The 113,932-nt window shown below is 65.0% G+C and carries 113 protein-coding genes and 1 pseudogene (2 of these 114 cut by a window edge); 49 read left to right on the top strand and 65 right to left on the bottom strand.

The features are described from left to right. From LK459_RS15585 to LK459_RS15570, 4 genes are all read left to right on the top strand, one after another. A protein-coding gene (locus tag LK459_RS15585) for a sigma-54-dependent Fis family transcriptional regulator (protein ID WP_227919405.1) crosses the window boundary here: on the top strand, positions 1-1,427 show its 3' portion. It extends 229 nt beyond the left edge of the window; 1,427 of the gene's 1,656 nt are visible here — the last part of the coding sequence; its start codon lies beyond the left edge, outside the window; it ends in the stop codon at positions 1,425-1,427. Positions 1,428-1,593: 166 nt separating this feature from the next. After that, on the top strand, positions 1,594-3,090 hold the full coding sequence (locus LK459_RS15580; RefSeq protein ID WP_227919403.1) for an aldehyde dehydrogenase family protein: 1,497 nt from the start codon (positions 1,594-1,596) through the stop codon (positions 3,088-3,090). Positions 3,091-3,148: 58 nt separating this feature from the next. Next, complete coding sequence (locus LK459_RS15575; RefSeq protein WP_007236614.1) at positions 3,149-4,261, top strand: NDMA-dependent alcohol dehydrogenase; 1,113 nt, start codon at positions 3,149-3,151, stop codon at positions 4,259-4,261. Positions 4,262-4,369: 108 nt separating this feature from the next. Then, on the top strand, positions 4,370-5,167 hold the full coding sequence (locus tag LK459_RS15570) for a hypothetical protein (protein WP_227919401.1): 798 nt from the start codon (positions 4,370-4,372) through the stop codon (positions 5,165-5,167). A 5-nt stretch (positions 5,168-5,172) separates the two neighbouring features. Here the strand turns inward: LK459_RS15570 and LK459_RS15565 are convergent, their stop codons facing one another. Continuing rightward, positions 5,173-5,538: a VOC family protein gene (locus LK459_RS15565; protein WP_227919400.1), complete on the bottom strand. Its 366-nt coding sequence runs from the start codon at positions 5,536-5,538 to the stop codon at positions 5,173-5,175. A gap of 95 nt (positions 5,539-5,633) precedes the next feature. Here LK459_RS15565 and LK459_RS15560 point away from each other — a divergent pair, with 95 nt between their 5' ends. Next, complete coding sequence (locus LK459_RS15560; protein WP_227919398.1) at positions 5,634-6,413, top strand: alpha/beta fold hydrolase; 780 nt, start codon at positions 5,634-5,636, stop codon at positions 6,411-6,413. A 22-nt stretch (positions 6,414-6,435) separates the two neighbouring features. Here the strand turns inward: LK459_RS15560 and LK459_RS15555 are convergent, their stop codons facing one another. Further along, positions 6,436-7,845 (bottom strand): MFS transporter, encoded by a 1,410-nt coding sequence (locus LK459_RS15555; protein WP_227919397.1) that lies wholly within the window; start codon positions 7,843-7,845, stop codon positions 6,436-6,438. Between the two features lie 120 nt (positions 7,846-7,965). Here LK459_RS15555 and LK459_RS15550 point away from each other — a divergent pair, with 120 nt between their 5' ends. Then, positions 7,966-8,610: a TetR/AcrR family transcriptional regulator gene (locus LK459_RS15550; protein WP_227923789.1), complete on the top strand. Its 645-nt coding sequence runs from the start codon at positions 7,966-7,968 to the stop codon at positions 8,608-8,610. Here the strand turns inward: LK459_RS15550 and LK459_RS15545 are convergent. Further along, on the bottom strand, positions 8,607-9,902 hold the full coding sequence (locus tag LK459_RS15545; RefSeq protein ID WP_227919395.1) for an allantoate amidohydrolase: 1,296 nt from the start codon (positions 9,900-9,902) through the stop codon (positions 8,607-8,609). The two genes, LK459_RS15550 and LK459_RS15545, sit on opposite strands and share 4 nt — an antisense overlap. Beyond that, a complete protein-coding gene (locus LK459_RS15540; RefSeq protein WP_227919394.1) occupies positions 9,902-11,074 on the bottom strand; it encodes a diaminopropionate ammonia-lyase in 1,173 nt (390 codons plus the stop codon). The genes LK459_RS15545 and LK459_RS15540 overlap by 1 nt, the downstream gene beginning before the upstream one ends. A gap of 143 nt (positions 11,075-11,217) precedes the next feature. Between LK459_RS15540 and LK459_RS15535 the strand changes: the two genes are divergently transcribed. Continuing rightward, positions 11,218-11,982: a GntR family transcriptional regulator gene (locus tag LK459_RS15535; protein ID WP_227919393.1), complete on the top strand. Its 765-nt coding sequence runs from the start codon at positions 11,218-11,220 to the stop codon at positions 11,980-11,982. Positions 11,983-11,988: 6 nt separating this feature from the next. Here LK459_RS15535 and LK459_RS15530 read toward each other — a convergent pair whose 3' ends face one another. Together LK459_RS15530 and LK459_RS15525 are read right to left on the bottom strand one after the other, a co-directional pair. Continuing rightward, entirely contained in the window at positions 11,989-13,185 is a 1,197-nt protein-coding gene (locus tag LK459_RS15530; protein WP_227919391.1) for a M20/M25/M40 family metallo-hydrolase, read from the bottom strand. Continuing rightward, a complete protein-coding gene (locus LK459_RS15525) occupies positions 13,182-14,786 on the bottom strand; it encodes an N-acyl-D-amino-acid deacylase family protein (RefSeq protein ID WP_227919389.1) in 1,605 nt (534 codons plus the stop codon). Before LK459_RS15525 ends, LK459_RS15530 begins: the two co-directional genes overlap by 4 nt. Positions 14,787-15,004: 218 nt before the next feature. On the opposite strand from LK459_RS15525, the gene LK459_RS15520 reads away from it, so the two are divergent. The 7 genes from LK459_RS15520 to LK459_RS15490 all read left to right on the top strand — a co-directional run bounded on the left by LK459_RS15520 (position 15,005) and on the right by LK459_RS15490 (position 20,895). Continuing rightward, a complete protein-coding gene (locus LK459_RS15520; RefSeq protein WP_227919382.1) occupies positions 15,005-15,715 on the top strand; it encodes an amidohydrolase family protein in 711 nt (236 codons plus the stop codon). Positions 15,716-15,870: 155 nt separating this feature from the next. Next, entirely contained in the window at positions 15,871-16,335 is a 465-nt protein-coding gene (locus tag LK459_RS15515) for an amidohydrolase family protein (protein ID WP_227919381.1), read from the top strand. Then, on the top strand, positions 16,335-16,856 hold the full coding sequence (locus LK459_RS15510) for a nuclear transport factor 2 family protein (protein ID WP_227919379.1): 522 nt from the start codon (positions 16,335-16,337) through the stop codon (positions 16,854-16,856). The genes LK459_RS15515 and LK459_RS15510 overlap by 1 nt, the downstream gene beginning before the upstream one ends. A gap of 7 nt (positions 16,857-16,863) precedes the next feature. Then, a complete protein-coding gene (locus LK459_RS15505) occupies positions 16,864-17,856 on the top strand; it encodes an isopenicillin N synthase family dioxygenase (RefSeq protein WP_227919377.1) in 993 nt (330 codons plus the stop codon). Beyond that, positions 17,738-18,517, top strand: a complete 780-nt coding sequence (locus tag LK459_RS15500) for an aspartate/glutamate racemase family protein (RefSeq protein ID WP_322590787.1) — start codon at positions 17,738-17,740, stop codon at positions 18,515-18,517. Before LK459_RS15505 ends, LK459_RS15500 begins: the two co-directional genes overlap by 119 nt. A 75-nt stretch (positions 18,518-18,592) precedes the next feature. Beyond that, entirely contained in the window at positions 18,593-20,116 is a 1,524-nt protein-coding gene (locus LK459_RS15495; RefSeq protein ID WP_227919376.1) for an NCS1 family nucleobase:cation symporter-1, read from the top strand. Positions 20,117-20,253: 137 nt separating this feature from the next. Next, on the top strand, positions 20,254-20,895 hold the full coding sequence (locus LK459_RS15490) for an aspartate/glutamate racemase family protein (protein WP_265416845.1): 642 nt from the start codon (positions 20,254-20,256) through the stop codon (positions 20,893-20,895). 591 nt (positions 20,896-21,486) lie between these two features. On the opposite strand, the gene LK459_RS15485 is transcribed toward LK459_RS15490, so the two are convergent. After that, positions 21,487-21,789, bottom strand: a complete 303-nt coding sequence (locus LK459_RS15485; RefSeq protein WP_227919374.1) for an antibiotic biosynthesis monooxygenase family protein — start codon at positions 21,787-21,789, stop codon at positions 21,487-21,489. On the opposite strand from LK459_RS15485, the gene LK459_RS15480 reads away from it, so the two are divergent. The 6 genes and pseudogenes from LK459_RS15480 to LK459_RS15455 form a co-directional block, all read left to right on the top strand. Beyond that, on the top strand, positions 21,788-22,252 hold the full coding sequence (locus tag LK459_RS15480) for a Pr6Pr family membrane protein (protein ID WP_227919373.1): 465 nt from the start codon (positions 21,788-21,790) through the stop codon (positions 22,250-22,252). The two genes, LK459_RS15485 and LK459_RS15480, sit on opposite strands and share 2 nt — an antisense overlap. A gap of 94 nt (positions 22,253-22,346) precedes the next feature. After that, positions 22,347-23,723 (top strand): IS1380-like element ISGbr1 family transposase, encoded by a 1,377-nt coding sequence (locus tag LK459_RS15475; protein WP_064862420.1) that lies wholly within the window; start codon positions 22,347-22,349, stop codon positions 23,721-23,723. A 41-nt stretch (positions 23,724-23,764) separates the two neighbouring features. Beyond that, positions 23,765-24,013 carry a hypothetical protein gene (locus LK459_RS15470; RefSeq protein WP_227919372.1) on the top strand — a complete coding sequence of 83 codons (249 nt, stop codon included), beginning with the start codon at positions 23,765-23,767 and terminating at the stop codon, positions 24,011-24,013. A 102-nt stretch (positions 24,014-24,115) separates the two neighbouring features. Further along, entirely contained in the window at positions 24,116-24,775 is a 660-nt protein-coding gene (locus tag LK459_RS15465) for a hypothetical protein (RefSeq protein WP_227919371.1), read from the top strand. An 83-nt stretch (positions 24,776-24,858) separates the two neighbouring features. After that, the gene (locus LK459_RS15460) at positions 24,859-26,235 is read left to right on the top strand and encodes an IS1380-like element ISGbr1 family transposase (protein ID WP_064862420.1); all 1,377 of its coding nucleotides are present in this window, start codon (positions 24,859-24,861) and stop codon (positions 26,233-26,235) included. Between the two features lie 152 nt (positions 26,236-26,387). After that, positions 26,388-26,651 (top strand): annotated as a pseudogene (locus LK459_RS15455) (Pr6Pr family membrane protein); the annotation flags it as partial. A 1-nt stretch (position 26,652) separates the two neighbouring features. Here the strand turns inward: LK459_RS15455 and LK459_RS15450 are convergent. The 8 genes from LK459_RS15450 to LK459_RS15415 are packed head-to-tail and all read right to left on the bottom strand — an operon-like array spanning position 26,653 to position 36,779. Then, entirely contained in the window at positions 26,653-27,282 is a 630-nt protein-coding gene (locus LK459_RS15450) for a TetR/AcrR family transcriptional regulator (RefSeq protein ID WP_005170045.1), read from the bottom strand. Continuing rightward, the gene (locus tag LK459_RS15445; protein ID WP_227919370.1) at positions 27,279-28,094 is read right to left on the bottom strand and encodes an enoyl-CoA hydratase family protein; all 816 of its coding nucleotides are present in this window, start codon (positions 28,092-28,094) and stop codon (positions 27,279-27,281) included. The genes LK459_RS15450 and LK459_RS15445 overlap by 4 nt, the downstream gene beginning before the upstream one ends. A 58-nt stretch (positions 28,095-28,152) precedes the next feature. Continuing rightward, positions 28,153-29,310, bottom strand: a complete 1,158-nt coding sequence (locus tag LK459_RS15440; RefSeq protein WP_227919368.1) for an acyl-CoA dehydrogenase family protein — start codon at positions 29,308-29,310, stop codon at positions 28,153-28,155. Continuing rightward, entirely contained in the window at positions 29,307-31,352 is a 2,046-nt protein-coding gene (locus LK459_RS15435) for an acetyl/propionyl/methylcrotonyl-CoA carboxylase subunit alpha (RefSeq protein WP_227919366.1), read from the bottom strand. The genes LK459_RS15440 and LK459_RS15435 overlap by 4 nt, the downstream gene beginning before the upstream one ends. Positions 31,353-31,360: 8 nt before the next feature. Continuing rightward, positions 31,361-32,959, bottom strand: a complete 1,599-nt coding sequence (locus LK459_RS15430; protein ID WP_227919364.1) for an acyl-CoA carboxylase subunit beta — start codon at positions 32,957-32,959, stop codon at positions 31,361-31,363. After that, positions 32,956-34,131: an acyl-CoA dehydrogenase family protein gene (locus LK459_RS15425; RefSeq protein ID WP_007236603.1), complete on the bottom strand. Its 1,176-nt coding sequence runs from the start codon at positions 34,129-34,131 to the stop codon at positions 32,956-32,958. Before LK459_RS15425 ends, LK459_RS15430 begins: the two co-directional genes overlap by 4 nt. Before the next feature lie 3 nt (positions 34,132-34,134). Continuing rightward, the gene (locus LK459_RS15420) at positions 34,135-35,916 is read right to left on the bottom strand and encodes an acyclic terpene utilization AtuA family protein (protein ID WP_227919362.1); all 1,782 of its coding nucleotides are present in this window, start codon (positions 35,914-35,916) and stop codon (positions 34,135-34,137) included. Between the two features lie 50 nt (positions 35,917-35,966). Further along, positions 35,967-36,779, bottom strand: a complete 813-nt coding sequence (locus LK459_RS15415; protein ID WP_227919360.1) for a TIGR03084 family metal-binding protein — start codon at positions 36,777-36,779, stop codon at positions 35,967-35,969. A gap of 105 nt (positions 36,780-36,884) precedes the next feature. Between LK459_RS15415 and LK459_RS15410 the strand changes: the two genes are divergently transcribed. After that, on the top strand, positions 36,885-37,532 hold the full coding sequence (locus LK459_RS15410; protein ID WP_227919357.1) for a pentapeptide repeat-containing protein: 648 nt from the start codon (positions 36,885-36,887) through the stop codon (positions 37,530-37,532). 54 nt (positions 37,533-37,586) lie between these two features. Here the strand turns inward: LK459_RS15410 and LK459_RS15405 are convergent, their stop codons facing one another. Both LK459_RS15405 and LK459_RS15400 read right to left on the bottom strand, forming a co-directional pair. Continuing rightward, on the bottom strand, positions 37,587-38,516 hold the full coding sequence (locus LK459_RS15405; protein WP_227919355.1) for a PaaI family thioesterase: 930 nt from the start codon (positions 38,514-38,516) through the stop codon (positions 37,587-37,589). 160 nt (positions 38,517-38,676) lie between these two features. Continuing rightward, complete coding sequence (locus LK459_RS15400; protein WP_227919353.1) at positions 38,677-38,859, bottom strand: hypothetical protein; 183 nt, start codon at positions 38,857-38,859, stop codon at positions 38,677-38,679. A 463-nt stretch (positions 38,860-39,322) separates the two neighbouring features. Between LK459_RS15400 and LK459_RS15395 the strand changes: the two genes are divergently transcribed. The 5 genes from LK459_RS15395 to LK459_RS15375 all read left to right on the top strand — a co-directional run bounded on the left by LK459_RS15395 (position 39,323) and on the right by LK459_RS15375 (position 44,678). After that, positions 39,323-39,811, top strand: coding sequence for a hypothetical protein (locus LK459_RS15395; RefSeq protein WP_227919352.1), 489 nt, complete (start codon positions 39,323-39,325; stop codon positions 39,809-39,811). Between the two features lie 89 nt (positions 39,812-39,900). Continuing rightward, the gene (gene fadD1, locus LK459_RS15390) at positions 39,901-41,490 is read left to right on the top strand and encodes a fatty-acid--CoA ligase FadD1 (RefSeq protein WP_227919350.1); all 1,590 of its coding nucleotides are present in this window, start codon (positions 39,901-39,903) and stop codon (positions 41,488-41,490) included. 22 nt (positions 41,491-41,512) lie between these two features. Then, the gene (locus tag LK459_RS15385) at positions 41,513-42,601 is read left to right on the top strand and encodes a TIGR03857 family LLM class F420-dependent oxidoreductase (RefSeq protein WP_227919348.1); all 1,089 of its coding nucleotides are present in this window, start codon (positions 41,513-41,515) and stop codon (positions 42,599-42,601) included. Then, positions 42,598-43,647, top strand: coding sequence for a phosphotransferase family protein (locus LK459_RS15380; protein WP_227919346.1), 1,050 nt, complete (start codon positions 42,598-42,600; stop codon positions 43,645-43,647). Before LK459_RS15385 ends, LK459_RS15380 begins: the two co-directional genes overlap by 4 nt. Further along, positions 43,644-44,678 (top strand): NAD-dependent epimerase/dehydratase family protein, encoded by a 1,035-nt coding sequence (locus LK459_RS15375; RefSeq protein ID WP_227919344.1) that lies wholly within the window; start codon positions 43,644-43,646, stop codon positions 44,676-44,678. Before LK459_RS15380 ends, LK459_RS15375 begins: the two co-directional genes overlap by 4 nt. An 85-nt stretch (positions 44,679-44,763) precedes the next feature. On the opposite strand, the gene LK459_RS15370 is transcribed toward LK459_RS15375, so the two are convergent. From LK459_RS15370 to LK459_RS15335, 8 genes are all read right to left on the bottom strand, one after another. Then, entirely contained in the window at positions 44,764-45,651 is an 888-nt protein-coding gene (locus LK459_RS15370) for an SDR family NAD(P)-dependent oxidoreductase (protein WP_007236775.1), read from the bottom strand. 31 nt (positions 45,652-45,682) lie between these two features. Continuing rightward, entirely contained in the window at positions 45,683-46,951 is a 1,269-nt protein-coding gene (locus tag LK459_RS15365) for a hypothetical protein (protein WP_227923785.1), read from the bottom strand. A 23-nt stretch (positions 46,952-46,974) separates the two neighbouring features. Further along, positions 46,975-47,517 (bottom strand): Cif family virulence factor, encoded by a 543-nt coding sequence (locus LK459_RS15360; RefSeq protein WP_007236777.1) that lies wholly within the window; start codon positions 47,515-47,517, stop codon positions 46,975-46,977. Positions 47,518-47,563: 46 nt separating this feature from the next. Beyond that, a complete protein-coding gene (locus LK459_RS15355; RefSeq protein WP_039993089.1) occupies positions 47,564-47,764 on the bottom strand; it encodes a ferredoxin in 201 nt (66 codons plus the stop codon). A gap of 12 nt (positions 47,765-47,776) precedes the next feature. Further along, positions 47,777-49,126: a cytochrome P450 gene (locus LK459_RS15350; RefSeq protein ID WP_227919342.1), complete on the bottom strand. Its 1,350-nt coding sequence runs from the start codon at positions 49,124-49,126 to the stop codon at positions 47,777-47,779. Further along, positions 49,123-49,923 (bottom strand): SDR family oxidoreductase, encoded by an 801-nt coding sequence (locus LK459_RS15345; RefSeq protein WP_227919341.1) that lies wholly within the window; start codon positions 49,921-49,923, stop codon positions 49,123-49,125. Before LK459_RS15345 ends, LK459_RS15350 begins: the two co-directional genes overlap by 4 nt. After that, a complete protein-coding gene (locus LK459_RS15340) occupies positions 49,923-51,161 on the bottom strand; it encodes a cytochrome P450 (RefSeq protein WP_227919339.1) in 1,239 nt (412 codons plus the stop codon). Before LK459_RS15340 ends, LK459_RS15345 begins: the two co-directional genes overlap by 1 nt. Before the next feature lie 83 nt (positions 51,162-51,244). Next, positions 51,245-51,832 carry a TetR/AcrR family transcriptional regulator gene (locus LK459_RS15335; RefSeq protein WP_227919337.1) on the bottom strand — a complete coding sequence of 196 codons (588 nt, stop codon included), beginning with the start codon at positions 51,830-51,832 and terminating at the stop codon, positions 51,245-51,247. 82 nt (positions 51,833-51,914) lie between these two features. Here LK459_RS15335 and LK459_RS15330 point away from each other — a divergent pair, with 82 nt between their 5' ends. The 7 genes from LK459_RS15330 to LK459_RS15300 all read left to right on the top strand — a co-directional run bounded on the left by LK459_RS15330 (position 51,915) and on the right by LK459_RS15300 (position 58,524). After that, positions 51,915-53,381: an aldehyde dehydrogenase gene (locus LK459_RS15330; protein WP_227919335.1), complete on the top strand. Its 1,467-nt coding sequence runs from the start codon at positions 51,915-51,917 to the stop codon at positions 53,379-53,381. Between the two features lie 90 nt (positions 53,382-53,471). After that, entirely contained in the window at positions 53,472-54,221 is a 750-nt protein-coding gene (locus tag LK459_RS15325) for an SDR family oxidoreductase (protein ID WP_227919334.1), read from the top strand. After that, on the top strand, positions 54,218-55,126 hold the full coding sequence (locus LK459_RS15320; protein ID WP_227919332.1) for an NAD(P)-dependent oxidoreductase: 909 nt from the start codon (positions 54,218-54,220) through the stop codon (positions 55,124-55,126). Before LK459_RS15325 ends, LK459_RS15320 begins: the two co-directional genes overlap by 4 nt. Then, the gene (locus LK459_RS15315; RefSeq protein ID WP_407648597.1) at positions 55,123-55,548 is read left to right on the top strand and encodes a carboxymuconolactone decarboxylase family protein; all 426 of its coding nucleotides are present in this window, start codon (positions 55,123-55,125) and stop codon (positions 55,546-55,548) included. The genes LK459_RS15320 and LK459_RS15315 overlap by 4 nt, the downstream gene beginning before the upstream one ends. Before the next feature lie 9 nt (positions 55,549-55,557). Further along, a complete protein-coding gene (locus tag LK459_RS15310) occupies positions 55,558-56,931 on the top strand; it encodes an alpha/beta hydrolase domain-containing protein (RefSeq protein WP_227919330.1) in 1,374 nt (457 codons plus the stop codon). 11 nt (positions 56,932-56,942) lie between these two features. Then, a complete protein-coding gene (locus LK459_RS15305) occupies positions 56,943-57,572 on the top strand; it encodes a PaaI family thioesterase (RefSeq protein ID WP_227919329.1) in 630 nt (209 codons plus the stop codon). Positions 57,573-57,576: 4 nt separating this feature from the next. Then, the gene (locus LK459_RS15300) at positions 57,577-58,524 is read left to right on the top strand and encodes an amidohydrolase family protein (protein ID WP_227919327.1); all 948 of its coding nucleotides are present in this window, start codon (positions 57,577-57,579) and stop codon (positions 58,522-58,524) included. 16 nt (positions 58,525-58,540) lie between these two features. Here LK459_RS15300 and LK459_RS15295 read toward each other — a convergent pair whose 3' ends face one another. Continuing rightward, complete coding sequence (locus tag LK459_RS15295) at positions 58,541-58,816, bottom strand: DUF2277 domain-containing protein (RefSeq protein WP_039993083.1); 276 nt, start codon at positions 58,814-58,816, stop codon at positions 58,541-58,543. Positions 58,817-58,900: 84 nt separating this feature from the next. Further along, on the bottom strand, positions 58,901-59,869 hold the full coding sequence (locus LK459_RS15290; RefSeq protein ID WP_227919326.1) for an NADPH:quinone oxidoreductase family protein: 969 nt from the start codon (positions 59,867-59,869) through the stop codon (positions 58,901-58,903). 49 nt (positions 59,870-59,918) lie between these two features. Between LK459_RS15290 and LK459_RS15285 the strand changes: the two genes are divergently transcribed. Together LK459_RS15285 and LK459_RS15280 are read left to right on the top strand one after the other, a co-directional pair. Further along, entirely contained in the window at positions 59,919-60,722 is an 804-nt protein-coding gene (locus tag LK459_RS15285) for a class I SAM-dependent methyltransferase (protein WP_227919322.1), read from the top strand. Next, positions 60,722-62,248, top strand: coding sequence for an acetyl-CoA acetyltransferase (locus tag LK459_RS15280; RefSeq protein WP_227919320.1), 1,527 nt, complete (start codon positions 60,722-60,724; stop codon positions 62,246-62,248). The genes LK459_RS15285 and LK459_RS15280 overlap by 1 nt, the downstream gene beginning before the upstream one ends. A gap of 17 nt (positions 62,249-62,265) precedes the next feature. Here the strand turns inward: LK459_RS15280 and LK459_RS15275 are convergent, their stop codons facing one another. Beyond that, a complete protein-coding gene (locus LK459_RS15275; RefSeq protein WP_227919318.1) occupies positions 62,266-63,222 on the bottom strand; it encodes an alpha/beta hydrolase in 957 nt (318 codons plus the stop codon). Continuing rightward, positions 63,219-64,637 carry a flavin-containing monooxygenase gene (locus LK459_RS15270; RefSeq protein WP_227919312.1) on the bottom strand — a complete coding sequence of 473 codons (1,419 nt, stop codon included), beginning with the start codon at positions 64,635-64,637 and terminating at the stop codon, positions 63,219-63,221. The genes LK459_RS15275 and LK459_RS15270 overlap by 4 nt, the downstream gene beginning before the upstream one ends. Positions 64,638-64,849: 212 nt before the next feature. Between LK459_RS15270 and LK459_RS15265 the strand changes: the two genes are divergently transcribed. From LK459_RS15265 to LK459_RS15255, 3 genes are read left to right on the top strand one after another with little or no spacing between them, the layout of a single operon-like run. Then, positions 64,850-65,695, top strand: coding sequence for an SDR family oxidoreductase (locus tag LK459_RS15265; RefSeq protein WP_227919310.1), 846 nt, complete (start codon positions 64,850-64,852; stop codon positions 65,693-65,695). A gap of 19 nt (positions 65,696-65,714) precedes the next feature. Next, positions 65,715-66,323 carry a TetR/AcrR family transcriptional regulator gene (locus LK459_RS15260; protein WP_227923781.1) on the top strand — a complete coding sequence of 203 codons (609 nt, stop codon included), beginning with the start codon at positions 65,715-65,717 and terminating at the stop codon, positions 66,321-66,323. A 55-nt stretch (positions 66,324-66,378) separates the two neighbouring features. Continuing rightward, on the top strand, positions 66,379-66,957 hold the full coding sequence (locus tag LK459_RS15255; RefSeq protein WP_227919308.1) for a peroxidase-related enzyme: 579 nt from the start codon (positions 66,379-66,381) through the stop codon (positions 66,955-66,957). 54 nt (positions 66,958-67,011) lie between these two features. Here the strand turns inward: LK459_RS15255 and LK459_RS15250 are convergent, their stop codons facing one another. The 5 genes from LK459_RS15250 to LK459_RS15230 form a co-directional block, all read right to left on the bottom strand. Then, positions 67,012-67,872 (bottom strand): LLM class F420-dependent oxidoreductase, encoded by an 861-nt coding sequence (locus LK459_RS15250; protein WP_227919307.1) that lies wholly within the window; start codon positions 67,870-67,872, stop codon positions 67,012-67,014. A 77-nt stretch (positions 67,873-67,949) separates the two neighbouring features. After that, positions 67,950-68,987, bottom strand: a complete 1,038-nt coding sequence (locus LK459_RS15245) for a prenyltransferase (RefSeq protein WP_227919305.1) — start codon at positions 68,985-68,987, stop codon at positions 67,950-67,952. Between the two features lie 37 nt (positions 68,988-69,024). Beyond that, positions 69,025-69,750, bottom strand: a complete 726-nt coding sequence (locus LK459_RS15240; protein ID WP_007236800.1) for a class I SAM-dependent methyltransferase — start codon at positions 69,748-69,750, stop codon at positions 69,025-69,027. After that, positions 69,737-71,047: a glycosyltransferase family 4 protein gene (locus tag LK459_RS15235; RefSeq protein ID WP_227919304.1), complete on the bottom strand. Its 1,311-nt coding sequence runs from the start codon at positions 71,045-71,047 to the stop codon at positions 69,737-69,739. The genes LK459_RS15240 and LK459_RS15235 overlap by 14 nt, the downstream gene beginning before the upstream one ends. Positions 71,048-71,137: 90 nt before the next feature. Beyond that, a complete protein-coding gene (locus LK459_RS15230) occupies positions 71,138-72,823 on the bottom strand; it encodes an FAD-dependent oxidoreductase (protein ID WP_227919302.1) in 1,686 nt (561 codons plus the stop codon). A 143-nt stretch (positions 72,824-72,966) separates the two neighbouring features. Between LK459_RS15230 and LK459_RS15225 the strand changes: the two genes are divergently transcribed. Beyond that, the gene (locus tag LK459_RS15225) at positions 72,967-73,791 is read left to right on the top strand and encodes an acyl-[acyl-carrier-protein] thioesterase (RefSeq protein ID WP_007236958.1); all 825 of its coding nucleotides are present in this window, start codon (positions 72,967-72,969) and stop codon (positions 73,789-73,791) included. 73 nt (positions 73,792-73,864) lie between these two features. Here the strand turns inward: LK459_RS15225 and LK459_RS15220 are convergent, their stop codons facing one another. From LK459_RS15220 to LK459_RS15175, 10 genes are all read right to left on the bottom strand, one after another. Next, positions 73,865-74,221, bottom strand: coding sequence for a VOC family protein (locus tag LK459_RS15220; RefSeq protein WP_227919301.1), 357 nt, complete (start codon positions 74,219-74,221; stop codon positions 73,865-73,867). Positions 74,222-74,286: 65 nt separating this feature from the next. Beyond that, positions 74,287-74,838, bottom strand: a complete 552-nt coding sequence (locus LK459_RS15215) for a DUF3558 domain-containing protein (RefSeq protein WP_007236956.1) — start codon at positions 74,836-74,838, stop codon at positions 74,287-74,289. Beyond that, positions 74,835-75,731, bottom strand: coding sequence for a DUF3558 family protein (locus LK459_RS15210; RefSeq protein WP_227923779.1), 897 nt, complete (start codon positions 75,729-75,731; stop codon positions 74,835-74,837). The genes LK459_RS15215 and LK459_RS15210 overlap by 4 nt, the downstream gene beginning before the upstream one ends. A 70-nt stretch (positions 75,732-75,801) precedes the next feature. Next, positions 75,802-75,996, bottom strand: a complete 195-nt coding sequence (locus tag LK459_RS15205; protein ID WP_007236954.1) for a hypothetical protein — start codon at positions 75,994-75,996, stop codon at positions 75,802-75,804. Between the two features lie 121 nt (positions 75,997-76,117). After that, the gene (locus LK459_RS15200; protein WP_007236953.1) at positions 76,118-76,345 is read right to left on the bottom strand and encodes a hypothetical protein; all 228 of its coding nucleotides are present in this window, start codon (positions 76,343-76,345) and stop codon (positions 76,118-76,120) included. A 494-nt stretch (positions 76,346-76,839) separates the two neighbouring features. Next, the gene (gene atzF, locus LK459_RS15195; protein WP_227919299.1) at positions 76,840-78,528 is read right to left on the bottom strand and encodes an allophanate hydrolase; all 1,689 of its coding nucleotides are present in this window, start codon (positions 78,526-78,528) and stop codon (positions 76,840-76,842) included. Further along, the gene (locus LK459_RS15190) at positions 78,525-80,600 is read right to left on the bottom strand and encodes a 5-oxoprolinase/urea amidolyase family protein (RefSeq protein ID WP_227919297.1); all 2,076 of its coding nucleotides are present in this window, start codon (positions 80,598-80,600) and stop codon (positions 78,525-78,527) included. Before LK459_RS15190 ends, atzF begins: the two co-directional genes overlap by 4 nt. 29 nt (positions 80,601-80,629) lie before the next feature. Further along, complete coding sequence (locus LK459_RS15185; protein WP_227919291.1) at positions 80,630-81,298, bottom strand: urea amidolyase associated protein UAAP2; 669 nt, start codon at positions 81,296-81,298, stop codon at positions 80,630-80,632. A 66-nt stretch (positions 81,299-81,364) separates the two neighbouring features. Next, on the bottom strand, positions 81,365-82,216 hold the full coding sequence (locus tag LK459_RS15180) for an urea amidolyase associated protein UAAP1 (protein WP_227919289.1): 852 nt from the start codon (positions 82,214-82,216) through the stop codon (positions 81,365-81,367). A 50-nt stretch (positions 82,217-82,266) separates the two neighbouring features. Beyond that, on the bottom strand, positions 82,267-83,823 hold the full coding sequence (locus LK459_RS15175) for an amino acid permease (RefSeq protein ID WP_227919288.1): 1,557 nt from the start codon (positions 83,821-83,823) through the stop codon (positions 82,267-82,269). A gap of 268 nt (positions 83,824-84,091) precedes the next feature. On the opposite strand from LK459_RS15175, the gene LK459_RS15170 reads away from it, so the two are divergent. Further along, entirely contained in the window at positions 84,092-84,739 is a 648-nt protein-coding gene (locus LK459_RS15170; protein WP_227919287.1) for a TetR/AcrR family transcriptional regulator, read from the top strand. 65 nt (positions 84,740-84,804) lie between these two features. Beyond that, positions 84,805-85,308 (top strand): MarR family transcriptional regulator, encoded by a 504-nt coding sequence (locus LK459_RS15165; RefSeq protein WP_007236944.1) that lies wholly within the window; start codon positions 84,805-84,807, stop codon positions 85,306-85,308. A gap of 172 nt (positions 85,309-85,480) precedes the next feature. Here the strand turns inward: LK459_RS15165 and LK459_RS15160 are convergent, their stop codons facing one another. The 4 genes from LK459_RS15160 to LK459_RS15145 all read right to left on the bottom strand — a co-directional run bounded on the left by LK459_RS15160 (position 85,481) and on the right by LK459_RS15145 (position 89,692). Further along, positions 85,481-85,984: an endonuclease domain-containing protein gene (locus tag LK459_RS15160; protein ID WP_322590786.1), complete on the bottom strand. Its 504-nt coding sequence runs from the start codon at positions 85,982-85,984 to the stop codon at positions 85,481-85,483. A 69-nt stretch (positions 85,985-86,053) separates the two neighbouring features. Continuing rightward, positions 86,054-86,923: a 3-hydroxyisobutyrate dehydrogenase gene (gene mmsB / locus LK459_RS15155; protein WP_227919286.1), complete on the bottom strand. Its 870-nt coding sequence runs from the start codon at positions 86,921-86,923 to the stop codon at positions 86,054-86,056. A gap of 46 nt (positions 86,924-86,969) precedes the next feature. Beyond that, positions 86,970-88,148: an acyl-CoA dehydrogenase family protein gene (locus tag LK459_RS15150; protein ID WP_227919285.1), complete on the bottom strand. Its 1,179-nt coding sequence runs from the start codon at positions 88,146-88,148 to the stop codon at positions 86,970-86,972. A gap of 5 nt (positions 88,149-88,153) precedes the next feature. After that, positions 88,154-89,692, bottom strand: coding sequence for a CoA-acylating methylmalonate-semialdehyde dehydrogenase (locus tag LK459_RS15145; protein WP_227919284.1), 1,539 nt, complete (start codon positions 89,690-89,692; stop codon positions 88,154-88,156). Between the two features lie 241 nt (positions 89,693-89,933). Between LK459_RS15145 and LK459_RS15140 the strand changes: the two genes are divergently transcribed. After that, positions 89,934-90,392, top strand: a complete 459-nt coding sequence (locus LK459_RS15140) for a flavodoxin family protein (RefSeq protein WP_227919282.1) — start codon at positions 89,934-89,936, stop codon at positions 90,390-90,392. Positions 90,393-90,416: 24 nt separating this feature from the next. On the opposite strand, the gene LK459_RS15135 is transcribed toward LK459_RS15140, so the two are convergent. Next, positions 90,417-91,286, bottom strand: a complete 870-nt coding sequence (locus LK459_RS15135) for a DMT family transporter (RefSeq protein WP_007236938.1) — start codon at positions 91,284-91,286, stop codon at positions 90,417-90,419. 60 nt (positions 91,287-91,346) lie between these two features. Here LK459_RS15135 and LK459_RS15130 point away from each other — a divergent pair, with 60 nt between their 5' ends. The 4 genes from LK459_RS15130 to LK459_RS15115 all read left to right on the top strand — a co-directional run bounded on the left by LK459_RS15130 (position 91,347) and on the right by LK459_RS15115 (position 94,419). Next, positions 91,347-91,754 (top strand): hypothetical protein, encoded by a 408-nt coding sequence (locus tag LK459_RS15130; protein ID WP_227919280.1) that lies wholly within the window; start codon positions 91,347-91,349, stop codon positions 91,752-91,754. Further along, the gene (locus tag LK459_RS15125; RefSeq protein WP_007236936.1) at positions 91,751-92,251 is read left to right on the top strand and encodes a SixA phosphatase family protein; all 501 of its coding nucleotides are present in this window, start codon (positions 91,751-91,753) and stop codon (positions 92,249-92,251) included. Before LK459_RS15130 ends, LK459_RS15125 begins: the two co-directional genes overlap by 4 nt. 108 nt (positions 92,252-92,359) lie before the next feature. Beyond that, a complete protein-coding gene (locus LK459_RS15120; protein WP_007236935.1) occupies positions 92,360-92,722 on the top strand; it encodes an ArsR/SmtB family transcription factor in 363 nt (120 codons plus the stop codon). A gap of 65 nt (positions 92,723-92,787) precedes the next feature. Further along, positions 92,788-94,419 carry a SulP family inorganic anion transporter gene (locus LK459_RS15115; protein ID WP_227923778.1) on the top strand — a complete coding sequence of 544 codons (1,632 nt, stop codon included), beginning with the start codon at positions 92,788-92,790 and terminating at the stop codon, positions 94,417-94,419. A gap of 6 nt (positions 94,420-94,425) precedes the next feature. On the opposite strand, the gene LK459_RS15110 is transcribed toward LK459_RS15115, so the two are convergent. From LK459_RS15110 to LK459_RS15100, 3 genes are read right to left on the bottom strand one after another with little or no spacing between them, the layout of a single operon-like run. After that, the gene (locus LK459_RS15110; protein ID WP_407648801.1) at positions 94,426-95,346 is read right to left on the bottom strand and encodes an esterase/lipase family protein; all 921 of its coding nucleotides are present in this window, start codon (positions 95,344-95,346) and stop codon (positions 94,426-94,428) included. Positions 95,347-95,396: 50 nt separating this feature from the next. Further along, positions 95,397-96,671, bottom strand: a complete 1,275-nt coding sequence (locus LK459_RS15105) for a DNA polymerase IV (protein WP_227919277.1) — start codon at positions 96,669-96,671, stop codon at positions 95,397-95,399. 10 nt (positions 96,672-96,681) lie between these two features. Further along, positions 96,682-97,053 carry a hypothetical protein gene (locus tag LK459_RS15100; RefSeq protein ID WP_227919275.1) on the bottom strand — a complete coding sequence of 124 codons (372 nt, stop codon included), beginning with the start codon at positions 97,051-97,053 and terminating at the stop codon, positions 96,682-96,684. Between the two features lie 49 nt (positions 97,054-97,102). On the opposite strand from LK459_RS15100, the gene LK459_RS15095 reads away from it, so the two are divergent. After that, positions 97,103-97,936, top strand: coding sequence for a DUF559 domain-containing protein (locus LK459_RS15095; RefSeq protein ID WP_227919273.1), 834 nt, complete (start codon positions 97,103-97,105; stop codon positions 97,934-97,936). A gap of 251 nt (positions 97,937-98,187) precedes the next feature. On the opposite strand, the gene LK459_RS15090 is transcribed toward LK459_RS15095, so the two are convergent. The 3 genes from LK459_RS15090 to LK459_RS15080 all read right to left on the bottom strand — a co-directional run bounded on the left by LK459_RS15090 (position 98,188) and on the right by LK459_RS15080 (position 101,798). Continuing rightward, positions 98,188-98,982, bottom strand: coding sequence for a hypothetical protein (locus tag LK459_RS15090; RefSeq protein WP_227919271.1), 795 nt, complete (start codon positions 98,980-98,982; stop codon positions 98,188-98,190). A 327-nt stretch (positions 98,983-99,309) separates the two neighbouring features. After that, the gene (locus LK459_RS15085; protein WP_227919270.1) at positions 99,310-100,107 is read right to left on the bottom strand and encodes a carbon-nitrogen hydrolase family protein; all 798 of its coding nucleotides are present in this window, start codon (positions 100,105-100,107) and stop codon (positions 99,310-99,312) included. A 29-nt stretch (positions 100,108-100,136) separates the two neighbouring features. Further along, the gene (locus tag LK459_RS15080; RefSeq protein WP_227919269.1) at positions 100,137-101,798 is read right to left on the bottom strand and encodes a flavin monoamine oxidase family protein; all 1,662 of its coding nucleotides are present in this window, start codon (positions 101,796-101,798) and stop codon (positions 100,137-100,139) included. A gap of 347 nt (positions 101,799-102,145) precedes the next feature. Between LK459_RS15080 and LK459_RS15075 the strand changes: the two genes are divergently transcribed. Continuing rightward, on the top strand, positions 102,146-103,819 hold the full coding sequence (locus tag LK459_RS15075) for a PepSY-associated TM helix domain-containing protein (protein ID WP_227919265.1): 1,674 nt from the start codon (positions 102,146-102,148) through the stop codon (positions 103,817-103,819). After that, complete coding sequence (locus tag LK459_RS15070) at positions 103,816-104,565, top strand: DUF5134 domain-containing protein (RefSeq protein WP_227919263.1); 750 nt, start codon at positions 103,816-103,818, stop codon at positions 104,563-104,565. The genes LK459_RS15075 and LK459_RS15070 overlap by 4 nt, the downstream gene beginning before the upstream one ends. A 13-nt stretch (positions 104,566-104,578) precedes the next feature. Here LK459_RS15070 and LK459_RS15065 read toward each other — a convergent pair whose 3' ends face one another. From LK459_RS15065 to LK459_RS15020, 10 genes are all read right to left on the bottom strand, one after another. Next, entirely contained in the window at positions 104,579-105,112 is a 534-nt protein-coding gene (locus LK459_RS15065; RefSeq protein ID WP_227919261.1) for a hypothetical protein, read from the bottom strand. After that, a complete protein-coding gene (locus LK459_RS15060; protein WP_227919260.1) occupies positions 105,109-106,161 on the bottom strand; it encodes a serine/threonine protein kinase in 1,053 nt (350 codons plus the stop codon). Before LK459_RS15060 ends, LK459_RS15065 begins: the two co-directional genes overlap by 4 nt. A gap of 35 nt (positions 106,162-106,196) precedes the next feature. Continuing rightward, positions 106,197-107,362, bottom strand: a protein-coding gene (locus LK459_RS15055) for an IS3 family transposase (protein ID WP_085948641.1) whose coding sequence is annotated in 2 segments (ribosomal slippage) — positions 106,197-107,075 and positions 107,078-107,362 — 1,164 coding nt in all. Because the reading frame shifts where the segments join, the coding sequence is not laid out codon by codon here. A gap of 146 nt (positions 107,363-107,508) precedes the next feature. Beyond that, positions 107,509-108,468 (bottom strand): MlaD family protein, encoded by a 960-nt coding sequence (locus tag LK459_RS15050; protein ID WP_227919258.1) that lies wholly within the window; start codon positions 108,466-108,468, stop codon positions 107,509-107,511. After that, on the bottom strand, positions 108,465-109,496 hold the full coding sequence (locus LK459_RS15045; RefSeq protein WP_227919257.1) for an MlaD family protein: 1,032 nt from the start codon (positions 109,494-109,496) through the stop codon (positions 108,465-108,467). The genes LK459_RS15050 and LK459_RS15045 overlap by 4 nt, the downstream gene beginning before the upstream one ends. Then, on the bottom strand, positions 109,493-110,617 hold the full coding sequence (locus tag LK459_RS15040; protein ID WP_227919256.1) for an MlaD family protein: 1,125 nt from the start codon (positions 110,615-110,617) through the stop codon (positions 109,493-109,495). Before LK459_RS15040 ends, LK459_RS15045 begins: the two co-directional genes overlap by 4 nt. Then, on the bottom strand, positions 110,611-111,627 hold the full coding sequence (locus LK459_RS15035; protein ID WP_227919255.1) for an MlaD family protein: 1,017 nt from the start codon (positions 111,625-111,627) through the stop codon (positions 110,611-110,613). Before LK459_RS15035 ends, LK459_RS15040 begins: the two co-directional genes overlap by 7 nt. Further along, a complete protein-coding gene (locus LK459_RS15030) occupies positions 111,615-112,655 on the bottom strand; it encodes an MlaD family protein (protein ID WP_227919254.1) in 1,041 nt (346 codons plus the stop codon). Before LK459_RS15030 ends, LK459_RS15035 begins: the two co-directional genes overlap by 13 nt. Then, the gene (locus LK459_RS15025) at positions 112,652-113,674 is read right to left on the bottom strand and encodes an MlaD family protein (protein ID WP_227919253.1); all 1,023 of its coding nucleotides are present in this window, start codon (positions 113,672-113,674) and stop codon (positions 112,652-112,654) included. The genes LK459_RS15030 and LK459_RS15025 overlap by 4 nt, the downstream gene beginning before the upstream one ends. Continuing rightward, positions 113,671-113,932 carry the 3' end of an MlaE family ABC transporter permease gene (locus LK459_RS15020; RefSeq protein ID WP_227919252.1) on the bottom strand. 602 nt of this gene lie beyond the right edge of the window, so only the last 262 of its 864 coding nucleotides appear in the window; its start codon lies off the right edge, out of view — the gene reads right to left on this strand; the stop codon is at positions 113,671-113,673. Before LK459_RS15020 ends, LK459_RS15025 begins: the two co-directional genes overlap by 4 nt.

Below are 113,932 nucleotides of genomic sequence, written 5' to 3'. Positions count from 1 at the left end.
ACGAATGCCGCATGGTCTCGCGGGTGGCTCTCGGTTCGACGGTCGAACGGGCACTCGACAAGATGGGCGCAGCACCCGGTGCCGACCTCGGCGAGGAGGCCGTGGGCACCACGGCGCTGGGCACGCCCGCCGAGATCAGACGGGGACTCGCCGTCAATGGGCGCGAGCACTACCTCGAACAGTTCAAATCGCTCAGTTGTTTCGGCGCACCGATCATCCATCCCGCGACGCGTCGACTCACCGGCATCCTGTGCATGACCGAGATCGCCGACAGGATGAACCCGCTCGCCGTGCCGCTGGTGACGACGATCGTCAACGACATCGCCGACAGGCTCCTCGACCGGTCGCGCGCCCAGCAGCGCCGTGTGCTTGATGCCTTCCAGCGCGCGGCACCACGCCGCGACGTCGCGGTGGCGGCCATCAGCGACGATCTCCAGCTCACCAATTCCCGTGCCGCCGAGCTTCTCTCACCGACCGACATCGCGGCGCTGCGTGCCGTTGCCGCCGACCCCTGCCTGCGGGAGACCACTCTGCCGCTGACTCTCGCGTCCGGTACCGACGTCGAGGTGCTCGCCACACCGATCGCCGGGGCTCGTGGCGCGGTACTGTTCGGACTGCGCCCCGGCACTACGGCGAGGCACCGAACGACGACGGCGCACCGACCGTCACACCCGGGCGTGCTGCCGACGAGGGCGGCGACGACCGCGATCACCGGTGAGCCCGGAACCGGGCGGAGCACACTGGCGCGAAGCCTCGCCGGTGACGACGCAGCGGTCGCCGACGTCGCCGAACTACTGATCACCGGCGAACAACCGGATGTCGGCGCGCTGATCGGGAGCGCGCGGCGACGGTCCGTGCCGCTGATCGTCGACGGCGTCGACCTGCTCGACGAGCGATCGATCACATTGCTGGCCACCGCGTGCCGACTGGCCACCGAGGCCGAACCGCTCGTCCTCGTCTCCGGACCACCCGACCAGGCACGGACAGCGGTCGCGGCACTGCTGGCACGCTGCACCAGCAGAGTCGACGTGCCGGCGCTTCGCCATCGAACGCCCGAGTTGTCGACCGTGCTCGACGAGATGCTCGTCGAGATCGATTCGCCCACCGTGTGTTCGGTCAGCGCGGCGACGCTCGAGGCCCTCGTGTGCCAGGAGTGGCCGGGCAACCTCGTCGAACTGCGCTCGGTGCTGCGGCGCGCCGTGCGTTCCTGTGAGGCACGCGCCGCACGTGCGATCGAACCGAAGGATCTGCCTGCCGAGTACCGCACGACGAGTCGTGCCGCACATCTGTCCGGACGCGAGCAGGCCGAGCGCGGCGCCATTCTCGAAGCACTCGAACGCCACTGCGGAAACAAGGTGCACGCGGCGCGCGACCTCGGCATCAGCCGGACCACCCTGTATGCCCGCATCCGCGCGCTGGGGATCTAACCAGGCCTCGTCGAGCGGGCGGCTGCCGTGTTCAGGGCCGGTGTCCAGTTTCTGGACAGTTCACCGCACCGCGGTGATGGCAGAACTATAGACAGGTCCGCATTTATGACCCAGATCACTTCGTCGTGCGGGCCGCCACGACTCGACGCTCTCGCAGGAGGACTACATGACGGCTGTCGCACCCGAACTCGCAACCAAGGTCCGGGACTTCATCTCCACCGACCGACCGATGTTGATCGGTGGCGACTGGGTGTTCGCCGCGTCCGGCCAGACCTTCGAGACCATCGATCCGGCCAACGGACGCACACTCACCTCGGTCGCCAGAGGCGACGGCACCGACATCGACCGCGCGGTGCGAGCAGCACGCGAGGCGTTCGACGACGGCCCGTGGTCGCGGATGAAGCCCAACGAGCGCGAGCGTCTGCTCTGGCGGGTCGGTGACATCCTGACCGAGCGCGCCGAGGAGTTCGGTCAGCTCGAGGCCCTCGACAACGGCAAGGCCGCCACGATCGCGACAGCCGTCGACACCGCATGGTCGGCAGACATCTTCCGCTACAACGCGGGTCTGGCCACCAAGATCACCGGCAGCACCGTCGACGTGTCGATGCCCTTCGTACCTGGCGGCGAGTTCCACGCCTACACATTGCGTGAGCCCGTCGGGGTGTGCGGGCTGATCGTGCCGTGGAACTTCCCGCTCCTGATGGCGTCGTTCAAGTTGGCTCCCGCGCTGGCCGCCGGCAACACCGTGATCCTCAAGCCCGCAGAGCAGACCCCACTGACCGCGCTACTGCTCGGGGAGGTCTTCTGCGAAGCGGGCTTCCCACCCGGCGTGGTCAACATCGTCACCGGCTTCGGCGACGCCGGTGCGGCACTCGCAGCCCATGACGACGTCGACAAGATCGCCTTCACCGGCTCCACCGAGGTCGGCAAGAAGATCGTCGAGGCGTCGAAGGGCAACCTCAAGAAGGTCTCACTCGAACTCGGCGGCAAGAGCCCCAACATCGTCTTCGCCGATGCCGATTTCGAGCAGGCCGTCGCGGGTTCGGTCGCGGCGTGGATGTTCAACCACGGTCAGTGCTGCGTGGCGGGCACGCGCCTGTTCGTCGAGCGACCCATCTTCGACGACTTCACAGCCGCAGTCGCCGACGCGGCGTCGAAAGCCAAGATCGGGCCGGGACTCGACCCCACAACCGAACTCGGCCCACTGGTCAGCCAGGAGCAGTTCGACCGGGTATCGGGCTATCTCGCCGCGGGGCTGGCCGACGGCGCCCGCGCTCTGACCGGCGGAAAGCGTTGGGGCGACGAGGGATTCTTCATCGAACCCACCGTCTTCGTCGACGTCGAACCCGATTTCTCCATCGTCCGTGAGGAGATCTTCGGACCCGTCGTCGCGGCGCTGCCCTTCGATGCCGACACCGGTGTGGCTGCTGCAGCCAACGATTCGATCTACGGCCTCGCCGCAGGCATCTGGACCAAAGACCTGTCGAAAGCACACAAGACCGCTCGCCAACTCAAGGCGGGTTCGGTGTGGGTCAATCAGTACAACGGCTTCGACACCGCCATGCCGTTCGGGGGCTACAAGCAGTCCGGGTGGGGACGCGAACTGGGCCAGTCGGCCATCGAACTCTACACCCAGACCAAGGCCGTCAACGTCGCGCTGTGAGCGTATCCCGCAGTAGCGCAACACAACACAACAATCGCACGATCAAGGAGACACGACCATGAAAACCAAAGCCGCAGTTCTGATGGGCGAGGGCAAGCCGTTCGAGATCATGGAACTCGACCTCGACGGACCCAAGGAAGGCGAGGTGCTGATCAAGTACACCGCCGCGGGCCTGTGCCACTCCGACCTGCACCTCACCGACGGCGACCTGCCGCCGCGCTATCCGATGGTCGGCGGGCATGAGGGATCGGGAATCATCGAGGAGATCGGTCCCGGCGTGACGAAGGTCAAGCCCGGCGACCACGTGGTCTGTTCGTTCATCCCCAACTGCGGAACCTGCCGCTACTGCTCGACGGGCCGACAGTCGCTGTGCGACATGGGCGCAACCATCCTCGAGGGCATGCTTCCCGACGGGACCTTCCGCTTCCACGGCAACGGGCAGGACTTCGGCGGGATGTGCATGCTCGGCACGTTCAGCGAACGCGCGACCATCAGCCAGCACTCCGTGGTCAAGGTCGACGATTGGCTGCCGCTCGACAAGGCGGTACTCGTCGGGTGCGGCGTGCCGACCGGCTGGGGGTCAGCGGTCTACTCCGGCAACGTCCGCGCGGGCGACATCGTGGTCATCTACGGCATCGGCGGTATCGGTATCAACGCCGTCCAGGGCGCGGTGCACGCCGGAGCAAAATATGTCGTCGTCGTCGACCCGGTGGCGTTCAAGCGCGACACCGCCGTGAAGTTCGGCGCCACACACGCCTTCGCATCGGCAGCAGAGGCGCAGGAGAAGATCACCGAACTGTCCTGGGGCCAGGGCGCCGACGCCGCGATCGTGACCGTCGGCACCGTCGACGAGGACGTCGTATCCGCGGCGATCGGGTCCGTCGGCAAGGGCGGCCAGGTGGTGATCGTCGGCCTGTCGAGTCCGGCGAAGTTCACGGTCCACTGGCCGGGCATCGACCTGACCCTCAACGAGAAGACCATCAAGGGTTCACTCTTCGGGTCGGCCAACCCGCAGTACGACATCATCCGCCTGCTGCGTCTGTACGACGCAGGTCAGCTCAAGCTCGACGAACTGGTCACCCAGACCTACACACTCGAGCAGGTCAATGAGGGCTACCAGGATCTGCGCGACGGCAAGAACATCCGCGGTGTGATCATCCACGACTCCTGATCACACCTGTCTCCCAGACTCGGCCCGGATGCGATGGAATTCCTCGCATCCGGGCCGTTCCATGTCACGATGGTGCCCCGGTCGTCGCGAAGCGATTATCCTCACCGCATGCAGGTGGTCAGCCCCACCACGCGCGCCGCGGTCCGCGCCGAGCTCGCGCGCATCGTGCGGCGTCCCGCGGACACGCTCGGCGTGCTCGCATTCAACGCCGTTCTGGTATTGCTGCTCTGGTATCTGGTGCCCCGATCGTGGTTCTTCACCTTCACCGGCCCCGAAGGTCTGCCCTACGCGCTCGCCGGATGGATGTATGCCGACGTCTGCGCCACCAACATCCTGACGCCCGACCGTGATCGGGCACTGGCAGCACTCGATGACCCGGCAGCGTTGACGAGTCTGTTACGCGCGAAGACGCTCGGTGTCTGGTTGCTCGTCGGACCCGCGTGCACGGCGATCGCCGTCGCGATCGCGCTCACCACCCACACGCACTGGCGCTTCGTGACCGAGGTGATCGTCGCGGTTGCGGTGGTCCCCTTCGGTGCGCTGGCGATGAGCAGTCTCGTCGGGATCGTGTTCCCCTACCATCAGCGGTCACTGCGCTGGCGGTGGCGGAACCGGCACCGATTCCGGCAGGTGGTGGTGCGCTGGATCGTCCTGCTGGTCGTGCCCTACGCGGCATACCCGGTGGCGTTCGGCCTGATCGTGCTCGTGCCGGTGGGCCTCTGGCGTCTGCTGCGCAGGCAGACGTGGAGTGCAACCCTGTCCGACGGCGAGTTCGCACTGTGCGTGAGCCTTGCCGTGCTCGTCACTGCTGCCATCTGGTACTTCTCACATCGCATCGGGGTGCGTTGGGTCGCCTCACATCGAGAACGCCTGCGCGAGTACCTGCTCGACGTCGACCGCGGCTGAGCCGATCAGTGATCGGCAGGCGCCACGCGAATGCGGTTGCCGTCGAGATCCTGCGCGACGAACGTTAGTCCGAAGACCTCCTCACGCGGAGGTTCGACAATCTCTACACCCTTGCCCACCCACTCCTCGTGCAGTGCACGTGTCTGCGCGTCGTCGTCGACGAGGATTCCGATCTCGAAGCGCGGCAACCCGTCTCGAGACAGTTCGCCCGCCTTCTCGCTCCACAGGGCCAGCACCACGCCGTCCCCGAGTTCGAAGATCGCGTACCGGTCGCTGAGCATCGTGGCCTCGGCGCCGAAGAGTTCCCGGTAGAACGCGACCGCCATGGCGGTGTCGGAGACTCGGACCAGGAATTGGTTGGGCAGCGGCATCGGCACACACCTTTCTCTCGTTGTCGGTCGTAGCGACGCTAGGACTTCAAGTCGACTTCAGGTCAAGTGGCGCTCCGGGGTGCTTGAATTGCGGTATGAAGCAGGTCAGGTCCGCAGACGGAACGCCGATCGCATGCGGCACCGTGGGGACCGGGCCCGTGGTCGTCGTGGTCAACGGAGCGATGTCCACGGCATCCGACGCACGGGGTATCGCCGATGCCCTCGCCGGCCAGGGGTTCACCGGCGTGGTCTACGACCGGCGGGCTCGCGGCGAGAGTGGCGACACCCGTCCGTATGTTCCCGAGCGCGAGGTCGAGGATCTCGCGGCGGTCATCGAGGCTGCCGGGGGCCGTGCCGCGGTGCTCGGGCACTCGTCGGGCGCGATACTGGCTCTGTTCGCGACATCGCGCGGGGTGCCGATCGAGCATCTCTTCCTGTCCGAACCACCCTTCCGATTCGGGATGGGCGAACCCGATCCCACCCTCCCCGAACGGTTACAGCAACTCGTCGACGACGGTCACCGCGGTGAGGCCGTGACGACGTTCCAACTCGAGGGCGTGGGGCTGCCGAAGGAGATCGTCGAGCAGATTCGATCCAGCCCGATGTTCGACGGGCTGGTCGCCATCGCACAGTCGGTCGTCTACGACGCCACCATCGCGCGGGACCTGTCAGACCCGACTGCGGAGATGTGTGCCGTGCGAACACCGACAACGGTCCTGTTGGGAGCGGAGACGTTCCCGCTGCTGGAGGCTGCGGCACCGCGTGTCGCCGATGAACTCAACTCGGCAGAACTCGTCCGCGTTCCGGAGTCCGTCGGGCATCGCGTCGATCCCCTCGCCACGGCTCGCGTCGTCGCTGAACGCTGGCCCGTCTGATCGCCCGTCCGTTCACCGCTCGTCAGCCCGTCTCCCCCGCCATCCCGGTCGAGACCCTGTCACCGCCCCGCTGGGGCAGGATGAACCAGGCAGCCGCACTTCCGACGACGAGAAAGGCTGCGCCGACCGCGAATCCCATCCGCAAACCGTCACGGGGCACCTCGTATCCGCTGGCGATCGTCACCAGCACCGCCAGGCCGATCGTGCCACCGAGCTGACGTGAGCTGTTCACCACTGCGGACGCGATTCCGACGTCTGCCTGCGCGACTCCTCCGGTGGCCACCGTGCCGACGAGAACCATCGCGCCGCCGATCCCGACCGCGGTGACGGCCGATGGCGCCACGATGCCGAGCCAGAAGTCGAAGTGCGCAGGCATCATCGCGAACATTCCGAGACCGACAGCGGCGAGCACTCCGAGGATGACGATCGCGATCCGGGGACCCAAGAGAGCGGAAAGACGTTGCGCAGCTGCTATTCCCACCACGACGAAGACGCAGAAGGGCAGGAACAGAACGCCGGTCAACGCGCTGTCGACATCCCACACCGTCTGGATGTACAGCGAGCAGAAGTAGAACGCGGCCAGCTGACCCGCTGCGACCATGAATCCGAAGGTGTTGGCGCCCAGTACACTTCGACGCTTCACCAACGAGGGCGGCATCAGCGGATTATCGGCCGACCGCTCGATCACCACGAACGCGAGCAACAACACCGCCGCACCGACGAATCCCGTGATCGCCTGCCAGGAACCCCAGCCCCGATCACCACCGGAGCTGACAGCGAACACGAGCGCGGCCACCGCGACGGTCACCGTGACCGCCCCTAGCACGTCCAGTCGCCGGGTGCGGGCTCCATCGGTGCGCGGAACACCTCGAAGCGCAGTCACCACTGCGACCGCGATGATGGGGACGTTCACCAACAGCACGGCACGCCACGACCACCACTCGGTCAGAACTCCGCTGAGCACAACACCCAACGCACCGCCCGCAGCACCAGCGCCACCCCACAATCCCATGGCGCGCTTGCGGACGGCGGGGTCGTCGATCGTGGTGACGAGGGCAAGCGATGCGGGCGCGAGCAGGGCTCCGGCGACCCCTTGCACCGCGCGCGCCGCGACGAGAACTCCTGCGTCCACTGCACACCCACCGGCGATGCTCGCAACCGCGAAGACGACGAGCCCGAACAGAACGGTCCTGCGCCTGCCCCACAGGTCGCCGATCCTGCCGCCGAGCAGCATGAACCCGGCAAAGGTCGCCAGGTACGCGGTGACCACCCACTGCAATCCGGCAGCAGTGAAGCCCAGATCGGCGCGGATCGTGGGCAACGCGATGTTGACCAGCGAGATGTCCAGCGCCACAAGGAATTGGAGCAGAAACACCGTCGCGATCAACGCTCCGCGGTGCTGCATGTCCCGAATCGTCGTCGACTGCGCCATCGTCACCCTGCTTCCCGTTGGTCGATGTGATCACGTACGCGTACGTTTTCGTACACGTACGTGATGCTAGCGCGTGACCGCTTCCTCGCCAAGGGCCAGTCGGTGCGGGAGGATGACAGGATGCCCGCAGCCCGATCCCTTCATCTCGACGAGATCGTCGAGGCAGCCATCCGGATCCTCGAGCGCGAGGGCCCGGACGCACTGAGCATGCGACGGCTGGCCGTCGACCTCGGCACCAAACCGATGACGCTCTACAACTACGTGCCCAACAAATCGGCGCTCCTCGGTCTGGCGTTGAGTGAGGTGGCAGCACGCATTCCGTGGGACGCACCCTCCGGAGCACCGCGCGAGCGCATGATCTCGGTCGCCGTCGACATGTACGAGAAGATGCGCGGAATCGGATGGCTGGTCCCGATCCTCCGCGACGGCACCACCGTGGGCACGCCCGCCCTCGCGCTCGCCGACACCTTTCTCGCCGCGGCACTCGAACTCGGGATGACTCCGACCGCAGCACTCAGTACCTGGCGTTCGGTCTGGTATCTCGTCGCGTCCGAACTCCAGTGGCAGGACACGTTGTCCCGACGCTCCGCCGAGGAGAAGTCATGGTTCGAGCGCATCGACGCAACCGAACTCGACGACTATCCGACGATCCGTAGCCTCCTGCCCGCATGGCCCCGGTACTCCGCGGGGTTCGACCTCCGCGACGCGATCACCGCACAGGTCGACGGCATGCTCGCCCGGCACGCGACAGGTGTCGACAGCTAGGCCGTTTGTCGTGGCTCACCAGTCAGTAGTTCCAATACGGCATGCAACAGCACATTGATGCCGTCGGCGCACGCGTTCGGTGTGGAGTACTCGCGCGGGTTGTGGCTGATGCCGTCGTAGAGCCCGGGAACGAATATCATCCCCGCTGGGCACAATGCGCCGATTTCACCGGCATCATGACCTGCCCCGGAGGTGATCTCCTCGTGTGTCAGACCGAGGTCCGACGCTGCCTTGGCGACCAGGTCTTGCATTTCTTGTGGAAACCGGACGGGGGCGGTCTGGGCGGTGACCTTCATCGAAATCGCCGTGCCGGTGCGTGCTTCTACGGTACTCAGGTACTCGACAAGGTCGACGAACGACCGTTGCATCGCCGACTCGTCCCGGTTCCGGAGGTCGACTGTCATCAAGACGTGAGATGGCACGATGTTGACCAGGTTGGGCTGGACCTCGTGCCGCCCGACCGTCGCTAGCATCGCGCCATAGTTGCCGGAGACAACCATGTCTTCCAGTCGGACTCGTATGAGTGCCGCGGCCAGTGCCGCGTCGTGGCGCAATGAATGTGGAGTCGCGCCGGCATGTGCTGCGCGCCCCGAGATCTCGACCTCCAGCCAGGTGATGGCTTGCACTCCGCGAACGACACCGATCTGGACGCCGCGCCCCTCGAGGATCGGGCCCTGCTCGATGTGGCACTCGAGGTATGCGAACGGCACCTCGGGCATCGGCACCGGCTGGTGCCCGACGAGACCGTGGCGATCGAGCTCTTCCCCGACGGTCACTCCGTGTCGGTCGGTGAGCGTACGGGCCTGCGACAACGGGATTCGTCCGGCAGCGGTCGCGCTCCCCAGCATGTCGGTACCGAATCGTGCGCCCTCTTCTTCTGTGAAGATCGCGATCTCAAGTGGCCGTCGGGTATCTATCCCGTGCTCATTCAACGTGCGGACTATCTCCAGACCGCCCAACACACCCAGGCAACCATCGAAGCGGCCCGCGGTGGCCACACTGTCGATGTGGCTGCCGACGAGTACCGGTGGCAAAGAGTCGTCCAGACCGCGACGCCTCGCGAACACGTTGCCGATCTGGTCGGTTCGGATCTGCAGGCCCGCTTCGGCAATCCATCGCAGCACCAAGTCACGTCCCAGCATGTCGGCATCACTGAGGGCCAGTCGAAGAACGCCATGCAGACCCGTCTCCTCATCCAGATAGGCACCCACAGTTCCGAGTTCGGACAACGCCGTCCACAATCGATCGGAGTCGATTCGCAGCAGTTCGATGTCGAGAGCCTCGGTCGACATCAGGCCGTCCGCTCCGCGGTAGCTCCAGCTGCCGGCGCGGCTGTGGTGTCCGAACCAGTTGTCGTGTCCGAACCAACCAATGCCCGGTATCCCGCCTGGTCGGTAGCGCCCTCGGTCGAAATGATCAGCACAGAATCCGTTGACGAGAGTCCAAGCGCTGCAGCGTGTGCGAGCAGGCCACCGAGTCCAGCAGCACCGCTCTCGCCGGATACGATGGAGTCCTGGGCGAGGAGACGCATCGCAGTGGTCACCTGGTCGTCGGTGATGGTGACGAATGTTCGGTACCCGGCAGAGACGTCCGGCCACGCGACGAGTGACGGTGTACCACAATTGAGTCCTGCCATTATCGATCGCTGCGGTCCGGGAATGGTTGTAATCGAACCTTTCTCGATACTCGTCGTCATACAGTCCGCCTCGGTTGGCTCCACCCCGACGAGGTGAGTCCCGGTGGAGCGCGCGAAGGCGCGAGCGACAGCGGCCGCGAACGCCCCGACTCCAACCTGGGCGGCGATCACCGTCGGCGTGGCAAGGCCTCGTGCGGCGAGTTGATCGCGAGTCTCGGCGAGCATGGTCGAGTAACCTTCGACCACCCAGCCAGGCGTGTCAGTGTAACCATCCCACGATGTATCCGAGACGACCAGCGTTGTCTCCGATGCTTGCGCTGCGCTGTGGGAGACTGCGTCGTCATATCCGCCGTCAATCATCAAGACAGTGGCGCCTTCTGCTTCGATCGCAGATATCCGGTCGGCCACCATGTCATGCGGGACAATAATTTTCGATTGCAGTCCGAGCATTGATGCCATCCGAGCGACGGCTCGTCCGTGATTGCCGTCGGTGGCGGCGCACAGGCAAAGATTGGAACCCTGTAGGCGTTCGGTCAGTGCGGAGAGGGTCGGGATCTCCTCGGACGTGGCTCCCAAATGGTGGAGAAGTGCACGATAGGTGGCCCACGACGCACCGAGCACCTTGAACGACGGCATGTCGAATCGGTCGGACTCGTCCTTAACGTGGACATGTTTGACCCCAAGCCTTCTCGCTGCATGTGGTGCCTCGACGAGAGCGGTTGGACGGTAGCCCGGCAGGCTTTGATGGAAGCGCGCCGGCAGTTGTGTCGTCGGGCCAACTCGTGTGGGTGCATGGAACCGATTGGTGACGAGTCGAGGTGGCTGCACTGTGGATCCTCCTTGGTGGATGCCCTCAATCTAGTAATTTGTAGGACAACAGTCAAGATACTGGTTCGGTTGCATCTGTTACTCTGCAACGAACAGCACAGCGCGCTGCGCAAGCCGGTTTGCCTGCGGAGAAGGAGCTATGGATGGCGACGTCGCCGAAGCCCGTGCAGAACAAGGACATTTCGCGAATACGCTCTCGACGGCCGCTGCAGTCGGAGATCAGGGAAGCAATTCTCGGGGAGTACATACTTTCTGGCCGTCTGCGCCCCGGCGACAAAATGCCTTCGGAAACCGAACTCTGCGACATCTTTGGCGCGTCACGTGTCACGATCCGTACCGCTATGCAGGGGCTGAAAGATGCTGGGTACATTCGGATCGTCCGTGGCTCGGGATCGTGGGTACTGCCCCGGCCCGAGTCCATCCACTCCGGTCTCGACCGGCTGGTTTCTTTCGACTTGTTCGCGTCAGACTCGGGGAAGAAGATCGGGTCGGGGGAGGTCGAGATCGTTCACCTGCTCGCCGGCGAGGACGCATGCACGGAGGTCTTCGGTGCTGCAGTCGGTTTCACCAAAGTCAGTCGAACGAAGCTGATTGACGATCGGGTCGTGGCGTTCATCGTTGACTACGTTCCTGACGAGGTCGTGACGACGGAGGAAATGCGGAGCGCATTTCGCGGTTCGGTGCTCGATGTCCTGCTCGATCGCGGTCTTGCAGCATACTCGGACTGCCAGATAACCCCGGTGGTGGCGGATGAGCAGATGTCCAAGCGGTTTGGCGATGAACAGCTTGCTCTCTTGCAACTGAGTGAGCTCACGAGAGATGAATCCGGAACCATTGTGAATCGCAGTGAGTCCTGGTTGAGTCCGGCTGCCTTCACCTTTCAACTGCGCCGACGGAGGGATGGGTGATCCGCGTCATCGAGCGGCACTGAGCAGCGTCGTGAAGATGGCGTGATAACCCATTACGCCCGTACGTAATTCGTCCATCGAGATCGACTCGTCCACAGTGTGCGCGGCGGCAGGGTCTCCCGGGCCGAATCCGATTGTCGGAATCCCGCGCCGTGCGGCGCTCTCGGAACCATGTGTGCAGAACGGCCAGATATCCGCCTTCGTGGAGAGACCACGGCGTCCAAATGCTGTGAGTATGTCAGCGACCGGCCAGCGATCTGGCGGTTGAAACCACGCCGACGCAAAGATGGGGGCAACGACCTCGAAGCCACGCCACGTTGTCCATTCTGCTTGAGCCAAGCTGACGCTGACGTGCGCATTGTTCTGTTGTGCAACGGGATACACGGTCGAGTTGATCTCGTCGAGTATATCCGACGCCGTCTCTGAGAGAACCGTCCGTCTGTCGAAGACCGCGACGCACTCCGAGGGAACCGTCGATTGGCTCGGGTAGGGTTTGGAGGTGATGCTGACCAGCGTCAGTTGTCCGGTACCCAGCGCGCGGTCCGTGCGAAACTCGATGGCGCGCAGCGCGTGAACAATGTCGGCCATGACTTCGACCGCGTTGGTGCTTGATTCGGGGAATGCCGAGTGTCCGGCGACTCCGGTCACCGTGATGACGATCTCGGCTCGTCCGCGTTGGCCGATGCGCAGGATGCCGTCAGACGGCTCGCCGATCACCACCACGTCCGGTGCGATATCGTCGAGGATTCGGCCCAATGATGGCCCTTCCGCGAGTTCCTCGTCGATCGACCCCGCGATGATCAGAGAACCCGTTGCTGCTGGATCGCAGATCAGCATATCGGCGGCGTGTATGGCTGCGGCCAACGGCCCCTTGGTATCTACGGCACCCCGACCGACGATTCGATCACCGATCCGTACCCCCTTCGGGGAATACCGCCACTGTGATCGATCCCCGATCCCGACGGTATCGACGTGGGCGTCGAACAGCAGGGTCGGACCCGGACCGAAGTCGATCCGTCCGGTGGTATTGCCCCAATCGTCGGTCACGACGTCGAACCCCCGGTTGGCGAGCAACCGAGCCAGCGTCTGAGCCGCGGCACCCGAGTCCGGCGAGACGCTCGGTGAGTCGATCAGTGTGAGAAGTGTTGTGGTCACGTCAGGCACAGAAAGCCGGGCGCGACGCTGCTGAATCTCGTCGGTCATGCGGTCTGACTGCTCACTGCATGGGTTGACTGTGCACCAGTGATCAGCCCAGGGCGGGCTCCGGTATGTTTGCCGTTCTCCCAGACGGGGATTCCGCCGATCACTACGAGATCAACCCCAGGAGGCGTCTGATGCGGATCCCGATACGTGGCGGTATCGATGTACTGATCTGGGTCGATGACCACGAGATCGGCGCGCTTGCCTGGTGCGATCTCGCCTCGGTCGCTCAGTCCCAGAAGGTGGGCGGGCCCGGTACTCATTCGGCGGATTGCCTCTGGCACAGTAATGAGCCTCTCGCCCAGCGCAAGTCGGCCCAGCACCCGTGGCGCGGTCCCATAGAGACGGGGATGCGGGTGTGAACTGAAGACGCCATCAGAACCGATCATGGCCCCCGACGATGAAAATATGGAGCGGACCACGGTTTCGGTCGAATAGTGATCGATCATGCATGCGTCGAGTTCGGTGTCTCGCAGGATGTCGATCACAGCGAATGCGGGATCGGTATTTGTGTCGTCGGCGATGTGAGCAATGGTCTTCGAGACCGTGCTCGTGCGGGGTTCGGCAGCTTGCGTGATGACGATGTTCTCCGGCCCGCACGCCGCGAAAAGGTTCTCCCAACCGGGCAAACCGGAGTGCATATGTCGTGCGATCCGTTCACGTTCGGTTCGGTCGGATAGCCGCTCAAGGGCAGATTCCGGGCCACCGTCGAAGACGTATCCAGGTAGCAGTGCAGAGAGGAGCGTGCTCCCAGCACCGTAAGGATACTGATCGCAGGTCAATCGAATTCGGTCCTGCGCAGCCGAAAGCATATGTAACAGGTCGGAAAGCAGTTCCGGAACGCCGACGAGTTTGACGTGGGACACGTGCAACGCGGCACCGGTCTGTTCGCAGATCCGAACGAACTCATCGATCGACTCGATGACACCGGCCGCCTCGTTGCGTACGTGAGGGATCAGAGGAACATCGAACGCGGCGGCGACCTCGGAAATCTCGCGCAGCTCGTGGATGTCCGCATACAGACCGGGCGCGTAGATCAGGCCGAACGAGATTGCACGAGCGCCTGCCGAAAGTGACTCAGCAACGAGGTCTTTCATCTCGGAGAGCTCACGTCGGTCGGGTGCGCGATTGGCGTTGCCCAACACGGTCTCCCGAATGGAACTGTGTGGAACGCAGCTGATCTGGTTGACACTCGGACGGGCATTCTGGAGAGCGTCGAGATATGACTGCATCGATCGCCAGTGCCACGGAGCGTTCTCGCTCGGTTCGAGCCCTTGCAAATATCGACGGCGCGTACCAAGGGTCTCGTCGCTGAGCGGTGCCGGGCCCAGGCCATCCGGGCAGATGAGTTCTGTGGTGAATCCCTGCGCGACCTTCGGCGAGAGGAGCGGGTCGTCGAATGAACGCAGTGCGGAGTGAGCGTGCAAGTCGATGAAGCCGGGACACAGGAGTCGGCCCGTTGCGTCGACCTCTCGGGCGGTCGAGCCCACCGGCAGATCGCGGCCCACCGCAACGATCAAGCCGTCGTCAACGAGAACGTCGGCGCGGTGGATTCCATTGGTGGTGACGACGTCGGCATGTCGGATTGCGAGTGCTGCGTCCATGACGAAAGGCTCCTAATTTGTAGGACAACTGCTTTATGACTACCACGATGGCAGGCACTTGGCGATCCCTAACCGGCGCCCGTCGGGCGCTTGTTAACTCTGTGTCACGACGCTGAAACTTTGCCAGACAGCTATTGACAGTTGTCCTACAACTGGCGATATTCAGAACAACTCGCACGATCAAATCAGTGTGAACATCGACCGAAAGAGCGTTACACATGAGCCGACGCATACTGCTCAGCGGCGGGATGGTTGTCACGGAGGCAGGCGTCAGAGCCGCCGACGTGCTGATCGTTGATGAGATGATCGCAGAGGTGGGCAAAATTCGGCATGACACGATTGCCGACACCGAGATCATCGATTGCACTGGGTATTACGTTCTGCCCGGAGGAGTCGATGCGCACACGCACATGGAGTCGCGATCGTTCGCCGAGCCCACGTCGGACGACTTCTTCACCGGCAGTCGGGCGGCTGTGGTCGGTGGCACGACCACGATCATCGACTACACCGCCCAGCTTCCCGGCGCTTCCGTCTGGGACTCCGTGCAGGAGCACGCATCTCAGGCGCAATCAAAGTCAGTAATCGACTGGGGACTGCATGCGCAGATCGCCCGGATCGACGACACGCTCAAGTCTCAACTGAGAGACCTCGAAGCTTCGGGCATCACCAGCGTCAAGGCCTTCATGGCTTATCGGGGTTCGATCATGCTCAATGACGGCGAGCTGTTCGAGGTTCTCCGTGATGCCGGAAGTCTCGGCATTCAGGTCTGCGTTCACGCGGAGAACGGAGACATCATCGACGTGCTTGCGCGAGACTTGGTGGCCAGAGGTGTCACCGGTCCAGTCGGACACTTGTTGTCCAGACCGCCCGAAAAGTCCTCACGCTGCGCATCCGCGATCAGCCGAGCCGATTCCGAAGTCGACATGTGAACGAGGTACAGAGGGGTGTCGGCCATTCGCGAGATGCGGATGGCCCGTGCGACTGCTTCGGCCTCGGTTGGCCGGTATCTGCGGAGACGTGTACGCACTATCTGACTCTCGGCCCAGAGCTCTACTCGCAACCAGGCTTCGAGGGTGCGAAGGCGGTGCTCACGCCGCCCTTGCGCGAGGCTGAACATCGCGAGGCGCTCTGGGGTGCACTCAGAACCGGTGTGATCATGCTCGTCATCTGGTCGGCGGGGGTGGTAACCGGGGAAATCACGCCTGAGCAGTTCGTGACGACAACCGCTGCGGAACCGGCTCGTCAATTCGGAATCTATCCAAAGAAGGGTGTGATCGCGCCGGGGTCCGACGCCGACATCGTTGTATTGGATGCTGCCGGCGAAACGAGTATCAGCGCGACACGTCAAACACAGCGAGTCGATTACACATTGTGGGAAGGGTGGACGGTTAGTGGTCGTATTGCGTGGGTGTTCTCCCGCGGAGACAAGCTCGTCCGTGACGGATCGCTGACCAGTGAAGCCGATAGGGCCGGACGGGGGCATTACCTGACGCGCGCATCCGCAGGAGCTGCTCACAGACAAACGACAGATCTTTCGAGAGGTATCTGATGGTGCAATCAAATGAGAACGACGACCGGTGGTCGATCTCGAATCGGATGTCGCGATATCTTCGATCTTGTGACATCACCAAAGATGTAGACGAGATCATCACACACTTCACGCCGACGGCGGTATGGGAGGGAGTGGGAAAGAACGTTGGATTCGGCCGAGCAGTAGGCCATGACCAGATTCGTGCCCACTTCTCTCAGGTCTTTGACCGTCAACCGTTCACATTGCACTACATAGCCAATTCCATTGTCGATGTAAATGGTGATATCGGCTCCGGCACGTGGATGTGCCTGGAGCCCACCGCAATTCGAATGGGCACGCTGCCAGCGTGGGTGGGACTTGACTACGCAGTCGAGTTTTCCCGGGTGGATGACCAGTGGCTCATTACTCATCTCCGAGTTGACACCCTGTTCGCAACCCCATATCACGTCGGATGGGTCGCGGACAGATTCACCGACATGCTCGCCGAGGAACCTCACGCAGAAGTTGGTGAGCGTCGCGATGAACACGCAGAAGGATAGGAGCAGCATGACAAACGAAACAGCAGACGAACCGATGATTCCGCTGGCCGACATACCCATCATCGACATTTCTGATTTACATTCTCCGGAACTCTCGAAGCGCATGGCGGTTGCTCGTCAGCTAGACGAAGCCAACCGGAGAATAGGATTTCTGGTCATCACCAATCATGGTGTGAGTACTGATCTTATTTCCGCAATGCATGAGAGCTCCGAGGAGTTCTTTCGCCAGCCTGCGGAGTACAAGGAGCAGGCGGCGATCAAAGATCCAAACATCAGTCGTGGTTACATCCCCCCGAAAGCTCGTTCGCTTGCGGCGTCGAGCTCGGGTTATGGGGAAAGAGACTACGTAGAATACTTCGCAATGGGGTCGCCGAAGCTCACGGGAGCCGGCCTGTTCGACCATGCCAATGTGTGGCCACCTGATTCTGACGATATGCGGTCCATATGGGAACAGTATTTCGCTGCGATGGAAGACCTGACTGCGACCCTGCTAAGAGGCTTCGCACTTGCGCTTGGCGTCGATGAGGACTACTTCACCGAATCCTGTGACCGCCACTGCTCGGTCCTATTCGCGAACGGATATCCGCCGGTGTCTGACCAGACCGTACCGAACGAGATTCGGTTGGGACGTCATACCGACTACGGCAGTATCACCATTCTCTATCGCGATGAACGGCCCAGCGGATTGCAGGTCCTTCAAGATGGCGAGTGGCGATCCGTGCCGGATATTCCCGGTGCATATGTGGTGAATGTCGGCGATCTCCTCGCGCGCTGGACCAACGATCGTTGGGTCTCGACGGTGCACCGAGTCGCGAATCCGCCGGTACTTCATCACGGAAATCGACGGCTGTCGATCCCATTCTTTCATCAACCCAACGTCGATGCGGTTATCAGGGCGATCCCTACCACGGTCGGCGCAGACGGCGAGAAGTATTTGCCCATCACATCGGGCGAGAACTACCTCGAAAAGACGCAGCTGTCGACCGCCGGCAAGTCCTGACGTGAGTGCTCACGCGATGCAGCGAGTACTCGTGATCAATCCGAACTCCAGCCCGGAGATGACAGAGTCGATCGCATGGTCGGCCCGCAGTGGCAGTGAGGGCGTTCATGTTGACGTCGTGAGTATTGCGAATGCACCAGCCGGTATCAATGATTCGGCCGATGAACGCGCCGCGGTGAACGCATTGACCAACTCCCCAGTGCTCGCGACGCTTGACGACAATGACCGGGTGATCCTTGCGTGTTTCGGAGACCCGGGAGTTGCTGAGCTTCAACAGATCACGACAACCCCGGTGGTGGGCATCGCCAAGCAGACGTTGCTCGAGGTCGCTCGCGTCCACGGCACATTCGCGATTCTGGCTGCATCGGCCGCTGCAGAGATGATCATGAAGTCCTTGGTGGCCGACTACGGTCTCGATTCCTCATGCAGAGGAGTTGTCTCGGTGGGTCTCGACGCGGAGACTCTCGCTCTGGGTCACGACGAGCACTTCGCGCTCATCGAACAGCGAGTGATGGAACTTGTCGCCGATAGCGATGCGGCGTGTGTGGTGCTCGGCTGTACCGCATTGGGGCCGTTGTCGCTACGCCTCTCATCAAGTGCCGGAATTCCGGTAATCGACGCGGTGCACACTGCGGTGCGCCTCGCGGCCCCATCTCACTGAATCCGATCTTCCCAAGGCCGACGCTGCTCGTGGGACTCGAGCGGACAGATCGTTCGCAAAGTCTGAAAGGAAAGTATGACTGCCACAGCGGTTCCTGACTCGAACTCAGGACTCACCGAATCCGACAGTATCAGCTTGAAAAATGACGACCTGGCTCCGGTTCCGAAACAGCAACGGACCTGGGGTGCGTGGAACTACACGGCCCTGTGGTTGGGGATGGTGCACAACATCTTTGGCTTCGCTGTCATCGGAAGCCTGATGGGTACTGGCCTATCGGCGATGCAGGCACTCGTTGCCGTGTTGATCGCATGTCTGATCCAAGTAGCCTTCCTGATCGTCACAGGTAGAGTTGGCAGTAGATTTGGAATCCCGTTTCCAGTCTGGGCGAGATCGGCTTTCGGAATATTCGGCAGCAATGTTCCTGCGATTCTGCGTGGTCTTACAGCGATCTTTTGGTTCGGTATTCAAAATTACCTGGGTGCGTCTGTACTGAATGCTCTGTTCGGCGAAGTATTCGACTTCTGGAAAAATCTTGGCGGCAGCTTCATGGGGATGAGCTCCGGAATGTGGATCAGCATCATCTTGTTCTGGGCTCTCAGTTTCACTGTTGTGCGTCACGGTATCAACACGATCAGGCGGTTCGAGGTCTGGGCGGGTCCGATGGTTCTTGTCGTCATGACGATCCTGGTTGTGTGGGCGATCAATGCAAGCGGTGGGCTCGGGCCGGTCTTTGATAGTTCGCATGCAAGCCATGCCACGGTGTCAAGCTTCGTTGCGTATGGACTCATTCCCGCTGTGGCGGCGTTCATGAACTCAGGGTTCATCACGATGATCCTGAACTATCCAGATGTTTCCCGCTTTGCCAAATCAAATAAGTCTCAAACCATTGGCACCCTAATCGGGCTGCCCATCGGTACTGTTATTTACTACGGCATGTCGGCGATAATAGTCTCGGGAACGCAGGCCAAGTATGGCAAAGAAATCTGGGATCCCGGATCAGTACTCACCGCGATCGGCCACCCAGTCGTCACGATAGTCGGTGCCGTCCTGCTGGCAGTCGCGACTCTGTCAGTGAATATTCCGGCGAATCTGATATCCCCAGCGTATGACTTGGTCAACCTCTTTCCTCGTATATTCACATTCAAGACTGCGTCAATCGTGGCCATCATCATCGCATTCGCTTATTGCCCATGGGTATGGATGCGCAACGAGGAGGGGCTCTACGACCTGCTTGCAAACCTTGGCACCTTCCTCGGACCCGCCACGGGTATTATGGTCGCAGACATGGCCATCCGGCGAGGTCGACTCGATGTCGATGCACTCTATGAGTTGCATGGACGATACCGTTACTTCGGTGGCTTTAACCCCGTGGCCCTGGGAGTGCTGGTTCTGACAACAGCGGGTGTGTTGATGCTGAAGTTCATTCCGGACCTATCTCAGCTGTATGTGTACAGTTGGTTCATCTCGGTGGTGGTGGCCGGTGTTCTCTACTATTGTGCGGCCAAATGGGTGGGCCGCGACGATCAGAGCACGCTCGGTCGGGGCATGACTCCGAGCGGCAGCTCCGGAGAGGAACTGGCAGAAGGCAGCCTCTGGTGAGCCGCGGCCCACGTGTGACTCCGACTGATGTGCGCGTCAAGGTGATCGTGCCATTCCCACTCTCAGCAGAAGGCGTCGCACTGCGGGCCCAGCAGGTGCCCCAGGACTTGATAGGTCCTGGGGTATCTGTGGAGTACGTGGCAGTCCGCAATGGGGGATCCCTCGCTGATAGTGCGTACGACAATTTCCTCATCGAATGGGGTGTTGTCGAAGCAGGAATTACGGCGGAGGAAGAAGGCTACGATGCGGTTTGTATCGATACCGCATCGGACTCCGGGCTGGCGGTGCTACGTTCTCGCCTGACGATCCCCGTCATCGGACCGGGTCAAGTGGCTATGCACATCGCGGGAATGGTGGGATCGACGTTTTCGGTCATCAGTACCTTCGATCGCTGGGCGAAGAACTGCGTAAAGAACGCCGTCGCCTATCGCATGGATCACGTGCTGACATCTGCCCGGTCGCTGAGTGGCGAGGCTCCCGATGTAGAGCGGCTGCTGACCAGCAAACCCGAGGTTATCGAGCAGCTCGTTGAGCTTGCGCGAAAGACGGTGGCCGAAGATCGTTGCGACAGCATTGTTCTGGCGAGTACAACGATGCACCAAGCTGCTCCAGCCCTTCGCGCAGCGGTTGACGTGCCGGTGATCGACCCGGGCCCGTGGTCGGTCAGGATTGCAGTGGACATGGTCCTGCTTGGGCTGATCCAAAGTAGGGGCGCCTACCCGGCACCGACACGGCCGAATGATGCTCTCATACATACGCTTCCGGATGCCGTTCTTTAATGGTCCGATCCGCGTCATCCGCTGGATGTTTGTCTGATCCAGTCGGTCTGGCAGAGATATCCGACATTCTAAACTTACTAATACCGTGAACAGCCGGCAATCGTCTGATTCGTCGGCACGGTAGTCTGATACAGGAATTTCGATCACTCTCACTTGAATAGTCTCGGAGGCTAATATCCAGGGTGCTTCGAGCAGAATCCAGGAGCCCATCGACGATTGACCGGTGTCGCCTATTGACTAAATCGATTGGCGGTCGACTCAGAGTGCTCGTCGGAGGCGTGTTCAGCAGGTGCGGGCAATCATGAAGCCTCACGTGGACGTCGACGAGAATCGCTCTTCGTTGGCCGGTGGCTTGATTGAGGCAATTCGTCTAGCTAGAGCCGCTAAGCTGGTCAGCGTCGACCCCAAGCATCCACGCCTAGACGGCAGTGATGAGTTCAACCGACTTCACGGTGTCTAGTGCTGCTGCACGAGTTGGTGGCAACTGCGTTCCGCAATTTGTGCGGCGGGGTGCAGTGCAGGTGCTCCCGCTCGCCATCGCTATCTCTGCGGCTTTCGGCACTGTGGACATAGCTCGGCTAGGCCCGACTGCTAAGCCTCGAACTGCACGCGCGCGACCTGCTCGCACACCTCGACGACCATTGCGCGAAACCGGTAGTGTTCCGGGTCGAGATCGTAGGTGCGGTAGGCATCGGCGTCGACCCAGTCGTTGGTGATCGCGAAACTCCACCCGCCCTCCCGGAGGCCGAGGTCGAGACCGATCCGGTTCGACAGCAATCCGGGCAGGCGGAGTGCGGCTATCCCGGCCAGCCCCTCGTCGAGCTGTCGTCGGTCGCGTAGCGCTGCCTCACCGTCCGCGGGCCGCAACCGTCCCATCACCACGTTGCGAATCATGGACTACGAATCTAGCCGCGCGAGCGTCGCGGCACAGCTCGTCGAACCCACTTGGCAGAATGCGAGGGTGTCCAGAGGCGATCGTCAGTGGTGGGTCCGTGTCCTTCGAGTGGTGTTCGCCGCGATCGGCGCGGCAGCGATCGTCTACGTACCGGTCACGGCGTCCGACGGCTTCGACGTTGCCAACTACTTCAGCTACTTCACCATCCTGTCCAACATCGGTGCGGTGATCGTGCTCGTCGTCGGCGCGTTGTTCGCCCCTGCTGCAGCGTGGTGGCAGTGGTGCCGCGGCGCGGTCACGACCGCGATGCTGATCACGGCGATCGTCTACGCGCTGCTGCTGGCGGGTATCGACGTGAATCTGAACGACGAGTGGACCAACACCGTGCTCCACAGGCTGATGCCGCTGGTGTTGCTGATCGACTGGGCGGTCTTTAGCCTCGATCCACCGATTTGCTTGTGATCGGTCGGTGAGGGATAAACGAAATGCCCTGTCTGAGTGACAGAATGGGACTTCTCTAGGGTTCCATCCACACACACAGGAGGGCATGTCGTAGATGCGATTGTCTCACACTCACCCGGTCCGGTCTGCATCCTGTGACGATCCGAATCTCCTCGCCGCTGCGGGGGTGGTGCCGGTGATGGCGCTGGCCGAACGCGCCAGCCTGTCGGAGTTGGCCCGCGAGCATCTGAGCGTGCCCACCGACAAGGGCGCCCATCCGGATCGGAAAATGTTTTCCCTGGTGGCGGGGATGGTGGCGGGCGCCGACAGCATCGACGACATGGCCGTGTTGCGACACGGCGCGATGGGCAAGGTGTTCGACCATCCTTACGCCCCGTCGACGTTGGGATCGTTTCTTCGCGAGTTCCGGTTCGGGCATGTCCGCCAAGCCGATGCGATCGCCACCCGGCTGTTGGCGGGACTGGCTCGCCATACTCCGGTGCTGGCGGGGATCGACGGGCCGGTGATGATCGATATCGACGACTCGATCATCGAGGTCCACGGCCCGGCCAAGCAGGGCGTCGGATTCGGCTACACCCGAGTGCGTGGGCTGAACTCGGCGATCACCACCCTCACCTGTGGTGACGGTGCGCCGGTGATCGCCGCTCAACGCCTGCGCAAAGGGGCGTGTAACTCCGCGCGCGGGGCGCATCGGTTGATCGCCGACACCCTGGCCACCGTGCGGCGGCTACGGTCGTCCGATGCGTCGGGACCGATACTGCTGCGAGCGGATTCAGCGTTCTACGGCCATCGCGCGATCACCACCGCGCTCCGGGCCGGTGCGCAGGTGTCGGTCACCGTGCGTCAGGATTCCCACGTCCGAGCAGCGATCAGCGAGGTACCGGCAGATGCATGGACGCCGATCGAGTACACCGACGCCGTCTTCGACGAAGACAGCGGCCAGTGGGTCTCGCGGGCCGAGGTCGCCGAAGTACCGTTCACCGCGTTCACCTCCAAAGCCAAGCGCCTGCAGGTATCCGGACGGCTGGTGGTGCGCCGTATCCCTGACTTCGCAGCCGAGGGAGACGGCTTGTTCGACGTGTGGCGGTTTCATGCGTTCTTCACCACCAGCGACCTGGACACCGTGACCGCCGACAAGACTCACCGCGGTCATGCGATCATCGAGCAAGTCCACGCCGACCTCAAAGCCTCCGCATTGGCGCATCTGCCCTCGGGAAAGTTCTGCGCGAACGCCGCATGGCTGGTGTGTGCGGTCATCGCGTTCAACCTGACCCGCGCCGCAGCCTGTCTCGGTGGACAGCGTCTGGCGAAGGCGACTACCTCCACCATCCGACGCACCCTGATCTGCATACCCGCTCGAATCGCGTCCTCAGCGCGGCGCATCACGATGCATCTACCCGCCCGATGGCCGTGGGAACGCGAGTGGAACCTGTTGTTCAACAACACGATCAAACGACAACACTCAGCCTGACCCCTAACCATCGGCCAGAACCGGCCCCGACACGAAACCCAGTGAAACACGCCGACACCAGAGATCGGCGACTCACCCACGCCCACCGCCACCCCGAACATACACAACACATTTCACGAGACATCAAAAAGCCGATCGGTGGATCGAGGCTAAACCTCCGTGTCGTCTCCGTCTACCGCCACGACCAGCGGGTGAACCCGCGTTTCGACCCCGCGAACTACACGAGCATTCCCGTCGACGGCTGCGTTGGGGACCCAGTGTTCGGCTGGAACGGCGAGTTCGACCGGTAGTTCTAAGCGGACCACACACTGAGGCCGGCTCAACAAAACAGCAGGTCACAGCACTATCTAAGCGGACTAGTCTCCGCAAACCTATTTGAAAGTGTTACCAATATGGCTCTCAATCTTGAAGCACACGACCACCAGCAACTTGCCGCAGTTGACGCCCTCGCTGACCCCCTCGAACACGTCGGACTGGTCGCTAAGAAGGACGCCGAGACCGCTCGTAGCGCAGCTAAGCGCGCCCACCATGCACTCACCTTGGCGGCGACGTACACAGATCATGTGACCCGTACGGCGACCAGTGCAGGGGAAGCACTCGCAGACCGCGACGACCTCACGATTGATGCTGTGGTTGCCTCCGCGATCCTCCCCAACCCGATAGTGGTGGACGCAACCCTTGCTGCGACATGGCAAGCCAACGTCGACACTGCCCGTGCAGCCGCTTTCAAGCGTGTACGAGAGTTCCCGACCAAGCTCAGCGAACTGTTCGACAACGTTTCCGGCCAGGTGATCGACATTGCTGCCCAACTCGGGGACGTGGACACTCCGCAAGCTGTACTCGATGCTGGACTGGGCGAACCATGGCAAAAGCTCATGGCGCTTAAGCAAGAGATGAACGTGCTCATTGAACTGCGGACCGAACTGAGGAGCTTCGGACTCATCCCGGAGGCACAGCCCTACAACTCCGGGTGGCACTGGGACCTACGCCACGAGTACCCGGCAGGACGGTTTAAGCCTCGATCCACCGATTTGCTTGTGATCGGTCGGTGAGGGATAAACGAAATGCCCTGTCTGAGTGACAGAATGGGACTTCTCTAGGGTTCCATCCACACACACAGGAGGGCATGTCGTAGATGCGATTGTCTCACACTCACCCGGTCCGGTCTGCATCCTGTGACGATCCGAATCTCCTCGCCGCTGCGGGGGTGGTGCCGGTGATGGCGCTGGCCGAACGCGCCAGCCTGTCGGAGTTGGCCCGCGAGCATCTGAGCGTGCCCACCGACAAGGGCGCCCATCCGGATCGGAAAATGTTTTCCCTGGTGGCGGGGATGGTGGCGGGCGCCGACAGCATCGACGACATGGCCGTGTTGCGACACGGCGCGATGGGCAAGGTGTTCGACCATCCTTACGCCCCGTCGACGTTGGGATCGTTTCTTCGCGAGTTCCGGTTCGGGCATGTCCGCCAAGCCGATGCGATCGCCACCCGGCTGTTGGCGGGACTGGCTCGCCATACTCCGGTGCTGGCGGGGATCGACGGGCCGGTGATGATCGATATCGACGACTCGATCATCGAGGTCCACGGCCCGGCCAAGCAGGGCGTCGGATTCGGCTACACCCGAGTGCGTGGGCTGAACTCGGCGATCACCACCCTCACCTGTGGTGACGGTGCGCCGGTGATCGCCGCTCAACGCCTGCGCAAAGGGGCGTGTAACTCCGCGCGCGGGGCGCATCGGTTGATCGCCGACACCCTGGCCACCGTGCGGCGGCTACGGTCGTCCGATGCGTCGGGACCGATACTGCTGCGAGCGGATTCAGCGTTCTACGGCCATCGCGCGATCACCACCGCGCTCCGGGCCGGTGCGCAGGTGTCGGTCACCGTGCGTCAGGATTCCCACGTCCGAGCAGCGATCAGCGAGGTACCGGCAGATGCATGGACGCCGATCGAGTACACCGACGCCGTCTTCGACGAAGACAGCGGCCAGTGGGTCTCGCGGGCCGAGGTCGCCGAAGTACCGTTCACCGCGTTCACCTCCAAAGCCAAGCGCCTGCAGGTATCCGGACGGCTGGTGGTGCGCCGTATCCCTGACTTCGCAGCCGAGGGAGACGGCTTGTTCGACGTGTGGCGGTTTCATGCGTTCTTCACCACCAGCGACCTGGACACCGTGACCGCCGACAAGACTCACCGCGGTCATGCGATCATCGAGCAAGTCCACGCCGACCTCAAAGCCTCCGCATTGGCGCATCTGCCCTCGGGAAAGTTCTGCGCGAACGCCGCATGGCTGGTGTGTGCGGTCATCGCGTTCAACCTGACCCGCGCCGCAGCCTGTCTCGGTGGACAGCGTCTGGCGAAGGCGACTACCTCCACCATCCGACGCACCCTGATCTGCATACCCGCTCGAATCGCGTCCTCAGCGCGGCGCATCACGATGCATCTACCCGCCCGATGGCCGTGGGAACGCGAGTGGAACCTGTTGTTCAACAACACGATCAAACGACAACACTCAGCCTGACCCCTAACCATCGGCCAGAACCGGCCCCGACACGAAACCCAGTGAAACACGCCGACACCAGAGATCGGCGACTCACCCACGCCCACCGCCACCCCGAACATACACAACACATTTCACGAGACATCAAAAAGCCGATCGGTGGATCGAGGTTTAGGCCCCGGGCGCTGCCCGTACGCTCATGGCTGACGTGGCTGCTGCTTCCGTTGCTGTACGGCGTCTACACGCTGTCGAGGGGTCCGTTCGTCGACTGGTACCCCTACCCGTTCATCGATCCGCGCGATCAGGGATATCTGTCGATGACCATCGCGGTGATCGTGGTCGTCGTCGGCATGGCAGCGATGTCGGCGGGGGTTTACTGGTTGGGCACTCGCGGGTCGGGACATCGCGACAACCAGACGTCCTCTCCCCGCCGGTGAGTCAGTCGCTCTCGGAACCGGCGGCGAGCGCGTCGGACACCATCTCGACCCAGGTGTCGAGAACCTGTGCGCGACGGCGGGAATCGTCCGACAACGTGTCGGCGAGTCCGAGACCGCGCGCGAGGTCGAGCGTCACCTGTGCGACCCGGTGGGCGCGCGGGTTGGTGCCGTCGGGGTCGAGCGCTGCCACCGTCACCCGGTGCGCGGCTCGCGCGAATCTGGCCTCCATCGGCAGGATGAGTTCCCGCAGTGCCGGATCCGACGCCGCCGCCGCCCAGACCTGTAGTGACGCTTTGAACTCGGTGCCGGTGTAGATACTCACCGCGCGCTCGACCGCCATGCGCACACGTCGTGGGTCGTTGGCGTCGGGCTGAACCAGCGTGTCGGCGTTGAGCGTGAGATCGTCGAAGATCTGCTCCAGCGTCGATGAGATGAGCGCCTCCCGGGTCGGGAAGTGGTGCTGCGCGGCGCCGCGAGAGACCCCTGCCCGCTGGGCAACGGCTGCCACCGTCGCCGATGCCCATCCCTCGTGTGCCAGGACCTGTATGGCCGAGCGCAGCAGACGCTCACGTGTCTGTCGTGAACGTTCCTGCTGCGGCTCGCGATTGGCCGCCGCGCGCGAGGTGGTCATGCGTCGCGCGCCGCTGTCAGGTCCCACGGCGGACGGCTCTTGGACAGGAATGCAGCCATTCCGGCTTGCGCATCCGGTCCGGCGAACAGTGCTGCGGACTCCTGCGCTCGGCGTTGCGCAGCGCGATCGAACTCCTCGCGAATCTCCGCTGTGGTCAGTTCCTTCGATGCAGCAAGACCCACCGGTGACGCACGCCGGACACCGTCGAGTATGCCGTCGAGCGCCTTGCCCAGCTCGTCGGAATCGGCTGCCGCCTCGGTGATCACACCGATCGACGCGGCCACCGGCGCGTCGAAGGTCTCGCCGGAGACGAAGTACCGACCGGCACTTCGCGCGGTCATCTTGGGCAGCAGGACCAGGGAGATCATCGACGGCGCCAGCCCGAGTCGCGATTCGGTCAACGCAAATGTGCTGTGGGGTCCCGCCAGTGCGATGTCGGCGGCTCCGATGAGTCCGAATCCTCCGGCCCTGACGTTGCCGTCGACCACGGCGATCACCGGCTTGGGCAGTTCGAGGATCGTGCGCATCAGGTCGAGCATCGACGCCGTCGCCTCGGCGGATGCCTCATCCTGTGAGGCACCGCGCTTGAGCGCCTCCCCGAGATCGGCACCCGCGCAGAAGGTTGTACCGGCGTGCGTCAACACCACCGCGCGTATACCGTCGTCTGCCGCGGCCTGCTGCAGACCCGACGTCAGTTGGCCGACGAGCGCCCTGCTGAGTGCGTTGCGGTTCCGGGGAGAATCGAGCGTCAGGGTCATCACGCCCGCGTCCACGGCAGAGTGGACGACCTCGGTGTCAGCAGGTGTACTCATCGAAGAATCTCCTTGCGGTGTCGCGGTGTTCGTCGAACGGATGGCATCGGGTGTTCGCTCAGTACGACTTCGGCAGACCAAGACTGGTCTGGGCGACGAAGTTGAGCACCATCTCGCGGCTCACCGGCGCGACGCGCGCGATCCGCGAAAGCGCCAGTAGCGGAGCCACGCCGTATTCGGTGGTCAGACCGTTGCCGCCGAGCGACTGGACTGCCTGATCGACGATCTTCACGCACGCCTCGGCCGCCGCGTACTTGGCCATGTTGGCAGGCTCGGCAGCGCCCCAGTCGTCCCCCGCGTCGTAAAGGGTCGCGGCCTTCTGCATCATGAGTTTCGCCATCTCGAGTTCGATCTTGCCCTGCGCCAACGGGTGCGCGATGGCCTGATGTGCGCCGATCGGCGTCTTCCAGACCGTGCGCTCCTTCACGTAGTCGACCGCCTTGCCGAGTGCGAAACGTCCCATTCCCACCGCAGACGCCGCGGCCATGATGCGCTCGGGGTTGAGTCCAGCGAAGAGTTGGCTCAGCGCGGCGTCGGGCGAACCGACCAGAGCATCTGCGGGCAGGCGAACGTCGTCGAGGTAGAGCTGGAACTGCTTCTCCGGGTTGACCAGTTCCATCTCGATCATCTTGTACTCGAAGCCGGGTGCATCCGTGGGGACGATGAACAACGCCGGGCGCAACTTGCCGGTCTTCGCGTCCTCGGTACGTCCGACGATGAGCACGGCGTCGGCCTGGTCGACGCCGGAGATGTAGACCTTGCGGCCGTTGAGAACCCAGTCCGAGCCATCGCGCGCGGCCGTCGTCGTGATCTGGTGCGAGTTCGATCCGGCGTCGGGTTCGGTGATGCCGAAGGCCATGGTAATCGACCCGTCGGCCAGGCCCGGCAGCCAGCGATTCTTCTGCTCGTCGGTGCCGAACCGTGCGATGACGTTGCCACAGATGGCAGGCGAGACCACCAGCATCAGCAGCCCGGTACCGGCGGCGGCGATCTCCTCCATCACTATCGCGAGCTCGTACATGCCCGCTCCCCCGCCGCCGTACTCCTCGGGCAGGTTGACTCCGATGAATCCGAGTTTTCCTGCCTCGGTCCACAATTCGTCGGTCTTGCGGCCCTCTCGTGCGCATTCGCGGAAGTAGTCCTGCCCGTACTTCTCGGCGAGTGCGGCCACCGACGCGCGCAGGTCGGCCCGTTCGGCTGTTTCGACGAAGCTCATGCTGATGCCTCCTGAGGAGTTGCGGTATCGGTGTGTGCGTCGGATACGGCTGCGTCGTCCTCGGCGATGACGGCGAGTACGTCGCCGACGGCGAGTTGCTGTCCCGGTTCGACGGCCAGCATGCTCACCACGCCGTCGGCCGGGGCCGACACGGTGTGTTCCATCTTCATCGCTTCGAGCCAGATCAACGGTTGTCCGGCAGACACGCTGTCACCCTCGTTGACCGCCACGCGGATGACCGAGCCGGGCATCGGTGCGAGCAGCGAACCCGGTCGGGCGACAGCGCTGGGGTCGACGAAACGCGGTGGACGACGGAAGTGCACCGAAGCTCCGGCCGTGTCGACGTAGACGTCGTCGCCGTATCGAGCGACGTCGAACGTGCGTCGGATTTTTCTGTGGGCCAGCACAACGCACCCGATACTCGCCGAGATCACCTCGGTGTCGGCGACATCGGGCAGCTCGACGCTTCCACTGCGGCCACACAGATACCGCACGACATGCTCCGTGTCATCGTCGGTCAGGAACGTCTTCTGCGCGTACTGAGAGGCCATGTTTCGCCACCCAGCGGGCAGGGTCCGCTGCACCCGGGCGCCGTCGCGGTTGACGGCCACCTCGGCCATCGTTGCGGCCACCGCCGCGAGCGTCACCGTCGCATCGTCGGCCAGAGGCGCCGACAACACGTCGAGACCGACCTGGTCGAGATAGCCGGTGTCGGTGTGTCCACTGCGGAATGTCTGCTCGCGCAGCGTGTTCACCAGCATGTCACGATTGGTGACGGGTCCGTGCAGCGCAGCATCGGCCAACGTCCTGGCGAGCATGGCTGCGGCACGCTCCCGCGTGGGCGCCCAGCTGATCACCTTCGCGAGCATCGGGTCGTAGAACGTCGAGATCTCCGAACCGGATTCGATGCCCGCATCCACTCGGACCCCGGGCCGGTCGAGTGGTCCGAAATGCGTCGCAGCGTCGACGTCGATGCGGTGCATCGTCCCCGACTGGGGCTGCCAGCCCGCGGCCGGATTCTCGGCGTAGAGACGCACCTCGATCGAGTGCCCGGACGTCGACGGTTCGGCCACGTCGAGGTGTTCGCCCATGGCCACACGCAACTGCCACGCGACGAGGTCGGTGCCGGTGGTCAACTCGGTGACCGGATGCTCCACCTGCAACCGGGTGTTGGTCTCGAGGAAGTAGAACCGACCGGACTCGTCGGCGAGGAACTCGACGGTGCCCGCGCCGGTGTAGTCGATGGCCGACACCGCACGACGTGCGGCGTCGTACAGGCGCTCCCGGAGATCACCGCCGATGCGTTCGACGAGTGGTGCGGGCGCCTCCTCGATCACCTTCTGGTGACGGCGCTGGATGGAGCACTCGCGTTCTCCCACAGCCCACACCGCACCGTGCCTATCCGCCATCACCTGCACCTCGATGTGATGGCCGCGTTCGACATACGGCTCGCAGAACACCGTCGGATCGCCGAATGCCGATGCGGCCTCGCGTTCGGCCGCGGCAACCTGGTCGGCGAGTTCGTCGAGCGACCGGACGATCCGCATGCCGCGGCCGCCACCGCCGGCCGACGCCTTGATCAGCAGCGGAAGGTCGGTCTCGGTGACCGCTGCGGGGTCGATGTCGCCGAGGACAGGCACCCCGGCGTCGGCCATGAGCTTCTTGGCGTTGACCTTCGAGCCCATCGCGTCGATCGCCGCGGGCGGCGGACCGATCCAGGTAAGTCCGGCGTCGATGACCGCCTGTGCGAACTCCGCGTTCTCCGAGAGGAATCCGTAGCCGGGATGAATGGCGTCGGCGCCCGAACGCTGGGCCGCCGCGATGATGGCGTCGCCGCGGAGATAGGTCTCCGCAGACGTCGAACCCGTCAGCGCCACCGCAACATCGGCTGCTGAAACGTGTGGCGCGTCGGCATCCGGGTCGGAGTACACGGCGACGGTCGCAAGACCCATGTCCCGACAGGTCGCGAACACGCGTCGGGCGATCTCGCCGCGATTGGCGACGAGCACCGACGTGATCGCCTGTGTAGGGGTTTCGGTCATCTCACACCTCACATCCGGAAGACGCCGAAGCTCGACGTCCCCTCGACCGGTCCGTTATGGATCGCCGACAAGCAGAGTCCCAGAATGGTTCTCGTGTCCCGCGGGTCGATCACACCGTCGTCGTAGAGCATGCCCGACAGAAATGCCGGTACCGACTCGGCTTCGATCTGCGCTTCGATCATCTGCCGCATCCCGGCATCTGCCGCCTCGTCGACGGTTCCGCCGCGTGCCTCGGTGGCTGCACGCGACACGATCGAGATGACGCCTGCGAGTTGGGCCGCACCCATCACCGCCGATTTGGCGCTGGGCCACGCGAACAGGAAGCGGGGGTCGTAGGCGCGCCCGCACATGCCGTAGTGTCCGGCACCGTAACTGGCGCCGACGAGCACCGACAAATGGGGCACCTTCGAGTTCGATACCGCATTGATCATCATCGCGCCGTGCTTGATGATGCCCTTCTGTTCGTACTCCTTGCCGACCATGTAGCCGGTGGTGTTGTGCAGGAACAACAGTGGGGTGTTGGATCGGTTGGCGAGCTCGATGAATTGCGTCGCCTTCTGCGCCTCCTGACTGAACAGCACTCCCTGCGCATTGGCGAGGATTCCGATCGGATACCCGTGGATCTCGGCCCAACCCGTGCACAGCGAGTTGCCGTACTCCGATTTGAACTCGTCGAAGTCACTGTCGTCGACGACCCGAGCGATCACATCACGCGGGTTGAACGGGATCTTGAGGTCGGAGGGAACGATACCGAGTAACTCTTCCTGGTCGTACCGCGGTTCGCGCACCTCGGCGCGGGGCGCCCCGCCCTCCTTGCGCCAGTTCAGACGCGACACGATGCGCCGCCCGATGCGGATGGCGTCCTGCTCGTCGGCGGCGTAGTAGTCGGCGAGACCTGATGTGCGCGCATGCATCTGGGCTCCGCCCAGCGACTCGTCGTCACTCTCCTCGCCCGTGGCCATCTTCACCAGCGGCGGACCGCCGAGGAATACCTTGGAGCGTCCGTCGATCATGACCACGTGGTCGCTCATTCCGGGGATGTACGCGCCCCCGGCGGTCGAGTTTCCGAACACCAGCGCGATGGTGGGGATGCCTGCTGCAGACAGACGCGTGAGGTCGCGGAACATGCGCCCGCCGGGGACGAACACCTCCTTCTGCGTCGGCAGGTCCGCCCCACCGGACTCGACGAGCGAGATCACCGGGAGTCGATTCTGCAGCGCGATGTCGTTGGCGCGCAGCGTCTTGCGCAACGTCCAGGGATTCGACGTGCCGCCCTTGACCGTGGGGTCGCTCGCGACGACCAGGCACTCGACGCCTTCGACCACACCGATGCCGACGACGACCGACGCCCCGACGTGGAAGTCCGAGCCGTACGCCGCGAGCGGACACAGCTCGAGGAAGTCCGAATCCTCGTCGAGTAGCAGTTCGATACGTTCACGTGCGGTCATCTTGCCGCGCTTGCGGTGACGCTCGACGTACTTCTCACCTCCGCCCGCGAGTGCTTTGTCGAGCTCGCCCTGCAGATGATCGAGCTTCTCCACCATCGAGTCCCGTGCTGCGGTGAACTCCGCGCTCGTCGGATCGATCGTCGAGCGTAATGCCGTCATCGTGTGCTCCCCTGTGCGATGTAGCCGAGGCGTTTCGCGGCGAGACCGCTCAGGATCTCGGTGGTGCCGCCCCCGATTCCGAGGATGCGCATGTCCCGATACTGCCGCTCGACCTCGGTGCCGGTCATGTAGCCGAGTCCGCCGAAGAGCTGCACAGCCTTGTCGGCCACCCATTCCCCGGTCTCGACGGCAGTGTTCTTGGCAAAGCACACCTCGGCGATGAGATCGTCTCCGGAAGTGACCTTCCTGGTGACGACGCCGCGCGCATAGGTTCGTGCCACGTCGATACGACGAGCCATGTCGGTCAGGGTGTCCTGCACCGACTGACGGGCAGCCAACGGTTTGCCGAAGGTCTCCCGATCGCGTGTCCAGGCGAGGGTGAGGTCGAGGCAGCGCTGCGCACTGGCGTACGCCTGCACGGCCAGCCCTGATCGCTCCGTCACGAAAGCCGCTGCGATCTGGGCGAACCCTGAATTCTCGGCGCCCACGATGTTGCTCGCCGGTACTCGTACGTCGACGAACGACAGTTCGGCGGTATCCGAGCTGCGCCACCCCATCTTGTCGAGCTTGCGTGCGACGGTGAATCCCGGTGTGTCCTTCTCGATCACGAGCAGCGAGACGCCGGACGCACCAGGCCCGCCGGTACGCACGGCGGTGACGACGAAGTCGGCGCGTACCGCCGAGGTGATGTAGGTCTTGGCCCCGTTGACGACATACTCGTCGCCGTCACGCTCGGCGCGCGTCGTCAGATGTCCGACGTCACTGCCACCGCCGGGCTCGGTGATGGCGAGGCTGCCGATCTTCTCCCCGGCCAGGGTCGGCCGCACCCAGCGGTCGATCTGGTCGGGGTCGCCGGCGGCGATCAGGTGGGGCAGCGCGATCCCGTGGGTGAACAGCGAGGCGAACACGCCTCCGGCACCGCCTGCGTAGTGGAACTCCTCGCCGAGGATCGACACGTCGATGAGGTCGCCTCCGCTACCACCGACAGACTCGTCGACACCTAGCCCGAACAAGCCGAGCTTTGCTGCCTCACGGTGCAATTCGCGTGGGATGAGCCCTTCACGTTCCCACTCGTCCTGGTAGGGCAGGACATGCCGTTCGACGAATCCACGGACGGTGTCACGCAGTGCACGACGCTCCGGGGTCTCCCATTGCGGGTCTACCAGCGGCACAGTTCAGTTCCTCTCTGACGAGTCGGATGATCGGTCCGTCGCGGACCCGGACGACTGCTCGGCGACGAAGCTCACCGGGATGGGTATCGGCCGCGATCGCAGCCACTCCCCCATGCCCTTGGCCTGCGGATCGAAGCGCACGTTGTCGGCCACGCCGCGACCGAGTACGCCCTCGATCACGAAGTTCAGCGCCGACAGGTTGGGGAGCCGGTACCGCTTGACCTCGAGGTCGGCGATCTCGGGCAGCAGCTTCTTGATCAGATCAACGTCGAGCGTCGCGTCGAGCCAGTCGAAGTGCTCCGGATTGCGCACCCACACACCGATGTTGGCGCTGCCGCCCTTGTCGCCGCTGCGTGCCCCGGCCACCAGTCCGAGCGGTGCCGAAGCGGTCGGACCGGGATCGGAGCTCTCGACGACGCTGCGTTGTTCGGGTTGATCCGGCGCCACCTCGGCACGCAGCGGACTCGGCTCGACGCTCTCGGTGACCCCGTCGGCGAAGGAGACGCGATGCTCCACGCGCGAGGCGTCGACATAGCCGGGTTCGAAAACGCCGTAGGGCGAGCCGTTTCCGGGCGGCGCGAGCATGTGGAAGCCGGGGAACGTTGCCAATGCGAGTTCGACCGCCGTGTTGCTGAATGCACGTCCGACCTTCTTCGGATCGGGATCGCGCGCCACGCACCGCAACAGCGCGGTCGCCTGCTCTTCGGTCTCGGCGTCGGCACGCTCCATGCGGGAGAGCTCCCAGCTCATTTCCTGAGGCGTGGTGCGCAATTCGGCACGGAACTGTTCGCGGAAGAGCTCGGCCTTCTTCTCGATGTCGAGTCCGGTGAGCGCAACGGTGATCTCGTTGCGTGTACCCGCGAGATGGTTGAGCGAGACCTTCACGGTCTCGGGCGGAGCCTCTCCCCTGACACCGCTGATGGCCACCCGGTCGTCGCCGTCGGCGCTCAGCGTGATGGTGTCCAGACGCGTGGTCACGTCTGGTCCGAGGTAGCGCGGACCGCCGACCTCGTAGAGCAGTTGTGCGGTCACCGTGCCGACCGTCACCGCACCCCCGGTGTCGGGGTGCTTGGTGATCACCGACGTGCCGTCGGATGCGACCTCGGCGATCGGGAATCCGAGGTGGCCCATGCGGGGCAGATCGGTGAAGAATGCGTAGTTTCCGCCGGTTGCCTGGGCTCCGCATTCGATCACGTGGCCCGCGACGACCGCACCCGCGAGAGCATCGAGATCGGTGTAGTCCCAGTCGAATGCGCTCGCGGCGGGACCCACGGTCAGCGAGGCGTCGGTGATTCGTCCGGTCACGACGACGTCGGCACCGGAGTCGAGAGCCGACTTGATCCCGAAGGCACCGAGGTACGCGTTCGCCGTCAGGGGTGTGCCGAGTCCGAGCTCGTCCGCCCGGTCGACGAGATCGTCACCGTCGACGAAGGCGACGGATGCGTCGATTCCGAGCTTGTCGGCGAGCTCACGAAGCGCGACCGCGAGGCCGTGCGGGTTGAGGCCGCCCGCGTTGCTGACAATGCGTACGCCCTTGTCGATGGCGAGTCCGAGACAGTCCTCCATCTGGCGCAGGAAGGTCTTGGCGTAGCCGAGCGCCGGATCCTTCAGCCTGTCCCTGCCGAGGATGAGCATGGTGAGCTCGGCGAGGTAATCACCGGTGAGGTAGTCGAGTTCACCGCCCTCGAGCATCTCCCGCATAGCGCTGAAGCGGTCACCATAGAAACCGGAAGCGTTGCCGATGCGTACGGGTCGATCCGAACGTGCGGGTGTGGTGGATGTCATCGCTACTCCGATGGTCGACGGTGGAAGGTGATCGCGTTCTCGCACACGGGTCACAAAGCGCGGGTACCCGTGTTTCGCGGCGCTCGTCCCGATCCGGGCGGACCGGCGAAACACTGTGCGATCGAGGCCCATTCGCGCACCGACTCGCCGTCGAGTTCGAGGTCGAGATCGGCGAGGGCCCGACGCTGGGTGACGAGTCGGCAGAAGTCGACGGCCGAGCCGCGCACTGTTCCGTCGACCGCCGCCGGATCGTCGGGACCCCACGTCCACATCTGCCCGGAGGGGGCGGTGAGCTCGATACGAAAGGGGCGTTGGGGCGGGGTCATCCCGTTGACCACGTAGGCGAAGTCGCGCGTGCGCACGCCGATGTGGGCGACGTGCCGGATACGGTCGGTCGGCGCGAGCTCGACCCCGAGCGCGTCGGCGACGTCGAGGCCGTGCGCCCAGGTCTCCATCATGCGCGCTGTGGCCATCGACGCCGCCGACATCGGCGGTCCGAACCACGGGAGCTTCGCGCCCTCTGGGACATCGACCAATGCCCTCGCCAGTTCGGCACGCGCTGCACGCCAGTCGTCGATCAGCTCGGCCTTCGGCCGTGCCGCCCCTTCCGCCGCCGTCACGTCGGTGAACCCGTCGATGTTGCGCATTGCCTCCGCAACGACCTCGGCGAATGCCTCGGGGTCGGTCGCGGAGAGGAGCGCAACCTTGTCCGTCCAGTACAGGTGGGCGATCTGGTGAGCGACGCTCCACCCCTCTGCGGGCGTTGCGGTGCGCCATCCGCCCTCGTCGAGAGGGGCGACCATCGCGTCGAGCTCTTCACCTTCGGCGGCCAGATCGGCCACGAGATCCGTCACGATCGACATGTCAGTAGCGTCACACACCGACGGATAAAAAGCAATCATGCTTGCTTGTTTTACCGTTGAGATGCAGCCCGGGCTCGTCGTGGCGTGCGCGTAGGCTCTCGGGCGATGACTATTCGCGCACCCCGGATCAGCCCGGTACCGAAGTCCACGCTTGATCCCTTCGACGCGGGATCGATTGCCGCGGGCGACGCGATCGAATCGGCACTGATCGCCGACGCGGACCTGTCCGGCACCGATTTCGGCGACGTCTCCCTCACCGGATGCGAGGTGGTGCGTAGTTCACTCGACGACGCCGACCTCACCGGACTACGTGCCGTCGACACCCGTCTCGACGCCGTCAGCAGCGCGCGTGTGTTCGCACCGCGGTCGACTCTGCACAACGTCCGTATCGAGAACAGCAGGATCGGCGCGCTCGACCTGTTCGGTGGACGCATGCGGTCGGTGGTCATCGAGAACTGCAAGCTCGGACTCGTCAATCTCAGCGGGAACGAGGCGCGCGACGTGCTCTTTCGATCGTGTGTCATCGACGAGCTCGATGTCTCCGAGGCCCATCTGACGCGGATCTCGTTCGAGGACAGCTCGGTGAACGCCCTCGACGTTCACCGAGCAACACTCACCGACGTCGATCTCCGTGATCTGCGGGTCAACGTGGTGCGCAACCTCGGCGGACTGTCGGGCGCAACCATCACCACTGAACAGGCCGTTGCGCTGGCCGACCAGTTCGCCGCACATCTCGGTATCTCCGTCGCGTAGCGACCCTGAGAGCAACCCGCCTAGCGACCTCTCATCACCCCCGGGTGGTGCACGTCAGCCGAAGTGGATGTCGGCCGCACCTTCGGCGAGCAGTGTTCCGTCGGGGCCGGTCATGCGTGCCGAGAAACTCGCGATTCGACGCCCCACCTTCACCGCCTCGACGTCGACGCTCACGCGGCTGCCGTCGACCGGCGGTGAGCGGAAGAACGCCACCGACAGGTCGCCGACGCGATAGTCCTGACCCGCCTGCGCTTGTCGCTGCCCGGCGAACGAGCACGCCACACCCACGATCGTGGCGATCACTCCGCCGTGCATCGTCCCGAACATGTTGCCCATCCAGGCCTGCGTGTCCACGACGAGGCGCATTCGGTGTGTCGACGCGTCCGCGGGGTCGATCCGCGCGTTGAGCAGCTCCGCCAGCGGGCCGCGTTCGCGCTGCCCGCTCACGATCTGCGCGATGATCGTCTCTCCGTCGAGGTCGGAGGGAATCGCTTGTGCCAGCGGCACGTCGAGCGTTTCGGCGGCCGGAATATCGTGGGCGAGCTCGGCGTCGTCGAAATCATCCGGTATCGCACGGCCGACAGCGACGTTGCGTGCAGTGCCGACGCAGTAGTCGGCGGTGCCATCACCGATGCGGATCTCCGTGACGCCGACCCTGGCGTCGTTCATCAGCAGTTGCGCTGTGCCGACGAGCCGTTCGGTCAGCGTCGGACGCCCGACTGTCGAGAAGTTCAAGCGAGCCTGCATACTCGGCGACCGGGTTTCGCGGTGATATGGAATCCCACCGATGTGGTCGAGGAGAACTGCATACGCGGGAAGGTCGATGAAGCCACGATGGTCCGCAAAGCGCGGTCCGAGTTGCTGCTCCGCGACGACAACGTCGTCCTCGAGTCTCAGGGCACCTACACCGAACGCCTCGAGAGGATCGCGTGGTACGGCAACTGTCGACGCCGTCGTCGTGTCTTCGCGAATGTCGTCGTTCATACCTTCACTTCATCACCCCGCGTCCGGGGGCGAGTGTCCGGCCCGGGAGGCAGCGAGTCCGATCACACTCGGATGACGCCGAGGGTCCGCAGTCCACGCGCGCAGTTGGCGATGACCGGCGCGGTGATGTGGGGACGTCGGAGTAGCCGGCAGTCGCAGTTCACACCGTCGCCCAACGCACTGCCTCGAAGAAGCGGGGCGCGTTCACCACAACGGCGTTCACCGGCGGGATCGTCTGGGTGTGGTTGTGCAGCAACAGGATCAACGAATGTCGACGCTGCATCTCGGGTAGGTGGACGAGCGAGTCGGAGAACAGTCGGTACCAGTGGTCGTAGTCGTCCACGGTGGCGATCTCCTCACCGGAGTCGGCGAGCCACTCGAGGAACGCGTCGAGGTCGATGGCGTCGGAGCGCGGATTGACCGGGGTTGTAGTTGACGTGGCAGTCGGTGACCGCGAGCGACGAGATCGCGAAATTTCCCACGGGAACGCACAAAACCCACGGAAAAGCCCCTTCCCTCACTTCCTGCACGCGCGGCCGTGCGCCCCTTCCCCTACTTCCCGACCCTTCCCCGCACCCTTCCCCTACTTCCTGCGCCCGGCCCCGCACCCTTCCCCTACTTCCCGACCCTTCCCCGCGAAACTTCCCACGGAAACGCACAAAACCCACGGAAAGACCCCTTCCCCTACTTTCTGCACGCGCGCGGCGCACCCGCCGCGCCGCACTGCCCCCCGCCCGCGCCTGGCCCGGTCGGCTTCCCGCTGGTACCGTGGACCACATCTGTGACAGAAGGGGCTGGTGGTACCAGTGGGACGAAATCTTCAACGCGCCGCGTTCGCGGCAGGAGCCATCGGGCTGGCGTCGGCGTCGACGCTGCTGACAACGGGCGGCACTGCGCATGCGGCCCCCGCCGTCGATCCGCAGATACCGTCGTCGTCGATCTCGCAGACGCCGAACGCGGGTGTCGCGACCAGCGGTGACATCCCCTTCGCAGCGTTCGTCGCTCCGATCGCCGCGGCATCGCCCGACCCGGACACGCTCCGCGTGTGGCTCGAACCGATGCCGGGCAACGCGTGCACCCAGGCGTTGCGCACGGCTGTCGTCGGGTTCGAGTGGCACAACCGCACGACCAAGCAGAGCGGCACCACGACGTTCCCCGCATGCACGGGCGGCAAGCCGGCACTCAGTCCACCACTGCGAACCGGTGCCGGCCCGATCTCGTTCACCACGAGCGTCGTCGGACAGGGTGGCAACACCTACACACTGAGCCCCGGCAGCGGCACCATCTCGCGCTGAAAGCCCACGTCGAACAGCGTTCGACGACGCCAGTAGACAATTTTGCGAATCTGTACACCTCTTGATGGAACAGGTTCTAGATTTGGCGCATGGCGCAGACCGTGACTGAACTCCTGATCGACCGTGGCAACGACGATTCGCTCGCGATCCTGCACGAGGACCATCGGTGGACCTGGCGCGAGTATCTCGACGACGCACGACGCACCGCCGCCGTGGTCCTCGGTCGCGCCGACCGCGACCGACCGATGCACATCGGTGTGCTCCTCGACAACAGTCCGGCCATGCTCATCGCCCTGGCGGCGGGTGCGCTCGGCGGGTACGTGACGGTCGGAATCAACAACACCCGACGCGGCGCCGCATTGGCCGGCGACATCGTGCGCGGCGACTGCCAGATCCTGCTCACCGACGCCGAACATTTACCCCTGCTCGACGGCCTCGACCTTCCCGGCGTCGCGGTGATCGACGTGTCGTCGCCCGAGTGGTCGCGACAACTACTCGACGCCGACGAGTTGACTCCGTACTCCGTGCCCACCGCGACCGACCCGTTCATGCTCATCTTCACGTCGGGCACGAGCGGCAATCCCAAACCGGTCCAGTTGGCGCACATGCTGATCCCGTTCGCCGGACCACCGCTGGCAGAGCGCTTCGGCATCACCTCCGACGACATCTGCTACCTCTCGATGCCGCTGTTCCACTCCGCTGCGCTTCTCGGCGGCTACTGCGTGGCAGCCGTGTCGGGCGCGGCGATGGTGCCCGCGAAGTTCTCGGCGTCGCGCTTCCTCGACGACATCCGACGCTACGGCGCGACGTACATGAACTACGTCGGCAAGCCGCTCGCCTACATCCTCGCCACCCCGGAGCGCACCGATGACGCCGACAACCCGTTGCGTGCCGCGTTCGGGAACGAGGCGTCCGACCGCGACATCGACGACTTCTCGCGGCGTTTCGACTGCCAGGTCTGGGACGGCTTCGGCTCCACCGAGTTGGCCATCATCATCACACGCGAACCGGGCACTCCACGCGGGTCGGTCGGCAAGGGCTTTCCCGGTGTGGCGGTCTACGACCCCGCAACCGGAACCGAGTGTCCCGCAGCCGAATTCGACGACACGGGCGCACTCACCAACGCCGACGACGCGATCGGGGAGATCGTGAACACCTCCGGCGCAGGCATGTTCACCGGCTACTACAACGATCCGACCACGACATCGGAACGACTCCGCGACGGTATGTATTGGTCGGGCGACCTGGCCTACCGTGACGCCGACGGCTGGCTCTACCTCGCCGGTCGTACCGGAGACTGGATGCGTGTCGACGGCGAGAACATGACCGCGGGCCCCATCGAGCGCATACTGCTGCGACTCCCCGATATCAGTCAGGTCGCCGTGTACGGGGTGCCGGACGAGCAGGTCGGCGATGCGGTCATGGCCGCTGTCATCCTCACCGACGACAGTTCGCTCACCCCTGACGAGTTCGCTGAATTCCTTGCCGCACAACCCGATCTGTCGCCGAAGGCATGGCCTCGGTATGTCCGGATAGCCGACGATCTGCCGACGACTGCCACCAACAAGATCGTCAAACGCCAACTCAAGAAGGAAGGCGTGGACGCCGGCGACGGCACGCTCTGGGTGCGAGAGCCGCGCTCGACCGACTACCGGTCGAGCGCTCCGGCGGGCGTCTGACGGATACGGGTCGGCGTCGACCATGCTCTCCGAACTCGGCTATTACGCGCTGTCGCGGCATCCGGTCGCCCCCGCCCGGCTCGTCGAGGAGGCGGCATTGGCGGAAAGCATCGGACTCGGTACTGCTTTCGTCTCCGAGAGATTCAACATCAAGGATGCCGCCGTGCTCAGCGGTGCACTCGGCGCGGCGACCAAGCGAATGGGGATCGCGACTGCCGCGACGAATCACAACACGCGACATCCGATCATCACCGCCACGATGGGCGCGACGCTCGCCGAGTTGACCAACGACCGGTTCGCGTTGGGGCTCGGTCGGGGTATCGCCGCCCAGTGGCAGGTTCTCGGCATCGATGACGTGACGAGCGCACAGCTGACCGACATCGTCGACGTGTTGCGCCGACTCTGGCGCGGCGAGATGATCCTCGGACATTCCGGACCGGCCGGCTCGTATCCCCTGCTCAATCTCGGTGCCGCCGTCGACGATGTTCCGATTCTGCTGGTGACCATGAGCCGTCGGACACTGGAATTGGCCGGTCGCATCGCCGACGGAGTGGTCCTGCACACGTTCCTCGGTGACGCCGCGACGTCGGAAGCCGTCGCCACGGTCAGGGCGTCAGCCGAGCGCGCGGGGCGCGACCCCGCCGCGATCCGGATCTGGTCGGTCATCGCGACGGTCGGCGACGAGCTCTCCGAGGAGGATCGCCTGCGTAGGCTCTACGGCCGCCTCGCCACGTATCTGCAGGGCTACCCGGATGTGCTCATGCGGGCGAACCAGTGGAACACCGACGATCTCGACCGGATTCGCGCGACGACTGCCTTCTCCGGGGCCACCGGACCGATCGATGCCACAGCTACCGCCGAGCAACTCGCCGAACTCGCACACGTCATTCCCCCGCACTGGGTGGCCGACTCAGCCGTCGGTTCGGCCGAGAACTGTGCGGCAGCCGTTGCTCATCAATTCGACCTCGGCGTCGACTCCGTGGTGCTCCACGGCGCGACACCGAGCGAGTTACAGCCGGTGGTGAGCGCCTATCGCACACTCCGGTCCCCTGATCACCGCGAACTGCCCGCCAACCCGGGTCTCATGACAGCACGAGGAGCAGACCTGTGAGCACCCCGCTACCCACCGGAATCCCCACGGACGTCGACGGTCTGAGTCCCGAATGGCTCACCGAACTCTTCGCCGCACACGGCCACGACGACGCGCGAGTCGTCGACGTCGAGGCCGCACCCGTCGGCACCGGCCAGATGGCCAGTTCGTATCGGCTGGCCCTGCGCTACGCACAACCATGCGGGCTTCCCGACACGATGGTCGCCAAGCTCGCGACCGGTCCCGTCGAACAGCGCGAATTCGGTTCCGGCGCCTTCCGCAACGAGGTCCGCTTCTATCAGGAACTCGTCTCGACCTTCCGCGTGCCGACGCCCTCGGCGTTCGCGGCGGTCGCATCCGAATCCGGAAGCGAGTTCGTCCTGCTGCTCGAGGACATCGCCGACGCACGTCAAGGCGACCAGATCGCCGCATGCTCCCCCGACCAGGTGCGCGCGGTCGCCGTCGCAGCCGCGGGCCTGCACGGCCCACGCTGGAACGACGCGTCACTCCTCGACGACTTTCCGCTACCGACCCCGACCGACTGCGACCTGATGGAGTCGCTACTCGAACCGATGGCGGACGTGTACCGCGCCCGGTGCGAACTCACCGGCCCGCAGTCGGCCACCGTCGACGCGATGATCCGCGACGCGGCACCGTGGCTGCGGAGGGCTCCCGAGCACTTCGCGCTCATCCACGGAGACCTCCGCGTCGACAACGTGATGTTCCGTGACGACGGCTCGTTGTCGATACTCGACTGGCAGACGATCACCACCGGACATCCGATGCGCGACATAGCGTTTCTCCTCGCGACCAGCCTGACGCCCGAGGATCGCCGCGCGCACGAACGAGACATCGTCGCCGCATACCACCACGCACTGCACAACCCGAACTACACACTCGACGCGTGTTGGCGCGACTACATCGGCAACCTCATCCAGGCCCCGCTGATCATCGTCTTCGGCGCCGCGGCGGCGCAGCCGACCGAACGAGGTGACGCGATGTTCCAAGTGATGCTCGACCGAACGGCTGCAGCGTTTGCCGATCTCGCCCCGGAGCGTCTGCGATGACGAGCCTTGTCATCGGTGCGAGCGGATTTCTCGGTTCGACGCTCACGCGCCGGCTCGTCGCGTCGGGCGAGAAGGTACGCATCCTGGTTCGCGCCACCAGCGACACGCGCGCGACCGACGACCTCGACGTCGAGCGTCGTGTGGGCGAGCTGAACCACGCCGACGTGGTCGCGGAGGCGATGTCGGGATGCACCGACGTCTATCACTGCGTTGTCGACACAAGGGCCTGGCTGCTCGACCCCGCTCCGCTGTATGCGACCAATGTCGAGCTCCTTCGCTCGGTGCTGGAGATTGCAGCGCGAATGCCGCTGCGCCGCTTCGTCTTCACCAGCACCATGGCCACGATAGGTGTCCCGGTGTCGGGGGTCGCAGACGAATCGACCGAGTTCAATTGGGAACGACGAGCAACCGACTACGTGAGATCACGCGTCGCGGCCGAACGCCTCGCACTCGGGTATGCGCGCGAGCACGAGGTACCCGTCGTGGCGATGTGCGTGTCGAACACCTACGGCGCGGGTGACATCGCTCCGACCCCGCACGGGTCGTTCGTCGCGGGCGCCGCACTCGGCAAGTTACCGTTCGGCATACGTGGAATGCGATGCGAATCGGTGGGAATCGACGACGCCGCACAGGCGCTCATCCTCGCCGCGGAACACGGGCACAACGGTGAACGCTATATCGTCTCGGAACGGTCGATCGATCTCGGAGAGGTCATCCGGATCGCTGCTGCAGAGGCGAGACGTAGACCGCCGCGCCCGGTCCTCGGCCGCGCCGCGCTCTATGCCGCCGGCGCAGCGGGATCGGCGATGTCGACACTATCCCGATCCCCCGGGCGACTCCGCATCGGAACGGTCCGCCTCATGCACTGCATTCCGGAGATGAGTCACGACAAGGCCGTTCGCGAACTCGGTTGGCATCCGCAGCCGGTCACCGAGGCCATCGCCGAGGGTGCCCGGTTCTGGGTGGACCGCGCCGCGCGGCGTCGATCGGCAGCATCGACCCCCGCCTCCGTAGACCGTCGACTCACCTGAGAGCCGCCGAATCCCGGTCCCAGACACTGCGGGTCGCCGGTATGGGATGTGTGTCGGTATCGGTGCACCCGGCACGAGCTGACGGTCACTTCAGGAGCAGGCCCGCGAGCTCGACCAAGCTATAGGGCCCGGAGTCCTTGTGGTCGCGATAGGCGACGAAGGTCGGTTGAGCGGGTTCGTATCGTCCGATGAAGCCACCCGACGCCGTGAAGATCTGTCCGGTGATGTCGGCAGCGGCGTCGCTTGCGAGGAAGGTGTAGAGCGGGGCCACGTACTCCGGTGGCGCGGGATCGAGCGCGGCGTCGCGGGTGAACTCGTCGAGGATTCCGCGCTCATGCAGGCGTTCGATGTGTCGAATGTAGTCCGGTCCCGACGACAATCGCGACTTCGCGCCGGGCATCACCACGTTGATGCGCACACCGGAGCCCTTGAGATCCCCTGCCGCGGCGAGTGCCAGCGCATTGACACCTCCCTTGGCCGCGGGGTAGCCGCTACCGCCGAAGGTTCCGAGCGACGCGGCCGATCCCGTCAGCACGATCGATCCGGCCTGCTGCTCGACGAACACTCGAGCCGCGGCCTGCGTGAGGAAGAAGGCGCTCATCAGATGCGCGTCGACCTGTTCGCGGAACTCGTCGACTCCGATGGTGAGTACCGTCGACCCCGGTGGCTCCGCGATGCCTGCACAGTTGACGGCGACGTCGAGTGCGCCGAACGTGTCGAGCGCCGTCGTGACCATCCGTTCGGCGACGCCCTCGTCACCCGCAGACCCACAGACTCCCACCGCGTATCCGCCGCCGCCGGTGATCTCGGTGACGGTGTCGTCGACCGCGGACTTGTCACGACCGTTGACCACCAGCGAGACACCGCGCCCGGCGAGGGCATACGCCACTTCCAGACCGATTCCTCGGGTCGACCCCGCGATGATCGCGACCCGTCCGGACAGGTGCGCGTCGATCGGCACGTCTGCGGGCATCAGGCGGCGTCATCCACGCGACGCGCTGACATCAGACCGGGCTGCCGATCGGAGTGATGGGCAACGAACGACCCCTGTCGACGAACTCCCACGATGCGCCGGAGCTGAATCGCGCGATGGCGACCTCGCCACTCTCCGGATGCACGTCGTCGGTCTGCGCGAACGTCACCTCGAGCAGGTCGCCGGTGTCGGCGGCCGCGTCGACGGCCCAGTGCGCATCCACTCCTGTCGCAATGGCCGAGAGCGGTTCGAGGTGATCGACGTCGAACAGGCTCAGCCAGCCACCGTCCGATTGCGCGTCGGAGTGGTGCGGAATGCGCAACAGCACACCATCGTCGACGACTTCTGCGGTTACGCCGGTGTATTGCACGGGGCCCAGCACCGGGATGAGCGAGAGCACGGTGGCAAGCCCGTCCGCGCCGGGTGACAGTCGTAGAGCAGATCGCAGACGGTCCGCAGCGAGTCCCGCGATCCCGGTCAGTTGTTTGCGATAGATCTCGTCGACCTGCTCGACGCCGTGCGCGTATCGCCGAAGCGAGACGAGGAAGCCGAGCGCGAGCAGCTGATGTTGCAATGCGACCTCTTCCGCGATTCGGACGAGAGCGGAGTGTGACCACTCGCGGAACTGCAGGTCGTCGCAGAGATCTCCGCGGTAGTCGACGCGGCCGTCGGTCGCGGCGGTGTCGATAGCACTCAGCTCCACCGAAGCCGCACGCCTGGTGAACATCTCCTCCGCATCCGGCGGCAACGGAAGCTCGTCCCGATCCGGTTCGATCGTCACCGTCCACGCACAATGCGGATGCTGATCGGCGGGCCTGCGGGGTGGCCGATGAACTGGCCGGATACGGGCACGACGATTCGTCGCGATCGCGGTGGCGTCGAATGTCGGATCCTCGATGTCGTGACACATCGCGGTGACGTAGTCGTCACCGAGTGGCTCGACGTCCATCAGTGCACCACAGTGATTGAGCACGAACGAACCGTGGTAGTCGTCGTCGATTTCGTAGCGGAAATCCATGAACTGCGGTGGCGCACCGATGTCGAGCTGAAGACACTTGAACATGTCGGCGACGCCGTCGCCGTCGACGCCGAGCGCCTCACGCATCCGATGCGTGTACACCGGACTCGAGGCCATCCATTCCTCGATCGCGACCTGCGCCATCGTCTCCCGCCCGAAAGCGCTGATGAGATGCGCCATTCCGCTGCGGTCGATCAGTTGTCCCGACAGCAGTAGTTCGGGCACGAGGACGGCGAGTTGCTGCTGGGTGAGATCCGAGTACGTGTGGGCTGTTGGCGTCATCGTCGACGATGTCTTCTCTTCGGTCACCAGAACTCGACCGGCGCTTTGCCGAAGGGGTACCACCCCGGTTGATCTCCGGTCGCCTTCTCGATCCGCTTGAGCATCCCGTCGCTCATCGCATTGTCCTTGAGCAGCTCGATGAACAATGCCGAGACGTTGCCGTAGTCGAAGAAGTCGCGCTGCCAACGGAACTGGAAGTCGCCACCGTACTTGAACCAACTTCCCTGGATGCCTTCGAGTGCGTAGTTGGTGCCGTCCTCACGCTTGCGCTCGTAGACCTGCTTCCAGAAACCGATCATCGAACCCGTCCGGTCGTCGATCACCCACTCCTGATACGGATAGGTCCACCCCTCGAGTCCCTCCATCTCCTGCCCGAGCGCGATGTCGCGGATCTCGTCACGGCCGATCGCCATGAAGTCCTTGTCGGGACCGTAGTTCCACCCGTATGTCGCGTCCTCGGTGTAGAAGTCGGCGAGCGGTGTCCAGTCCCCCGCCTTCTCGGCCTCGATGTTCGCCGCGAGCCACCGGTCCTTCATCTCTTCGAGTTCGGCCCTGTCGAATGCCACCACGTCACCCCTTCTCGCTGTCTGTGTCATGCGTCGCCACTTGTTCTCACTCGTCGCTGTCGTCGACGATGCGCAATGCCTGTGTGGGGCAGTACTGCACTGCCGCCTCCACCTCTGCGCGTTTGCTCTCGTCCGGTCGAGGGTCGAGGATCTCGACGTGATCGACCTCGGCCTCGAAGATGTCCGGTGCTTCCATCTGACACATGCCGTGACCCTGGCAGATGTCGAGATCAACCTCGATACGCATGCGCGTCACCTCTTACTTCTGCCGCCTGCGATAGGTCACCCTGCATGGCTGCTGCAGTTGCACGACCATCTTCGAGTGGTCGTTGCGGTAGGTGTCCGAGGGTTGCGACATCTCGAACTCGTAGTTCTGGAAGAGCACCGAGAAGATCGCCTTGAGTTGCATGATCGCGAATTGCGCTCCTACGCAACGGTGTCTGCCTGCCCCGAAGGGAATCCACGTCCACCGATTCGCGAGGTCTTCCTGACGCGGCTTCTCGTACCGGTCGGGGTCGAAGACGTCGGGATTCGGGAAGTCGTCGGGTAGCCGGTTGGAGACGGCAGGCGACACCGCGATCGTCTGACCCTTCCGCACCTCGAAGTCCTCGATCTGGAAATCCTGCTGCACGAGACGCATCAGGATGATCAGGGGTGGATGTAGCCGCAGCGCCTCTTTCAAGGCGTTCTCCAACTGCGGCATCTGCCGGGTGTGGGCAAATGTGTACTCGGGTCGCTCGCCCGCGGGTGTGTCGCCGTAGATCTCGTCGAGTTCGTCGTACACCCGCCTCATGTAGTCAGGATTGCGCAGCAACTCGATCAGGGTCCAGGCCGCTGTGCCCTGGGTGGTGTGGTGGCCGGCGAACATCATGGAGATGAACATCCCGGTGATGGTGTTCGCGTCGAATCCGACCTGGATGAGCACATCCATGAGGTCGCGATCCTCTTTGTCCTCGGTGGGATGCGCGATGCGTTCGTTCATCACACCCTGGATGAAGTCGACGAGTTCGGCCCGCGCCGCGTCACGTTTGCGGAAACTGTCGATGTCGGCGTACATGTCCACGTACGCAATCGGATCGGTGCCCTTCTCGAGATCGTGGAACAACTCCGACACGCGCTTGTCGAGTTGTTCACGGAACTTGCGCCCGATCAGGCACGCCGACGAGGTGTAGAGCGTGAGCTCGCCGAAGAACTCCAGCAGGTCGATCTCGCCCTCGTCGCCCCACCGCGAGATGATGCGTTCGACCTCGTTGGGAATCGTCACCGCATGCTGCTTCATGTGCGGACCCTTGAGCGCAGCGTTGTGGATCGCCTTGGACCGTTCCTCGGGACTGGCGTCGAAGACCACTCCCTCGCCGAAGACCGGTGTCATGAAGGGATAGGCCGCTGCCTGATCGAGATCCTCCTCTGGCGCACGGAAGAAGTCCTCGTTGGCCGCGGCACCGGAGACCAGGACCACTTCGCGGTCGGCGAGCTGGAACTGCCCGACGTCGCCGCACTCGTCGCGTACGCGCCAGAACAGGCCGATCGGATCGGCCGTGAGCTCGTCGAGGTGTCCGTGCTCACCGTCGCCCCCTGACACCCGCTTGGGCGTTGTCAGTGTGGTCATTTCGTGTCTCCTTCGCCGCTCTTGTCACGTGGGATCGCGCCTTCGGCCTCCACCTCGACGACACGCATGTGGGCACCACGTGGCATGCCGACGATGGCAGAGATCGCCTGAGCGATGTGCTCGGGCGCAAGGAAATTGCCGTGCCTGGCCAATCCGTGGGTGATCCACGAGTTGAGCATCTTCTCCATGACGTCGGGCGCGAGGTTGAAACCCATACCCGTGATGGTCTGGCCCGGCCGGATGATGCTGGCTCGTACGCCGGTTCCCTCGAGTTCGAGTTGCGCGGTGGCGACCAGACCGTCGACCCCCGTCTTCGCAGCGACGTACGCCGAGGACCACGGACGCGGGTGCACCGCGACGTCGGATCCGATGAAGACGAAGTCGCCGCGACCGCGCTCGATCATGCCCGGCACGATCGTGCGGTAGAGCCGGTGCGCCCCGACGAGGTGGATGTCGATCTGAGAGGCGAAGTCGGCCTCGCTCATCTCGTAGGACAGCCCGATGTCGAGGTCGCCCGCGCCGGCGACCGCGATCTCGATCGGGCCCAGAGCCGCCTGTGCCTTCGCCACGCAGTCACGTACCGACGCCTCGTCGGTGACGTCGAGCGGCACGGCGACAGCCTCTCCGCCATCGGCGGCGATCCGGTCGGCCAGTTCGTGGAGCTTGTCGACGCGTCGCGCCGCGAGAGCGACGGGATGGCCGGCGGCAGCGAGGTATTCGGCGGTCGCCGCTCCGATACCCGACGACGCTCCGGCAACCAGGACCGGACGTCGTTCGGGGTGGGGGATGTAGGCCATCAGCGCACCGTCACTGTCACTGGGAGGGAGGCGAACCCGCGTACGTTCACCGAGTGCACACGCTCGGCATTCGCCATGTCGATATCGACCGCACGGATGGACCGAACCACCTCGGCGAGACCGATGTTCGCTTCGAGTCGCGCGAGATGTGCGCCGAGACAGAAGTGCGCGCCCATACCGAAACTCATCAACGCCTGGCTGCAGTCGCGGCCGATCTGATACGACGACGCGTCGTCGAACACGGTCTCGTCGCGATTGGCCGAACCGACAAGGAGGAGGACGCGATGGCCCTCCGGGATGACATGGTCGCCGTAGGAGACGTCTGCGGCCACCTTGCGCAACACCATCTGCGTCGAATTGTCGTAGCGCAGTGTTTCTTCTGTCCACTGCGGGACCGTCTCGGGATCGGCGAGTACCTTGGCGAGTTGGTCGGGATTGCGCCATCCCCAATACAGCGCGTTGGCAAGGAGTTTGGTGGTCGTCTCATTGCCCGCGACCACCATGAGCACCATGAAACCGACGATCTCGTCCTCGGTGAGAGTCGCTTTCTCTCCCGTCTCGTCGTCGTCGATCTCCGCGGTGATGAGCGCGGAGACGAGGTCGTCGCCGAGGTTGTTGCGCCGTTCGGCGATCAGCGCCGAGTAGTACTTGTGCAACTCGATGTAGGCGTACACAGCTGCTTCGGGGATGTCGAGGACGCCCTCCTCACGGTGGAGCAACAGATCCGACTGGGTCCGCAGGAATGCGCGATCGGATTCGGGCACCCCGAGCATCTCCGAGACGACGTCCATCGGCAGCAACCCGGCGAAGTCGGCGACATAGTCGAACTCGCCCTTGTCCAGGCAGGCGCTCCAATGATGGTGTGTCAGCGCGGTGATGCGGCCGGCGAGGTCGTTGACCCGGCGCGGGGTGAAACCTTTCGAGACGAGTTTGCGGATACGCATGTGCTTCGGATCGTCCATCGCGAGAAATGACATCGACTTGTGGGCGTCGGGACCGTAGGACGACGGGTCCATCGAGACACCCCACGCATTCGACAGGTTCACGCTGTCGCGAAACGCCGTGCGCACGTCGTCATGGCTGGCGAGCGCCCAGAAATCCAAGTCGGAGTTGTAGTACACGGGAGCCTCGGCGCGCAACCGCGCGTACGTCGGGTAGGGGTCCTCGTGGAAGTCGTAGGCGTAGGGGTCGAAGGGGATCCGCTGCTGCATCCCCGCGACCGTTGCGGTCTCGGTCATCGATGAACCTCCATTGACGATGTGTGCATACCTCGCGCGGAACACCGCGGGTCACGACCGTGGCCCGAGCGTCCCACCGGGTACTAGGATCTGGCCGACAAAATCAGTCGGGCCGCGGCGACGAGTCGTTCGGATGTCTGTTCGTAGCTCAGGTGCCCCATGCCCGCATGGACAAGACCTCCCGCGTAGAGCATCTCGAGTGCGTCGACGACCGGGCCCGGATGCTCGACGTCGACCTCGAGGGCCTGCGCGAGCCGGGTTCGGATAAACCCGCCGATCCGCAGCCGGAGGTGCTCCACGTCGGGGTCGGTGCCGAGTAATGCGACGGTGACGGCGCCGCCGAGCTGCCCTTCACCCGCGACCACCAGTGAGACGTTCCGCAGGATCTCGGCGACACGGTCTTCGGGAGACAAAGCCATGTCGACCTCGGGGATGCCCTCGGCGAGTCGGCGCCAGAACACCTCTGCCACAAGGTGACTCTTCGACGAGAAGTAGGTGTAGGCCGTCGCGGGCGCGACTCCCGCCCGCTTGGCGACCGCGCGGACGGTGAGACCGTCGAACCCCTCGGCATTGAGTACCTCGACCGCGGCATCCGTCAACTTCGCGACTGTCTCGGCCTGCTGGGCGGACAGTCGGCGGCGGGTGGATTCCTGCGACACGGGGCTGGACATGTGACCGACGCTACACTAGGTTTGAACGCGAGTCCAGACACCTGTCCAGATAGTCTTCCAGTAGTCACCGGAGTCCCATTCCATGTCTCTTCGTCCAGCATCAGCGTCGGATCTACTGATCGACGGCAAACTCACCCCCGGTACCGGCGGTGTCTTCGACATCGTCAACCCCGCAACAGAAGAGGTCATCGGCCAGGCGGCCGATGCGACCGCCGACGACATGGACGCGGCGATCGCCGCCGCACGCCACGCCTTCGACACGACGAGCTGGTCGCGCGACGCGGGATTCCGCGCGCACTGCCTGCGGCAACTACGCGACGCACTTCTGCGCCACACCGACGAACTGCGGGAGCTCACCGTCGCCGAGGTCGGTTGCCCCGTCTTCCTGACCCACGGCCCCCAACTCGAGGGACCGATCAACGACCTCGGATACTTCGCCGACCTCGCCGAGAACTACACGTGGACGCACGATCTCGGCGAAGCGAAACCCATGGGAATCAAGAACACACGCGAGGTCCGCAAAGAGGCCGTCGGCGTAGTCGGCGCCATCACTCCGTGGAACTTCCCGCATCAGATCAACTTCGCCAAGATCGGACCTGCACTCGCCGCGGGCTGCACCGTCGTTCTGAAACCCGCGCCCGACACACCCTGGTGCGCCGCGCTCGTCGGGAAGGTGATCGCCGAGGAGACCGATTTCCCACCGGGCGTGGTCAACATCGTGACATCGAGTGATCACGCATTGGGCGCACAGCTGTCCACCGATCCGCGGGTCGACATCGTCTCGTTCACCGGATCCACGGCAACCGGCAAGAAGGTGATGGCGTCGGCCGCCGAGTCACTCAAGAAGGTCTTTCTCGAACTGGGCGGAAAGTCGGCGTTCATCGTGCTCGACGACGCCGACCTCGCGTCGGCCGTCTCGATGGCCGCGTTCGCCGTCGTGACCCACGCGGGCCAGGGCTGCGCGATCACCACCCGACTCGTGGTCCCACGTGAAAAGCTCTCGGAGGCAACAGCCTTGGCCCGCGACTCCATGTCGGGTTTCGCGGCCGCGGACCCCGCCGATCCCGGAACGATCTGCGGACCGGTGATCTCCGCGAGACAGCGCGAGCGCGTCGAGTCCTACATCGAACTCGCACAGACCGAGGGAGGGACCATCGAGGTCGGTGGCGATCGCCCCGCAGACAAGGACAGGGGATTCTTCGTCTCCCCCACCCTCATCTCCGGACTCGACAACTCGTCACGCACCGCGCAGGAGGAGATCTTCGGCCCCGTGCTCGTGATCCTTCCCCACGACGGCGACGACGACGCCATCCGTATCGCCAACGACTCCCCGTACGGCCTGTCGGGAGCCGTATGGGGCACCGATCGCGCGCGCATCAACAAAGTCGTCGACGGGGTCCGCACCGGAACCATGTCGATCAACGGCGGCATCTGGTACTCGGCTGACGTCCCCTTCGGCGGATTCAAGCAATCGGGCATCGGCCGAGAGATGGGCGTCGCAGGCTTCGAGGAATACCTGGAGACCAAGGCCATCGCTGAGCCCGTCTGATCGCGACGGGCCCGATCTCCCGGTGCATGTCGGTCGGCACAGGAACCACACCCGAACAGCAAGCAGCACACTGAGACAGAAAGCAGTTCAATGACATCCGAACGAACAGCCACACGATTCACCGATCGCACCTACATCGTCACCGGAGCCGCGGGCGGCATCGGCGAGGCGTATGCACGCGGCCTGGCCGCGGAGGGTGCGAACGTCGTGATCGCCGACCTCAACGACGAGGCGGGCGAGAAGGTCGCAGCCGACATCGGCGGGCGCTACGTCCACACCGATGTCTCCGACCCCGAGTCGGCGCAGGCTCTCGCGTCCGCGACCGTCGACGCGTATGGAAACATCGACGGCCTCGTCAACAACGCCGCGATCTACGGCGGCATGAAACTCGACTTCCTCATCACCGTCCCCTGGGACTACTACAAGAAATTCATGAGCGTCAACCTCGACGGCGCACTCAACGTGACCCGGGCTGTCTACGGCCACATGCGCAACGGCGGCGCGATCGTCAACCAGTCATCCACGGCCGCGTGGCTGTACAGCGGGTTCTACGGGCTCGCGAAGGTCGGCGTCAATGGACTCACGCAGCAACTCGCCACCGAACTCGGGGGCCAGAACGTTCGCGTCAACGCCATCGCGCCGGGGCCCATCGACACCGAGGCGACGCGCGAGACGACCCCGAAGGAGATGGTCGCCGACATCGTGAACCGGCTGCCGCTCAAGCGTTTCGGTCAGCCAGAAGACCTGGTCGGCATGTGCCTGTTCCTCCTGTCCGACGAGGCGAGTTGGGTCACCGGTCAGATCTTCAACGTCGACGGCGGGCAGGTCATCCGCTCATGAGCACCGACACAGCGCACGACGAGGCTCACCCCGCCGGTCCCGTCGTGCGGCTCGGCTACGTCGGGCTCGGCAACATCGGTGGACCCATGGCCGGACGACTCGCGAAATGGCCTGGCGGACTGACGGTTTTCGATCTCGCCCCCGATGCTGTCGCGAAGGTGGTCGATCAGGGCGCGCACGCGGCGTCATCGCTGTCGGAACTCGCGTCGTCGTCGGACGTCATCGGGGTCTGTGTGCGCGATGACGACCAGGTCCGCACCGTGCTGACCGGCGACGGCGGCCTGCTCACGGGCGCAGCGCCCGGCACCGTGGTCACAGTCCACTCGACCATCAGTCCGCAGAGCGCCGTCAGCCTGGCCGCCGAGTGCGCGGAGCACGGCGTGACGCTCCTCGACGCGCCCATCTCCGGCGGCGCCCCCGGCGCGGAACAGGGCCGGCTGGCCGTCATGGTGGGCGGTCCCCGTGAGGCGTATCTGCGGTTGACGGAACCGTTCGCGTTGACCGCGGACATGGTGGTGCACGCGGGAGAGCAGGTCGGGGCGGGCACACGGATGAAGCTCGCACGCAATCTGCTGCACTTCATCTCGTTCGCGGCGACCGCCGAAGCCTCACGTCTGGCCGAGGCCGCGGGCATCGACGTCGCCGAACTCGGCAGGGTGGTCCGACACACCGACGCCATCACCGGGGGCGCCGGGGCGATCATGCTGCGCGACACCACGGCAGCGATCGATCCCGACGACTTCTGGTACGGCATCTTCACGCACGTCCGCGAGCTCGGCGAGAAGGATCTGTCACTGGCGCTCGATCTCGGCGGCGAGCTCGACGTCGATCTACCACTGGGGACACAGGCACTCACCGACCTGGCAACCGGTCTCGGTGTGCCACATCGCGGAGGAGGGAAATGACCGACGTCGACGACACCGCTGTCGGTGACGACGCGGAATCCGGCGCGTCCGCCGAGGCGCAGACCGCACAGCGCAAGCGCGGTCTGGACCTGATGTCGCAGGTCTACGGATGGGAGATGTCCGACGGTCCCGGCCTGCACTTCGCGCACACCGCCGACCAACTGTTCGCGGAGGTCTGGTCGCGCCCCGCGCTGAGCATTCGCGATCGACGCCTCGTCCTGCTCGGCGCCCTCGCGGCGAGTGGTCAGATCGACGTCGCGGAGATCCAGGCGGGCGCAGCGCTCGGCAACGAGGAGCTGACCCCTGAGCAACTCGAGGAGATCGCGTTGTTCCTCTGCTACTACGTCGGGTGGCCGCTGGGGACGAAGATGAACATGATGTTCGGCCAGGTAATCAACAAGCATCGCAAGTCGCAGCGCTAGCCTCGGAGCATGGCGCAACCCATCACGTTCCGCGAACTCACCGGCGGGGCCGGTCACACGAGTGTCATGTCTGCGTCGCCCGGCCCGGACCTCGCAGGTCGCGGATACTCCGAACACGAGTATGCGGCGAGCGGTATCGCGCGACGCTTCGTCGAGACACCGGATGGTGGTCTCGACGACGTCGACACCGCGCCGTTCACGACGCGCATCCTGGTGCGTCGACCCGACGCGGCACAGTTCAACGGTCACGTCGTCGTCGAGTGGTTCAACGTCAGCAGCGGGGCCGACTCCGCGCCCGAATACACCTACCTCGCCGAGGAACTCCTCCGTTCGGGCACGGCGTACGTGGGGATCTCCGCGCAGTACACGGGCGTCGCGGGCGGGCGTGATTCTGTCGATCTCGAGACAACGGGCGCGGGAACAGCAGGCGTACAGGGCGATTCGTTGGAGGGCAAGGATCCGGAACGCTATGCGGGCATGCAGCATCCCGGCGACGCCTACAGCTACGACATGTTCGGATCGATCATCACTGCGTTGCGCGACACCACCGAGCCGAGTCCGCTTGCGGGACTCGATGTTCGCTGGGTGATCGCCGCAGGCGAATCGCAGTCGGCGATGGCGCTGACGACCTACGTGAATCTGATTGCCACAGTGCACGAGTCGATCGACGCCGCACTGATCCATTCTCGACCTCTCGGGCAACTACCACTCGGCGATGCAGGCGGGCCGATCGACATCTCGTCTGCCTACCAGGAACCGCCATGTCAGATCTCCGATGATGCCGGGATACCGGTGTTCGTGGTGCAAACCGAAACCGACGTCCTCACCGATTTCCGGTACATCGAAGCCAGGCAACCGGATTCGGAGCTCTTCCGTGCGTGGGAGGTGGCCGGGACATCACATGCCGACATCGTCCAGATCGGCGAGTACGAAGACCTCCTCGGCTGTCCGTCACCGGTCAATCGCGGTCAGCAGGTGTTCGTGCTCCGTGCCGCGGTCGCGCACCTGCGGGCATGGATCGAGGACGGCACCCCACCCCCGACTGCCCCGCCGCTCGACGTCGATCCCACCTCTGTGCCACCCCGGTACATGCGTGACGAGGTCGGAAACGTGCGCGGAGGCGTCCGCACTCCGTGCGTCGACGTGCCCACCGAAGTACTCAGCGGAGTCGTCACCGGCGACGTGCCCCGCATCTGTGTGCTTTTCGGCTCGACCACGCGACTGCCCGACACCACACTCGCCTCGCTCTACCCCACCCCAGCCGACTACCTGCTCGCCTACGAGAGAGCGACCGACGACGCCATCGCGCGCGGGGTGATCTGCGCGGCCGACCGGGATGACATCCTCGCCGACGTGCGGCCCGTCACGCCGTCACCGACCTAGGAGATCACCTAGTGGACTTCACCCTGGAAGACATTTCCGACGACGAGATCGCCAGACGCCGCGCGGTTTTCGAGCCGCTGGTGGCGTCGGTGCGCGACCTCGTCGACGCCGTCATCCGCACCGAGGTCGACGACGACGTGATCGCCGATGCCCGACGTACGGTGGCGGATGTCGTCGACACCCTGCGCGCCCGGCAGATGGACGGCTCCTACGGTGTGCGTTACACCAGTGACCTGGTGGGGATGGCATGGGGAAACGCGGTGATGGGGATGCGCAACGCGATCGCGCCACCGGTGCATTCGGAGCCCGACGGACGCGGCGTGCGCGCGACATTCACGCTCGGCGCCGCCTATGAGGGACCGCCCGGTCACGTCCACGGTGGTGTCTGCGCGCTCGTCCTCGACCAGGTCCTGGGCGAGGCAGCCGCGGTCGACAACGAGGCCAGCTACACCGGCACGATCGAGTTCCGCTATCTGCGACCTACCCCGCTGGGGCGGTTGGTCGCTCGTGCGGAGATCGTCGAACGTGTCGGCCGCAAGAAGACGGTGCGCGGCACGCTGTCGGATGCCGAGGGTGTCACCGTCGAGGCCGAAGGTCTGTTCATCGTGCCCAAGGACCCTCCGACAGTGGGCGTACGGTGATCCTGTGACCGATCCAGCGCACTCGAACGCCGCTCACGACCACGACACTCCTCCGGCCCCGTTCACGGCCGCCGAGGCCGCAGCGGTTCGGCAGTTCTGGCTCAGCTTGGGTTTGCCCGGGATCATCGACGTGCACACCCACTTCATGCCGCGTCGCGTGATGGACAAGGTGTGGGCGTACTTCGACTCGGTCGGACCGCTACTCGGGCGCGAATGGCCGATCACCTACCGCGCTGACGAGGACGTGCGCGTGTCGGCGTTGCAGGCGTTCGGGGTTCGTGCCTACTCGTCGATGATCTATCCGCACAAGCCGAATATGGCCGAGTGGCTCAACGGCTGGGCCGTCGACTTCGCCGCTCACCATCCCGACTGCCTGCACACCGCGACGTTCTATCCGGAGCCCGACGCGGCGTCGTACGTCTCGACGGCGATCGAGCGCGGCACGCGAGTCTTCAAGTCGCACATCCAGGTCGGCGACTACTCGCCGCTCGACCCGAGCCTCACCGGCGTGTGGGCGCAGATCGCCGACTCCCGCGTGCCCGTGGTCATCCACTGCGGGTCCGGCCCGGCGCCCGGCCGTTTCACCGGGCCGGAGCCGATCGCAGCACTGCTCCGGCAGTTTCCCTCGCTGCCGTTGATCGTCGCACACATGGGGACCCCGGAATTCGACGCGTTCCTCGATCTGGCCGACGCGTACGAGAACGTCCGGCTCGACACGACCATGTCGTTCACCGACTTCTCCGAACAGGGCGCACCGTTCCCCGTCGAACTCCGGCCGCGACTGGTCGACCTCGGCGACAAGATCCTGTTCGGCAGCGATTACCCGAACATCCCGTATCCCTACACCGAGGCGCTCGACGCGCTGGTGCGACTAGAGCTCGGCGACGACTGGCTGCGCGGCGTGCTCTACGAGAACGCTGCCGCACTGTTCGGAGTCGGCAGCGCCGCGTAGCGACTCGTCGACGGGGTCAGTCGGTATGCGACGCCGCGATGCGGGCCCGGACCTCGGGACGACGCAGCGGGGGCACCGTCTTGGGAGGTTGTCGACGTTCCGGGAGCGCGTCGAGCAGCGTTTCGGTCGCTGCAGTGACCGCCGCGACGGCCGCCTCGAACGCGTCGGAATTCGCTGCAGAGGGGTGTCGGATTCCGCTCACCTTACGCACATACTGACGCGCTGCCGCCTCGACCTCGTCGTCGGTCGCCGGTGGCTCGAGGCCACGCAGCTCGGTGATGTTGCGACACATGGCGGATCCTTCCTGTGGTCTCGACGAGCTGGGTGGTCTCGACGGGCCGGGTGGTCCCGACGAGTTCGACCGGCGTCTCGCAGCTCAGTCAGCGATGTGCACGACCGCCTTACCCAGGATCCGTCCCTCGGACAGATCCGTCAACGCCTGCGAGAGGTCGGCGAGTGGGTACCGCGAGTTCACCGGTGGGCGCAGACCCGCCTCGATCATCTCGGTCAATTCGTCGTGCAGCAATGCCGGCACGTCGGGGTGAGTGCGGACGTACTCGCCCCACGCGGCACCGACCACGGCGATGTTGCGAAACAGGACACGGTTGAGTTTGACCGTCGGAATGCCGCCGGCGGCGAAACCGATCACCACGTACCGACCGTCGGGTGCGACCTGGCGCAGCGCTTCGTCGAACACGTCTCCGCCCACGGGATCGATCATCACGTCGACGCCCTCCGGGGCGAACTCCTTGAGCCGGTCCCCCCATCCGTCGGACAGTTGCACGACGTGGTCGGCGCCCAGTTCTCGCAGCATCTCCTCAGCACCCGTTCGGTGGACGATCGCGACGACCCTGGCGCCCATGGCCTTCGCGACGAGAATCGAGGCGACGCCGACGCCGCCGGCGGCGCCGAGCACCCCGACGACCTCGCCGGGCGCCGTCTGCGCGCGCAACTTGAGCGCGAACAGCGCGGTCTGGAAGTTGATGCCCATCGCGGCGCCCTCGTCGAACGACAACTCGTCGGGCATCCGCAGCAATTGTTCCGGCGCCGCCGTGACCTGCTCGGCGAATCCGCCGACGATCGACGCGACCAGTACGCGATCGCCCGCGGCGAAGCCCGAGTCGGCCGGCGCTTCGCGAACCACACCCGCGACCTCGGTCCCCGGCGTGAACGGAAGGGGCAGCCGCAACTGGTACTTGCCCTGACTCATCAGGAGGTCGGGGAAACACACGCCGCACGACTTGATGTCGACGAGTACCTGACCGTCGGCGGGCGTCGGATCGTCGACCTCGGTCAACTGCAGACCATTGGGACCGGACTCTTCGGTGAGCACCTGTGCTTTCATGCTGCCAACCCTACGCGGAGCGAACGCTCGTACGGTTAGGATCTGTGACATGAGCGCACCATCGGCGTCACAACCGACGTCAGCCCCGTCCGACGCCCGACGCCAAGTCGCCGACGACACCCCCGGCTTCATGCCTCTCGACGAAGCACAAACACTCTTCGAGATCGCCGGAGAGTACCTCTCCCAACAGGATTCGACGAAGCTCGGTATCGAGATCGGTACCTACTGTGGCAAGTCGACGGTGTTCCTCGGCGCGGCAGCCGAACCGCTCGGCGCGACCATCGTGACCGTGGACCATCATCGCGGTTCCGAGGAGCACCAGCCCGGCTGGGAATACCATGACCCGACGCTCGTCGACCCCCACACCGGCACCCTCGACACGGCGGCACGATTCCGGCGCACCATGTTCGACGCCGATCTCGAGAACACCGTGATCGGGATTCTCGCACCCTCCACGGTCGCGTCACGTATCTGGGGTTCGCCCGCCGACTTCGTGTTCATTGATGGCGGTCACTCCATGACGGCCGCACAGAACGATCTCGACGGTTGGGCGCCGTGGGTACGGATCGGAGGCGCCCTGCTCATCCACGACGTCTTCCCCGACCCCGCCGACGGCGGACGACCGCCCTACGAGATCTATTGCCAGGCACTCGCGAGCGGCGAGTTCACCGAGGTGCGCGTCGAGGGTTCGCTGCGAGTGCTCCGCCGCGACAGCGGCGAGGTCGGGAAACCCCTGTCGCGCAGCGACTCCAGAGAACCTCTGTCGCGCGGCGACTCCGGAGAGCCCCTGTCGCGCAGCGACTCCGGAGAACCCCTGTCGCGCGGCGACGTCGGGAACAGCCGATCACGCTGATGCACATCGATCCCCACACGCCGGTCATCATCGGCGTCGGCCAGGCGGGCGATCGTATCGACACCCCCGACTACCGTGCGTGGTCGAGTGTCGATTTGGGGTCCGCTGCCACGCGCGCCGCACTGGACGACACCGGCGCCCCTGCCACCGTTGCCGAGTGCGTCGACGTCATCGCGGCCGTTCGCGAGATGGAGAACATGCCGCACGTTCCCAGCCCGCTGGGACGATCCGACAACTATCCGCGATCGGTGGCACGTCGTGTCGGCATGACCCCGGAGCGGGCGCTCCTGGAGGTCGTCGGTGGGCAGTCACCGCAATCGCTGGTCACCGAACACGCAGAGGCGATCGCCGCGGGTGAGGCTCGCTGCGTGCTCGTCGTCGGGGCCGAAGCCACCTCGACCGCGCGGTATTTCGCCGACCGCGACGACCGGCCCGACTTCGGGGAAGAGGTCGGTGGCCAACTCGACGACCGAGGACCTCGTTTCGAGGACTTCATCGACATGACGATGATCCGACATCGGCTGACATCGATGCCGGTGGCGTACGCGCTGGCGGAGAACGCGCGACGCCGCAGGCTCGGTACGACCGTCGACGAGCATCGTCGTGCCATGGGTCGTCTGTTCGCGCCGTTCACCGAGGTCGCGGCGGCCAATCCGTTCGCGGCGTCGCCGGTGGTCCGCGCCGTCGACGAGCTGGCGACGATCACCGACGCCAATCGCGTTATCGCGCAGCCATATCCGCGACTGGTGGTCGCCCGCGACCTCGTCAACGTCGGCTCGGCGATCATCCTCACGTCGGTGGCGAACGCCTCGTCGATGGGGATACCGCGCGACCGATGGGTGTTCCTGCACGGTCACACCGACCTCCACGAGCAGGCCCTTCTTGCCCGGGCCGACATCGGCGCGAGTCCGGCCGCGGCGATAGCGACGTCCGGTGCGCTCGACATGGCCGGTGCCGGAGTCGACGACCTCGCAACCGTCGATCTCTACAGTTGTTTCCCGATCCCCGTCTTCAACGTCTGCGACGCACTGGGATTCGACGCCGACGCACCGACGGGGTTGACGGTGACCGGGGGCCTTCCGTTCTTCGGCGGCCCCGGCCACAACTACTCGAGCCACGCGATCGTCGAGACCGTCGAACGGCTTCGGGCACAGCCCGGGCGCTTCGGGCTCGTGGTGGCCAACGGCGGCATCATGAGCAAGACGTCGGTCGGCGTCTATTCGACCACGCCTGCCGGTTGGGTGCCGCGCGCCGATCGGCGACTACAGAGCCGAGTCGACGCCGAGAAGTCGCTGTCCGTGGCCGAATTCTTCACGGGGCCCGCAACTCTGGAGACCTACACGGTCGACCACACGAAGCGCGGTCCGATCGGTGTCGTCGTCGCGAGAACACACGACGACCACACCCGCGTAGCGGCGCTCAGCTCCGACGACGCACTGCTGACCGCTCTCGAGTCGGGCGACCCGTTCGGCGCCGAGGTGATGATCGAGGCCGGCGAGGGCGCCAACAGCGCGCGGCTCGCCTGACTGTGACGCGACGGGTCTCAGCCGCCGACAACGACCTCCCGACCAGCTCCGTTCACCACCAGCTGGTGTGTCAGAAAAGAGATCTGGTGGTCGACGACCCGCTCGAATGTCGCGGGGTCGACCTCGGCGAAGATGTCGAAGTGGTCGCAGGGATAGTGGCGTACCTCGGCGCGTGCCTTGAACGCGGCCTTGGCTGCGGCATGCCCGGGCACCCCGCGGTCGAAGTCGGCGATCTGCACGAGCGTCGGTGCGCTGATCCGATCCACGTTCCTGTCGGCCCGGTAGGAGCCGAGTTCGAGCGTCACCGCCGCGTCGACCTCGTTGCGCCACGACGGACCCGCAATCGCCTTGTAACTCTCGTAGAACCCTGGACTCGTGAGCGCCGCCTGCTGGCCCGGGCGGCCGACGATGGGCAGCATGTGCGGCGCGCGACCGATCTTCGACGACGCCGCGCTCGCGATACCGTCGACGCTCTGTCGCAGCATCGCGAGGGCACCGACGTGCGGGAGATGATGACGCCCCGCGGCCAGACCACTGACCATGGGTACCGCGGAGATCACGGCCGCAACGTCGCTGCGGTCCGCTGCCACGAGCAGGACGTGTCCACCCGACTGGGACAGACCCCACAGCACGACCCGACCGGCGTCGACTCCCGGTTGACGCACAGCGGCATCGGCGGCCGCATGGTAGTCGGCGATCTGTCCGGTCATCGATACACGTTGTCGGGCAACGCCTCCCGATAGACCGAAATTGCGATAGTCGAAGGCGAACACGGCCAGCCCCGCGTCGGCGAGTCGTCGAGCGAAGGGGTCGAGACCCGAATCCTTGGTGCCACCGAAACCGTGTGCCATGACGACGACGGGGACGCCGTCGGCGGTGGCGAACGCGGAGTCGGCCGCAGCGGGATAGAACCACGCGTGGCACTCGGTTCCCTCGCTGTCGAAGGTGACGTCGCCTCTGCTGCGCTCGCTCATCGTGCTACCCCGCTCCTGGCCGATACCAATTCCGTTGTGGCCGCGTGATCCTGCGTTGATCGATCCCCGACCCCGGCCCATGTCGGCGCTCCCCGTTCGGCTGCCCGTCGTCGGCCTGCCGGTAGCTCCCTGGTACGCATGTCGTGCTCGTACAGGAAGTAGTCGAGTTGCTGTGTGTGCCGCGCGGTGTGCACCATGTGGCCGGTGTAGAACTGCTGGTCGTCGGCGATCACGCGCCGCATCTCCGCCACGCACGGCGGCTGGTACTCGCCGACCGCATACGCCCCCACCAACCGCGACTGACACTCGACGAACGGGAACAACGTGGGCGTCGCCTGGGCAAAACCCACGAACAACAGGTCATCGATGCCCGGATAGATCATCCGCTTGTAGAGGTCGATCTGATTGCCCGGTGCACTGATGAAGTCGGGATCGAAGAACGGGAACGTGATGTTGTAGCCGGTGGCGTAGACGATCACGTCGAAGTCAGCCGACGAGCCGTCGACGAAGTGGACGGTGTCGCCGTCGAGACGCTCGATGTCGCCCTTCGCGGTGACGTCGCCCGCGCCGAGGCGGAAGGGCAGTTCCACCGACTGGGTCGGATGTGCTTCGAAGAACTTGTGATTGGGCTTCGGTAGTCCATAGTTCTCGGGACGGCCCGCGGTGAGCGGCTGGAAGACCTGAGCGACCTTTCGCTGCCACGCGAACGGGATGTGGGGCGAGGTGCGGTAGTACTTGTCGGCGGGTTTGCCGCCCAGATACTTCGGGACGATCCATGCGCTCGATCGCGTCGAGATGGTGACGGTGTTCTCCAGTGTGCGCGACGACAACTCGACTGCGATGTCGGCGGCACTGTTACCCAATCCGACGACGAGGATGCGCTTGCCGTAGAGCTCGAGCGGCGTGCGGGGGTCGATGTAGGAATGTGCGTGCATCTGCACACCGGAGAACTCGCCGGGGAAATCGGGAAGCCGCGGGTCCCAGTGATGCCCGTTGGCCGCGACGAGCAGGTCGGCGCGGCGGGTCTCGCCGCGCTGGGTCGTCAGTTCCCATCCCCCACCGTCGAGTCGTTGCGCGTGTGTCACGCCGTTGCCGAACTCGATCTTCTCGCGCAGCCCGAAGGCGTCTGTGTAGTCGTCGAGGTACTGCTTGATCAGCGTGTGGTGCGGAAAGTCGGGATAGTCGTCGGGCATCGGGAAGTCGCGGAAGGACAGTTGATGCTTGGAGGTGTCGATGTGCAGCGACCGGTAGGCACTGCTGTGCCCATTGGGGTTTCCGAACGCCCAGTTGCCCCCGACGCGGTCGGAGGACTCGAACGTGGTGAAAGGCACCCCGTAGTCGGCGAGCATCTTGCTCGCGGTCAGACCACTGATGCCCGCGCCGATCACAGCCGTCTCTGGTGGACGTGCGCTCATGTTGTCCCTCTCGGTGGCGTTGACGATTCATGCCAGTTGACGATTCATGCCAGTTGACGATTCATGGCGTGTTGACAGATTCAGATTTCTGTCTACTCCCCAATGAGTTCGGTAGTGAACACTTTCGCAAAAATGTCTACTTTCGTTGATAGAGTTCGCCCAGTACCCACCACCGTCGGCTGATGTGGTGTCGGGTGTCGAGCGGAGGAACCATGGCATCAGTGCTGACCGTCATCGGTGTCGGTGGAATGGGCGAAGCAGTCGCCCGGCGGCTGGGGTCCGGCCGACCTCTTCTGATCGCCGACCACGACGCCGAACACCTCAAAGCACTGGAGACGACGCTGCGACGCAACGGCTTCGACGTCACCGCACAGACCGTCGACGTCGCCAACCGCGATCAGGTCGCCGCGCTCGCCGACCGTGCGGCATCTCTGGGCGAGGTGACATCGCTCGTACACACCGCAGGTGTCTCCCCCGCGCAGAGCACGCCCGCCCGCATCGTGGAGGTCAATCTCGTCGGCACAGCACACGTCATCGAGGAGTTCGGTCGAGTGATCGCCGAGGGCGGCGCCGGCGTGGTCATCGCCAGCGTCGCCGCGCACATCTTCGCCGACGCGGTCACCCCTGAGCAGGGCTTGGCGCTCGCAACGCTGCCCGCCGGCGAGCTGGCGGGGCTGCCGATGTTCTCGTTCAGCGACATGGGACCTGAGATGGCATGCGGGCTCGCTTATGGCTACAGCAAGCGCGGCAATGTCTTTCGCGTGCAATCCGCGGCACCCGCCTGGGGCGACCGGGGCGCGCGGATCAACACGGTCAGCCCCGGCGTCACCGCCACGGAGATGGGTTGGCGCGAGTTCGACGCCGAGTTCGCGCATTCGAGCTACGAGGCCATGATCGACAAGTGCGCTGCGGGGCGATTCGGCACGGCAGAAGACATCACCTCGGCCGTCGAATTCCTCCTCGACCCGGTGCGCTCCGGCTTCATCACCGGCACCGATATCCTGGTCGACGGAGGCGTCGTCGCCGGAGTACGCAGCGGCCGCATCCCATTGACGTGACGTGAGGCAGGTGAGCACCATGCAGTCGACGACCCCACGTGTCGGTTCGACAACCGATCGGATGCTCGACGCCGCTGAGTCACTGCTGGCGGACAAGGGAATTCGGGCCACGACGATGCAGCAGGTCGCCGACGTCGCGGGAGTCTCGCGCGCGTGGCTCTACCGCCACTTCCCGGACAAGCAGACCATGGTCGGCGCGACCATCGTGCGACTCAACGAGGCGTTCTGGGCCAACGCACGCACCGAACTCGACGCCATCGAGGGTTTCGCAGAACAACTCGTCGCGGGTGTCCGTATCGGACGCGGCGCCTACGACGACCCCGGCGCACTGCTGCTCCGCTTGCGAACCACCGAACCGGACGAGTTCGCCGCGTGCGCGGGCGTCGGCGTCGCAGGACTCGTCCCCGATCTCGCCGCTTTCTGGCGGCCCTACGTGGTGGCCGCGATCGACGGAGGACAGGTCGACGCCGGGCATGACGTCGACACCACCTCGGAGTGGGTCGCGAGGGTTCTCATCAGCCTGGGCACCGTACCCGGCACGACGATCGACCCTGACGACCAGGACTCCGTCAGACACTACATCGAGAGCTTCGTCATGCCGGGACTTCACGAGCATCCGCACGTGTGATTGGGTGACCCGTGTGGCCGGACTCCGGTCACGAAGAGCCCGTGAGGAGCGAGTGATGAGCACTGGATCGTATTTTCCCGACGCCGAGGTCGAGGAACTGTCACCCCAATTGCAGAAGCTGTTCGGCAAGGCAGCCGAGCAGCTCGGATTCGTACCCAACGTGTTCACCGCATATGCTCACCGTCCCGAGCGGTTCTCGGCCTGGTTCAACCATTTTCGGCAGGTCACCGAACCGTCGGAGACGCTCTCGGGTGCCGATCGCGAGATGATCGCGGTGGTCGCGTCGGGAGTGAACCGGTGCACCTACTGCCTGGTGTCACACGGTCAGGCGTTACGACACGAGATGCACGACGAGGCCAACGCCGATCGGATCGTGTTCAACTGGCGTCACGCCGATCTCACCGATCGACAGCGTGCCATCTGCCTCTTCGTCGAGAAGCTGACTGCTACGCCCGCGACCGTCGAGCGAGATGACGTCGACGCACTCGCCGACGCGGGCCTCGGGCCTGATGACATCTGGGATGTCGTCGAACTGACCGCGATGTACAACTTCACCAACCGGATCTCGTCGGCGCTGGGCATCGAGCCGAACGCCGAATACCACTCGCTCGATCGGGGGCCGACCACCGACTGACGAGCGTCGGCGGACCGACCGCTGAGGCCTGTTCGACCGGCGGGGCGTGCTCGATCAGCGCACCACCGCCGGCGCAATGCCCACCTTGCCCGCGAGTTTGGCCAGGTAACCGGTTGCCCGGTCGACGCTGTCGTCGGGCACGCCGTACAACACGGTGGTGACGCCGAGATCGCGGAAATGGTCGAGACGTTCGGGGATGGGTTTGACGTCGAGGACCACGACCTGCGGGTCGCCCGCGCGGCCCGCGTCGGCCCAGATCTTTCGGAGCAATGCGACCGATCCAGCGATGTCCTCCTCACCGGGTGTCGTGATCCAGCCGTCGGCGCTGCGTGCGATCCACCGGAAGTTCTTCTCGTTGCCCGCAGCACCGACCAGTGTCGGAATCGAACCCTGCGGCGGCTTCGGCCACGCCCAACTCGTGCCGAAATCGACGAATTCGCCGTGGTATTCGGCCTCGTCGGCGGTCCACAACGCGCGCATCGCCTCGAGATACTCACGCAGCATCGTGCGGCGGCGCTTCGACGGGACGCCGTGGTCGCCGAGTTCGTCGAGGTTCCATCCGAATCCGACGCCGAGCGTCACCCGGCCGTCGGAGATGTGGTCGAGCGTGGCCAGTGTCTTGGCGAGCGTGATGGGATCGGATTGCACCGGCAACGCCACCGCCGTCGCCAGGCGGATACGGGAGGTGACCGCAGCCGCCGCGGCGAGAGACGTCCACGGGTCGAGGGTGCGCATGTAGCGGTCATCCGGGAGCGACGAGTCGCCGGTCTGCGGGTGCGCGGCGTCGCGCCTGGTCGGAATGTGCCCGTGCTCAGGAACGAAGTAGGAGGCGAAACCCGCGTCTTCGACGAGCGGTGCGATTACCTGTGGCTTGAGCCCACGATCACTGGTGAACTGAACGATCCCGAAATCCATACCGCCAGAATAGGCAGACGACTGGACACCTGTCTAGAACATGTTCTCGTTTTGGCTCCGTTCGTGCGGCCCCACGATCACCACGCCCCCGCATCGCGAAAGATCCCGTTGGCCTCGCTGCTCCTCGTCACCGCGTCGACAGCGAGAACCACGGCCGCAGACGTCCAGCAACTCTTCTCCACCGGCCAGCGCTTGCCGTCGTCGAAGACCAGTCCGGTCCAGTACGAGCCATCCGGATCACGGAGGTGCTGGATCGACGTGATGAGCTCGACGGCGTCTCCGGTGTCACCCAGCGCATCGAGAGCGATCGCCAGTTCACAGGTCTCCGCTCCGGTGACCCACGGTCGGTGGTCGACACACCGTGCTCCTAGACCTGGAACGACGAACTCCTCCCAGCGTCGTGCGATCATCTCCTGCCCGGCCCTGCCGCGCACAGCACCGCCGAGGACCGGGTAGTACCAGTCCATGGAGTGCTCGGACGGTCTCTCGAAAACGTCTGGCCTGCACACGAATGCGTCGCGCAGCGCGGCACGGGCCCGTACCCATTCGTCGTCGGGTTGATCGACCTCGGCTGCGATGCGCACAGCACAGTCGAGCGCGTGGAAGATGCTGGCGTTCCCCGTAATCAGCGCTTCGTCGAACATGGCACCGGTCGCGTGGTCACCCGCCCAGCGGAAAGCGCCGTCGGGACGGCGGAAGCGCAGGACGAGGTTGATCGCCGACCACACGACCGGCCACATGCGTTCCAGGAACACGGTGTCGCCGGTGATCTGATAGTGGTGCCACACACCGACAGCGATGTACGCGCAGAAGTTGGAGTCAGTGCCGTGGTCGGTCACGACGCCGGAGTCGAAGCGCAGCGGCCACGATCCGTCGTCGCGTTGGGTGCGCAGGCTCCAGTCGTACGCGGCCTCGGCTTCAGCGTGAAATCCTGTGACGCTCAGCGCCATTGCCGACTCGATGTGATCCCACGGATCGGTGCGGCCACCGGGAAACCACGGGAGGGCGCCGCACTCCTCCTGCATGGCGGCTATGGCGGCTCCGGTGTCGCGCATCTGCTCGCCGGTCACCACACCGGCGATGGCGAGCGCACCGACGTGCGCCTGCGCGGTCATCGGCCAGTGGTGGACTCGACGACGCTCGACGTCGCGGTCACGACGCCGCGAGCTCCGGCTTCCGCAGGTACAACGCGACCGACTTGCCGATCACGGGGTTGAGTACCTGCTCGCCGACCCGGGTCAGCGCCGGTGCCGACATCATGTCCCACACCAACAGCTTGTGGTAGGCCTTGACCAATGGGTTTGCGTTGTTCTCCACGCCGACAGCGCATTTGAGCCACCAGTAGGGCGCATGGAGCGCGTGCGCGTGATCGGTGCCCGTCACCTCGAGGCCGACCGACCGCAGTTTGTCGGCCAACTCCGATGCCTTGTAGATCCGGACGTGACCACCCTCGACCTCGTGATAGGCGTCCGACAAGGCCCAGCACACCTTCTCCGGCCAGTAGCGCGGGACCGTGACCGCACCGACGCCACCGGGCTTGAGGATGCGCGCCATCTCGGCGATGGCCGCCTCGTCGGAGGGTATGTGCTCGAGGATCTCCGACATCAATACCACGTCGAAGCTGTTGTCGGCGTACGGAAGTCGAAGAGCGTCGCCCACTTCGGCACGTGCCTTGGCGTCGGCCGGGACCTGGCCCTCGGCCATCATGGCGTCGAACATCTCCGCGACGTCGGCCATGTCGCTCTCGGACTGGTCGAACGCGATGACGTCCGCCCCGCGACGGAACATCTCGAAAGAGTGCCTGCCCTGACCCGCACCGATGTCGATGACCTTCGTGTGCGATCCGACTCCCAAGCGGTCGAAATCAACTGTGAGCATGACTCCCCTTCTCCGATTCCATCGTTACGCCTTCTGCCGTCGAGCCGTCGATGCGCACGCGCTCGAGCACCGTCTCGTAATGCGCTGCGGTTTTCGCGGCGACTGCAGCCCAGCTGTACCGCTCTTCGACTCGCTCGCGCGCTGCCGCACCCATCGCGGCGCGGGCCGACTCGTCGTCGAGTAGTGCGCCGATCGCCTGGGCGAGCCGTTCGGAGTCACGTGGAGGCACCAGCGTAGCCGACTGTCCGTCCGTTCCGACGACCTCGGGGATCGCGCCCGCATGCGTCGCGACAAGCGGTGTGCCACAGCTCATCGCTTCCACCGCGGGCAGCGAGAATCCCTCGTACAGCGAGGGGACGCATGCCACCTGCGCGGACGCGAGAAGTTCGGCCATCTCCGAGTCCTCGAGACCCGACACCACCTTCACCCGCGACGAGATCGCGAGCGCATCGATCATCGTGGCCGACGGCCCGTCCGGATCGAGCTTGGAGACCAAAGTCAGTTCGACGTCGCGCTCGGCGCTGAGTTTGGCGATCGCCTCCAGCAGATACGACACACCTTTGAGGGGGGCGTCGGCGCTGGCTATGCAGACCACGCGGCCCGGGACCCGGCCGTCGGCGGCAGCCGGCCGGAAGACCGTGGTGTCGACGCCCAAGGGGATGGTGGTGATGCGGCCGGACTCGATGTCGAACGCCTTGCGGATGTCGACCTCGCTGCTGCGCGACACCGTCAACAACTCGGGAATCCGGCGCGAGACCCGACCCTGCATCCGCAGGAAGGAGTGCCAGCGCCACGCCGTGATCTTGCGCCAGCCCTTGGCGGCCTTGACCGCCAGCGAGCGGTCGCGCGTGATCGGATGGTGGATCGTCGCGATCAGCGGGAAGCCCTGCTTCTGTATCTGCAGCAGCCCGTAACCGAGGCACTGGTTGTCGTGCACGATGTCGAAGTCGTCGCGACGATCGGCGAGCAGCCGCGCGACACGGAGACTGAAGGTCAGCGGCTCGCCGAAACTCGCCGTCCACATGGCACCGACCTCGAGGGCATCGATCCAGTCGCGGTACTCACTCGGCCGTGGAGTACGGAACGGGTCAGGCTCGTCGTAGAGCCCGAGGCTGGGCACCTTGGTGAGCGTGACGCCCGCGTCGATCGCCGCCTGATCGAGTTCCGGGTACGGCTGCCCCGAGAAGATCTCGACCTGGTGCCCCAGTAACGCGAGCTCTCTACTGAGATGACGCACATAGACGCCTTGCCCACCGCAATGGGGTTTGCTGCGATACGACAGTAATGCCACGCGCACGTTGTGGTTCCACCTCTCGACTCACGGCCCGTCGACGGACCGATGCTGCGGCAAGCCTCGCTGCCGCCACCTGTGTTGACGACTCCGCCGTCACGATCGCGACTCGGCGACCTCACGGGACGCCGACTCGAGTTCATCGATATGAACCAGTTTCACACGACGACGCCCCGCGGACCGGCCTGCACCGCGTTCGACGGCGTCGATGTTCTTCCACCCTGCCAGGTCGATGCGATGTGCACCCCGGTCGGCGACGAGGTCGGCGACGTCGTCAGCCGTCGTCGAGGCGTCGGGTAGGATTCCGGCGACGAAGTCGGCGATCACCGACTCGGCGGTCTCCTGTCCGCACAAGCGGTTGCGTCCGATGCCCCCGGTGGCGCCGCGCTTGATCCAGCCCGTCACGTACAGGCCGGGGACCACGTCGCCGTCGACGGTCGACTGCACCCGACCCTCGACGTTGGGGACCACGCAGCGCACGTCGTCGAACGGCACGTCGTTGATGGGTACTCCCCGATAGCCGATCGCGCGCAGCACGAGTCCGGTGTCGATGTCGAATGCCTCGTCAGTCGGGACGATGGCGACGTTCTCACCTGTCTCGGTGTAGACGTTGCCGACCGCGTGGAGCTTTGCGACGCGGTCGCCCCCGGACAGTTCCGTCGGCGACGTGAGGAAGCGGAAGACGATCCGCTTGTTGCCCTCTGTGCGCGGTCGTTCGGCGAACTCCTGCGCGAGCCGCAGCTTGGTCGCGATCGTCGAATCGAGTTCGCCGTCCGACCTCGCGGCTTCGGACACCGGATCGAGCGTGAGCTCCGCGGGATCGATGATCACGTCCACCCCCTCGACGTCGCCGAGCGCCAGGAACTCGCTGTTGGTGTACGCCGCCTGCGCGATGCCGCGCCGGGCGAGGAGCACGACCTCCCGGATGTTCGACTCACGCAGCGCCGCGAGTGCGTGGTCGGCGATGTCGGTCTTCGCGAGTTCGTCGGGATCGGTCACGAGGATGCGCGCCACGTCGAGCGCGACGTTGCCGTTGCCGACGACCACCGCACGTTCACCGGACAGATCGAAGGTCAGGTCGGCGAAATCCGGGTGTCCGTTGTACCAGGCGACGAACTCGGTGGCCGACACCGAGCCCGGCAGATCCTCGCCCGCGATGCCGAGCCGTTTGTCGGTCGGCGCCCCGACCGCGTAGATGACCGCGTTGTACCGCGCGACGAGCTCGTCGTGGCTGATGTGCTTGCCGACCTCGACGTTGAGGAAGTAGCGAAAATTGCGCTTCGACGACGTCGCGGCGAACGTCGACTCGACGCCCTTGGTCGCCGCGTGGTCGGGCGCGACACCCGCGCGAACGAGTCCGTAGGGCGTCGGCAGTCGGTCGAACATGTCCACCGAGATCTGCGTTTTGCGGACCAGCTCGTCGGCGGCGTAGAAGGCCGCAGGGCCCGCACCGACTATCGCCACACGGATCTCGCCGTCGGGTAGCTTCGGCGCCTTCTTCGGGGGGACGAGACCGCCGTCGACATCGTGGTCCCTGTAGTAGTCGGCATTGATCTGCAGGTACGGCTCGTCGCGTTCCTCGAGTTGGTCGTCGGGGACGATCGCCTCGACCGGACATTCGTCGATGCATGCACCGCAGTCGATGCAGGTGTCCGGATCGATATAGAGACTCTCGGCGGTGAAGAAAGTGGGCTCATCGGGAGTCGGGTGGATACAGTTGACCGGGCACACCGCGACGCAGCTCGCATCGTTACAACAGGGTCGTGTGATCACATGGGCCATCTGCACTGTCCTCGGAGCTCAACACGTAGAACGTGTTCTAGTTTTGTTGTGACTGTATCTTAACGATTGCCCTGTGAGCCACCCGATCGTAACCCCGGCGTGTGAGCCGCCCACGCAGCACGAATGCGAACCGAGGACACCTATTGACCCGCGAACTCAACCAGGCAGGCCTGCCCGATCGTAAGGACGGGGCCCGATACTTCGAGGCCGCGTACCGCGTGCGCACAGGCGATGTCGACCAGGACATGCGGGTACGCCTCGACGCCGTTGCGCGGTATCTGCAGGATGTGGCGAACGACAACATCGAGGCGACCGAACTCGGGGATTCCGACCCGTTCTGGATAGTCCGCCGCACCGTCGTCGACGTCATCCGGCCGATCTCGTGGCCCGCGACCGTGACCGCGCAGCGCTGGTGCGGCTCGCTCTCGACGCGGTGGACCAACATGCGTGTGCGCCTGACCGCTGAACACGAGACCAACCGTTTCAATCCCGAACCGCGCGAGGCGGGGCTGATCGAAACCGAGGCGTTCTGGATCAACGTCAACGACCAGGGCATGCCGTCGCGGATCTCCGACGAGGCCTTCGAACTGCTGTCGTCGATGACAGACGAGCATCGTCTGCGGTGGAAATCGATGAATCCGGAGAAGGCACCCGACGCCGAGGGTGCGTCGGCCCCTGATCGCGAGCACGTGCTGCGCAGCACGGATTTCGACCCGTTCAAGCATCTCAACAACGCCGCCTACCTCGAGGCGGTCGAGGACGAACTCGTCGACCACCCCGATCTGATCGACGGACCGCACCGTCTGACGATCGAGTACCTCCGGCCGATCGTGCCCGGTACGCCGATCACACTGCGACGTGTACGAGAACCGCAGCGCCTGCTGCTGTGGATACTCATTCCCGGCGACGAGGAGGGCGAGCACCAGGTCGCGGCGACGGTATCGGTGACCACGCACCCGGACGATTAGATGCCGCACAGCGTGGACGAGTGAGCCGCGTGGTTACGACGACTCCTCGTCGTGCTTCACGACGAGCGCGTGATCAGTGTCCGCCGGAAACGCAGAACTCGTTGCCCGCCGGATCGCTGAGCGTGGTCCACTCGAAGCCGCCGCCGGGAATCTCCCGATCGCCGATCTTCGTGGCGCCGTTCTCCACCAGGGTGTCGACGACAGCCGGATAGTCCGGCGATGTCAGGTCGAGGTGAATCCGGTTCTTGCCGGGCGTCGGGTCGTCGACCTTCTGGAAACCGATCACCGGTTGTCCTTGGCCCAGCGCGACGATGACGAAGAAGCCGTCGTTCTCCTCCACGATCGTGCCGCCGAGGTTGGTGGCCCACCATGCGGCGAGTGTCGTGGGTTCCAGTGCGTCGACGGTGATCATGGCTACCGAAAGTGTCATGGGCTCACCTTAACCGGTCACCCGACCAGAAGTCGAACATACGTTCGCCCGGAACCTGTCGCGGCCTACTGCCCTCCGTTGAGGAGTAACTCCATGAGTTTCGTCGGCGCAGCGCACGGATCTGCCGCGGCGCCCCCGATCGGTTCGACCCAGAAGGTGTAGACGCCGCGGGTCGGGGCGCGACTGGTCACACCGCACACCGCCGGACGTGCGGGATCACGCTGTGTGAAGGCCGCCTGGCTCACGATCCGCACGTTCTCGGTGGTGTATCCGAGCCTCTTGGCGGTGTCCTTCTCGACGTTGAAATCGCCCCATTCGAACCAGTTGAACGTGACATTCGCGGCGACCGCGCCGTCGACGATCCACCTGCAGATGGCCCCGTTGAACGTGCCGCGCGCCGCCGTCCCGCCGACCGCCTTGGCGATCTGCGCGGTCGACAGCACCTGACACTCGAGGGTCAGCTTGTCGAACTGATCGGTATCGACGTTGCCGGATTGCTCGGAGTTGGCCTGTTCGGACGAGACGGCCTGGCCGTCGACCGTGCAGCCCGACAGCGCGGCGACGAGTAGGGCAACGGCCGCGAGGACCGACGCGACGACACGCCTGCGGCTGCTCATGATGCACGCTCGATCGACATCGTGGCGAGTTGACGCGTCGCGTCGCAGATCTGCTCGGTGTCGGGAGCCTGGTCACTCAGAGACGTGGTGCCGGCGCTCACCGACCACTCGAAGAAGTCGGCACCGAAGCCGATGCCGATCTCGCAGATACCGGAGTCGGATGCGATGAATCCCTTGTGGCCGTTGATCTCTATGTCTTTGGTCGAGTCACGCGACAGTTGCTCGGTTGCGCGCTCCCGCCCGATCGGCGAACCGCGATACCAGTTGAACGAGGCCACAGGTCCGGTGCGATCGGCGCTCGATGTCCACTCACATGCCGACGGATTCTTCACCGTATTGGTCAGTGCGCCGATCTTGGCGAGGTCGACGACCTCCTCTGTCGTGACGCCACCGCACTGCCCGAAGAACGGGCCCGACCCGGCCTTGCCAGGTGCCGTGGCGGCGGTGCCGCCACCCGAACCTGCCGCATCGTCGGAATCCGACGAACACGCACTGCCGATCAGCGCGACGAACAACGCCATCGACACGAGAAAACCGCCACGCATGAGCTTGTCGATCTCGCGACGCTCACGTTTGGTCGGCCGCCCGGCGCCACGGTCGCGGCGCGGCTGACTCGCCAGGATCTCCTTCGACGGCGGGGGTGGGCTCTTGTCGATGTAACAGGCCGCCGCCGCCGCCGCGGACACACGCTTGGTGATCACCCGCGTGACTTCGACGATCCGCTCGCGACCACCCAGCCGCACCCGCACCTCGTCACCGATGCTCACGTGCTGGGCTGGCTTGGCGGTGGCCCCGTTGACGCGGACGTGGCCGCCCCGGCACGCGTCACCCGCAGCTGACCGTGTCTTGGTGAGGCGGATCGCCCAGATGTAGGCGTCGACGCGTCCACTCACCGTCGAGGCCTCGTCTCCCACGCGCGACAGTTACGTGCCCGCAGTCGTACTCGCACCGGTTATGCCCTGCTCATTTCTGGCGGGTCAGCAGGTAGTAGCCGCCCGCCAGCACGACGATGCCGAGCACGATCGCCAGGAACCAATTGGTGAAGATGCCGACGAGAAGAAAGACCACGATGCCCGGCGAGATCGCCACGAGACTCATCCCAGGATTCTCGCGCACAACCTGCGAGACGGCTTTGCTCTTTGCGGGGTCGATCGCCATGACTTCCTCCTAGCGCGCGGGCCGTCGTCGTCCGCTGACACACGAGCGAGCGAGCGGCCGACGACGTGTGTTGGGCGTACCTGCGTCGGTGGCTCCACTGTAGCCAAACGGGTTCGGACGGTCAGTCGTCGCGCCGCGCGGGTTCGTCCTCGTCGACGTCGAGGTGCTGCTCGACGTAATCGGCGCTCGGCACGTCGTCGGATTGTGGCGGTTGGACACCCGCGAGCGGGTCGACGAAAGCGTCCAGGGGCGCGTCGTCGGCGAGCGATTCGCCGGGCTCGTCGTCGAGCGGTGCTTCAGGGTCGACGACGCCCTCGGGTAGGTCCTCGCCGGAGATCGGTTGGCTCATCGTCATCTCCTCGTAGTCGAGCGATCGGGACAGTCGAGTGATCGGGGTAGTCGAGTTATCGGACCCCTCCGTTGTAACAAAAGCCGTCGCAGTACCAGGGTCACCCCAGAGGAACCGCAGCAAGGAGCCAGGGTGTCGACGCTCTGGTCGGTGCCTGCAACAGACGAAGAGGAATCTGACCGAAGAGGAATCTGACGACGTCGTACCGGACGCTGGTGCCGTGTGAGCGTCCCGGACGTTGGTGCCGTGTGAGCGTCGGGGGCCCCGGGAATTCGACGTCTCGGAGGCCGATTGTGACCGAGTTTGCCGTATCAGGCTGCGGTGTAGGGTCTTTCGATATTCATCGTACGTCGGTGGTATGACACGATCGGCTCACGACGAGAGTCGACGGTGGCGGCAGCACCTATCGCGCTTGTGCAGTGCTCGTCGCTGCGCGCGCGTGAACAGCCGCTTGCTGCGCGCCTACCGCCGACGCACGGTTCCACGCCTCGACCTCACCACCGCGTCCGATCGATGGGCTCACCCTGCGCGCTCGATTCGACGTCGCATCCGAACCCGACCACCCAGCGTCCGTCGGAGAGTTCGACCTTGCCCAGCATCATCGGCTGTGGGAGCGCGGCGAGGAACTCACCGAGCGCGGCGGGCGACAGCACCCAGCACTCCCCCTCGATGGACCGGCCATCGACGCCGTCACGGACCAGGCCCGGCTTCGGCGGTGTCGTGTCCAGTGCCACAAGGCGATACGACGCTGCTGTCCGCACTTCACCGTTCCAGCGTGCGCCGCGCTCGCTGAGCTCGTGGGTCAACGGCCCACCCCGCATGTGCGCGCCGAACACGGCCAGCTCGACCGAGGGCGCGACCCGCTCACTCCACGCCGGGTCGATCGCCGACGAGATGACAGCTTGCGGAGCCGATGCCGTCACCGACAGGCGCCGCGCGAGGTCGACGAGAACCGCGTCCTCGTGCGCACCCGCGAGAAGTGTGATCCCGAATTGCGCCTGCGTCCCGTCGGTCTCGTCGACGACGCCCGCCGGAACCGCCAGCGCACAGAGGTCGAACAGGTTGCAGAAGTTGGTGTAGGTACCCATCCGGCTGTTGACGCCAATCGGATCGTCGGCCACCTCGTCGATCCGCGGATGACAGGGAGCCGTCGGAACCATGAGAGCCGTCGCGTCACCCCACGCGTCCATCGCAGTCGACCTCAGTTCGGCGAGTCGGCGCCGGACACGCAGCAGATCCACCGCCGTGTAGCCGGATGCCTTCGTCACGATCTGTGCCACAACGGGATCGAGTCCGACCTCTGCGGAATCGGCTGCACCGTCGACGAACTCACCGACTGCATCGTATCGCTGGGCGACGAGCGCGTCCTCGTACAGCAGTTTCGCTGCGGCGAGAAAGGGTGCCAGGTCGATCGTCTTGATCGTGCAGCCCGCAGCCTCGGCGGCGACAACGGCCTCGCCGAACGCCGCGCGCCAGCGGTCGTCGAGTTCCGGCAGCTCCGCGGGAACCGCGATGACCGGTGCCTCCGGTGCCGCGAACGACGACCCGCTGGAGAATGGCCGCGGACCCGTGGCCGCGGCCATTGCGGCGGTCGCCAGGTTTGCCAGGTCGAGGTCGGCTGCGAAGATCGTCGGGACGTCGTAGTCGGCGCAGGCAGGCACGATTCCGTCGGTCGAGATGGCGCCCACCGTCGGCTTGATGCCGACGATCCCCTGCAGTCCAGCGGGCACTCGCCCCGAACCGGCGGTGTCGGTGCCGATCGCGATGTCGGCGAAACCGAGCGCGACGGCGACTGCCGACCCCGAACTCGAACCACCGGAGATGCGCTCGGGGCGTCGTGAATCGCGCACGGCACCATGAGGACTGCGCGTGCCCACGAGACCGGTGGCGAACTGATCGAGGTTCGTCTTCCCGATCACGACCGCACCCTCCGCTCGTAGCGCCGCGACGACCGGCGCATCGTCATCGGGTATGTACGCGTAGCCGGGACACGCTGCGGTGGTGGGCAGCCCGGCGACGTCGACGTTGTCCTTGACCGCGAGAATCGTTCCGGCCAGGGGCCCGCCTGCGGCCATCGAGGCCTCGAACTCGAGCGCGACCTCGGACAGCGGGCGCAGCGAGATGAACACCTCTGGCCGGTCGGCCGCCTCGATCCGCGCATACGTGTCGTCGACCTTGCTCATGCGACCTTCCCCTTCGGCTCGTCACCCGTGTCACTGCTGCTCTTGTCGACGTCTCCCCCGGCTGCACCCTTGGTGAACTCACCTGCCAGAGACCACCTCTCACGCTCCTCGGCTCGCGCGCGCTCCATCTCCTCCCGCGAGGACGCGATGTCGCGCGCATTCTCGGCGAGGAAGCGCTCGTGCTCGGCGAGCGAGAACGTTCCCTCGCTGATGCGCACACTGTCACCTCGTCCCGCAGCGACGTCGGCGCGCATGTCCAACAGTTCCTCGGCGCTCACCGGATACCATTTGATGCGGTCGAAAAAGCGCAGCAGCCATGGGTGTTCGGGCTCGAATCCGGGAGCCTGTTGCGGGTACCGATGGTTCCAGACCTGCGTAGTACGGCCGACGAATTGGTAGCCGCCTGGACCTTCCATGCCGTAGATGCACAGGTAGGCGCCACCGATCCCGACAGCGTTCTCCGGCGTCCACGTCCGTGCCGGGTTGTACTTGGTGGTCACGAGACGGTGCCGTGGGTCGAGCGGAACGGCCACGGGCGCCCCGAGGTAGACGTCACCGAGACCGAGGACGAGGTAATCGGCGTCGAACACGATGCGGTGGACGTCGTCGACCGAGTCGAGTCCGTTCATGCGGCGGATGAACTCGATGTTCCAGGGGCACCACGGTGCGTCGGATCGTACGCCGAGCATGTACCGCTCGATCGCCTCGCGCGTCGCGGGGTCGTCCCACGACAACGGCAGGTGCACAGTGCGACTGGGTACCACGAGCTCCGATGCGGCCGGTAGTTGACTCTCACACTCGATCAACCAGTCCCGCATGGCCTGTTGCGACCACGTCGTCGGGTCCGCTTTCACCTGTAGCGATCGTATGCCGGGGGTCAGATCGATCAACCCTGCGGGCTTCTCCGCCCCGATACGCTCGGCCAAGGCATGGACGCGAGCACGCAGGGCGAGATCGAGCCGCATGTCGCCGTATTCGACGAGGATGTTGTCGTCACCGCTACGCCGATAGGTCACCGTGGTGGTGCCATCAGCTGTGGTGGTCCGCCCGAGGATTCCGGCGTCGGCATCCCCTGCGCGCGACAGGACGTCGACGAAACAGGCACGCCGAGCAAGACCGAGTTCTGCGGGTGATGCTGTCTGCGTGGCCTTGACCGCGACGAAGCGCACCGTGTCGCCCGGCTTGAGCTGTCCGAGTTTCCACCGTTCAGCGGCTGCGACCGTCACCGGACAGACGAAACCACCGAGACTGGGACCGTCGGGTCCGAGCAGGATCGGGGTGTCGCCCGTGAAGTCGAGCGCACCAACGGAATACGCGTTGTCGTGAATGTTCGACGGATGCAGTCCTGCTTCGCCACCGTCGGTTCGCGCCCACTGCGGTTTGGGCCCGATCAGTCTAATCCCGGTGCGGTCGGAGTTGAAATGGACCTCATAGTCGGTACCCATCAGTGTGTCGATGTCGTCGGGAGTGAAGAACTCCGGCGCCGAATGAGGTCCGACGGTCACGCCGAGCTGCCAGGCGTTGGTCAGCGCGGGCTGCTCCTCGGTGAGGATACGGGTGGGGCTGCCCGTCGGCATGGCCGCGCGGGCAAGAGCGTCGCCGTCGGCGAGCACGCGACCGTCGAGTCCACCGAACCGGCCCATGGTGAACGTCGACCGGCTGCCCAGATAGTTCTCGGCTTCAACGCCCCCGGCAACCGCCACGTACACGCGTAGGCCGAGCGATCCGACCGCACCAACGTCGAGCACTCCGCCGGCGGGCACCCGCAGCGGAACCCATTGCGGCACAGAACGACCATCGATGCTGACCGGAACCGGGGCGCCCGTGACGGCGACGGTGGTCGCCGCACCGAAGCGCAGTCGCGGTCCCATCATCGTCGCCTCGAGTCCCGCGGCGGCGGCCGGGTTGCCGACCGCCAGGTTTGCCAAGCGGAACGACAGATCGTCCATCGGACCCGACGGTGGGGCCCCCACCTTCCAGTAGCCGACGCGGCCGGGCCAGTCCTGGATGGTGGTCATCGGCCCGGCGCGCAGCACCTCGACGGCGTCAGGCTGAGTTGTGTTGCTGTTCATCTCGTCTCCTCGGACGCGGCGTCGTCGACTCAGCTCTGCGGACGCGTGACGATGACGCGGACGGCGCTCGGGTCGAATCCGTTGCACGGGTTGTTGATCTGCGGGCAGTTCGACACGAGAACAAGGGTGTCGACGTCCGCGCGGAGCGCGAGGCGCTTGCCGGGGGCCGAGAGACCGTCGACGATGCCGAGCGCACCGTCGGGGTCGACGGGCACGTTCATGAAGAAGTTGACATTGCCGACGAGGTCGCGTTTCCCGAGCCCATGGCGGGAGCCGCCGATGAGGAAGTTCTCGACGCACGCGTGCTGATGTTTGGTGTGGTGGCCGTAGCGCAGCGTGTTGGACTCCTGCGAGCACGCGCCGCCGAGGGTGTCGTGGTTACCGACCTCGTCGGCGACAATCGTCATCATCGGCTGAGACTCCTGGTCGCGGATGACCGTTCCGGTCGTGAGGAAGATATTGCCCTGCGCGGCGATGGTCGTCTGTGCGGAGTAACGGATCGAGTGGTCGTGGCCGCCGTAGAACAGTGTGTCGACAGCCTGGTTGCCGTGGAGGTCGACGATGGTCAAGACGTCGCCGGCGGCAACGACTTCCGCCCAGGGCGCGCGTTCGCCGACTATGCCGTCGTAGATCACCTCTCCAGGCACGAGGGCGAGGTCTGCGGCGGGGGCTGTGGTGTGGTCGATCGTGGTGGTCATGGTTGGTCCTCGGGTGTGATGTGGTGTCGACGCCGCTCGTCGGGCGGGTCGCTCAACCACAGGTGGTCAGAAATACGTTGCGCCGTAGATGTCTTCACTGTTCGCGACGGCGCGCTGGTACTCGGGGTCACGGTCGGCGACATCGGCGAGCAGGGCGTCGAGATCGTCGGTTGCCTTCCAGGCGAGCACTTCGAGAGGCCCGGAACGGAAGTCGGGCGCCGGGTCGAGCGGGTGCGCGGTGTTGGCGAGGGCCACGATGCACGGCAGGTGTAGGAGTAGGTCGACGCTGGTGTCGGCGCCTGCGGTTCCCTGGAACTCGAAGGCTCCGTCGCCGTCTACACGGACGCCTTCGAAGAACGACACCGACGGTGCGACGTCGGTCGGTGTGAGTCCGTTCTTGGCAGCGGCCAGCTTGAGCAGTTCGCGGCCTGCGGGTGTGGTCGAGTGCACTGCTCCGTCACCGTATTTCGCGCTGTTGTCGGCGAGTGTCGTCGTGCCCGCGAGCGCATCGTGACGGGCGCTGCGGTCGGCGACGACGGTGGCCAGCACCCTACCCTGATCACTCAGCAGCGGATGCCCTGTGGTGAGGTAGGCCTGCCAGGGCACCTTGACGGTGTCGGCGACGTTCAGCCGCTCCCATGTCGCGTCCGCGCGCCACAGCAGCAGGTGTGCGCATGCATCACCGGTGATGTCGCGCAACCGGATTCGCGTTCCGCGGGCGAGCACCTTGGTCGTGTACCTACCACCGGGCACGGTTTCAGCCCAGATCAACGACGCCGGATCGACGTCGGCGGGCGGGGTGGGCCAGTCGGTCGCGGGCACCACGGGCATGGAGTCGGTGATGGCGCCGGCCTGCGAGCGCGCGTGGGCTTTGGCCCCTGCGGTCGAGGCAGTGGAGGTGATTGTCGAGTTGGTCATGATGACCCCTTCCGGGAATGTGTCGATGAATGTGTCGTCGCAAGAAGCGATCACGCGGGGGCGGTGACCGGCTTGGGATGCTCTTTGCCACGCGGGTAGCAGGCGATGCCGACGAGAACCGTTGCGACGATGCAGATCGGTCCGGCCCACCGGAGGATGGGCATCTCACCCGTGGGGTCGAAGACCTCGGCGCGCGGCCAGGCCAGGTTGATCACCATGAGCGTTCCGTAGGCCACCGCGAGCAGGTTGACCACGATGCCGAAGCGCCCGAGCCCGAAGAGTTTCTTGCCCTCGGCGTCGACCTGGACGCCGCCGGACGGCCAGCCCTGGAAGCGGCGGTACAGCATCGGTGCGGTGACCGCCAGGTAGGCGAGATAGATCAGGATGATGCAGACACTCGCCAGCGTCGCGAAGATCGCGGAGTTGCCGACGTTGACCACCAGGATCGCGATGCAGAGCACTCCGATGAGGATGGACGGGAGGATCGGGGTACCGGTGCGGGTGTTGACATGGGCGAGTTTGTCGGAGAACGGGAGTCGCCCGTCACGTGCCATCGAGAACATCAGACGCGAACACGCCGTCTGGATGGCCAGGGTGCAGATGAAGATCGCCACCGCGACGTCGCACAGCAGCACCTTGCCCCAGAAACCGCCGAGGACCGAGTCGAGCACATACGGCAGACCGCCGGTGGCGAGTTCGTCGTCGAGCGTCGGTGCGGCCATCAGTGCGCCGAGCAGCATGAGCCCGCCGCCGATCGCCGACACGGTCAGTGCCATCCGGATGGTGCGCGGCGCGACGCGGCGTGGGTTGCGGGTTTCCTCGGCGAGTTCGCCCGCCGAGCCGAATCCGACCATCACGTAGGCCGCCATGAGACCGGAAACGATGAACGCCCAGATGTAGCCCGGTTGCTGTCCCGGCGCGCCGGTGTCGAAGACGACGCCCGGACCGCGCTTGGCGTGGGTGAACAGTGCAAGGACAACGGCGACGACTCCCACGAGTTCACACGTGACACCGATGCTGTTGACCCGGCTCATCCACGTCACGCCGATGCAGTTGATCGCTGTCACGGCGATCAGCAGGATCGAGCCGAGCAGGACGGCGTTCGCCGCTCCCGACGTCGACGTCAGGGTGGGGTCGTCGCCGATGATCTGGAAACCGCCCCATACGCTCGGCAGCACCACCTGCAGCGCGATCGCTGCGGCCGAGGCGGTGACGATCTGCGCGATCATCATGAACCAGCCGCCGAACCAGCCGATCACCTCACCACCCATACGGCGCGACCACTGGTAGATGGCGCCGGAGATCGGGTAGCGCGCGGCGATCTCGGCGAAACAGAGCGCAACCAGGAACTGGCCTGCGTAGACGATCGGCCAGGTCCAGAAGAAGGCCGGACCGCCGAAGCCGAACCCGAGGCCGAAGAGCTGGAAGATCGTGGTCAGGATCGAGACGAACGAGAATCCGGCCGCGAACGACGCGAACTTGCCCAGCGATCGGTGGAGTTGCTGGTCGTAGCCGAACTCGGACAGGTCGTCGGCATCGGCACCCGTGGTGGGCGTGTGCGTGCCTGCGTGTGCCGGCTGTGCGGGGGGTTGAGCGGTGGAGGTCATCGATCGGTCCTTTGCGGTGAGGCTCCACGGTGAGCTGGTTTATCTGCCAGTTGATAGATAACTCTTGCGCTTTTTCTATCGAGTGACAGTTATGTTGCAGGCGTGGAAACTCGCGCTACAGGCGTGTTACGCGTGCCGGGTACACGCAGCGAGGTGTGCACGACGCCCGAACCTGGCGTCATGCGTGCTCGACTAGACTCGACGAGGCCGATCTCGTCAGTTGACCTCCGCACCGAGGTCCGACGACCCAACAGCGAGAGAGCGTGACATGAGTACTGCCTCCCGGCCGGGCCGAGCAGCGACCGGCCCCGGCAGACCGCGTCTCGTCGAGCAACGCAGACGGGGCGCAACAGCGCGCGAGGAGATCCTCGACGCTGCTGCCGAACTCTTCTGCCGCCACGGTTACACCGGAACGTCGACCCGCATGATCGCCGAAGCCGTCGGCATCCGCCAGGCGTCGATGTACCACTACTTCACGACCAAGGACGACATTCTCGCCGCGCTCCTCGACGCGACCGTTGTCGGCTCTCTCGAGCGCGCACGAGAGCTACTGGCCGACGACCGCGCACCGCTCAACAGACTGCTCGATCTCGCGCGCTTCGACGTCGCGCAACTCGTCGACGAGCGGTGGAACCTGGGGTCGCTGTATCTGCTACCCGAGGTCGGCGACGAACGTTTCACTCAATTTCGCACGGCGCGAACAGAACTCGCCGCAGCATACGAAACCCTGGCGGCCGCGGCGATCGACGACCCGTCGGACACACGCTCCCTCCTCCCCTTTCGCCTCGTCGAATCGGTGATCATGCTTCGCTCCGACGAGCAGCGCGGCGACCTCGGCGAACGCACCGCAGCGGACCTCGCCGACACGATCGTGGGCGCGATCGAGATGCTGATGGTGCAACCGCCGCTGCGGTGAGGACGGCGGGACCAGCCAGGTCAGCAGTGCGCGACCATCGGGACGGGGCGGATAGGCTGACACCCATGGCTGGTCACAGTATGGAGTTCGACCCGATCGCCGAGGCGAAGGCCAATTGGACCTCGGCCGGATGGGGCGACGTCGCCGAGGGGATGGTCGCAGTCACGTCGGTGATGCGCGCACACCAGATCCTGCTGGGCCGAGTCGAAACAGCGCTGCGCCCTTACGATCTGACGTTCTCACGGTTCGAACTGCTACGCCTTCTGGCGTTCTCGCGCAACGGCGCGCTGCCCATCACCAAGGCAAGCGACCGTCTCCAGGTACACGTCACGAGCGTCACCCACGCGATTCGACGACTCGAGGAAGCACAGCTGGTCCGACGCCTCCCCCACCCCACCGACGGCCGCACCACCCTGGTCGAGATCACCGACCTCGGCCGCTCGACAGTCGAGGATGCGACGACGACACTCAATCGCGAGGTGTTCTCCGACGTCGGGATGGACGAGTCCGAGATCGGCGGACTGGTCTCGGCGATCCAGTCGCTGCGCCATCACGCGGGGGACTTCTGACTCACGGTCCTCGTCGTTCCGTATGACGGACATCCCGGGTTCGCGGGCTGATCGTCATACTGCCGGGCAGCACCGCCGATCCGTATGACGCACGCCCCGGGTTCACGGGCAGTTTGTCATACTGCCCGTGCGCGGTGGGGCGGGCTCGGGCACGAGTCCGTCGTCGTGCGGTTCACGCCGCCGAGCGGTCGAGCGCGGCCGCGATCAGGTTGATCACGTGGTCGGGCCGCTCGATCAGATCGGCCCAGGTGAAGTTCAGTACCGTCCAGCCCCGGGCAGTCAGTGCGTTGCGACGCGTGCGGTCATGCTGAAACGCCTTGGCATCGCGGTGATATGCGAAACCGTCGACCTCGACGGCGAGCTTTGCTGCCGGAAAGGCGACGTCGATCACGTATCCGCCCTCTGGCAGGTTCGCGACCCACCCGGTGATGCCTGCCCCGTCCAGGATCGACGTCATGACCCGCTCGGCCGCTGACCGCGTGCCGTCGGCGAGGAGGTCGAGGTAGCCACGTACCAGCGGCGCACCGTGACGCCCCGGGTAGCGGGCGTGCGCAGCGTCGAGGGAGTCGAGCGTCACCCGACCAGAGAGCAGCGCCGAATCCATGGACGACAGCCCCAGCACCACTGCGGCTTCGAGCACTGTGAGGTCGGTCGACGTTGTCCGGTGCCGCTTCACGCCGGCACGGCCCGGTTTTCCGGTCAGTAGGTCATACGGATTCGCGGCATCTGGCGCCCCGGCCGCAGGTCAGCGCAACGTCTCGATGATCGCCGAGAAATCGAGATCGGCGTGCTGCTCGGCGAACGACTTGTACAGCGCGGCGGCGTGCTCGCCGAGTGGAGCGCGTGAGCCGGTGTCGGCGATGGCGTCGAGCGCGAGGCCGAGGTCTTTGTTCATCAGCGCGGTCGCGAAGCCGGGCTTGAACTCGTTGTTCGCGGGCGACGTGGGCTGAGGTCCCGGTACCGGACAGTTCGCCTCGATCGCCCAGCAGTTCCCGGTCGCGCCGGTCACGACGTCGTAGAGCGCCTCGTCGGACAGTCCGAGTTTCTCCGCGAGGACGAAGGCCTCGCCGACGGCGATCTGCTGCACGGCGAGCAGCATGTTGTTGCACACCTTTGCCGCCTGGCCCGCGCCGGTCTCGCCGCAGTGGATGATCTTGCCCGCCATGGGCTCCAGGGTGGACCGCGCCGCGACAAACGCCTCCTCGCTGCCGCCCACCATGAATGCCAGGGTTCCCGCGACGGCACCCCGCACACCACCGGACACCGGTGCGTCGACCTGTGCGAAGCCGAGAGCTGCAGCGCGCGCATTGATGTCGCGGGCGTCGGCCACCGAGATCGTCGAGCTGTCGATCAACAGGGCTCCCGTCGGCGTTGCCGGCAGGATCTCATCGTAGAGCTTCTTCACGATCGCCCCGTTCGGGAGCATCGTGATCACGACCTCGGCGACCGCCACGGCCTCGACCGCCGTGGGAAAGGTCAGAACCCCGTTCGCCTCGGCGGTCTTGACCGCCTCGGGTACGGGATCGAAGCCGTGGACCGTGTGGCCTGCCTTGACGAGATTGGCGGCCATGGGCCCGCCCATGTTGCCTAGTCCTAGAAAGGCGATCGTCGTCATTGTCGATTCTCCTGAGCTGAAAGTGGTTGTGATGCTGACGTGTTGGTCATGCGTCGCGGAATCGGGTAGCCACTGACCGGCCGACGACGACGCGCATGATCTCGTTGGTCCCCTCGAGAATCCGGTGGACGCGCAGGTCCCGGACGATCTTCTCGATCCCGTATTCGGTGAGGTAGCCGTAACCGCCGTGCAGTTGCAGGGCCTGGTCGGCGACGGTGTAGCAGGAGTCGGTGACGTACCGTTTGGCCATCGCGCACTGCTCGACCTTGTCGACTGCCCCGGCGTCGAGAGCCGACGCCGCATGCCACAGCATCAGCCGGGAGGTCTGCAGCGATGTCGCCATGTCGGCGAGCGTGAAGCGGATCGTCGGCTCGTTGATGAGGTTGCTCCCGAAGGCCTTCCGCGATGCGACGTAGGCTGCCGCCTTGTCGAAGGCGGCCTGTGCGCCACCGAGCGACGACGCCGCGATGTTCAGCCGACCTCCGTTCAGTCCGTTCATCGCGATACCGAAACCGATACCCTCCTGCCCACCGAGAAGATTGGCTGCGGGCACGCGCACCTCGTCGAGGATGACCTGCGCTGTCGGCTGCGCGTGCCATCCCATCTTGTGTTCCTGCGCCCCGAAGCTCAGTCCGTCAGAGCCGTTTTCGACGAGGAATGTCGAGATGCCCTTCGGTCCGTCGCCACCGGTGCGTGCCATCACGACGTACAGATCCGACGACCCGGCGCCCGAGATGAACTGCTTCACGCCGGTCAGCACGTACTCGTCGCCGACCTTCTCCGCGCGTGTCGACAAGGCTGCGGCGTCGGAGCCGGCGCCGGGCTCGGTCAGGCAGTAGCTCGCGATGGTCTCCATACTCGCCAATCGCGGAATCCATTGTGCTCGTTGTTCGTCGGTGCCGTAACTGTCGACCATCCAGGTACACATGTTGTGGATGGAGAGGAATGCCGCAACGGCGGGGTCGGCGTAGGCGAGCTGCTCGAAGATGCGCACACCGTCGAGTCTGCGGAGTCCGCTGCCGCCAACGTCCTCCGAACAGTAGATGGCACCCATCCCGAGTTCAGCGGCCTCTCGCAGCTCGTCGACCGGGAAGTGATCGTCGGCATCCCACTCGAGTGCGTGTGGCGCCAGCTTTTTGGCGGCGAACGCCGCTGCGGTCTCGACGATGACGCGCTCGTCGTCGTCGAGGCCGCCGGTCGGTATGGCGGATGTCGTGGTGGTCATCCCACTCAGTCCATCGTCGGGATCACGAACTCAGCACCGTCCTTGATACCCGACGGCCACCGCGACGTGACCGTCTTGGTCTTGGTGTAGAACTGGATCGAGCTGGGTCCGTGCTGGTTGAGGTCGCCGAAACCCGAACGCTTCCAGCCGCCGAATGTGTAGTAGGCCACCGGCACCGGGATCGGGACGTTCACACCGACCATGCCGACGTCGACGCGTGCGGTGAAATCTCGGGCGGCGTCGCCGTCGCGCGTGAAGATCGCGACGCCGTTGCCGTACTGGTGATCCGAGGCGAGCGCCAACGCTTCCTCGTAGTCTGCAGCGCGCACGATCGACAGCACCGGGCCGAAGATCTCGTCGGTGTAGATCGACATGTCCTTGGTGACGTGGTCGAAGAGGGTCGGTCCGATGAAGAATCCGCTCGACAGGTCGTCGTCGCCATAGGTCTGCTCGTCACTGGCGCGTTCGCGGCCGTCGATGACGAGTTCGGCCCCTTCCTCGGTGCCCTTGCCGATGTAACCCTTGACGCGTTCGAGTGCCGCCTTCGTGACGAGCGGCCCGTAGTCGGCCTTCGGGTCGAGGCTGTGGCCGACGCGCAGACCGTTGACCTTGTCGATCAGTTTGGCGCGCAGACGTTCTGCGGTCTGCTCACCCACCGGCACCGCGACGCTGATCGCCATGCAGCGCTCGCCTGCGCTGCCGTACCCGGCGCCGATGAGCGCGTCCGCAGCCTGATCGAGGTCGGCGTCGGGCATGATGATCATGTGGTTCTTCGCCCCGCCGAAGCATTGTGAGCGCTTGCCGTTGGCTGCGGCTGTGGAGTAGATGTACTGCGCGATGTCGGAGCTGCCGACGAAGCCGAGCGCCTTCACATCGGGATGATTGAGCAGAGCATCGACAGCCTCCTTGTCGCCGTGCACAACTTGGAACACTCCGTCGGGAAGCCCCGCCTGTGTAAACAATTCGGCGAGGAGGACGGGAACCGACGGATCGCGCTCGCTGGGCTTGAGAATGAAGGCATTGCCGCACGCGAGCGCCGGACCGGCTTTCCAGAGCGGGATCATCGCAGGAAAGTTGAACGGGGTGATGCCCGCGACCACGCCGAGCGGTTGACGGATCGAGTGGACATCGATGCCCGCGCCAGCGCCCTCGGTGAAGTCTCCCTTGATGAGATGCGGTATGCCGATGGCGAATTCGATGACCTCGACGCCGCGCTGGATGTCGCCGAGCGCGTCGGCGTGGGTTTTGCCGTGTTCGAGCGAGAGCGTCGTGGCGATCTCGTCGGCGTTCTGATTGATTAGATCGACGAACCGCATCATCACGCGAGCACGGCGCTGCGGATTCCACGCAGCCCACTCCTTCTGCGCCTCGACGGCCGTGGCGACGGCCGCTGCGACCTCGTCGCTACTCGCCAGGGGGACGGTTGCCTGGACTGCACCGGTGCTCGGATTGAACACGTCGGCCTGACGGCCGTCGGTCACGCTGACGCGCTCACCGCCGAGGTAGTGCGGGATGGACGGTACGGAGGGAGCTGAAGCAGTCACCGGTCTTCACCTGTTCTGGTTGGTGGATGTTCTGGGTTCGTACACGAGAGGTCGCCATGATCGAGACCATGCGGACTCTGTCCCGCATATACTAGGACATCCAAGTAATTTCGTAAACGGTCTGCTCCAGCAACACCGACGCCCACCCCGACCGCGAGTAGGTTAGGGTAGCCTTTCTTTGATTGCGGCGTGATGAGTGCGCCGACACCCTTATCCACTCGAGACACCCAAGGAGCAGATCGTGTCCGTCGTCATCCTCTACGGCACCGAAACCGGCAACTCGGAGCTCGTTGCCGACGCCATCGCCGACGTCCTGGCGGCCGAGCACGACCCGTCGATCTACGACATGAGCGAGTTCGCCGTCGATGATCTCGACCCGTCGGACTTTCTGATCATCGTCTGCTCGACGTACGGCGAGGGTGAGCTGCCGACCGGTGCTGAACCGTTCGCCGAGGAGATCACCGAAACCACCCCCGATCTGTCCGGGATTCGATTCGCCGTATTCGGGCTCGGCGACACGATCTACGGCGAGACCTTCAACCGTGGGGGTGAGTTGATGGCGGAGCTCCTGACCCGGCAGGGCGCCACACAGGTCGGCCAGCACTTCCGGCACGACAACTCGTCGTCGATCAAACCGGCGAAAGCTGCAGCCGAGTGGGCCGAGAGCCTGACCGGCGTGATCGGGGGCGTCACGGTCTGAGGGGCGCACCGTCCTCGTCGGGCGTCACGCCACCCGGCGGATCGGCGCAACAGTCGACTCACGTCGTTGCGCCTCGAGTTCTTCTCCCCTGACTGCCGAGAGCTTCGCCAGCTCCACCACGGAGCGGACCATCGCCGCCAACACGATGCCGAGGAACAGCGCCGTGGGCACCGACACCTTCAGATTCTCGCCGAGCAGGATCACCCCGAGTGCCATCGAGACGGCCGGCTCCATGACGTTCATCGCGGGGAACGACGTCTGGAGGTCTCCCGCCCCGAACCCCTTCTGCTGCGCCAGCACAGCACCCGCGGCGACCAGTACCAGCAAGTAGAGCTCCGGCTTGGCGAACGTGTGCAAGAAGTCGTGGGTCATCTGATACACGACGGTCTTGATGAGCAACGCAGACACACCGAACAACGTGCCCGCGGCGAGCCCGTAGAACAACGCTCGGTAATGCGGACTCGACCGCTCGGCGAACACGACGCATGCCACGACGACCGCTGCCACGGCGACGACGGTCCCCCACATCACAGCGTCGTTGGGCCGTCGAAGCGAGGGTTCGGGTCGCGAGATCAGCAGGAAGGTCGCCACACAGCCGACCAGGACGGCGCCCCACGCCCATTCCTTGAGCCTGGGATGACGGTGGTCGGCCCACGCCTCGAGAGGCAGTGCGAACAGGACCGCAAGCACCACCAGCGGCTGGACCAGCAGGATCGAGCCGAGTCCCAGAGCCGAGGCCTGCAGCACGAAGCCCGCGATGGCGATCCCGGCACCGAGCCACCAGCCCGGCGTGATGGCTCCTGACGCCCTGGAGGCGCGTTGCCGCAGCACGGTTCCCCCTGCGATCAGTAGCGCTGCAGAGATGGCGAGCAGCGCGGGAACCCAGGAATGCACGGCACCAGGCTAGTGGTGTCGCAGCGACTCTGCGTCGTACTCGCGCACTAATCTGAAGTCATGCGGCACACACAGCACGCCGACGGTGCCATGAACCACGTAACCACGGGACGTCCCACCCGCGCTGATGACGCCGGGCTGCACGACGCTCCGACTGGCGCCGCACGGGCGATCTCCTGGTTCCGGACCGAACTCGAACAGCTCGCGACACTCGACGCCGAGGCGATTGCACGCGTCCTCGACTCCTCGCGTACCGACCATGCGGCGATGCTCTCGGTCATCGCGGATTGCCTCGACGAGGCCTACGAGTTCGACGCCGAGGCCGACGAGGCGTCGATACGTGGTGACGACGAGCACGCGCAGTTCTGTCGCCAGGAGTCCGCGGCGTGGCGAGCCACCGTCACCGTGCTGCGCATCGCCGACACCCGGCTCCGCGGCGACCGCAGCAGCACTCGACACATCGCATGAGTACCGGGCCGCGCACGCTGATATTGATGCGACACGGAAAGTCGGGGTATCCGTCCGGCGTTGCAGATCACGAGCGTCCGCTTGCCGATCGGGGGCGCCGAGAGGCAGCGCTCGCCGGCGAATGGATTCGTTCCGAAGACCTACAGGTCGACGCCGTGCTCTGCTCGACCGCCACCAGAACCCGTCAGACACTCGAGCGCACGGGCGTGTCCGCTCCGGTCACCTATCTCGACGAGATCTACGGCGGAACGCCGTTCGACATTCTCGAAGCGATCCGCGTGTACGCCCCGGAGGACGCGTCGACGCTGCTGGTCGTCGGGCACGAGCCCGGCATGCCGCAGACTGCGCTCGCGCTCGACCCCGACGGGTACATCGAACGGTTCCCCACCTCGGCATACGCTGTCGTCTCTGTCGGTCTCGACTGGGATCGCCTCGGCCTCGAAGCCGACCCCGAGGCCGAACTCCTCGGCGTCCGCGTACCCCGCGGCGAAGCGTGATAGCTCACACCTGACTCGACCTTCGTGACCGCAAGTGCTATCAATGGATTGCAGAATTGCTTAATCCATTAAGCCACTATCCGATCGATGCACCAAGGAGGTCGGCACATGCCCAGCAGCTGGCCGCAACCGCTCTACGAAATCAAGGCGAACCTGTTCAAGGGGCTCGCACACCCGGTCCGCATCCGCGTGCTCGAGGTACTCAGCTCCAACGGGGTCCCGACACCCGTCAGCGAGCTGCTCACGATCACAGGCCTCGAGCCGACGACGATGTCGCAGCATCTCGCCGTCCTCAAACGACATCGCGTGGTGCACAGCGAACGCGTCGGCAACGCCGTGTTCTATGAACTCGCCAACCCGAAGGTCGCTGACCTTCTCGTGACCGCGCGCGGCTTCCTGGCCGATACGCTGGGCGCCGAGCGCGACCAGCTCGACGCGATGTCTGCTCTGCCGCCCGTCGTCAAGCAGTGAGTACCGCAACCACCGGGTCGGGCAATCACACCCCGGCCTGGTTACAGGCTGTCCACCCACAACGACTGCTGCACCTGTTACCGAACCGCTCCGATTACAGCGGCCTTCGACACTCCTGGAAGTCGGACATCCTCGCCGGAATCACGGTCGGTGTGGTCGCACTACCGCTGGCGCTGGCATTCGGCATCAGCTCGGGAGTCGGAGCCGCCGCCGGTCTGATCACCGCAGTCGTGGCCGGTCTGGTCGCCGCCATCTTCGGTGGTTCGCACGTCCAGGTGTCCGGACCGACCGGCGCGATGGCCGTGATCCTCGCACCCATCGTCGCCAGTCACGGCCTCGGCTCGATCGCCCTGGTCACGATCCTCGCCGGTCTGATAGTCCTGATCGCCGGAGTAGTAGGACTCGGGCGCGCGGTGACCTTCATCCCGTGGCCGGTGATCGAAGGCTTCACCCTCGGTATCGCGATCATCATCTTCCTGCAGCAGGTACCCGCCGCGTTCGGCGCCGACGCCCCGAAGGGCGAGCGCACTCTGCCCGCAGCCATACATGTTGTGGCGCATGCAGATTGGGCGGTCGCAGCAAAGACACTCGGTGTGGTGGCGGTGATCGCGCTCCTGATGGTCGGGCTGCCCAGAATCCATCGCGCGATCCCCGAATCCCTCACCGCGGTCATCGTCGTCACCCTCATCGTGCAGTTCGCGCATGTCGGGGTGCGCCGGATCGGCGAATTGCCGTCGCATCTGCCGGCACCGATTCTTCCGCACCTCGACATCGACGCGATGCAATCGCTCGGTGGTGCAGCGCTGGCGATCGCTGCTCTCGCCGCCATCGAGTCGCTGCTCTCGGCACGGGTGGCTGCGACGATGTCGCCGACCGGACCGTACGACCCCGACCGCGAACTCACCGGTCAGGGACTCGCGTCGGTGGCCTCGGGATTGTTCGGTGGCATGCCCGCGACGGGCGCGATCGCGCGTACCGCGGTCAACGTGCGTTCAGGCGCACGAACACGCGTGTCGGCGATCGTGCATTCCCTGTTCCTGCTCGGCGTGGTGTATCTGGCCACCGGCCCCGTCTCGCAGATCCCACTCGCGGCACTGTCGGGCGTGTTGATGGTGACTTGTTTCCGGATGATCTCCGGGTCGACGGTACGAAAGATCATGCGCTCGACACGATCTGACGCACTGATCTTCGTCGTGACCGCGATCATCACCGTCTGCTTCGACCTCATCGAGGCGGTACAGATCGGCATCGTGGTGGCAGCGTTCTTCGCGCTACGTCAGGTGGCGAAGCGGTCGAGCGTGACACGCGAGCCGCTACCGGGTCCAGCACAACCCGGCGATGCCCACATCGCATTGCTGCGACTCGATGGTGCCATGTTCTTCGGTGCGGCAGAGCGCATCTCGGCAACCATCGCGTCAGGCGCAGACACCGATGCAACCGTCCGCGTGGTGATCATCCGCATGTCACATCTCGGCATGCTCGACGCCACGGGCGCGCACACCCTCGCCGAGATCGTGTCCGACCTGGAGAAACGCGGCATCACCGTCATCATCAAGGGCGTGCAGGACGATCACCTCAAGCTGCTCGAGGGCGTCGGTGTGATCGACGAACTGCGACACGAGAATCACCTCATGACGAACCTCGACGACGCCGTCGCCCATGCACGCGAACACGTGGCCCAGGAACGCGTGTCCTGACCAGCGCTATCCGCCGGTGATCGGCGGCACGAAGTCACACGGGACCGGCCGCGCATGTGCGGGGTCGAGAGCGTTGAGAACGTGCGCCACGGCCCTACGGTCGGACACGATCGACAGGTGGTCGGCGAAGTCACGGTCGCAGCCGTCCTGTAATTCGATGTTGCGCACCGTTGTTCCAGGACCACCCGGCAGGAGACCGACCCAGTAGGGCGTGACGATGTCGTCGAACCTGGTCACGATGTTCGTGTAGCGCACTCCCGGAAGGTAGGGAGTCGGCTGGCGGACCGCATGATTGAAGTCCAGGTTGCTTGGGGGCGCCACACATTCGGGGCAGTCGGGGCGTCTCGGCGCCGCGATTCCGAGCGACTGCCGGAACTGCGCGACGGCCTCGCCCCTGGCGTCGTCGTCGTCGGGCCCCTGGCGCCAGTACGGCGCGAGCGACACATAGTGCGCCACCTGACCGCGTCCACCGAGGTACTTCATCCAATAGGTCGGGATCTCGGTGCCCAGGGAGTGTCCGACGACGTCGACCTGTCGGGTGCGCGTGGCCGCCAGTACCTTCTCCATGAACGCTTTCAGTTGCCAGGCGCTGTCGTCCTTGGGGCCGAGTCCGCCGAGTGCGGACACGGGCCATTGCGTCGACAACGCTCCGTAGGTCGGGGCGAAAACGCAGTAGCCCTCGTTGGCCAACACCGGGGCAAGCGTGGCCCAATTCGTCTGTCGGCCACCACCACTGCCGTGGACCAGGACGACGGGCCGGGGATGGCGGGCCGTCGGACGGCAGGAGAAGTCGTTGGTTCCCGGCAGCGAGCCGCCGGGGTGCGCGAGTTCGGCGCGCGCGCCATCGAGGAAGTTGTAGGTCACCGGAAGTCGTGGCGCGGCGTCGGCCGTGTTCGGGACGATCAGCAGCGCGAGTGCCGCGATCATTGTCGAGACGGTCGCCGCCGCGCAGCGTCGTCGAATTGTGTTCTGCCGAGTCATGTCACCTCGTCTAACCGGTCGAGATCTGTTTCTGCCGTTGGGGTGTCGCGTGCGGGTGCGTCCGCGGGCTGCGCGGCGTCGAGTGACCTGTCGTGACCTGGTTCGTCGTGAGCTGGTCCGTCGTCGAGGGGAAGAAGGTCCATGCGGACGCCGAGCAGTCGTACGGGCCGGTCGGCGTCGAAGCGGTCGAGGAGGTCGATGACAACTGATGTCAGCTGCGAGAGTTCGACGGTCGGAGTGGCGAGTTTACGTGACTTGGTCCTCGTGTAGAAGGTCGATGTCCGGACCGTGACCGCCACCCGGAACGGCGTACGTCCCTCACTGACGACCTGGTCGAGGAGTTCACGCGTCAATTCTTCTGCGGCGGAATGCTTGTCGGATTCCAAGGTCAGATCGGACGGGAAGGTCCGCGACTTGGAATGCGAACGGGCCTCCCATGGCTCCTGCGTGATGGTGGCGTCGCCTCGACCGCGGCACAGCACGTAGAGCCAATTGCCCTGGTGCGGACCGAAGGTGGCGATCAGGTCGTCGCGTGGGGTCGCGATCAGGTCGTCGACGGTGTGGATGCCGTGCGCAGCGAGTTTCTCCGAGGTCTTGGGTCCGACACTCCACAGATCTCGTGTCGGCCGCTGACCCATCAGCTCGATCCAATTGCGGTCGTCGAGCAGGAAGACCTTTTCGGGCAGGGGTTGAACCGGCAGGAACGTCGAGCGGTCGCCGTCGGGAAGTCGCGCGGGTTTCTTGGCGAACTCCGTCGCCATCTTCGCGCGTTGTTTGTTATCGCTGATGCCGACCGACGAGTCGAGACCGGTGGCGCCGAGTACCGCGATACGCATGCGGGCCGCGATGTCGGTGATCTCGACATCGCCGACCTCATTTTCGGCGGCGTGGGTCGCGTCGTCGATCGCGTCGACACCGACGTACGCCTCGTCCCATCCCCAGACTTCGACGGGATGTCCCAGACCGCGGATCGTGTCCATGACCTCGGCCGACGCGGCATCGTACGCGTCGGTGTCGAGAGGGAGGAACACGGCGTCCGGCAGTTTGCGGTGTGCTGCACGCAAGGGCATCCCGGCGCGGACACCGTGGCCGCGGGCCTCGTACGACGCGCACGTCACGACCTTGCGCGGCTCGGACGGATCCCCGTTCCCGCCGACGATGATCGGGACGTCGACGAGCTCGGGACTCCGCAGCCGCTCGACCGAGACCTGGAACTGGTCGAGATCGATGTGCAGGAGCCACCGGAAACGGTTCGGCCGATCCGTGCTCACGTCTCAAAGCCTACGGTCGCGCGGGCCGCCGTGCCGACGGCATCGGTTTTCCCGCCGACAGCACCGGATTCGACGCCGACAGCACCAGGTTCCCCGCCGACAGCACCGCGTTCCCCGCCGACAGCACCAGGTTCCCCGCCGACAGCACCAGGTTCCCCGCCGACAGCACCAGGTTCCCCGCCGACAGCACCAGGTTCCCCGCCGACAGCACCAGGTTCCCCGCCGACAGCACCGGATTCGACGCCGACAGCACCGCGTTCCCCGCCGACAGCACCGCATATCGCGCCCAGAGCACCCGGTTCGACGCCGACAGCACCAAGCTCGAGAAGAAAGTGTGGAGGTGAGGGAGCCAAAGGCACATTCTGTGCGTCAGATGTGGCATGAACCCTCCTCATCACCCTCCCACCGAAGCCGCCTCGAAACGCGATCTCGTGAACCGCGGCCTGTCACCTGAGCGGATCGCCGCAGAGTTCATGCGGCTGCACGGTTCGGTCTATGTACCCCGGACGTCAGTGCCCGATGCGCGCGCCCGAATAGCGGCAGCTGTCGCATCCGCGCCCGACGGGTGCGTGGTCGGCGGTGTCGCGGCGTCGATCTTGCATGGTTGCACATGGTTTGACGGTGACTTCGAGATCGAATTGTTCAGGGAACCGACGGCGTGCAATCGGCCAGGGCGGTCGCGCAGAATCATCCGTACCGACCTGAAGGAAGACGAGATCACCACGGTCGACGGCATGCGCGTCACGACTCCGGAGCGCACTGCGTACGACCTCGGTCGACGCCGGCCCGACTTCCGCGCGCTCGGGCAACTCGAGGATCTGGCGCGTGCCACGTCGTTCTCGATCCCCAAACTCACGCAGATGGCCGAGATGCGCAAAGGCCGGCGTGGCGTCCGACAGCTCCGTGCACTCATACCGTTCATCAATGGCAAAGGCGAGTCACCGCTGGAAGCGTGGCTGAAGTTGTTCATGGTCCAGTCCGGGTTGCCTTTGCCCGTGGTGCAATGGGAAGTCTTCGACGAGTTCGGCGATTTCGTTGCTCGAGTCGATCTCGCCTACGTGGAGGCCAAGATTGCCGTCGAGTACGACGGAGAAGAGTTCCACTCCACGCCCGAACAGATCGCGCGCGACGAGAAGCGCGACGCGCGGCTCCGCAAGCTCGGGTGGACAGTGATCCATGTCCGCAAGGACGAGTTGCGAACCAACCCGGACAAAGTGATGAACAAGATCCGAACCGCACTGCGCGAGCGCGGCGCGCTGTACTGACACACGGCTCGATGACCGGTGCCGTCGACGTTGAATGCGGTGCCGTCGGCGTCAAATGCGCTGCTCTCGGCGAGGTTCCCGGTGCCGTCGGCGACAATGCCGGTGCCGTCAACGCTGAATACGGTGCTGTCGGCGACAATCCCGGTGCTGTCGACGTTGAATGCGGTGCCGTCGGCGACAAATGCGGTGCTGTCGGCGAGGTTTCCGGTGCTGTCGGCGTCAAATGCGGTGCCGTCGGCGAGGTTCCCGGGCTACCCCAGCCCCGCGACGCGGACGGCTCCGCGGCCGAGTCCGATGTGCTCGCAGCTGGTGCGCAGGGCGTGCGGGTTGTAGCGGAGGATCGCAAGGTCGGTCACCCCGTCGACGTCGGGTGTCGGGGGATGCGTTGTGGGAACGGCGAAGAACGCACTCGCCTTACTGACGAACACCGCGAACAGATCGCGGTCACGCGGACTGAACGTGGGCAGTGCGTGCGCCATTATCCTGCCGAGGATCGCTCGGTCGCGATGCAGTGGCGGCGGAACGAGATTGAGATTGCGCGAGGCTGTCGCACAGTTCGTCGGGTCGGTCAGCGCGTGGACCGCGACGAACAGGAATGCCAACCGCACCATGTCGACCTTTGCGGCGTCGCTGCCGCTGCAATAGTCGTCGACGATGCTCTGCAACGCACGAACCGGTAGTACGGCAGGCGCGTTGTTGAGTTGTTCTGCGGCACTGTCGTCGTCGCCGATCGAGTCGATCAACATACCGATCAACGTGTCGACCGCGGCCTCGTGCCGTTCGACCGATTGCGTCAACGCAGCCGACGTCTCGTCAACCAGGCCGAAGCGTTGCTGCTCGGCAAGCAGAACGTCGAGTCCCGGTATGACAACCAGCTTTTCGACCTCGATCGCCTCGATCAGCACTGTCGGCCTCAGGAATGCACGGGCACGCTGCGGCCGCCGTGCACCCCTGCCCTGCTGCTCAACCCCGGACGAGCGCGAACCCCTCGATCGCACGTGTCCCGCATGGGTGGGCACCCCGATACCCCTGGTCGTCTCGATCATGGTCCCACCCTTTCGTCGATACTTGATCGGAAAGACGATCAGCACGAAAAGCGGTCACCCCGCTCATGAGAGCGCATGCTCATGCCGACACCTGCATGGTGGAAGTGACCCCTGGCAACGTGGCTACCAGCCGGTAGCTTACTGACCCGTAGGTAAAGGTAGAACACGACCTACGTCATGTCCAGACACCGACGTGACAATCGACACATTCGCCGAAGCGTCTCATCGGAACCCCTCCGACCAGCGCCGATACCGAACAATGCGCGTTACTAAGACAAACGCGCTGTTGACGTCAGCGAGGATGCGACATCAACCGAACGTGGTGGGTTACGCCAGCGAATCGGACCGACGGTCGGCGAGATAGGTGAACCGTTCGCGAGCGTCGTCGAGCACGCCGCGCTCGACATCGACGACGAGCAGGGCGGGTTTGCCGCCGGCTCGCGCGAGCACCTTTCCGTCTGGACCGGCGGCCTCACTGAGCCCGCCGTACGCGAGATCACCTTCAACGCCGCAGTAGTTCGCATACGTCACGTACACGGTGTTCTCGAGCGCGCGAGCCGGTAGCAGTACCGTTTGCACCGCGTCGTATTCGGGCATGTTCGCCGTCGGTACACAGATCACCTCGGCACCCCGGATTGCGAGATCGCGGACCATTTCAGGAAATTCGACCTCATAGCAGATGAGCAGCCCGAGGCTCCATCCGCCGAGAGCGATCACCGGAGCCTGCAACTGCCCGGGCGCAACGGCTTCACGATCGATATCACCGAACAGATGCGTCTTCCGGTGCGACGCAAGGGAAACGCCATTTGCGTCGACCAGCCGAATCGTGTTGTAGACGCTGGCGCCGTCGAGTTCGGGGCAGCCGTAGAGGATGGCCACCTGCGCGCGACGCGCGATGTCGCCGACGGCATCGCCGAGTCGACCCCCGATCGGATCGGCGAGACGGCGCGCAGCGGTCGGCCCGAGGTTGTAGCCGGACAGGTACATCTCCGGGGTGATCACCAGGTCGACGCCCTGCGCTGCGGCGTCGACGACCGTCTCCTCGAGACGTTCGAGATTCCCCTCGACATCGTCGGGAACAGACTCGCACTGCCACAACGCAATTCGTAATCTAGTCGTAGACACTGACGTCCTCCTTTGATCGGCGCCTTCGCTCATGGTCCGATGTCGATCGGACCGAGATCATCGAACACGTCTCCGGGACCCGGGTTCTCGGGATTCGACGCACCGCCGAAGTGTGCGATCACGCCCCACACGGCGTTGAGGCCGGTCTGTACCGCGCCCTCGACCCAGGCCGGCGTGAACGACACGTCGTCGCCCGCGATGAAGATGCCACGCTCGGCGTCGGGCAGACGCTCCTGACCGTGAAAGTGGTTGTACATCCGGGTGTTGTAGCGATAGTGCCCGGGCAGCGCCCCCTTGAACGCGCCGAGGAAGTTGGGGTCGTCCTCCCAGGAAACCGTGATCGGTCGGCCGACGATGTGCGACGCGATGTCGAGGTCCGGGTAGATCTTCTTGAGTGCGGCCAACGAGAGCTCGACGCGCCGGTCGACGGGGTGCGGCAGAACCTTCAGCGCGTCACTCATCCACGTGTAGGAGAGGCAGATGACTCCTGGACGATCAGGTCCGTTGTCGAACAGATAGGTACCACGCGTGAGGCGATCGGTGAGGGTCATGCTCATGACGTCGTGGCCCGTCGTCGGATCGGTGTCGGTCCAGAAGGGACGATCGACCATGACGAACGTCTTCGACGACTGCATGTAGCGGGTGCGGTCGAGCGCCATCCAGAGATCCTGGCTGAACAGCGATTCGTCGCATTCGATCTCCGTCGAGAGCAGCCACGCCTGGCACGTCGCGACGACCGCGGAAAACACCCGCGAGTCTCCCCAACGGTCGGTGACCTCGATACGATCGGGTCCGAGCCGACGGATCGCGGCCACGCCCGCGCGCGGTGCACCGCTGTGCAGCGTCGACAGGCTGGTCCCGACTGGCCAGTGCGCGATGCGGTGCGGAGTCGACGACCACAGGCGACGCGGGACCTGTTCTGCCCCACCGACAATCAACCTCTGGTCGGTGTCACAGTTCGTCACGACGACGCGCAGGATCTCGAGCATCGAGTTGCCGAAGTCCGAATCCCAACCGCCGGTGCCGAATCCGACCTGCCCGAACAACTCTCGATGCCGAAAGGTCGCGTTACCGAACTCCTTCGACGTCGCCAGGAAGTCGTAGAAGCTGCGGTCGTCCCACTCGCGGACGAGCTCGTTCCACATCGACTTGAGCGTGGCGGTATCGCGGACGCGGATCGCCTTCTGCAGCGCGGAGAATCCCGCGATACGTTCGAGGGCGGAATCCCAGGCGTCGGAGATCTCGCGGTAGATCGGCGGCAGGTCGTCGAGCGTCCTGGCGTAGAACGTCTCGCCACCGAGATCGATGACGGTGCTGCCCGCGGCTTCGGTCAGCGGATTGGGAAACGGGCGCGAACGCAAACCGAGTGCATCGACGTAGTGGAAGAACGCGCTCGACGACACGGGGAACCGCATGCCGCCGAGTTCTGCGACCTCGGGCTCACCCGGTACGAATTGCTCGGAGCGCAGCCGTCCGCCGATGCGATCGGGCTCGTACACGACCGGCCGCAGACCGACCCGCATCAACTCGTACGCGGCAACCATCCCTGCCATGCCCGCGCCGATGACAGCGACCTCTTGTCCGAGTGCGTCGTCGGGCACGGTGCCGAGACCGGCCGGATGGGCGACCCAGTCGTCGTAGGCGAAGGGGAAGTCGGGGCCGAAGATCGTGACGGGTGCGTCGGGCTGCACCCGTCAACCCTATGGGCTCGCGCGCCGGCGCGGGGGGTTCACGGCCGAGTGCACGCACAGTCGACGACTCGAAGGGCACGGTCGGCGGTCGGGAGCGCACGGTCGACCGCCACGAGGGCACAGTCGACCGCCAGGAGCGCACAGTCGACGGCTGAAAGGGCACGGTCGGCGGTCGGGAGCGCACGGTCGACGGCTCAGAGGGCACAGTCGACGGTCAGGAGCGCACAGTGGACGGTCAGGAGCGCACAGTGGACGGCTCAGAGGGCACAGTCGATGGTGACCCAGGTCACCCACGGGCGGCGGGAACCGGGGGTGGTCGGTGTGCGACTACTCCTCACAGTGCCGTCATGCTCAGTCAGACGGTGTCAGCCCGCTCCGACGAAGGAAGTCCCGAAACCGTGGTCAGTTCCGATTCCGCCGGCCCAACACACGTCGGCCCTGCAGACACCGACCAACCCGAGACCGACCCAGCCGAGACCGACCCAGCCGAGACCGACGCAGCACGAGTTGGCTCCTCCCCTCTGGGCACGGAGCGCCCCACTGACACTGCGAGCGGTCAGCTCCGCGCACCCTCGGCCGCGCAACGCTGGCGCCCGCTGCTGCTGCGGTGGCACTTCTACGCGGGCATCCTGATCGGCCCGTTTCTCCTCGTCGCAGCGGTCACGGGCACTCTCTATGCCTTGATCCCACAGGTCGACCGCGCCGTCTACAGCCACGAACTGACCGTCGACCATGTCGGCTCCGCGCGGCTGCCACTCGGTGAGCAGGTCGCCGCCGCGCGCAAGGCACATCCGGAGGGCATGATCTCCTCCGTGACGCCCGCACCCAACGCGGACGCGACAACGCGCGTCACCCTCGCTGTCGACGACGTCCCTGCAGATCGCACCCGCACCGTGTTCGTCGATCCCTACACCGGTGAGGTTCGCGGAGCGCTGACGACCTTCGGCGAGTGGCTCCCGGTGCGCGCCTGGTTTGACGACCTGCACCGCAACCTGCATCTCGGCGTCGTCGGCCGCAACTACAGCGAGATCGCGGCGAGCTGGCTGTGGGTCACCGCGCTCGGTGGCCTCGTCCTGTGGATCGGACATCGCCGACGGACCCGCAAGCTCGATCGACTGCTGGTCCCCGACCGCGACGCCCCGAAACGACGCCGCACGCTGACCTGGCACGGCGCCGTCGGCACCTGGATCATCATCGGGTTGGTGGCGCTCTCGGCGTCGGGCCTGAGCTGGTCGCGGTACGCGGGCGAGAGTATCGGCAACCTACGCACCGAAATGTCGTGGACCACGCCGGGTGTTTCCACCGCTCTGCACTCCGACACCTCGGGGCACGCGGGACATTCCGGTCACGGCGGCGGCACCGACGCCGCGCCGCCGGAGATCCCGATATCGGATTTCACCGCGGTCGAGCGCACCGCCCAGAACGCGGGCATGCGTGCGCCGATGATCATCACCCCGCCGTCGGAGGCGGGCACGGCGTGGTCGGTGAACGAGAACAACCGCGGCTTCCCCACTCGCTACGACGCGATCGCCGTGGACCCGAACACCTTCTCGGTCACCGACCGCGTCGATTTCGCGCAGTGGCCGTTCATGGCGAAGATGACCGACTGGGCGATCAGCGCGCACATGGGTCTCTACGGGATCGTCAACCAGATCATCCTGGCGCTGCTCGGCATCGGACTCATCAGCGTGATCGTGCGCGGCTATCTGATGTGGTGGCGACGACGCCCCACGAAGGGCGGCCTGCCCAAGGCGCCCGGTCGGGGATCATTGAGTTCACTGCATCCCGGTGAGGCTGTCGCCCTGGTGGTCGTCGTCGCGGTACTCGGCTGGTTCGCGCCGTGGTTCGGAATCCCGCTGGCGCTGTTCGTGATCGTCGACGGCGTGTGGGGCATCGTCTCGACGCGTCGGGGCTCGGGCGGAGGTGGTCATGGCCACGTCGCGACCGAAGACGCACAGCGCGAGCTGGTCGCCGATAACGTCACCGGCTCCGCGGCAACCGATCTGGAGTCCAGCCGATGATCGACAACCTCGCACTGCGGTGGGTTGTCACCGTCCTCTTCGCGATCGCAGCCGCGCTGACCGTGTACGCGATGGTGCGCCAGCGACTGCACTGGCCGGCATACGTCGGCCACGTACTGCACCTGATCATGGCCCTCGCGATGATCGTGATGGCGTGGCCGTTCTCGATGAGCTGGCCGACGACCGGCCCGATGATCTTCTTCATCGTCGCGGCCGTGTGGTTCCTCGCGACCCTCGCTTTTCCGAGTTCGGTTCTCGCCGATGCGGAGTGCGGATGCGGCGACGTGTGTACCTGTGGCGCGCACTGCGGTTGCGTGCCCGCCACCGATTCCGTGTTCGGGCGCTCGGTCGCGGTCTATCACGCGGCGATGATGGGTGCGATGGCGTGGATGTACGCGGTGATGAACGGCAGTCTGTTGCCCGGCAGCGACTCGGCGATGGCATCGGGGAGTGTCGAATACACCTCGGCACTCGGCCAACTCGTGCTCGCCCACGACCACGGCGGTTCGGGCGGCATGGACATGCCCGGGATGGACATGGGCCACTCGACGCAACCGGGCTACGTCACCCCGATCAACGCGATTCTGACGATCGGTTTCGCCGTCGCCGCCGTCGTATGGCTGTATCGGTACTTCGATCGTCGACGGCGGGCGGGCACCCCGTCGGATCTGCTGGCGTTCGCAGGCGACATCTCGCAGATCTGTATGGCCGCCGGTATGGCGATCATGTTCGGTGCGATGCTCTGACGCCCAACCGTCGTCACCGCCCGACGAGAGCCGCTTCGTCCGATGCCATCGCCGACGACGCAGCGCGCGGCACCAACATCACCCCGACGATGCACGCGATCGACAAGCAGCACAGCGTGACCCACGGCCACACGGCAACCTCCACACTGTCGGAACGCACGTCGACGGCCCCGCCGAGAGTGGCGAGTTGCTGGTCGGGATCCAGGCGGAACCACAGCACCGCCGCGATGCCGATTGCGCAGATGCCGATCGCCGAGTAGCCCGCGCGCCCACGCCGATACGTGGGGCTCACCGACCACAACGCCACCGCCGCAAGGAGACAGGCCACGACCAACACGACGGCTCCCGCGACACCTGCGACTCCCCTGGCCGCCAATTCCTCCGGCGCCCCGGCGCGGTTCACTGTCTGCTGAGTCAGATCGGTCGATGCCGGGATGACCGACCCCTGCGCACGCACCCACGTCGCCAGCACGCTCACGCCCGCCGCAGCCGACGCGGCCAGCAGAGCGGCCGACCACAACGTTGTGGGGCGATCGGCGTGGTTCACGGCGTCGGCTGCGCGGGAGCCGCTCCCCCGCCGCTGCTCTGCCCGCCGTTGGGCTGCGCGCCCCCGCTGCCCGCGGCGCCGTCGCCCGAGCCGGTCTGCGCGGCTCCACTGCCGCCGTCATTCGGCGTGAGGTTGGGTGTGCCGTTGCCCGACGACCCGTCCTGCGCGGCACCCGCGATACCCGCGACATCTGTGATGAGCCAGTTGCTGTCCCGGTCGAGAGTGATGGTGTAGGGAGTCACGGTGTTGAGTCCCTTGGGGTTCTGTGTGCTGGTCATGTGCGTCGACACGAAGACCTGCACGACGAACTGTCGATCTGCCCGAATATCAACGGTTTTCGCCGCAATCAGCTTTGCCGTCTGCACCCATTGGACTTCTTGGATCAGTGGGGTGAGAGTGTTCACCGCGACGTCGAACCGCGAATTGAGTTCTGCGGCAGTACCCTTCTTCAACGCGGCCGACCAGGGCTTGAGGTCGTTGAAGTCGAACGTCGCTGCGCCGACGGCGTAGTTGCCCGCCACCGTCTCCGCGGTCTGCTTGTCGGCGGTGAGCCTGCGCTCGGCAGTCAGGTCCGTCGACCGCTGCGCGAGCAACGTCGCGAGTACCGCGACCGCGATCAATGCCGCGACACAAACCGCGCTGAGTACAGTGACGGCGGGATGCCGACGCGGGTTGAGGTACTCGACGACCTGCGCTCGCGCAGAGGGCTTCTCGACGACGCTCGACTTGCCGCCCGACTTCGCAGAGCCCGACTTCTCGCCGCCCGACTTCCCGGAACCCGACTTGGCCTTCTGCTTCTTCGCCGCACCGCTCTTCTTCTTGACCTTCTTCGGTGCGTCCGCCGTTTTCGTGTTGCCGACGGGTTCAGGGCTGCCGACGGGTTCTGCGCCGGTCTCGTATTGTGCGCCGGTCCCGATCTCCGGGTCGCCGGCGGTTCCGGCGTCGGTGACAGTCGCCCCGGTGCTCGACGTCGTTGCGCCGTCGACCGTGGCCTCCGATACGTCGGTGGTGGTATCGGGCGAGTCATCGACGTGTGCATCAGTTGTCATGGGGGGCCTGGTGCACGGATAGGTGACAGGGTTAGTCACGCGGCCTGAGGGGCCTCGTGGTTGATGATGGTCTCGAATTCAATGGGGGTCAATCTGCCGAGGCGGTCCTGTCGTCTGCGGCGGTGGTAGGTCCGTTCGATCCAGTGCACGATGGCGGCCCGGAGCTCGTCTCTGGTGGCCCAGGATCGACGGTCGAGGACGTTGTTCTGTAGCAGCGAGAAGAAGCTCTCCATCGCCGCGTTGTCACCACACGCACCGACCCTGCCCATCGACCCGAGCATGCCGTGCCGGGTGATGGCCTTCTGCATCTTCTTCGAACGAAATTGAGACCCTCTATCGCTGTGCAGAACGCAGCCGGCCACGTCCCCTCGCCTGGCGACAGCGCTGTTCAGGGCGGCCACGGCCAGGCGGGACTTCATTCTCGAGTCGATCGAGTACCCGACGATCCGGCCCGAGTAGACGTCCTTGATCGCGCACAGGTACAGCTTGCCCTCGGCCGTCCAGTGCTCGGTGATGTCGGTCAGCCACAGCTCGTTGGGGCCGGGCGCGGTGAAGTCTCTCTTGACGAGATCGTCGTGTACAGGCGGGCCGGCCTTGCGGTGCTTGCCGCGGCCTCTCTTGCTGATGGTGCTGGTCCAGCCGCCGGCGGAGCAGATCCGCCACGCCGTCCGCCGGCACATCTTCTCGCCTGCGGCTTCGGCCTCGTCGGCGAGGTAGCGGTAGCCGAACTCCGGGTCTTCGCGGTGGGCGTCGAACAGGGCGTTGGCCCGGTACGCCTCGGCGAGCTCGGCGTCGGTGATCGGGTTCTTGCGCCACCGGTAGTAGGGCTGGCGAGCGATCTTGAGTACCCGACACGCCACCGTGACGGGGATGCCGTCAGCGGCCAGCTCACTCACGAGCGGGTACCACCTTTTCCCGGCAGATTCGCTTGGGACAGGTACGCCGCCGCCCGGCGTAAGACCTCGTTCTCCTGTTCAAGCAGGCGCACACGCCGCTTGGCCTCGCGCAGCTCACGCGATTCGGCCGACGTGGTGCCGGGCTTGATCCCGGCCTCCACGTCGGCCTTGCGGATCCACTTGTTCAGGGTCATCGGGTGGATACCGAAGTCGGCAGCGATCTGTTCGAGAGTCACACCGTCTTCACGGTTCTGGGCGACGCGGACAACGTCGTCGCGGAACTCCTGGGGATAGGGCTTGGGCACAGCTGGCATCCTTCCAGGCCGCCCGGCAGGGCAAGCCAGATCAGATGTCACCTACTCGTGCACCAGCCCCCTCCTCATTGCTTGTGGTGTTCAGTGGCTTGTTGTGTCCGGTTGGTGTGGATGTCATGCGCTGGCTGTCACGAGCGTCATCTGGGTGGTCCCAGGTTGAGCGCGACGCTGTCGCCGGGGAGAACTGTCATCGCCTGCTGCAGGAGGGTCGCGAAGTCGATCTGGGACAGTACCGAGCCCGATTGCCGTGCCGTCGGCAGCAGCGTGTCGGCGATGCTGCCGAGCGGTGGCGCGATCTTGTTCACGAGTACCGCGGACCGGTTCAGCGACGGCTTCCACCGTTCGCGGATCTTCACACCCCCGTCGGTATAGGTGGCGAACGGCTTCACCGCGGTGACGACGTCGCGAATGCTGGTGCCGGCGTACACAAGTTGGGGTGCGGTGGGGCGCAGGGAGGGGCCGATCCAGGCGCCGTCCTGCAGCATCGTGGTGGCATTCCCGATGACCTTCTTGATCGCCGGCTGCGAGTAGATCATCGTCGCCGCCAGCACCTGCGCGGCGGGAGTGAGCCGCTCGACGTCGCCCTCGGTGCCGGCCAGCGCGGTCGCGAGTGTGTCGACGAGGTCGTTGACGAGCGTCGGGTCCACCTGATCGAGCATTGTCTGGGTCGAGCCGAGTAGTTCCGGCACGGATGCGGGAACCTCGACGACAGAGGCGGTCAGGGTCTGTCCGCTCCTGATCGGCTCGGCCTGTCCGTCGGATGGCGGAATGAGGAACAGTCCCGACTCCCCGATCATCGACTGGTTCTCGATCACGAGTTTGCTGTTCGACGGAATTCGGTGCGAGGCGTCGTAGGCGATCTGGACCTCGATGTCATTACTTCCGGTGTAGGACACCGACTTCACACTGCCGATGGAGACACCTCGGAGCAGCACTGCCGACCCGGCGTGCAGTCCATTGGATTTGGGCGCGGTGATGGTCACCGTGGTCTGGTCGGAGAACACCCGCATCTTCAGGACGCCCATCGACAGGTAGGCGACCGCGATGATGAGCACCGCGATGGTCGCGACGATCGAGAACGCGTAACGCGCCTTCATCGGAGTGCACCGATCATGCGGAGCACCGCCGCAACCGATTGGGTGACCTCGCGGTGGTCTGCACCGACGGTGACCTTGTCGACGGAGACTCCGCCGTTACCGGCGAACGGAATCAGCTTCGTCTTCGTCACGTCGATGACCTTGCCGATGTTGCCGTTGAACTGTGTCGAGGTCGCCGAGTAGCTACGCAGCAGTGGGATGATCTTCTCCAGGAACGGATTCAGCTCCGCCAGTCGCGGGGTGAGCCAGCTCAGCCCGATGGCCAGCGCGCTCGAGCCCGCCACGAGTTTGAATCCCTCGCTGATCGCGTCGAAGACCGCGCCCACGGCGAACTGGCCCTGCGGGCCCATCGACAACGCGAGCAACTGAGGGTCGGAGGCGATCTCGTGACTCGCGGAATCGAGCGTGTCGATCATCGAACTCAGGTGATCCGTGCCGCGAGCGAGATCGCTGATGTCCTGCGCGCCGACGCGCGATGCCGCGGGAAGGTCCCCGTCCTTGATGTCGACGGACTCGTTGACCTTCCGGATCGACTCCTGCACCCGCATCAGCGAGCCACCTGCCATGAAGTCGGCGAGATTGGTGATGATGTCCTCGATCTGCGGGCCGGGGTCGGTGTCGTGGAGTCCGATGGTGTCGCCGTCGTGCATCACGGCGGCATCGGCTCTGGTGGGCGGGATCAGCGCGACGTAGATGTCGCCGAGCATCGTCGACTGTCGCAGTTCGGCTTTCGATCCGACGGGCACCTGTGCCTGGGGCTTGATCCCGAGGCTCAGACGGGCCGCGTTGGGCACCAGCGCGATGGACTCGAGTGTGCCGATCTGCGTGCCGCGCGAGAGGACCCGCGCACCGAGCGGCAGATTCACCACGGACGAGAAGTCGACGTAGATGGTCTTCGAGTCCGACGACGAGGACGTCAGTTTGGGAAGTAGATTGGCAGGATTCGTACCACGCCCGATCGCAACCACCGCGAGGGCAGCCACCACCGCCAGCACACACAATCCGAGAGACATTCCACGGCGCATCATCGGACGAGACCTCCCTGTAGCGCACTGCTCACCACGTCGGTCAGGTCGACCACTGCCGTCTGGCCGGTGCGTGGGTCGCAGCTCCCCGCGCGAGTTCTGTTGAGCAGTCCGCACAGTGCCGCGCTACTCGGAGTCTTGGTCAATACCCGGGGTCCGGACACCGACACCGGTATTCCTCGTGTGGAGCGGCGCAGTGACGTCGACAACGTGGTGGTGATCGCCGGTATCTCGCGCAGGATGGCCAACAGGTCAGGTGTTTTCGCGATGCCGAGATCGATCAGCGGCGACGCGATGTCCGCGGTGTCGAGTAGCGGTGGGAGCAGGTCACCGAGCAGATCGTCGATGCCGGGCGCCGCCTCCGAGAGTCCGTGGAAGATGTAGACGAAGTCTTCGATGAGCCTGCCCATCATGAACGTCAGCGATGCCGAGTTGACGCCGATGTCGCGGAGATCGTCCCAGTTCTCGGTGGTGACGTCGGTGAGTGTGGCGAGATTGTCGAACACCGAACGCATCGACGCGAGGAACTCATCGGGCTGCGCCATGAGCCCCGACATGTTCTTGATGATCCGGTTGATGTCGCCGCCGGTTCCGCTGATCTGTCTCGATGCTGTCGAGATGAGCTCTCCCACAGGCTTCTTCGTGTCGGTTCCGGCTCCACCGACCTCGTTGAACATCGTGGTGAAGGACTGGAATGCGGCGCTGACCGAGATGGGGGTGAAGGTACGCGACAGCGGTACGCAGGCATCCGATGCGAGTTGCGCACCGCCGTGAGCGTCGACGCCTACCAGTTCGAGCCTGCGGTCGGCGAGAACCGAGTTGTTGATCGCGACCACCTTCAGGTCCGATGCCAGCGGCCGGTCGTCGACCTTCATGTGCACTGTCACATAGCCGCTCTCCGGCGAGAGTGACGTGACCTTGCCGACCGTGACACCTCTGATGTTGACCGAGTTGCCCGCGTAGAGACCTGCCGAATCGGGCAGCCGAGCACAGAGCGCACGAGTGTTGCTCGACGTCGATCGCAGGTAGAACACCACTCCACCCGCGAGTAGGGCCACCACGAGTACGGCGACGACCACGGCTGCCAAGCGGCCGCGCACTATGGCGGCGGAAGTCCTCAGCATCGGCGCCCCGCCAGCGGTATGCAGATCGACTTGTCGTCGATCACCTGATCGCCGAAATCCAGTGCGACACCGTTGGGATGGAGGGTGCGGGTCAACTTGTCGGCGATGTTGCGCAGTTGCGTGATCGCCACACTCATCTTCGCGGCAATGTCCCTGGTCTGACCCGCGGACGCGATGATCTTCTGCAGCGGTGGCTTGATCCGCGCCTGGTAGGGCTCGCCGAGAACGTCACCGACGTAGAGCACCAACTCGGCGAGAGCGTCGTAGGTGATGATTCCGCGGTCCTTGTACCCGATGATCAGCGGTAGCACCGAGTGGATGCGACCGATCATCTCGGTGAGAGTCTGCCGCTGGGCGACCATGGCTGTCGTGTACTCGCTGCCGATGGCGGCAACGCTCTTCAGTTGTTCCTGCTGTTTGTCGAACAGTTCGGTCAAGGTGTCGACGTCGGACATGATGCCGTGAATGGCGCCGGGCGCGGCGTCGAAACTGTTCGTCAGTGCCACTGCGGTTCCGCGCATGGTGGGCGCGTCGATACCCGACGTCGTCTTCGCCGCGGCGTCGAGAACCTCGGAGATCGAGTACGGCACCGATGTTCTCGATGCAGGAATCACCCTGTCCCCCAGGGGCTTGCTCCCCGATGGCAGCAACGCAACATAGGCTCCACCGACCACGGTGAGCATCCGGACGTCGAGGGAGGTCTGATCACCGAGGAAGGCGGTTCGGTCGACGGAGAGCGTGACGTCGACCTTGTCGTCGGACAAGGCGACGTCGGTCACCTTGCCGACGGTGACACCGGCGATCCTGACCTCGGTGCCGCTCTTGATGCCGCCACTCTCCGACATCACCGCGCGCACCGTCTCACGCCCGGGTGGCGAGAGATAGAGGACACCACACACGGCCACGAGCACCGCGATGACGATGACGATCCCGACCGCCCAGAGCATTTCGGCGCGGTGCGACACTTGGTCACGGACGGCGAAGTCGGAGATCCTGCTCAGGCCCGGCACAGCGTCACCTTCCCCCCACCGAGAAGGATCTGACCCATTTCGGGCAGCGACACCTGCCCGTGCGAACACGTCGAGTCGAATCCCAGCTGGCTCATCGAAGCGTTCACGGTCGCCAGGAATGTGGGCAGAGCGCCGAGCACCCGTGCGAACTCGTTGGTGTCGGGTACGAGTTGCATGATGCGCGCCGACACGTTGTCGTGACCGCCGAGCGACAGGTCGAACAGATTCGACAAGAGGTCGACGATTGGTGGGAAGACTTTGGCACCGTTGCCGAAAGCGGATTTGAGAAGATCGAGTTTGGTCTCGAGCGTGTCGAACAGGACGCCCAATCCGTCCATCATGGTCTTGATGATCTGCGACTTGCCGTGCAACTCGTTCGAGATCACGCCGAGATTGTCGACGATCGTCGAGATCAGTACGCGCCTGTCCGTCGCGAAATGGGTGAGCCGCTCGACGTCGGCGAGGACGTCACCGAGCCCGACGTTGCCCTCCCCCTGCAACAGATCGAGCATGTTCTCGGCGAAAGTGTTGAACACCTCGGGATCGGCACCCTGCAGCAGTGGCCGTAACCCGTTGAACAACTTGGTGATGTCGAATGACCCCATCGTCTTCGCGGCGGGGATGACCCGACTCGGATCGAGAGGCGCGGAGTCGTCCGGTTCGGTCGAATTGACCGTCGGCGTCACCTCCGCCTTGGTGATCGCCAGATATCGTTGGCCGACGAGATTCTGGAAGCGGATGGCGAGCTGATCTCGGCCGACGAGTCGATTTTCCTGCCGCACCGTGAATGTCACGACGGCGACGCCCGACCGCTGCAGATCGATGTCGAGCACCTTCCCCACCTGCACGCCACGAACCCGGACATCGGCGTTCTTGTGCAGCCCGAACACGTCGGTGAACTCGGCGCGATAGGTCTCGACGTCGCCGCCGACGGGCCGGTTGATCGCCTGCACGATCGCGTACAGCGCGAGGATCACGACGGCCGCCACCAGCAGCAGGCGCTTCGTCGCCGACGATGCACTCCTCATGACCCGCCTCCCACCCGTGTCAGGAGTTGACTCAGCGGGGTCGCGACGGCGGGCACGACGTCGAGATTCGCGCTGACCGACAGGGTCGTGCGGCCGGTCCGCGGGTCGGTGTGGAACGCGCCGCCGAACCTGTCGACGAGCGAGCCGACCTGCGCGGGCGTTACCCCCTGCAGTGACTGGCCCAGTGGTGTGGTGAAGGCGTTCGTCAGATCCATGAACGCACCGAAGGGTGCGAGCCCGTTGAACAGTGATCCCATGCCGCCGAACAGATCTCCGATGTCTCCGATCATCTGCGCTACCTGGCGCACGTACGCATGGTCGAGCAGCAGCGGATTCGAATTGAGGACCTCGAGCGCCTTGACACCACCGGCCCCGGCGGCACCGACACCGCTGAACGCATCGGCCGCGGTGGGTAACAGCGCACTGAGCCGTGTGCGCTGTCCCTGCTGCACGGTCTGCAGCGTGACCGTCGCGGCGGTCAGGAACGGCGACAACCTGACCGTCGTGTCGCTGAGCTGGTTGAGCAGATCCGAGAGCTGCGGCGAGAGCACCGGGAGGGTGAACGATCCCGCGCTGCGCACCGTCGCGGTCACGGTGTAGTCCGACGGCGCCTGGGCGAGCGCGATGACGCTGCCGCCGGTCACCGCCGGCCCCGAGCCCGTCGGGTTCAGGCGTACGGCGTCGGAGCCGAACAGGTTGCGCGACACGAAGCTGACCTTCGTGTTCTCGGTCAGTTCACCCATGGCGCTCGTGTCGACGCACACCTCCATCCGGGTGACGTCGCGTCGCGAGATGTCGAGTCCGCAGACCTCGCCGACGGTCTCCCCACGGATGTCGACGGGTACGCCCTCCTGAACGCCGTCGGGCAGCGACGGCGCATCGATGGCGAAGCGGACTGTGTCGTCGCCCCCGCCGAACGGGTTCACGACGAACAGCGCCACGACCGCGACGACGACGAGAACCGCGACGACGCCGCGCTTGCGCAGCGATGCGGGAGACAGTTCGCGTGCTCTGCTCATGCGAAGTTCAGCCCCGAGTTGAGTCCCCAGAACATCAGCGACATCGCCATGTCGGCCGCGACGATCAGCACGAGGCTCGCCCGGATGGCCCGGCCGGATGCGATGCCGACGCCTTCCGGACCGCCGTGCGCGAAGAAGCCGTAGTAGGTGTGCGCGATGATCACCAGGACAGCGAAGACAACGACCTTGATCGTCGAGTACACGACGTCGACCGGGCTGACGAAGGCCTCCACGTAGCGGTCGTAGGCACCGGCCGAG

This window comes from Gordonia otitidis, assembly GCF_020735545.1.
GTDB classification, from domain to species: Bacteria; Actinomycetota; Actinomycetes; order Mycobacteriales; family Mycobacteriaceae; genus Gordonia; species Gordonia otitidis.
This window is presented reverse-complemented; position numbering and strand designations above follow the sequence as displayed.

Bases quoted from the DNA above. Each gene is read 5' to 3' on its own strand.
- LK459_RS15345 (WP_227919341.1), bottom strand. From the start codon at position 49,923: ATGGCCTACATCCCCCACCCCGAACGACGTCCGGTCCTGGTTGCCGGA.
- LK459_RS15505 (WP_227919377.1), top strand. From the start codon at position 16,864: ATGACAAACGAAACAGCAGACGAACCGATGATTCCGCTGGCCGACATA.
- LK459_RS15025 (WP_227919253.1), bottom strand. From the start codon at position 113,674: ATGAGCAGAGCACGCGAACTGTCTCCCGCATCGCTGCGCAAGCGCGGC.
- LK459_RS15040 (WP_227919256.1), bottom strand. From the start codon at position 110,617: ATGCTGAGGACTTCCGCCGCCATAGTGCGCGGCCGCTTGGCAGCCGTG.
- fadD1 (WP_227919350.1), top strand. From the start codon at position 39,901: ATGGCGCAGACCGTGACTGAACTCCTGATCGACCGTGGCAACGACGAT.
- LK459_RS15150 (WP_227919285.1), bottom strand. From the start codon at position 88,148: ATGACCACCACGACATCCGCCATACCGACCGGCGGCCTCGACGACGAC.
- LK459_RS15575 (WP_007236614.1), top strand. From the start codon at position 3,149: ATGAAAACCAAAGCCGCAGTTCTGATGGGCGAGGGCAAGCCGTTCGAG.
- LK459_RS15215 (WP_007236956.1), bottom strand. From the start codon at position 74,838: ATGAGCAGCCGCAGGCGTGTCGTCGCGTCGGTCCTCGCGGCCGTTGCC.
- LK459_RS15555 (WP_227919397.1), bottom strand. From the start codon at position 7,845: ATGGCGCAGTCGACGACGATTCGGGACATGCAGCACCGCGGAGCGTTG.
- LK459_RS15280 (WP_227919320.1), top strand. From the start codon at position 60,722: ATGCACATCGATCCCCACACGCCGGTCATCATCGGCGTCGGCCAGGCG.
- LK459_RS15030 (WP_227919254.1), bottom strand. From the start codon at position 112,655: ATGAGGAGTGCATCGTCGGCGACGAAGCGCCTGCTGCTGGTGGCGGCC.
- LK459_RS15405 (WP_227919355.1), bottom strand. From the start codon at position 38,516: ATGAACGACGACATTCGCGAAGACACGACGACGGCGTCGACAGTTGCC.
- LK459_RS15565 (WP_227919400.1), bottom strand. From the start codon at position 5,538: ATGCCGCTGCCCAACCAATTCCTGGTCCGAGTCTCCGACACCGCCATG.
- LK459_RS15545 (WP_227919395.1), bottom strand. From the start codon at position 9,902: ATGTCGACCGAGGCTCTCGACATCGAACTGCTGCGAATCGACTCCGAT.
- LK459_RS15240 (WP_007236800.1), bottom strand. From the start codon at position 69,750: ATGCTCACAGTTGATTTCGACCGCTTGGGAGTCGGATCGCACACGAAG.
- LK459_RS15535 (WP_227919393.1), top strand. From the start codon at position 11,218: ATGGCGACGTCGCCGAAGCCCGTGCAGAACAAGGACATTTCGCGAATA.
- LK459_RS15520 (WP_227919382.1), top strand. From the start codon at position 15,005: ATGAGCCGACGCATACTGCTCAGCGGCGGGATGGTTGTCACGGAGGCA.
- LK459_RS15290 (WP_227919326.1), bottom strand. From the start codon at position 59,869: ATGAAAGCACAGGTGCTCACCGAAGAGTCCGGTCCCAATGGTCTGCAG.
- LK459_RS15320 (WP_227919332.1), top strand. From the start codon at position 54,218: ATGAGCACCGACACAGCGCACGACGAGGCTCACCCCGCCGGTCCCGTC.
- LK459_RS15580 (WP_227919403.1), top strand. From the start codon at position 1,594: ATGACGGCTGTCGCACCCGAACTCGCAACCAAGGTCCGGGACTTCATC.
- LK459_RS15450 (WP_005170045.1), bottom strand. From the start codon at position 27,282: ATGACCACCTCGCGCGCGGCGGCCAATCGCGAGCCGCAGCAGGAACGT.
- LK459_RS15355 (WP_039993089.1), bottom strand. From the start codon at position 47,764: ATGCGTATCGAGGTTGATCTCGACATCTGCCAGGGTCACGGCATGTGT.
- LK459_RS15250 (WP_227919307.1), bottom strand. From the start codon at position 67,872: ATGGATTTCGGGATCGTTCAGTTCACCAGTGATCGTGGGCTCAAGCCA.
- LK459_RS15330 (WP_227919335.1), top strand. From the start codon at position 51,915: ATGTCTCTTCGTCCAGCATCAGCGTCGGATCTACTGATCGACGGCAAA.
- LK459_RS15130 (WP_227919280.1), top strand. From the start codon at position 91,347: ATGCGGCACACACAGCACGCCGACGGTGCCATGAACCACGTAACCACG.
- LK459_RS15100 (WP_227919275.1), bottom strand. From the start codon at position 97,053: ATGCCACATCTGACGCACAGAATGTGCCTTTGGCTCCCTCACCTCCAC.
- LK459_RS15415 (WP_227919360.1), bottom strand. From the start codon at position 36,779: ATGTCGATCGTGACGGATCTCGTGGCCGATCTGGCCGCCGAAGGTGAA.
- LK459_RS15045 (WP_227919257.1), bottom strand. From the start codon at position 109,496: ATGATGCGCCGTGGAATGTCTCTCGGATTGTGTGTGCTGGCGGTGGTG.
- LK459_RS15255 (WP_227919308.1), top strand. From the start codon at position 66,379: ATGAGCACTGGATCGTATTTTCCCGACGCCGAGGTCGAGGAACTGTCA.
- LK459_RS15275 (WP_227919318.1), bottom strand. From the start codon at position 63,222: ATGAGCGAGCGCAGCAGAGGCGACGTCACCTTCGACAGCGAGGGAACC.
- LK459_RS15270 (WP_227919312.1), bottom strand. From the start codon at position 64,637: ATGAGCGCACGTCCACCAGAGACGGCTGTGATCGGCGCGGGCATCAGT.
- LK459_RS15370 (WP_007236775.1), bottom strand. From the start codon at position 45,651: ATGCCCGCAGACGTGCCGATCGACGCGCACCTGTCCGGACGGGTCGCG.
- LK459_RS15485 (WP_227919374.1), bottom strand. From the start codon at position 21,789: ATGATTCGCAACGTGGTGATGGGACGGTTGCGGCCCGCGGACGGTGAG.
- LK459_RS15385 (WP_227919348.1), top strand. From the start codon at position 41,513: ATGCTCTCCGAACTCGGCTATTACGCGCTGTCGCGGCATCCGGTCGCC.
- LK459_RS15295 (WP_039993083.1), bottom strand. From the start codon at position 58,816: ATGTGTCGCAACATCACCGAGCTGCGTGGCCTCGAGCCACCGGCGACC.
- LK459_RS15315 (WP_407648597.1), top strand. From the start codon at position 55,123: ATGACCGACGTCGACGACACCGCTGTCGGTGACGACGCGGAATCCGGC.
- LK459_RS15170 (WP_227919287.1), top strand. From the start codon at position 84,092: ATGAGTACTGCCTCCCGGCCGGGCCGAGCAGCGACCGGCCCCGGCAGA.
- LK459_RS15445 (WP_227919370.1), bottom strand. From the start codon at position 28,094: ATGAGTACACCTGCTGACACCGAGGTCGTCCACTCTGCCGTGGACGCG.
- LK459_RS15440 (WP_227919368.1), bottom strand. From the start codon at position 29,310: ATGAGCTTCGTCGAAACAGCCGAACGGGCCGACCTGCGCGCGTCGGTG.
- LK459_RS15110 (WP_407648801.1), bottom strand. From the start codon at position 95,346: ATGATCGCGGCACTCGCGCTGCTGATCGTCCCGAACACGGCCGACGCC.
- LK459_RS15260 (WP_227923781.1), top strand. From the start codon at position 65,715: ATGCAGTCGACGACCCCACGTGTCGGTTCGACAACCGATCGGATGCTC.
- LK459_RS15410 (WP_227919357.1), top strand. From the start codon at position 36,885: ATGACTATTCGCGCACCCCGGATCAGCCCGGTACCGAAGTCCACGCTT.
- LK459_RS15220 (WP_227919301.1), bottom strand. From the start codon at position 74,221: ATGACACTTTCGGTAGCCATGATCACCGTCGACGCACTGGAACCCACG.
- LK459_RS15365 (WP_227923785.1), bottom strand. From the start codon at position 46,951: ATGACGCCAACAGCCCACACGTACTCGGATCTCACCCAGCAGCAACTC.
- LK459_RS15475 (WP_064862420.1), top strand. From the start codon at position 22,347: ATGCGATTGTCTCACACTCACCCGGTCCGGTCTGCATCCTGTGACGAT.
- LK459_RS15420 (WP_227919362.1), bottom strand. From the start codon at position 35,916: ATGACATCCACCACACCCGCACGTTCGGATCGACCCGTACGCATCGGC.
- LK459_RS15265 (WP_227919310.1), top strand. From the start codon at position 64,850: ATGGCATCAGTGCTGACCGTCATCGGTGTCGGTGGAATGGGCGAAGCA.
- LK459_RS15460 (WP_064862420.1), top strand. From the start codon at position 24,859: ATGCGATTGTCTCACACTCACCCGGTCCGGTCTGCATCCTGTGACGAT.
- LK459_RS15525 (WP_227919389.1), bottom strand. From the start codon at position 14,786: ATGGACGCAGCACTCGCAATCCGACATGCCGACGTCGTCACCACCAAT.
- mmsB (WP_227919286.1), bottom strand. From the start codon at position 86,923: ATGACGACGATCGCCTTTCTAGGACTAGGCAACATGGGCGGGCCCATG.
- LK459_RS15530 (WP_227919391.1), bottom strand. From the start codon at position 13,185: ATGACCGACGAGATTCAGCAGCGTCGCGCCCGGCTTTCTGTGCCTGAC.
- atzF (WP_227919299.1), bottom strand. From the start codon at position 78,528: ATGAGCAAGGTCGACGACACGTATGCGCGGATCGAGGCGGCCGACCGG.
- LK459_RS15245 (WP_227919305.1), bottom strand. From the start codon at position 68,987: ATGACCGCGCAGGCGCACGTCGGTGCGCTCGCCATCGCCGGTGTGGTG.
- LK459_RS15510 (WP_227919379.1), top strand. From the start codon at position 16,335: ATGGTGCAATCAAATGAGAACGACGACCGGTGGTCGATCTCGAATCGG.
- LK459_RS15495 (WP_227919376.1), top strand. From the start codon at position 18,593: ATGACTGCCACAGCGGTTCCTGACTCGAACTCAGGACTCACCGAATCC.
- LK459_RS15200 (WP_007236953.1), bottom strand. From the start codon at position 76,345: ATGAGCCAACCGATCTCCGGCGAGGACCTACCCGAGGGCGTCGTCGAC.
- LK459_RS15335 (WP_227919337.1), bottom strand. From the start codon at position 51,832: ATGTCCAGCCCCGTGTCGCAGGAATCCACCCGCCGCCGACTGTCCGCC.
- LK459_RS15050 (WP_227919258.1), bottom strand. From the start codon at position 108,468: ATGAAGGCGCGTTACGCGTTCTCGATCGTCGCGACCATCGCGGTGCTC.
- LK459_RS15185 (WP_227919291.1), bottom strand. From the start codon at position 81,298: ATGACCACCACGATCGACCACACCACAGCCCCCGCCGCAGACCTCGCC.
- LK459_RS15480 (WP_227919373.1), top strand. From the start codon at position 21,788: ATGGACTACGAATCTAGCCGCGCGAGCGTCGCGGCACAGCTCGTCGAA.
- LK459_RS15090 (WP_227919271.1), bottom strand. From the start codon at position 98,982: ATGATCGAGACGACCAGGGGTATCGGGGTGCCCACCCATGCGGGACAC.
- LK459_RS15070 (WP_227919263.1), top strand. From the start codon at position 103,816: ATGATCGACAACCTCGCACTGCGGTGGGTTGTCACCGTCCTCTTCGCG.
- LK459_RS15325 (WP_227919334.1), top strand. From the start codon at position 53,472: ATGACATCCGAACGAACAGCCACACGATTCACCGATCGCACCTACATC.
- LK459_RS15075 (WP_227919265.1), top strand. From the start codon at position 102,146: ATGCTCAGTCAGACGGTGTCAGCCCGCTCCGACGAAGGAAGTCCCGAA.
- LK459_RS15180 (WP_227919289.1), bottom strand. From the start codon at position 82,216: ATGACCAACTCGACAATCACCTCCACTGCCTCGACCGCAGGGGCCAAA.
- LK459_RS15560 (WP_227919398.1), top strand. From the start codon at position 5,634: ATGAAGCAGGTCAGGTCCGCAGACGGAACGCCGATCGCATGCGGCACC.
- LK459_RS15165 (WP_007236944.1), top strand. From the start codon at position 84,805: ATGGCTGGTCACAGTATGGAGTTCGACCCGATCGCCGAGGCGAAGGCC.
- LK459_RS15430 (WP_227919364.1), bottom strand. From the start codon at position 32,959: ATGACGGCATTACGCTCGACGATCGATCCGACGAGCGCGGAGTTCACC.
- LK459_RS15375 (WP_227919344.1), top strand. From the start codon at position 43,644: ATGACGAGCCTTGTCATCGGTGCGAGCGGATTTCTCGGTTCGACGCTC.
- LK459_RS15060 (WP_227919260.1), bottom strand. From the start codon at position 106,161: ATGACAACTGATGCACACGTCGATGACTCGCCCGATACCACCACCGAC.
- LK459_RS15120 (WP_007236935.1), top strand. From the start codon at position 92,360: ATGCCCAGCAGCTGGCCGCAACCGCTCTACGAAATCAAGGCGAACCTG.
- LK459_RS15435 (WP_227919366.1), bottom strand. From the start codon at position 31,352: ATGACCGAAACCCCTACACAGGCGATCACGTCGGTGCTCGTCGCCAAT.
- LK459_RS15230 (WP_227919302.1), bottom strand. From the start codon at position 72,823: ATGGCCCATGTGATCACACGACCCTGTTGTAACGATGCGAGCTGCGTC.
- LK459_RS15205 (WP_007236954.1), bottom strand. From the start codon at position 75,996: ATGGCGATCGACCCCGCAAAGAGCAAAGCCGTCTCGCAGGTTGTGCGC.
- LK459_RS15500 (WP_322590787.1), top strand. From the start codon at position 17,738: ATGCGGTTATCAGGGCGATCCCTACCACGGTCGGCGCAGACGGCGAGA.
- LK459_RS15465 (WP_227919371.1), top strand. From the start codon at position 24,116: ATGGCTCTCAATCTTGAAGCACACGACCACCAGCAACTTGCCGCAGTT.
- LK459_RS15175 (WP_227919288.1), bottom strand. From the start codon at position 83,823: ATGACCTCCACCGCTCAACCCCCCGCACAGCCGGCACACGCAGGCACG.
- LK459_RS15285 (WP_227919322.1), top strand. From the start codon at position 59,919: ATGAGCGCACCATCGGCGTCACAACCGACGTCAGCCCCGTCCGACGCC.
- LK459_RS15350 (WP_227919342.1), bottom strand. From the start codon at position 49,126: ATGACCACACTGACAACGCCCAAGCGGGTGTCAGGGGGCGACGGTGAG.
- LK459_RS15550 (WP_227923789.1), top strand. From the start codon at position 7,966: ATGCCCGCAGCCCGATCCCTTCATCTCGACGAGATCGTCGAGGCAGCC.
- LK459_RS15125 (WP_007236936.1), top strand. From the start codon at position 91,751: ATGAGTACCGGGCCGCGCACGCTGATATTGATGCGACACGGAAAGTCG.
- LK459_RS15190 (WP_227919297.1), bottom strand. From the start codon at position 80,600: ATGAACAGCAACACAACTCAGCCTGACGCCGTCGAGGTGCTGCGCGCC.
- LK459_RS15570 (WP_227919401.1), top strand. From the start codon at position 4,370: ATGCAGGTGGTCAGCCCCACCACGCGCGCCGCGGTCCGCGCCGAGCTC.
- LK459_RS15310 (WP_227919330.1), top strand. From the start codon at position 55,558: ATGGCGCAACCCATCACGTTCCGCGAACTCACCGGCGGGGCCGGTCAC.
- LK459_RS15340 (WP_227919339.1), bottom strand. From the start codon at position 51,161: ATGACCGAGACCGCAACGGTCGCGGGGATGCAGCAGCGGATCCCCTTC.